This is a genomic window from Phaeobacter italicus, assembly GCF_019801785.1.
GTDB classification, from domain to species: domain Bacteria; phylum Pseudomonadota; class Alphaproteobacteria; order Rhodobacterales; family Rhodobacteraceae; genus Phaeobacter; species Phaeobacter italicus.
The window spans coordinates 221,882-334,088 of record NZ_JAHVIJ010000003.1; the positions used below are offsets into that span (position 1 = coordinate 221,882).

Sequence of the window (112,207 nt, forward strand, 5' to 3'; positions counted from 1 at the left end):
TTCCGATGTTGAGAGTGGTGGTAAATGGAGTTCTCGGGGTTGCCATGGGGTGAGCTGTTATTGATATTTCTCCGGTTTCAACGCTTGAGCGTCGGCCTGCTTTCGCATCTGGCTAAACGCGATGTGGGTGAGTTGTAGCTTCTAGTCTTTACTTGTATCTAGCCGGTAAAAGGCGAGATGGAATCGATCAGCTCTCGTCTCGCGGAGGTGTGCGCCTCAATGGTGAAATATGCAAGTCTATGTAAAGAAACAATTTTATACCGAAAGCCCCTCTCTTGGGGCTACCCGTTTCGCACTTTTGGTCGGGTGCGTTCTCTGCAGCTAAGTGGCGTGATGCTTTAGAAGAGGTACTGTCGTGTTCAAGAAGAAACTGGGAGTGAAATTTTATGTCATGGTTATTTTTACCGCTCTGGCGGGAGCTGGATTAGTTATTCAGGTTGCTCGAATGAGGGCAGATTTCGATTTTCTGTACTCACCTGCTGTCAATTTAATATTTGAGGTGAGGCATATTTCCCTTTTAATTGCGTTCGTGTTTTTCTTTTTTGTATGTCGCCAGTTGCGAAGTGGTGATTCAAAAAAACAAGGTGAATAATGGATAACTCCACTACCCCAACTGCTCAAGTTAGTTCGTCTCGGTCCGTCGGAGACCAAAGTATTCGGATTTCATTTGGCTATGAGACAAATCACTTGGATACGATGGCAGAGGATATTACTGCCAGCCTTAGTAGTGCGGAGAGACTCGAGCGACTATCTGATGATGAGTTGCTAGAGATGGCTGAAAGTGCAGGCGACGTTAAGTCCATCACCGACAAATTATCTGTCGGCGGGCTGGTAGCTGGTGTTGGGTCCGTAACGGGTGTGTCATCCTTGATCGGTGCGCAAGCTACTTCTGTAGCAGCCGTCGTTAGCGAAACCGCTGTTAGGATAGCTGGCACAGCAGCTGCCGTCGGCTTGGTGGCTAATGACGTGATCGGGCGTGTCAATAACCATACTATCGGCTTGATCGACGCAGAATTGGAGCGAAGAGGCTATTCACGTGATCAGCGCGAGGATGCATTTAATGGGGGAGTGGGAGTCGCTCCAGGGAGTCCAAATGGTACCGACACTGAAGGTAGTGAGCCAAATCGTGGTGATGACACGGGGAATGGCCCTGCTGCAGATAGTTCAGGAGGCTCAACAGACCCGAACTCTCCCAGTCTTGACGATGTTGCGGGTTCAAATACGGAGCCTTCTCTCGAGGGAGATGGCTACACATTCAGTTCCGGTGGTGTAACATATACAGGTGATGTTACAGGAGCGAATATTCCAATTATCTTGGACTTAGATGGTTCAGGTACTGTTGATATTGCGTTCAACCAATCCACTGCCTTCGACTGGGATGAAGACGGGTTTTTGGAGCAAACCTCGTGGGCTGCATCTGGTGACGGTTTCTTGGTGTTGGACTTAGATGCAGATGGCATTCTAGGCAGCGGCGATGGAAAAATTGATCAGGTAGATGAGCTCTCTTTTGGAAGATGGGGGGAAGAAGGGCAAACTGACCTTGAAGCTCTCGGGCATGCATTTGATCAGGATGACAATTCTGTATTGAATGCCGCCGATACTGAAATATGGAGCCGGTTGAAAGTTTGGCGAGATGTAAATCAGAATGGTCGCACAGACAGCGGTGAACTTTCGACTTTAGACGATTGGAACATTACCGAAATACAGCTCGAATACGATGACGGGGGAAGTTATTCCAATACTGATGATGACATTGAGGTCTTTGGAAACACTCTCCACGGTCTCGCGTCATTTACCATGAATGGAGAAACTATCTTGGGTGGTGTTGGTGATTTATCGTTAAACTACCACACCCTTGGATACCGTGAAATTGAAACGGATTTTGGTACGCGTATTGAGTTCGAAACAGGAGAAGTTCTGCAGTATGCGTATCTTGAAGGCCAGAGCTTCGAGAACGTTGATTTGGATGCTCTAGCCCTAGATGGCGCTCAGGGTGATGCAGATGCAAATCTGCTTGACGCGAGTGGGCACTCTAGGGCGGTGCGAGTCGCTGGTGGTGAAGGTGACGACACTGTTGTTGGTGGCAACAACGATGACTTCTTGGCTGGTGATGCTGGCGTGGACACGATCCGGGGAGGTAACGGCAATGATTTCATCTTTGCTGACGCCGCTGATTTTGGAGCCGGAGGGCACGTCGATGGCGGTGTCGGATTTGATACTCTCCACTTGGTTGGGGCAACTGGAGTCAACATTGTGTTGGCCGCGCATGAACTGGAGGCGGTCTATGGCGCAGATACATTGGATGGCATTTCCGGATCTGCATCGGATACTCTTTCGGGATCCGGATTAGACACAGAACTAGTCATCGATGGTCGAGGTGGCAACGACAGTATCATCGGAGGCCTTGCGGGAGATCACCTCAATGGCGGAGATGGGCGCGATACTATGCGGGGAGGGGATGGCGGCGATCTACTCTCCGGCGGCGCTGACAACGACATTGTCCTAGCTCAAAACGGTGATGATCTCGCCTTTGGTGGCCACGGTGATGACAACATCGAAGGCGGTGACGGTGACGATTTCATCTCGGGTGGCGAAGGCGATGATACGCTCTCTGGCGATAGCCACGATGATATCGTTTCGGGAGATGCCGGAAACGATCAACTTGACGGCGGGAGAGGCGACGACACCCTGCGCGGCGGCGAGGGCAATGATACGCTCTCATTCTGGCTAGGTGATGACAGTCTTGAGGGCGGCGATGGCGATGATCGATTTGTCGTGGCCAATGCCGGATATGGTGATGTGCCAACGATTGGCTGGGCAGTATTGCAAGGTGGTAGAGGAAACGATACCGCCTACATTGACCTGCCATCGTCAAACTACTCTCTGCAAAAAGTGCTGAGTGGTACATCAACCAACCAATGGCAAATTGTATGGTTTGATGCGGTCAGCGGTGCTGTCTCCGTCGTTGACCTTCAGGACATTGAAACCCTTGAATTTTCAGACGGCGTCACTCACACGTTGAGCGCCAATATAGAAGCAGACACCGCGGAGAACTATTCCCGCACTAATAATCATATAGTTTATGGGGATAGCAGCTTTCAAACCCGTCACAGTGTCCGCATAGGTGATGAATATCTCTGGGAATATGGGCACCGTGAAGTTTGGGAACAGCGAAATAGGGACGGAGTGGAAACATATTCGACCTGGATCACGGATTTCCATGGGTCTCATTTAGATGGGGAGACTGGCAATGATTTTCTGGTTGGTCAGCTAGACCATGGCGATCTAGTTATCGGAGGTGAGGGTGCTGATGTAGTCTACGGTGCTGGTGGCGATGATACTCTTAGAGGCGGCAGCGGTTCAGATCGAATTCACGGCGATACCGGCAATGATCTAGTCAATGGCGGATCTGGTGCAGATGACATCAAAGGCGGCGTTGGCAATGATACGCTGTTTGGAAACACTGGATCAGATGTGCTTCACGGTGAGGATGGGAACGACCTTATCAATGGGAATGCTGGCGATGACTATATGACCGGTGGTGCTCACGATGATACGCTCTTTGGCAATGACGGAACAGATACCCTATTTGGGGGTGTTGGGCAGGATCACTTGCTTGGTGGTAGCGGAGCAGATCTTCTAAGCGGCAACGAGGGCAGCGATAGTCTGAAAGGTGAAGCTGGAAACGACGTGCTTTATGGCGGTGCCGGAAATGACACTTTGGATGGCGGCCAAGGTTTTGATGCACTTCACGGTGGTGACGGTGATGACGACTTAGAAGGCGGTCTTGAAGATGACTGGTTGTTCGGAGGAAGCGGTGCCGACACTCTCAAAGGTGGCAGTGGCCGTGACGTGTTAAACGGTGGCGCAGGTGCAGATCTTCTAAACGGCGGCGGCGGCCTTCTTGACGCCGCAAGTTACCAAGGGTCGAGTGAGGCTGTTCAGATCGACCTTGCCGCCAATACTGCAGAAGGAGGCGATGCCGCTGGAGACGTGCTATCCAACATCGAGAATGTCATCGGATCCAGTCACGCTGATGTACTTGTCGGAAACGAAATCGACAATGTTCTTGAAGGGGCAGATGGCGATGATACGCTCAATGGTGGCGCGGGTCACGATACCTTCATTGGCGGTGATGGCAATGACAACATAACAGGTGGCGAAGGCGACGACCGTGCTTGGGGTGACAAGGGCAATGACCGTTTTAACGCTGGAGAAGGTGACGATCAATTCTTCGGTGGTGAAGGATCTGATACCGTCTTTGGCGGTGACGGGAACGATACCCTTGTGGGCGATGCCGCCGGAGCAAGTCTGAATGGATTGTATTACCAATATTATTCAGCTCAGTTGTCGGACCTGAATCAAATTCCCACCTCTGATGTTGCCAGCACCGGAATGGCGTTCGATCTCAATGTTGAAGACATCAACATCCGCCATGGCGGAGGAGATCCCTTCGGTCTCCAATTGCACGGGCGTCTCGAAATTGAAGTCGCTGGAAACTATGAATTCACTGTTAGCCAGGATGATCGGGTTCGCATTTTGGTAGACGACAATCAGGTTTATCAGTCGGATGTATGGGGAACCGGCAGTGTGATGATCAATCTTACTGCCGGAAACCATGACCTCACAATCTTGTATTTAGACAATGGTGGACTTCAGTCGCTGGCAATTGAAGTTTCAGGTCCAGGCACCTCAGAGGCAGTCGATCTGTTTGATAGCAATCTCCTCGGTAGCCCCGAATATAACTCGACGGTGATGAATCTGTTTGGGGACGATCTGTATGGCGGGACTGGAGATGACTCGTTAAACGGTGGAATTGGCCATGATACGCTGCGCGGCGGAACTGGAGATGACACCATTTTTGCCGGAAGCGGAAATGACAGCGTTTGGGGGAATGACGGCCGAGATGTTGTTGACCTTGGCCGAGGTCACGACCTGTTCTTCGACAACGAGCAAGATGGTGCTGAAGGTAGTGACAGCGTTAGGGGAGGCGATGGCCATGACACCTTATCCGGCGCAGGCGGGGCGGACACACTGAAGGGGGACCGCGGAGACGATTCCATTGAGGGAGGGTCAGGAGATGACATTCTGCTGGGTGGTGTGCACCGAGATACTATCGTCGGTGGGACCGGAAACGACAGAATGTACGGCCAGCAAGGGTACGACTACCTTGATGGGGGAGATGGTGACGATAAAGTCAGCGGAGGATCTAATAGGGACACAATCATTGGTGGCGCTGGCGACGACCAACTGATTGGTGGAACTGGCGATGACCTATTTATCTTCCACGGTGGCGTCCCTCAGGGTAATGACACCATCACTGATTTCTCTGATGGTACTGAAACGATTAAAATGTATGGTCTCAACTATGGCGATCTTACGATCTCTTCAGTTGGCTCCGGTAGTCGTGTCTCATGGGACAATGGTTCGATCCAACTTGATGGTGTCGATCGGGCTGCATTGAACCAAGACGATTTCATCTTTGTCTGAAGTTATTCCGCTCGGCAGCATTGTCGGGCGGTTTTTCTAATGCACTGGTACAATGAAACACTTTGAGAGCCACAAGTTCGAACAGACAGAAAGCAAAACGCTTGCTTGCATGGATACTATGGCTTGCTGCGGCCACTATATATGGTATGCTATGTCCCAATCATAGGATCCCTAAAGTTAGGCTTTGGGCTATGATCTCCATGCGCCCCCGGTTTCGGAACTGTGGAAAGGGCGGTTGCTGCTGCATTGTAGATGTAACGCTCGATAGTTTATTGTTTTCTAGTTGAACAAGATGGGACGATTGAGCCGCCATCATCCATTTTCAGGTCGTAATGGCAGTGCTATCCGCGACCGCTTGGCATCTGTGCTATACGCGCAGCAGAGCGGAAAATGCCGGATGTGTAGCCGACCGATTCCTCCAAGCCTGCGAGGCAAAACAGGCACACGCGCGGCAGTGGTGGACCACCTTCGCCCATGGCGCCTCCGCCCTGATCTCGCATACGAACTAGCGAACCTTTCACTCGTCTGCGCAGGTTGCCACCTAACTCATTGCGCATCAATCGAAGCTGCGCACCCAGGAGATGCTGAGCTGATCGCTCAGGCGAAAGAGCGGGTGGGGCAGGAGTGGTGAAAGAGCAAGGCGTTTCGCCCCTTTGGCGGGCCGTTTCTGGCCCCTCTGTGCCGTTTTGAGGGTAGGGGGGAGGTCCAAAGTTCAGGCCTCCATCTTGGAAACCTATCGCGTGTCCTCCGTGCGCAATATCTGCCCGCAAAAGTAGGGGTGTACCCATGACCCGCATTCAGCGCCCCCGATATGACGACATTTTCGCCGGTCACGACGAGGGCGGGCCGATGGCAGAGCAGGCCAAGGTTCTCTGGGAGGAATACAAGGCCGATCTTGAGGCGCGTGGGCTCTGGAATAAGGCTCGGGCGCGGACACTGGACCGGCTTGTCCGAATGACTGCAGAATATCTGCATTATCAGCCGTTGGCTGTGGCACAAGGACCGGTTCGGGAGAGCGGTGAAGGCGGGCAATTCGTCAACATGCTCTGGTCTCAGGTGAAGAACATGGCCGAGCAGATCGGCAAGCTGGAAAAGGCGCTCACGCTTACGCCTGAGAGCGTTGGAGCAAAGGCAGAGGCGCCAAAGAAGGCACCGAAAAAAACGGCAGCAGATGAGTTCCTCGGAGCGCACTGATCAGACCACGCAATATGCGCGGGATGTGGTTTCGGGAAAGATCGTGGCGGGCGCATTCGTGCGCGCACAATGCCAACGGCACCTTGATGACCTGAAGCATGGCCCGGCGCGCGGGTTGCAGTGGGATGTAGAGCAGGCTGAGCGGGCCATTCGCTTTTTTCCTGCCATGTTGTCGATCACAGAGGGGGCCAAGGAGGGCGAGCCGTTCAAACTGTTGCCCTGGCATTTGTTCGTGGTTGGCTCGATTTTCGGCTGGCGGACTGCAGAGGGCTTTATTCGGTTCCGGTTCGTGTGGCTGGAGACCGGCAAAGGGCAAGCCAAGTCGCCATTGATGGCTGCGGTTGGGATCTATCTCAGTGGTTTCTATGGCCGGAAGCGGGCGGAGGTTTACTGCATCGGCGAGACCAAAGACACGGCAAGGGTGATGTTCCGTGATGCTGTGGCGATGCTTCGGGCGCCAATCCCTGACAAGGGAGGTATGACGCTGGAAGATGCGGCGTTTGTGATCCGCGGAACAGGCGACCTCGCCTATAGCGTGGAGCACCCAGACAGCGGGTCATTCATGCGGCCGATCGCCAACAATGACAGCGTGTCTGGCCCCAAGCCCATCCTTGTGGCGGGAGATGAGATCCACGAGATGAAAAGCGGCAAGGCCATCGAGATGTGGCGCGCCGCGGTGACCAAGAAGCACGGTGACAGTATTCTGATGCTTGGGACTAACACCCCAAGCGCTGACCAGCAGGTCGGGACTGACTACAGTGAATTTTGTCAGAAGGTTGTGACCGGCGATTTCACCGATGACAGCGTTTTCGCATTCATCGCGCGGGTGGACGAGGGCGACGATCCGTTGGAGGACGAAAGCTGCTGGGTCAAGGCACTGCCCGCCCTGGGCATCACCTACCCGGTGGAAAACGTGCGCAAGCTGGTTGTGACGGCGAAACAGCAGATTAGCACGCAGCTCACCACAAGGCGCCTGTACTTCGGTATCCCGGTCGGCTCGGCAGGGTTCTGGACCTCTGAGCAGGCATGGAAAGAAGTGCAAGGCAAGGTTGAAGAGGCGGCGATGATCGGACGCCGGGCGCATTTGGCGCTCGACCTGTCCGAAAAGAACGACCTCACCGCGCTTACAGCTGCCTGGGAAGGCGAAAAGATCGATGTAAAATCGTGGTATTGGACTCGTGAGTTTGAGATCGAAGAGCGGTCAACGGCTGATGCGATCCCTTATCGCGAACTAGAGGCGGAAAAACTCATTGAGGTCACGCCGGGGCGCGTAATCGACTACACCTTCATTGCGGCGAAGATCATCGACTTTTGCGGACGCCAGGCAGTGGTGCAGATGGCTATCGACAGCGCCCACATGGAAAAACTCTGCGAGGCATTCGATAAGGCGGGTTTCGCGTATTGGATCGAAGAAGGCGACGACAAAGCGGGCTCCGGCCTGAAGATCGTCAGGCACAAGCAAGGCACGAACGTCAGCTTCGACGGAAAATTCCTCTGTATGCCGACCTCGATCACACAGCTTGAGGATCACATGCTGAAAGGCACGGTCAAAATTGATCGCAACAAGCTCACCAGCATCTGTGCGCGAAACGCCATCATCCGGGAGGATGGTTTCGGCAACCGTATGTTTGACAAATCGCGGTCGCGGGGACGGATCGACGGGGTTGTCACCCTGGCGATGGCCGTAGGGTCAGCCACCGCGGCGATGAAGACTAAGTCCGGTATGGACGACTACTTTGCTTCACTTGGGGGCGGCTAAATGGGTCTGCGAGATCGCTTGAAATCCATGATCGTTCGCCGCTTTGGGCTGATGGACGCGCATCCTGAAGGTTTTCACCGCACCAGTGATGCAGGGGAGCTGGTAACGGGGCAAAGCGCGCTTGGTATCTCAACGGTTTGGGCCTGTACAAACTTGATTTCAGGCACGATCGGATCCCTTCCCTTGATGGTTTATCGCCGGAGTGCAGAAACCCGGACGGCTGACCGTTCGCACGTCATTTACCGGTTGCTGCATGACAGTCCTAACTATGACCAGACCGCGCTGGACTTCTGGGAATTCATGGCAGCTTCTCTGGAGCTGTGGGGCAACGCTTACGCGCATATTATGCGCGACAACGGCAAGATCGTCGGGCTGACGCCGGTCGCGCCGGATCTGATGGGCGTTCGGCGCCTGCCAACCGGTGAAATCGAATACCGTTGGTCCGATGAGGGCAAAACACACCGCGAGCTTGATGGTGCGGTTCTGCATATCCGTGGCTTTGGCGGGTCTCCACTTGGCGGGATGTCTACCCTGCAGTTCGCCCGTAACGCCTTTGGCTTGGCTCGGGCGGTTGATCGGGCGGCAGGAGAGACATTCAAGAACGGGATGCGTCCATCTGGTGCCCTGAAATTCGAAGGCTGGCTGACGGATGAGCAGCGAGCGCGGGCAAAGTCTACCCTGATTGACGATATGGTCGGCGCGCAAAATTCCGGTCGCCCGATTGTGCTGGAGGGTGGAACGAATTGGATGCCGTTCACGATCAACCCGGATGATGCGCAGATGCTGGAAAGCCGCCGGTTCTCGGTGGAGGAAATCTGCCGGTTCTTCGGGGTTCCTCCGCATATGGTCGGCCACACCGAGAAAAGCACGAGCTGGGGCACTGGCCTGGAGCAGCAAACCCTTGCGTTTCAGAAGTTCACCCTGCGCCGCCGCATCAAGCGGATAGAGCAGGCGTTGATGAAACAGCTCCTGACCCCTGCCGAGCGGGCGCGCGGGCTGATGATCGAATTCAATTTGGAAGGGCTGCTTCGCGGTGACAGCAAGTCGCGGGCCGATTTCTACCAGTCCGGTCTGCAGAACGGCTGGTTGACCATCAACGAAGTGCGCGCGCTGGAGAACAAGCCTCCGGTTGCGGGCGGGCAAGTCCCGCGGATGCAGATGCAGAACGTGCCGATTACCGAGGCGGGCAATCAATTGGAGTCTGGAAATGATGATGATGCATAAGGCGGCGGCTCCGGTCCTTTCGATCAAGGCGCTGGACGAGGAAACTGGCGAGTTCGAAGGCTACGGCAGCACCTTCGGCGGCGAGCCTGACAGCTACGGCGACGTTGTGGTGGCGGGCGCGTTCGCGGACAGCCTGGCAGACCACAAGGCCAAAGGCACCATGCCCAAACTGTTCTGGCAGCACGATCCTTCCCAGCCCATTGGGAAGTGGCTTGCGGCTGAGGAGGATGAAACCGGCCTTCTGATGCGCGGGCGTCTGAATATGGGCGTCCAACGCGGCCGGGAGGCTGCTGCTTTGCTCAAGGAGGGTGATATCGACGGCCTGTCCATTGGATATCGCATCGCCACGGGAGGCTTCCGAGTCGATGATGAGGATGGCGTTTGGTATCTCGAAAAGCTGGAGCTGCACGAGGTTTCAATCGTCTCTATTGGTGCCAACGAAAAGGCGACAATCACCAGCGTAAAATCGGCTAAGGCCGCACACGAGATCACAGAAAAGCTCAAGGCCGGGGATCGGCTCACTGAGCGGGAGTTTGAAACGCTGCTCAAGGGGAGCTTGGGGCTTTCGAACTCACAGGCGGAGCGTGCCGCACGTATCCACCTGAAAGGGCCGGGGGAACCGGCAAGCGCGGCGCAACAGACGATAGCCTTCCTGAAAGAGCTGACGTCTTAACCCCCATCCCGAAATAGGAGGCCAAAATGGCTTTGGATGATACCAAAACTGCGGAACAGATGGCCGCAGAAGTGAAGGCGGATTTCGCCAGCAAGTTCGATGCGGTCAAAGAGATTGCAGAGGACGCGCTTGGCAAGGCAGCCAAGGGCGAGGAACTGGCGAACGGCATCAAGGAAAAGGCTGACGAAGCCCTGACCGAGATGAACGGCCTGAAAGCGTCTTTGGATGAACTGGAGCAGAAGCTGGCGCGCGGCGGACAGGCAGGCGAAGAAGGTTGCAAGACCTTTGGTGAACGTTTCACTGAATCCGAAGAATTCAAGAGCTTCGCCGCGAACCCGCGGAAAGGCGACAGCGCTTCGGTCAATTTCGAGGCTGAACTCAAGGCTGATCTGACCACCACAACCGGCGGTGCTGGTGGAATGGGGGCTGCAGTCCACTCCACCCACATTCCGGGCATTATGCCTTTGCCGCAGCGTCGTATGACCGTCCGAAACCTGCTGATGCCTGGTCGTACCGATGGGCCTTTGATTGACTTCGATCGCGAAACCGGCTTTGCGAACAATGCTGACATGGTCGCTGAAGGCGATCTGAAGCCGCAGTCGGATATCACCGTTGAAGAAGTGCAAACTCGCACCAAGGTGATTGCGCATTGGATGCGTGCGTCCAAGCAGACCCTGTCCGACGTTGCGCAAATCCGCAGCATCATCGACAACCGCTTGCTGTACGGCCTGGGCTTCAAGGAGGAGCAGCAGCTTCTCTATGGCGACAACACCGGCGAAAACTTGCACGGCATCGTACCTCAGGCCACTGCATACAGCGCACCGATTGCCGTTGGTTCGGAAACCTCCATCGACAAAGTGCGCCTGATGGCGCTGCAGGCGACCCTCGCGGAGTATCCTTCCACGGGGATTGTCATGCACCCGTCTGACTGGGCCTTTATCGAACTCCTGAAAGATTCCGAGGGGCGCTATATCATCGGTAATCCGCAGGGCTCTCTCGCGCCGACCCTTTGGGGGCTACCGGTGGTCACCACTCAGGCGATGCAGATTGACAAGGTGCTCGTCGGCGCGTTCGACATGGGCGCGCAGATCTTTGATCAATGGTCGGCGCGCATCGAAACCGGCTTCCAGAACGACGACTTCACCCGGAACAAGGTCACTGTTCTGGCTGAGGAGCGCTTGGCGCTGGCCGTGTATCGCCCGGAATCGTTCATTTACGGTGATTTCGGCCGCGTGGCCTAATTCGGCTGATCAAGGAGGGCGGGTTTTCTCGCCCTCTCTATGAGCCGAAAGGAGACCGTCATGGAAGAGTATGAAGTCATGCGCCGCCACCAAGGCGACAAGTTCTATGAGGAGGGTGAAACCCGCGAGGCGAAACCGTCTGATGTTTCGCACCTGGTGGCGCGCGGCGTTCTGCGCAAGAAGGCACCTGAAGTCCTGAACAAGGTTCGGGCTGTGCCGAAGAGCAAGGCGCGCGGCAAGTGAAATTCCGCCCCATTCTCATCACACCACCGGCTGAAAGTCCTATCACACTGGACGAGGTGAAGGCCCAGGCGATTGTCGACTTTGCCGATGACGATGACCTTCTGACCGGCCTGCGTGACGCTGCTGTGGCGCATCTGGACGGATTTCGGGGGATTTTGGGGCGGGCCATGGTCTCGCAGACGTGGCAGGTTCAGCAGGCGGCTTGGTTGCGAGAAATCTGCCTGCCGGTGCCCGACGTCTCGGCCGTGGCTATCAGCTACGCTGATGCGGGTGGGGCAGAACAGTCGGTAACAGCGGATGACATCGCTGTCCTGCCTATCGCGAGCGGCACGCTGGTTTCGCTGGCCGATAGTTTTGACCTTCCGACGCTGGAAAACAGCAACCCGGCGCCGATCAAGGTGCAGTTCACATGCGGCTTTGGTACGGCTGCGGATGTTCCTGCGAACTTGAAACTTGCGATCAATTGCCTGGCGGCGGATTGGTATGAAAACCGCTCGGGGGACACAAAGCAGGGCCTGCCTATGGGCGTCGAGGCGCTGATCCGGCCCTATCGATGGGTGGCGGTCTGATGCATCTGATCGAGCGCGTGGCTTTTGACGAGCTTGACGGCACCAGCGACGGGCTCGGTGGCAAAACCCTGCTTGCTGTCGAGCGCTTCACCACCCGAGCCAAGTTCACCTTCCTGCGCGGCGGGGAGAAGGTTCAGGCTGGGCGGCTGTCTGGCACGCAGGCCATCGTCGCCACCGTGCGCAAGTCGGAATCCACGGCGGATATCGGCACCGATGGCACCACCAGGTGGCAGTTGCGCGATACCGCAAGCGGCACCGTCTACAACATCCGCGCTGTGGAGCCTAACCGAGACAAACCGCGTCAGTACCTGGACTTCATTTGCGAGAGTGGCGCGTGACTGGGTCTTTTAAGATCGAGGGCCTAAAGGAGATCGACAGTGCTTTGGCCGCTCTGCCGCGCGCAACGTCAAAAGCTGTTGTTCGCAGAGCGCTCAAAAAAGAGCTGGCGCCTGTCGCTGATATGGCAAATGGGCTTTGGCCGGGCGCAGATGATGGGGCCTTCGCGGTGTCGGCGAAGCTAAAAAAGGGGCAGCAGGGGCCGGAGGCTGGGCCAAACGCGGTCAGCATGTTTGTCGGATCAACTCCCGCATCGCCTCATGCCCATTTGTTGGAATGGGGGACGGAGCCCCGCTACCACAAAAGTGGAAAATATGTCGGTGCAGTTCCGCCGATGCCGATGTTGACGCCCGCGTGGGATGCTTACAAAGGCAATATCCTTGAGGGTTTGGCCGCGAGCATACGGCAAGAGATCGAGGCGACACTGGCGCGTCGGACAAGGCGGGGGCTGTGATGGAAGAACACCTGTTTGCGCTTCTGGACGGCGCTCTGAGTTGCCCGGTAAAATGGGGATACTTCAGCGACGGTGAAACCATGCCGCGCGTGACCATGATCCGTATGTCGGGAAAGCGGGAGCATACCCTGACCACGAAAGGTCTGATGCGTGGGGCGGTCCAGATTGATTGCTGGGGCCTAACCTATGCCCAAGCCCTCGATGCAAGCCGTGACGTCCGTGCGGTGCTGGAGCGGTACAGCGGTGGCCCCATTGTCAGCGCGCATTTGACCGCGACGAGAGATGGTTTCAGCAGTGACGCAACCGCAGCGCAGCGCGTCTCCCTCACCTTTGCGCTGACCTACCACGACTGAGCGGTTCGACCCAACCTGAAAGGATCATTCTGATGACCAGCAAGAAACCCGCTGCGGCGGGCCGGAAAACTGTTGCCAAATCCACTGCAGCGCCCCGCGTAATTGATGGTGTTTCGCTGATCCGCCTGCCCATGGAGCGGAACAAGCCTTCGCATCCAGCCGCACTGTATCAGGGCAAGGCACCTCAACCTCGTGAGGTCATCGAGTTCACCCTCGAAAATGGCGTGACGTACCAAGGGGAGGTTGCCGAAGCGATCGAAGTGAACGGCGAGGTAATGGTTGAGTTCGCGAGATCTCTCAAGGCTGTCACCAAGAAATAGGCCGCGGCCTATAATCCCGCGCCCCCAGGGCGCTTTCATCTCCATTGAAAGGAAACTGATATGGCGCACCAGACCGCCTCTGGGGTGACACTCGGCATTTCTGCCGTTGCACCCGCAGCACACGATATTGCGAGCTTTGACGCTCTCACTTTCATCAACGTTGGCGAAATCACCAACATTGGTGAATTCGGGAAAGAGTGGAGTCTCGTTACTCACAATCCCTTGTCCACACGCGGCACTGAAAAAGGCAAAGGTAGCTTCAACAACGGCAGCCTGTCTCCAGGTCTGGCACTTGATCCCGGCGATGCTGGCCAGACCGCGATGGAAACAGCTCTCGAAAGCGACGATCCGGTCTACCTGTCCATCACGCTTCAGGACGGAACGATCTTCTACCTGGTCGGGCTTGTCATGTCCTTCAAGCCGAATATCGGCGGAGTCGATGATGTGGTGACTGCATCGACAACCATTGAGCTGAAGCCGGATCAGATCCTGAAGAAGGCAGCGTAAGCCAGCAGCAAAGATCTACCCAAATGGGTGGAGGGCCGGGTGAAGAATGGTTCGCTTCCCCGGCCCGTTAGAACCACCGAACCAATGAGGTAAGACATGGATTTCAACAAGTTCGACAGCGTCTCTGCGGCAGAAAAAGGCGCTGCAATGCACATCAAGGATCCGACCACGCTCGAGCCGCTGTTCACAGAAGATGGCAAGCCTTGCGAGATCATTCTTCTGGGTTCTGAAGCCCCTTCCGTTCGTGCTGCATATCGTGAAGCAGAAAAGGCCCGCCTGAATGCTGAAAAGGCTGAAGGCACTTCGGATGCTGAAGGTGATGATGCTGAGTTTCTGTCCATGGATGACTTCCATGAGAAAACGGTGGAACTGCTATTGCCACGTGTTGTTGGTTTCAACAACGTGTTCAAGGGAGACAAGCCCGCGACAAAAAAGGACGCCCCTTGGTTTTTTGGTCTGAACCGAATGAACGGGCAAAAAGGTGAGAAGTCTTTTGCTGAGCAGGCGTCCGATTTTTCTGCGAAGCGTGCGAGCTACCTGGGAAACGTCTCCACCGCCTGAAGCTCTATGCTGAACAGGCGGGGTTCCTTGCCTCCACCCCTGAAGATTGGAAGCTGTCCCGCCTGAAGCTTTGGCAAAAGGAGGGGCTTGATCTACACCTTCCGGAGGTGCGTGGAGGCGAGTACTTGCTGGAGATGATGGCGCAGGAAGGCCTTTCGTGGTGCCAATTCGACGCGATGGGCAACATCAAGCCAGTACCCTGGAGTGAAATTGCAGCGTTCTCCCAAGCCTCGGGCGTAGAGCTGGAGCCTTGGGAAGCGCGACAGTTGCGCGAAATGAGCGTTTCATACGTCTTTGGGTACATTGCTGGAAGGAACCCGATGACGGTCTCTCCGGCCTTCAAAGATAATCCTGATGAGGATCCCGGCGTTGCTTTGGAGCGCCAGCGTGTCTCCAATTCCTTGGAGACAGCGCTCTCCGCAATGGCGGGATAGGGCTTCTCGCTCAAATGACCCAAGCAGTGTACTTGAAGAGCTTTGCAGCACTCGCCCAGACTTGGAAATTGGACTGGGTTGCTGTTTCACGATGGCAGTGAAGGATGCAGTCCGGCTCCTCTGCAATCGATCCCTGCAAGGGGACCCAAGGTTAGAATTGGGCTGAAGTTCTTGATATGCGGGACATAGACAATCGCGTAAGGTTGAAAACCGTTGTAACCGCCAAAACCGTTTGGTGCGTTGACTGTTCCGCAGATTAGACGGCCACCTTTTGGATTTACTGCCAATTTCGGTTCCCCAATGAACTGAGCTGCAGCATGGTTTTTTAACCTCAGCTTTAGCGTCTGATCGTGAACCATTTTGTCTCTGTCGGTCATATCGGACTGCACAAAGCCAGCAGAGCTTGTGCAAGCCGCAATCATGAGTGCTGCAGCACACCCCCAAATAACTCGCATAGAAAAATCCTCCTCAAATTGATTCCGGTGGATCATTTCACGCCAAGGCAAGAGAGAGCAACCTATGAGTGCAATCGAAATTGGATCGGTTCGTGCATCGGCCTCTTTTGATGCCGCAGCGTTTGTGACCGGCGCAAATAAGACAAGATCTCAACTCCGTGCCTTGGGGGGCACTTTTGAGACAACATCCCGTGATGCGTTGCGCTCCATGGAAGCTATCGAACGTGGTTGGGATGCAGGCGTCCGCAAGGCGAAGTCTTCCGCAAAAGACCACACTCTCGCGGTCTTGGGACTGGTCCAGGCCAACAGCCGTGGTTCTGCATCTGCTCGTGAATGGGCTGCAGAACTCAATCGCAACGCTCAGTCATTCGATAACCTTCGTGCATCTCTGGACCCCGTATTTGCGGCGTCAAAAAGGTATGAAGCTGTAGTTGAACAGGTCGAAAGCGCCGTGCAAAGCGGTGTGACCAGTCAAAGCACAGCCAACAGGGTGCTGGACCAAGCTGCGCAAAAATACCTGGGCTTGGGTAATGTTGCTGAGCAGGCAGCGGCGGCTCAAAAAAAGATTGCAGCTGAAACTGCAGCAGCTACCCAAAGCTACCAGCGCCTTCGCGCCAGCATTGATCCTGCCTACGCTGCGACAAAGCAGTACGAGGCAGCAGTTGAAACCCTGTCCGCTGCACAGAAGGCAGGCGTGATCAACGACCGTGAGCGCACCGAGACCCTCGCCCTGCTGAAGCAGAACATGGCTGCTGTTGGTGCTTCATCTGTTGGTGCGCAACAAGGTGTCAGCAAGTTCGGGCTTGTTGCCAATCAGGTCGGCTACCAGATCCAGGATGTATTCGTATCGGGGCCGATGATTGGTTGGTTTCGTGCCGTCGCCCAACAGGCCCCCCAAGCTGCGGGCGCATTTTCTATGTTGGGCGGAAGCATTGGCACGATTGTGCCTTGGCTTGGCACGGCTCTGGCGGTGGGTGCAGCTCTTGCTCCAGTTCTGCTGGATCTGGGTGACGCCTCTTTGACACTGGAGGAGCGGTCCAAGCTGAACGCGACCGCTCTGGATAACCTTGTCGGTGCCCTGGACGATTACAGCCGCTACGCAGAAGGTGCGCGAGCTAAGACTGTCGACCTGGTCAAGGAGTTTGGCATCTTCGCAAGTGACGTCAAAAGCACCTATGAGTATCTTTCGGGGGTTTCGGTTAAGCGTGCCCTTGATGGTCTTCGGACAGAAAACTTCGATCTTTTTGCAAATCTGACAGACGCTGCCAATGTCATCGCCCAAATGGACGATGCTTTGACCGCCTTGGAGCGCAACAAAGCACTCGGCGCGACCTCAGAGCAAATTCAAGTCTTCAAGGAGAATTTTGAAGGTCTCGAAGACGAAGCCTACGCAGCAGCGCAGGCGATCGGGCTGATGCCCGAAGAGGTCCGTGCAATCAAGTCCGGCTTCGACACTCTTCGTGGCGCACAGACCATGAAAGAGATTCAGAGCGAGGCTAAAGCTGCGCTGGATGTAATTCGTGGATTTTACCCTGAAGGGCAAAAGCTTCCGGCTGCGTTGGCTGATGCAGTTGTCCAGCTTGAGGCGGTGATTACCGCATCCAGCCGGGCTCTCGCGGATACCGAAGAAGCCACGGTTCAGACGCAGAATTGGGCGACATCCTTGTCCGGAGTAAACTCCGAAATTCAAGCGATCATGGCTTCGCTCGCTTCAATTGGTGGCGGTCTCCTGGCCAATGCGGCCAAACAAGCAGAAATCGATGCCCTGAAGGCGGGTAAGTCCATTCGAGACGCCGCGATTGAAGCTCAGCGTTTCAAGAAGGAAATGGAATTTGACGCCCGTCGAGAGGGTGCGACCTGGTTTGAGCGGCTCAAGATCGATGCTGAGCAATATCAGTTTGAGCATAGCCTCGCACTGGATGCTGTCTTGGATAAGGAGCGTGAAGCCGCGCGCGAGAGAGAGCGCAATTTGAAGAAAGTCGCCGCAGCCAGCGGTAAGTCGATCAAGCAGCTCAAAAAGGAAGCTGCTGCTGTGCGAGCTGGTCTGAGCCCCGTTGCGCGTTACAACCAAGAGCTGGCGGAACTGGCGAGGCTGAAAGGGCTGCTGTCGGACAGTGAAATGGCCCAAGCCATCCGCAATCTGAACGTTGAACTTGCAGACAGTCTGCCGCTGGTGGGCGACCTGGCGGATTCCTTCACGGACGGCCTTTTCAATGGCTTCAAGGGGACGCTTGATGACATGGGGGACATGTTCAAGCGCTGGCTCAAAGAGATGATCGCAACTGGTCTGCGCAATCAGATTGTGCTGCGCCTCGGCCTTGGCGGTGGCGGTGGTGTTGGCGGTGCCACACAGGCGGCGGGCACTTTGCTTGGAGGGGAAACTGGTAGCTTCTTCGGTTTGGGCGGAGGGCTGATGAACCTCGGCACCACGCTTTTGGGCGGTGGTGCTGCAGCCTCCGGTATCATGTCCGGTCTTGGCGGCATCTTTACTGGTGGCGGGCTCGGCGCGAGCTTCGCAAACTTGGGTGGCTTGGTTTCTGGAGCTTCTGCAGGTTTCGGTGCAATCGGCGCGGCCCTTCCAGCATTGGGGATCATCGCCGGAGGCATTGCGATCCTCGCGAAGGGTCTGTCCCGCGAGCATCACGGGCGTGCTGTGCGCGGCACTCTGGGGCCGGATGGTTTTGACGGCTTCGAGTTCGACTTCTACCAGGGGGGATTTCTGCGCGGCGACAAGCATGAATATCACGACACCCGTGACGAAATCCAAACCATGCTCGACAACGCTACTGCAGGCATTGTCAACAACATCGAAACCATGGCGGGCGCGCTCAATCTGGGCGCTGATGCGATCAAGGATTTCGAGTGGGAAGGGGAACAGTTCACCGTTTGGCTGTCTGGCCGGAATGCTGGTGATCAGGAAGCGACAGCGAAGGAGTTCGAGAAGCACCTGAACACCCTCGCCAACGGTATGACGGATCTCGTCCTGAAAACCGAGGAATACACGCGCGAAGGGGAAAGTTCGTATGAGACACTGACCCGTCTTGGTGGCTCCCTCATGGCTGCTAATGATGGATTTGAGCTGCTGAGCCAGACCCTGTTCGAGGGCAGTTTGGAGGCCGCCAACAGCGCCTCTCTTCTGATGGATGCTTTCGGAGGCATTGAGCAGTTTGCATCTGGTGTCGGATCATTCTTCGAGCTGATGTTTACTGATGTCGAGAAGCAGGCGAAGCGCCAGCAATATGCTCAAGAGGCATTGGACGCAGCTGCGGAAAACCTCAATCTGACAATCCCGAACACCCATGCTGAGTTCCGGGCGCTGGTTGAAAGCCTTGACCGCACAACTGAGGAAGGCCGTGAAGCATACGTTGCTCTGATCGGGTTGGCCGATGAGTTCACCGTGGTTCACGGGACAGCGCAGGAAGCGGCCGATGCCCTGGACGGCGTTGCCGGAGCCCTTGCCGATGCTGAAGCGGAGGCTCGCAAGCTAAAAGAGCAGGATCTGAGGGATGCATTCGCCGCACTTAATGGGGCAATCAGTGCAGCAGTGTCCGACTTGCAGGGACAGCTTGGAATTGTTGAAGATCGCCTGCGCCTGCGTTTCAAGAGACTTCAGGTGTCCGTCGATGCGGAGCGTCAGACAATATCGGCCGCGCACGAGAAGTTGCTGGACACGCTTTCGGGTCGGTTGGCGACTCTGGAGGATGCGGCAGAGGCATCTCGCGCTTTGTTCGAAACGCTTGAGGCTGCAAGCCAAGATCGTCGCCGGGTGGAGCGTGAGGGTGCTGAGTGGGAACGACGCCGGGCGCTGATGTATGTCCAGAATGGAGGATCGGATCCGGGCAAGCTTTCGAACGCGCTCGAAGTTCTTGGCGAGGACAATTCCGGTCAATTTTCAAACTATGCAGACTATCTGACTGACTACTACCGAACATCCAACATCATTGCTGGCCGTGCTGGTGATGCGCAGCTTGAGATGACGGCAGATGAGGCCGCTGTGGATGCGCTGGAGCGCCAAATTGAGCTAGCAGAGAGGCTGCATCAGGAAGAAATGCAGCGCCTCGATCAGATTATCGAGGATGGGCGCAAAACTCTGGATATGGCGTTGGGCGAGTATATCGCGGCCATCAACGTGGAGAACGCTGTCAATCAGCTCAACCAAACTGCTGACAGGCATGCGATTGTCTCTGAGCGAGTCGAGACCCGTCTGCTGGAATTGGAAACCATTCGCTCCACCATGGAGCAGCTTGTCACTGAAACACTTGGTGGCAACACGACACTGGTCAGCATCAATGCCGGGATCACTGGGGTGGCTGGAGCCGTGCAGGCTTTGGGTGGCAGCCTTAGCGGGTTGGCTGCTGGTATCGCTGCAAATGCTGCGGCTCAACGCGAAGCAAACCGGATCGCTCAAATCAAAGCGCTTGAACGCACCCAGACGATCAACAGCCAGCAGGCCGGTCGCGCTGCGGCTGGGGCTCAGGCTGTCAGCAAGGAGGATACAACGGCACGCGAAGTCCGCGAGATGCGTAAGGAGCTCGTCGGCTATCTCGGGCCTATCTCCAAAGCGACTGGCGCAACGGATCGATCTCTGAAGCGTGTAGTGCGCGACGGTCTCACCACCAAGGGGGCGGCATGATCATCATTCAGCCAATTGATGTCACAGATTCCAATCTGGTGACCAACGTTGCTTTGTCAGAACAAGAGTGGACCGCTGGCACCACGCCAGAGGGGGCAGAGCGGCGCGTGGGCAATGATCTGTACCGTGCAGTGGTCGAAACCACTGATGACCCAGTGGTCGGCATCAATGCGGACCCACCAACCTGGATCCGATTGGGTGTGGTCAACCGGTTCCAGATGTTCGACCAATTCTACCACTCTCAGACTGTTGCCGTTGATCAGATCGACGTCACAATCCAGCCTTCTGAGGTGGTGAACTCGGTGACGCTTCTCAACCTTGACGCCCTTGAAGCACGGGTAAGGGTCGAGGATGGGGCAGGTGGGACGCTTTACGACCAGACACAAAGCCTCCTGGATAACAGTCAGGTGCTTGATTACTGGGAGCACTTTTTCTCGCCCATCCTGCGGCGCAAAGACCTCACCTTCATCGATCTTCCTGCCTACTCACTTCCAATCCGGGTCACTGTGACCGGCCCGGCGGGTGAAGAAGTCAGCGTCGGAGGAGCCTTTGTCGGGCGTCAGCGGATCATTGGCACGGCTGTCTATGGAACGCGCCGCGATTTGTTGAACTTCTCCACAAAGGAGCGCGACCAGTTCGGGCGCTTTGAAATCGTATCGCGAGCCAAGGCAAAGCTGGTCAGCTACGAGGTCGCGGTAGAGACACGGAACAATGATTACGTTGCCGATTTCCTCGAAAATGTAGCCGATATTCCGTGCATCTATATCGGCGATGCCTCCCGCGGCGGGACCATTACCTACGGCTATCCGCGTGACTTCGGATTCCCATACGAAACCCCGTCCATTTCCAAGCTGTCCCTTGAAGTAGAGAGCGTGACCTAATGTCAATCACACAAGTACCAAGCTTCACCAAGGTTCCGGATCGTGGAAGCTCGCCAGCCACCTTCTCAGGCGATGTGGATACGTTTCTGAGCGAGATCAACGCCCGCACTGAGGCGGGCAATCAGCAAGCCGATGAGGTCAACGCGCTTGCGGCGCAGGTCGAAACACAGGCTGCAGATGTGCAAGAGGCCCGCGCGGCTATCGATGCCGGTGTGAATGCCGATCGATGGGCGGCAGGAGACTATAGCGACGGGCAGTCGGCATGGTCTCCGATCAATGGCCTGACCTACCGGGCCAAGGGGGATTTCACCTCTATGATCGATCCGTCTGCTGATCCGGACAACTGGCACAACCTCAACCCCATAGAAGAAGCTGGAAAGCTGATCTCGGCCCGCGCGCGCCGCTTCGCAACATGGATTGGAGCATAAGACATGACCGACACAATTGGAGTGGCGCTCACCACTGCAGCCGCTGATATCTTCACCGTTCCGGCCGATACTGTTCGCTACGTCACCCTGATCCAGGTCTGCAATGTGGACGGTGCGAATGCGGCAGACGCCACCATTCAGTGGACCGATGCCAGCAACGCAGATGCGGTCACGCGCCTGGCGTATCAGGTCACGATCGATGCTCAGGACAGCCGCACTATGACTGTCGGGGCGTTCGCGCTGTCAGCAGGCGACAAGCTACAGGCGCTCGCCTCTGCGGCTGGCGATCTGGAGCTGACCGTGACCTACTACGATGAGTCTGTGTGATGCGCGGGGTTCATCATCTGGGCGGACTGGCGTCTGCCGGGGCCAGCCTGAAGGGGGCGGGGAAGGGTGGCGGACTATCCGGAAAGAGGTTTTGGCGCCTGCTGATTAATTCTACCGATGGATCAGACGTGAAAATATTATCGATGGAATTTCGAGAAACTCCAGGTGGCGCAGATGTCACCGTGCCCGCTGAAGCGCCCTATCGCGCAATGTCAAAAGACTGCTACGCAGGTTCTGAAGTTTATGCAGTTTATCATATCTTCGGAGGGCCTTCTGGGGTGCCTTACTGGTACGATATCGGTGGAGCCCCATCATGGGCGGGGTGGCGGTTTGCCGCAGATACGACCATCAACGAAGTGAGCTGGAGCAACTACTCCTCAAGCGGACACCCAACAAGTGTGACTGTCCAATCCTCTCAGGATGGGGAGACTTGGGACGATGAGTGGTCGGTTACATCTGGACTGAACACTGGTTCTGGCACCTCCAACACCATCACCCGACCATAAGGAGCGCGCGATGACACTTTATCACACCGCCACCACCGCCCCGGCACCGTTGCCGCATCGCATTCGTCTGAGCGACGGGCGCAGCCGCACCGATCCGGCCAGCTTCACCGCTGAAGAAATCGCAGATGCAGGCTACATCGTCTCGCCTGAACGCCCTGATCACGACCCGGTAACTCAGCGGGTCACTTGGAGCGGGAGCGCTTGGACTGTTGAAGATCTGCCCCCTCGGCCCACCGTCTATGCCGCACTGACCCGGATCGAGTTTTCACGCCTGTGCATGGGGCCGGGCGGTATGACACACCAAATGCTGGTGCAGGCGCGCGCAGCTCCTGAGCTTGCTGCAATGTGGGTCATGCTGGACATGGCAGAGCGGGTGCAGCGGGACGATCCGGAGGTTGCACCGGGGCTTGCTGCTCTTGCCACTGTCGGCTTCCTTCCCAACGGCGCGCAGGCCGTTCTGGATGCCTGGCCGACCGTCTGATTGGTGCATCCGCCACGGGGACGGATACCTAACCACATCTGAAATCGCATGGGAGATCGGGGCTAAGGGCTCCGGTCTCTTTCTTTACGTGCCGCCGGGCTTTGCCTTTGACGTTTCAATCCCCCGTTGGGTCGGGTGGATCTTTGACCGGCACGATCCCCGCTATCTGAAAGCTGCTGCGCTGCATGATTTCGCCCTTCACCGGCTTGGCTGGGGGCGGGTCAGCGCGGCGGCACCCTTTTCTGAAGCGCTGCGCGCCGCTGGCGTTTCGCGCGTCCGCAGGCTGGCAATGGTGCTGGCCGTCACCATCCACAAATGGAGATGAGCAAAGCACATGAGAGACCTGCTGTTTTCGATGGAATTCTGGCTGGCAATGGCGGCGGCAATCCTGCTCAAGCTGCGCGCCTCGCCCCAGATCACCCTGTTCGGGGCCATCACCACCACCGCGTCAGCGATCTGCTGCGCTCTGGTGTTCACCGAGCCGCTGATGGACTGGTTGGAGCTGGATGGCGAGGTCTACACCTACGCCGTTTGTGCGCTGATCGCGCTGACCGGTGAGCATATCGCCCGGCAGGTGCTCTCCCTCGGCATTGAGGATGCAGTCCGACTTTTGCGGGGGAACAAGAAATGACCTGGGGCAAGTTTATCGCTGGGGCTTGGGGTGCGGTGCTTGCGCTGAGCCTCATGACCAGCGCGCTACCCGCCAGCTGGTGGTTCGAGGCCGGGGAGTTGCGGGTTGCCGATGCTTCAGCCGGTGACTGTCCGGAAATGCAGTTTGATCGGGAGATCAACAGGCCATTCAAGGCTGCGTGGACCGTCACCATTATGGGGCGTGCTTCTTATGGCTGGGCCACCTATCGCACCTTTCAGGGCGCCAATGACTATCGGCCGGAAAATCAGCTGCCGGACAAGCTCGATCTCTGCTGGTGGACGTGGGCGGATCCGCTTCACCTGCCGCCGGGAGAGTATCGGGTGAACACCCTCTGGCGCATCCATCCAACGCAGGGCAGGGCGCGCGAGGTCAGGCGCACCAGCAACACATTTGAGGTAACACCATGAACGCGGAAACACTCTGGCTGCAGGAGCGGCTTTCTCAGCTGGGTTTTGATCCGGGCCCGATCGATGGGCTGCGTGGTCCCCGCACAGACGCCGCGGTTGTTGCGTTCAAGCGGTCGATCGGTCTGCGCGCGCGGCCCTATGTCGGCCCTCTGACCCGCGCGGCGCTGATGCCTGCGGTGGGAAAGCGGTCAGACCTGCCATGGATGGCCGAAGCGGCAAAGATGCGCGGCCTGCACGAGCAGCGCGACACTGCAGCCCTGCGGCGCTGGTTTGATGTCTCTGTGGCGTGGATCGACCCGCGCGAAATCCCTTGGTGTGGCGCATTCGTTGCAACCTGTCACCGGGCGGCGGATCCGGACATTGATCTGCCCAGGAACCCGCTCGGCGCCCGCAACTGGCAGCACTGGGGCCATGAGTGCGATCCGGTCTTCGGGGCCATTCTGGTGTTCTGGCGGATCAGCCGAAGCCATTGGGCTGGTCACGTTGGGTTTTATCACGGCGAAGACGACACGCATTTCCACGTCTTGGGTGGCAATCAGGCAAACGCCGTCACCGTCACCCGGATCGCCAAATCCCGGCTGCTGTCGTCGCGCTGGCCGATTGGCACCCCGGTTACAGGCCGCCGCATTTTCCTGACCCCCGGCGGCACTCCAATTTCCACAAATGAGGCATGACATGAACAAGCTGCGAAATCCCAAAGTGCAGGGCGCTCTCCGCCACCTGTTGACAGCGATCGGGCCGGTGCTGGCGGTCATTTTGGCCGCCGAAGATCCGGCCGCACTCCTGCGTGCTCTGATCGGCGCCGCTGGCTGGCCGTCGTTGGTGGGTGTCATCATGGCCGTTCTCGGCTTCTGGGCGTCCGTCACGGCCCCGGAGAAGCGCCAATGATCACCCGGCTCCTGTCCCGCGCCTGGGGCTATCTGGTGGCCGCTGGGGCGTTCCTCGCGGCCATCTGGGTCTATGGTCGGTCACAGAAGGCCGAGGGGCGCAAGGAAACCTACATCGAAACGCTGAAAGACGGCGCAAAGCGAAAGGAGGCCGGTCGTGAAGCAGTGGACGATCTGCGCGGGAATAGCCGCGCTGACAACATTGAGCAGCTGCGGCGAAACTCTGATAGCTGGTGATGCAGGCTGCGGTTCCTACGGTGAGGCGAGGGCGACGATGCCGGATGATCCGCAGGCACTGCCAGACAACTGGCTGTCATGGGTGACGCGAACGGATACCCGCATGACTGCAACGTGTAAGCCCCGCCGGTGAGCGGGGCTTTTTCGTTTGGAGACGGTGCCAAGGCTTGGAACTCTTGCCACGGCACCGCCTTTCCCCCGACCAGTTCAGCCAAACTTAAGGTCGCGTTAGATGGGGTGCAACAGGCGCAAAATTCATTTTGCGGATTATTGCGCTTGTTGTTGCAGCGTGCAGGGTTTTGCCGAACACTGTTGAGATGAGAGATCAGCAAGGTTTTCGCCTTGAAAGTGTGAGGGAATTTAAATTGTCTGGCTACGATCCATTGACAGAAAGTCGACTTAAAGAGCTTGAACTCATGCACTCTAAGATGTCCGGTGCGCTTGCAGAGTTGCAGCGCGTTAGTTCGTATGTGGTTGTTTCGTTGGCTATATACTACGGCTGGTTCTTCAGCGAAGGTTTAAAATACCTAGAAAATCCTGTTGCTCTCCCAGGTCTTCTAACCATTCCTGTCGTGGTGGTCTTCTTGGGCTGGAGCAAGTCAAAAATGGAACGTGTATACATCGAGAGGGTCGCGACCTACACCCAAGTTTTGGAGGCAGAGCTATGGAGGGACACCCTTCCGAATGAAGCGTCAGAAGATAGCGTTAAAATAAATCCGTGTCAGAAAGCCGAATTGCCGGTTCCAAACAGACAGCAGGGTGAGTTTGGCTGGGCGTCATTTAATAATGCAGTGCTCGAAGGGACACGGAAATTGGAAACACCCGATCGATCCAAACTTCTAACTACCCGGATCTTTCGAGGGGTGTTTTGGGGGGGGCTAGGTTTAGGCACACTTTCTGTTTCCGGTGCGATCGCGTACTCTGTTTTGTCTGGCTCATGGGGGGCGGAGGGTAGCGAGCTCACGATCAGAATCGCAGTTCCTGGTTTGAAATGACGCACGCAGGCTGAATACCTCACCATCAATCGACTAGTTCACCGGTCCAATAGGTTCCATCGTCGCCTTTGAACCGGATCCTCTCCGCGTCTTTCAGGACTGTGTAACATTGCCAGCCATCTGCTTCACGGAACTTTTGGCAGTATCGATCGCCAGAGAGACCCCACGAGCCGAAATAAGTGCCGTCGTCGTACATTGACTTGGTTTGGCCGGATAGGTCGAAGCGCTGAGTGCCGTCTTCGTAGATCAACTCCTGGCCTCCGAGTACACGTTGGATCTCCTGCGCATTCAATTTTCTATATTCGGCGCTTGCTGCGACTGGCATGATGAGAAGCGTAGCCAAAACACTTTTAAACATAAAAACCTCATTAAAATTCGGACAATTGCTGATCGCGACACCGCGGAAGCATCAGGTACTTTTCTCTGTGTTTCAAGTTTCATCTTGGGCACTTCAATTGAGTGCTGGTGGTAAGATTTGACAAATAGAGGTGTTGATTTCGCGCTTGTGCTTGGGGAATTGATCAGATTCCCATCTCTCCTGGGTTGTGCTTCCAAACTTCTATGCTAGGTTCTCCACTGAGTATTTGACCGGGGCAATTTTCGCCCACTTTTCAAGCGTATTTTGTTGAAATAACACAATTTTCACAATGGCTAGCTGGGGGGTCGGATGAACGGACTTGCCATGAAGGACCATTCAAAAATGAGACACAAGCGATGACAACAAGGAATCCCAAAACACTTGTGATCCATATTGGGGATCACAAGACCGGCACCACCACAATTCAAAATGCTTTGGCCGCTGACTGTGTCCGGATTGAAGGGGCAAAGCTGCTTTATCCTGCAAAGCTGAACCACAATTATTTGATGGGGCACATCACTGCTGACGATCGTGGTGAATCGGCGCCGAAAGTCAAACCTGGTCAATTGGGGCTGGCAGCTTTGTCAGATCACATAAGGAATTCGACAGCAGACTATGTTGTTCTGTCAGGAGAAGTCTTTGAGAATGTACCTGCGCCGCGTTTCAAAGAAATCGTTGAGCGGTATTTTTCCTCTAGCGTGGATCGCATCCGGATTGTTGCGTATGTGCGGCCACACGCGCAGAGGATCCTCTCCAGCTATGCTGAGCAAGTCAAGATCGGCTGGTTTCGTGGATCAATGCAAGACTTCTTTCAACACAACTGGGAGAGTCGGCGTTTCCATTTTTCATCGCGGTTCGAGAAGTGGCGCGAGTGTTTCGGAGAGGATTTTATCCTTCGACCAATGATCCGAGAAGAACTGAAGTCAGGGTCGGTCCTTGCAGATTTCGCCCACGTGGCTTTCGACGGTTTTCCCTGCGAACTTGACGACTTCCCCTCAGAAAACCAATCTCTTGGGCTGCGGGAGCTTGCCCTTTTGCATTTTTTGCAAGGTCAGTACCAAGACAAGCCCAAATGGCTACGCCATACTCTAGGTTGGGAGATCGCTCGGCGTATTGGTGCTATGGCGCAGCCTGAAGGGGGCAAGCCATTGAAGCTGGCGATGTCCAGAGACTTGGCGGATCGTATTGCTCTCTCTTATGAAGAAGATGCCAAGAAGGTTGATGCTGAGTTCTTTGACGGGCGACCTTTAATGCGACGAGCGCTAATAGACATGCAGGATCGCGCTGTTGCAGCCCCTCAGTCCTTAAATGCTTCAGACTATTTCGACGAAGAACATCTAAGAAACCTGACCGTTGTGGCGGCGCTTGTCCACGATATGCTGAATGTCAAACACCCGTGGCCTGCATATTTTCATCGGCACAGAATCCAAGACGTGCGCCGCTTCAAATTACGTAAAGCATCCTCTATGGGTTCGGCAGCGGCCCTTGTTCACGTCGAAAAAGGTCCGCTTTACACCGGCGCATTAGGGGATTGATATGAGCTGAAAGTTGCTGCGCTAGGATTAGTCGCCAGACACGCGCAGCACTACACGTCTGACCGTCTCCCTCGCTTCTTCCAAGGTTTTTACGCGCCCGGTCTCTGCAGGGATCACCCAGATCGCCCACACCCACGGGTTGGCGGTTTTGTATGGCACATCGCTGAAGTAAATTCGTCCCACCTCGCGGCCATCCCAGATGATCACCCAATCATCCTTGAGAACCTCGCCGCCGATATCTGTTCTTTTCATGGTCCACATGAGCGAGAACAAATAGCGAACATTTGGGTGACGTCAATTGTTTGTTCGGCCAGCTGCCATCCCTGGTCAGCAAATGAGGAACAGAGCAGAACCAAAACAGGAATGTTGAGAAGTCTGTTGAGAGGCGCAAATCTGGCGGCGCGGAAATTCAGGTAAGGTATTGATTTTGTTTGGAGGCGAGTACCGGAATCGAACCGGTGTACACGGATTTGCAATCCGCTGCGTCACCACTCCGCCAACTCGCCTACTGCCTTGGAAACAAGGTCTTTCGTGGTGTGAGGCAGCAGGTATCGTGATTCACGGGTCAGCACAAGTCAAAACATGCGGCTTTGCGGTCCAAACAGGCACGGATGGCTTGGATTTTTGTCAGGGCTTCGGTGCCTCGTCATGTGCCCGTTTCAGCGCGGCCGCAATGAGGGACGGAACCGCGGGCAGGGCGCCCAAAACGGGGAGGGTGTCGCCGGAAAAGGACGCCTCCTCAAGGGCTTCTGGAATGTCATCGCGAACATGTTCGCCGGCCTGGGCAAAGAAAGGCAGGCAGAGGGCAGGTCGCGATGGGGTGAGGGCTGCGAACAGGCGGGCTGTGTCCGCGATCCTTGGATCTTCCTCGACATAGCCGGTGGCAAGGTCACTGCCGGGCAGCTTGGCCCGCATGGTTTCGGCGAAGGCCTCGGCTGCCTCTGCGGCTTTGGGGCCGCGGGCAGAGCCATGTGCGGCCAGAAGGATGCGGGTCTGCGCCAACGACCAGCCGCGATCGGCGCAGGCCTTGCGCAATGCGTCGCAGGCCAGCTGCGGCAGATCAGGGTCGAGACCGAAAGGGGGCAGCAGTTTTGCATCGATCCCTGTCAGGCGGCGGGGCAGGACCTGTGCGGTGAACCAACCGTTTGCCATGAAAAAGGGATAGACCAGCGCGCCATCCGGCGTGACCTGCTCAAGAAGGCCGGGGGTCGACAAGGTCGCAGAGCGCACGTCCCAACCCGGCAGATGCTGCGCAACTTGAGAGGCAAGTTGAGCCAGCGCCGCTTCCTGCGGGGCCGGTTCGGAGGGTTGGCCGTGGGAGGTGATCACCGCGATGGGACGGGTCGGTGTCTGGGACATGGAGCGGGTCTTTCTCATGGGGGCCGTCCCTCGGACAGCTGCGTTTGGTCCATACCGGGTGAAAGATAACTGGCGCTGCCGGTTTTCAAGGGGCAGGCACATATTTGGGATCTATATTGGGTCAGCGCATCGCCCTTGCGCTGGTTTGGCCGTCAGGGAATTGCGCGGGGGGATTGGGCGACAAGAAACCTGCGCAGATGTTCCGGGTTCAAGGGCTTTGCCAGAAGCGGGACGTTGAGCTGTCTGGCGACGGCCTGCGTTTGTGGTCCGCGACCCGCTGAAATCAGGCACAGTGGCAAAGGGGCATGTTTATCTTGGAGAGCAGCCATTGCCCGCGCGGTCGCGGGGCACTCCGTTGGGGGGATGTCGGCGACCATCACATCAGGTGGCAAGCCGATTTCGTCAATCAGGCTCTGGGCTTCTGCCGGATTGGCGCAGGCCAGCACGTCCATTCCCCATTGCTCCATCGTCAGGCTGAGCGCCTCACGAAGATCGGTATCTGCCTCGACCAGCAGCACGATCAGCTTGGACAGGGGCTCGCCGCTGCGCTCGGCGTGTCTTGGGGGTGGGGAAGGCTGCGGGTTGCCTGCGCGCGGCAAATCAACAGCAAAAACGGTCCCTTGGCCAAGACGGGAACGCAGGCTGAGAGGATGGCCGAGCAGCGCACAGGCGCGGTCGACAATGGCAAGGCCAAGGCCCATCCCGTCGGCGGCGCTGGCCGTGGCGTTCAGGCGCTGGAACTCACCAAAAATTCGGGTCTGATCGGCTTCTGCGATGCCAGACCCGGTATCCCATATTTCCAACCGCAGGCCAGTGCGGGTGGCGCGGGCGCCTACAAGGACGCCGCCGGTTTGGGTGTAGCGCAGGGCATTTGAAAGCAGGTTCTGCAGGATCCGGCGCAGGTAGGTGATATCGCTCAACACGGCATGATCGGTGGGTCTGAGGCGAAGGCGCAGACCCTTTGCCTCAGCCATGGGGCGCATTTCCTCCATGAGTTGTTGCAGCAAGTGATTGAGATCGACAGGAGCCAGATGGACCTGTGCGCGCCCGGAATCCAGGCGCGAGATATCAAGCAGCGCTTCAAGGAGTGTTTCCACGCTGTCCAGCGCATTGGCTGCCTTTTGCAATGTGTCGCGCGGCGCTCCGGTTGGCAGTTCGCCATCCAAGGCCGACACGAACAGCTTTGCCGCTGACAAAGGCTGCAGCAGGTCATGGGATGCGGCCGCGACAAATCGGGACTTCGACGCATTGGCGCGTTCGGCTTCTGCCAGAGCATCCTCAAGCTCCAGCGTGCGTTCCAGGACCCGCTGTTCCAGCGTTTCTTTTGCCTCGCTCATGGCGCGCGCTGACTGGCGCTCTTGGGTTACGTCGGTGAAGCTGATGACAAAGCCGCCATCGGGCATGTCCTGCATAAAGACCGTCAGCACCCGGCCGGCGGGGTTCTGGATGTCAAAGGTCAATGCCGGGCGATGGCCGTCTTGCTTGGCCCAGGTTTCGACCTCATTCGCGGTGATATTCCCGGCAAAATCGAAATCCTCTCGCAGCCGGATCAAGATGGTTTCAAAACGACTGCCCAACCGGAAGCGGCCGACCGGAATGGCCAGGAGATCCCCCAACAGCCGGTTCCAGCCCAGCAGCCTGCGCTGGGTGTCAAAGATGCAGACCCCCTGGTTCAGATGTTCAAGAGTTGCCCGGATCAGCCGGGCCTGATCGTCAAGGAGCCTTTCGCGCTCTTGATGTTGAAGCCGCATGATATCCGTTACATCGGTTTGCAGGATCACCGTCCCACCATCAGGCGTGCGGTGTTCGCTGATCTGCATCCACAGATCGCCGTGCAGACGGACGTTGAACATGACACTGCGGTCCTGATGGCGGGTCATCCGGCGCAGGGCCCAATCAGCCGCGGTCGTTCCCGGCGGCAGCGCCAGCGCGGGGTTCTGACTGACGAGGGTCACATAGGCGTCAAACCGCAGCTCCGGCTGAAGATGGTCGCGCAGGTCTGGCATGTGCATACCAAACCGGCTGTTGCACATCACCAGCACGTCCTGTGCGTTGAACAGCGCAAAGCCTTCCTGAACCGCTTCGATCGCGTTGGTAAGGTTTGCGCGGGCCGCTTCGGTTTCGCGGTTGGCCTCGGCCAGTTTGGCGTTCGACAGGTTCAACAGATCCAGCGTGCGTTCAAGATCGCGGGTGCGATTGCGCACTTCCTCTTCTAGAAGGGCTGCCCGTTCAAACTGGGCGTATGCCAATCCGGAACTGTCGGTGTCCTGCTCAACACGCCGCATCAGGGTCGCAGCGATCTTCAACAGCTTTTCGTTTTGCCGTTCCAGCGTGTCACGCGGATCAATCAGGCCCTGGACCATGCTTTTTCCTCCGCGGTTGTGGTGGTCGGCTCGGTCGGGGGGTAGATCGCGACACCTGTAAGGGTCTGGTTCACATGCATCGAATTTACCTGCTCACCGTAGGTGCAAAAGCCGACAGCGCGGTGGCTGGCCAAAAGCGCAGAAATCTGTGGGCTCAGCTGTTTTTGCTGTGCCTCGATCCGGCGCAAGACGCAATCGCACGTCAAGATGATATCAGGTGTCTGCTGCCGGGTCAGATCGTTGAGCGCGGTCGAGAGATGCCCGACCATGTCCTGCGATTGAGCGAGCGTCAGAACGACGCCTTCGTCGATTGCGGAAAAGAACATCAAATCGCCATTGTCCGCGACCTTGCGGATGGCGCGGACGTGATGCTTGCCGCCGATCCTGACAACGACCGGGTGGGCTGCGAAGGTAAAGCTGGTGAGCTGTTCGGGATCCTTTCCCAACAGGCGGGCATATTCTCGCGCGGCTGGCTCGGCGTTGATTTCATGGACCTGCCGCAGTGCCGGATTGGCGCCGGTGACGACCATACGCTGCTGGGTGGGGCGCAGGTGATCCGTGTTGAAAACGCGAATGCCGCAGCTGCTGCGCACCTGGACGACGACGGCTGCGTTCTGTCTGGCGTTACCATCAAAGAGGACATGCGTGGACGCGAAATCCGTACCATCCCCGGCTGAACCACCAAACAGCGGAACCGGGCCTAGCCCCGGCGCGAGATCGGCTGTCAGCGTATCCTCACGCATCGACAGCCCGTCCACCATCAGCAAGGCGAATTCACCCGCCCACTCTGCATGGGTGCGGGTCATCTCCGTGCGATTTTGGATCATGGCGTCAATCATGGCCTGGGGATCATAGGCCGAGAGGTCTTCGATGCGCAGGATACGGCTGGCAAAGTGGCTCCGGGGCAGGCCGATGGCAACGATTTCACCGTCGGTGTAGCCGGTTGCACCGATTTCCCCCGCGGTGGTGCAGCCGACGACCTGCGCAGGGCCAAATCGCTCGGTTGCAGCGGCGATCACTTGGGCAACGTCGGCTTCGGGTGAGACGAACAGGACCACCAGATCCAAATCAGCCACCGGATGCAGGGCCTGTGCAAGTTGGTCAACAGCATCCGGCGCGTGAGCCGGGGCAAAACCCGTTCGGACGATCTGCCCCGAGGCAGCGGCAAGAGATGAAAGTGAGGGGTTGGCTGCGCGGGGCGTCCCGGAAACCGGGGCCGCCGCGGTGGCGGATCTGGTCGTCATAGGGGATCGTAGGCCGCCTAGCCGAGATCTTGCAAGACGTTTGCAAAGCTGGTTTCTTTTGCAATCAGCACAGCTTGCGTGCGGCTTTGCACGCCGAGTTTGCGCATGATCGCAGTGACATGGGCCTTGACGGTTGTTTCGGCAATCGACAGGTCAAATGCGATCTGTTTGTTCAGTTTGCCAGCACAGATCAACTGCAGGATCCGGGCCTGCTGGTTGGTCAGTGTCGCCAGCCTGTCCGCTGCATCGTTGGCCTCGCTGTCGTGGGGCAGGAGGTCATAGCCCGGCGGCACAAAGGCAATCCCCCGGCGCATGGCGTCAAAGGCGTTATTGTAGACGTCCCTCTGGCTATGTTTCGGAACAAATCCAGCGGCGCCTGCGTGGATGGCCGTGCTGATGACGCGATTATCGGCCATTGAGGAGACCACCAGAATGGGCGTATCGGTGGCGTTGCGCAGCCGGACCAGTCCGTCCAGGCCCTGCACATCTGGCAGATGCAGATCAAGGACGATCACGTCGGGCACCGGGCCCAAGGCCAGGAAATCCATCGCGTCCTCAAGGGATGCGGCTGTGGCGATGCTGCCGATCCCGATTGTCGCGCGCAGCGTCATGGCTAGCGCATCGCAAAACAGCGGGTGGTCTTCTACGATCAGCGCACTGTTGAACCGCTGGGGGGAGGATCCCCCATCTGGGGCAGTATCCTGGCGGGGCTGGCTTTGGTGCTCTGGCATCTGGCGTTCCAACAGTGTCACGGGTGGCTGGGCTGGCGTGCGGGTGGAGGCCACTATGGCCCAGCTGCCTACAGGGTTTCAATTGCAGGCTGCATCGGGAAAACGGTAGCGGGGTTATTCGCTGGCACCAATAGGCGGAAAGTCCTAGTCTGCTGGCTGGTGCTCTGACACTTAGAACCAACGTCGCATATGCCGCAGCGGGACAGACAGGCTATTGAAGGCAGGTCAGCCGCAGCAGGAGGAGGATCTGCACATGAAACTTGCCGATACACGCACAATTGCCGCGCCACGTGCCGAGGTTTGGCAGGGGCTATTGGATGCAGATACGCTGATGAAGGCCGTGCCCGGCTGCCAGGAGATGGCCGGCAACGCAGAAGACGGCTTTAGCGCAGTGGTCGTGCAAAAGGTTGGGCCGGTCAAGGCAACCTTCAAGGGCACGGTGACACTGTCGGACCTTGATGCGCCCAACAGCCTGACCCTGCGCGGAGAGGGGAAGGGTGGCGCTGCAGGCTTTGCCAAGGGCGACGCCCATGTGACCCTCGCAGACACTGAGGACGGCCAGACTTTGCTGACTTACGAAGTCGAGGCAAAAGTCGGCGGTAAATTGGCCCAGCTCGGCAGTCGGATCATTGATGGTTTTGCCAAGAAGATGGCCGATCAGTTCTTTGAACGCTTTCAGGCTGAGATCGAAGGGGACGGCGCAGAGGATGCAGCGGCAGGTGAAGACCCGCCAGAGACCGGCGAAGAGAGCGAAGAGACCCGGCGCAAGGGTTGGATCGGACGGGTGCTGGGCAGCTGATGGACAGGAAAGACGGTTGCGCAGGCAGGAAAAGTCGCAATTTGCACGCACAGCCGCTTGACGCCCGGAAACTCCCGATTTATAGACCAAATTCCCTGAGCGGGTATGGTGAAATGGTATCATAAGAGCCTTCCAAGCTTAAGGTGCGGGTTCGATTCCCGCTACCCGCTCCAGGATTTCCCCAGATCATTTTGACACTCCGCAGCGACCTTCGTCCTGTATTTTGCTGGCCCTCGTACGGCTGCGGCGGTTTGCCGGGGCCTCTGTGCTTGACGCCGTGCGCGCGCCCGGTCATGAACCTTGTCGATGTGCAGGGCATTGATTGCCTGCAATATGAAGACCGAAGGAGCAGACATGGCGCGCAATAGAGCGGTCCCGAATGCGGATGAAGAGCGTGAAAAGTCGCGCAAGATTGGTGTTCTGTCCGCGTTGTGGCCTTTTATGCGCCCGTATCGGCTGCTGATGGCTTCTGCGACGCTTGCCCTGGTTCTGACCGCGGGTCTGTCGCTGACGTTGCCGCTGGCTGTACGCCGGGTGGTGGATAACTTCCGGGTTTCAGATGCGGCGCTGCTCAACCAGTATTTTGCCGCGGCCCTTGTGATTGCCGCGCTGCTCGCTGCTGGAACCGGCCTGCGTTATGCGTTGGTGACACGACTGGGAGAGCGCGTGGTCGCTGACATCCGCAAGGCGGTGTTTGACCGTGTGATCGGCATGAGCCCTGCGTTTTTTGAGCGTATCATGACCGGCGAAGTCCTGAGCCGGATCACAACGGACACGACCCTGATCCAATCGGTGCTTGGCTCTTCGGTTTCGATTGCCCTGCGTAATTTGCTGATTTTTGCGGGTGGCTTGGTTCTGATGCTGCTCACGTCGGCCAAGCTGACAGGCATGGTCTTGTTGATCGTGCCTGCGGTTGTGGTCCCTATCCTGTTTCTTGGCCGCCGCTTGCGCGCGATCAGCAAGGAAAATCAGGACTGGATTGCAGCCTCCTCCGGCAACGCAGGCGAGGCGCTTGGCGCGGTGCAGACCGTCCAGGCCTATACCCACGAAGCGGCAAGCCGGGGCGAGTTTGCACGCATGACCGAGACAGCGTTTGATGTATCCATGAACCGGATCCGCACACGCGCGTATCTGACGGTTTTCGTGATCTTTCTGGTGTTCTCCGGCGTTGTTGGCGTTCTGTGGATGGGGGCCAACGACGTGCGCGCGGGCGCGATGAGCGAAGGCACCTTGGTACAGTTCGTGATCTATGCCGTACTGGTCGCGGGATCTGTTGCAGCGCTGTCGGAAATCTGGAGCGAACTGCAGCGCGCCGCGGGCGCGACCGAGCGTCTGGTAGAGCTGCTGACGGCTACGGACCGCGTGCAGGATCCGGCCAATCCCCAGCAGCTGCCCGACGCGGTGCGCGGGGAAATTCGATTTGATGATGTTTCTTTCCGCTATCCGTCCCGGCCTGAGATCCCAGCGCTCTCTGATGTGTCACTGACCGTCAAGCCAGGGGAAACTGTTGCGTTTGTTGGTCCATCCGGGGCTGGCAAAACAACCATCATTCAGATGATCCAACGCTTTTACGACCCGACCCAGGGTGCGGTTCGGCTGGATGGGTTTGCGTTGCAGGACCTGCAGCGTGATGAATTCCGCCGCCATATCGCGCTTGTGCCGCAGGATCCGGTTATTTTCGCGGCGTCTGCGCGCGACAATATCCGTTTTGGTCGTCCTGATGCCTCTGACGCAGAGGTCGAGGCTGCGGCCCGTGCGGCTGCGGCCCATGATTTCATCTCTGCTCTGCCACAGGGCTATGATAGCAATGTCGGAGAGCGGGGCGTGATGCTGTCTGGCGGGCAAAAACAGCGGATCGCGATTGCCCGTGCCATCCTGCGCGACGCGCCCGTTCTGCTCTTGGATGAAGCAACATCTGCCTTGGATGCAGAGAGCGAACGTCTCGTGCAGGCGGCAGTGGATGAACTGAGCCAGGGGCGCACCACGTTGATTGTTGCACACCGTCTGGCAACCGTGAAAAAGGCAGACCGGATTGTCGTCATGGAAGAGGGGCGCATTGTTGCCACCGGGACCCATGACGAACTGGTGGCGCAAGGGGGGCTCTATGCTCGTTTGGCCCGTCTGCAGTTCACCGACGGTGTGGCTGCGGAATAGGCGAACCGCCCCGTAGTTAGGCCTGAAAGAGACTTTCAAGGTTGAAATACGTCAAGTGTCGCTGCGTCAAAGCGCAGGCTTCCTTGACGTGACCCGCTCGGCACGCTTGCGCGGCGCGCCGTTTCTAATCATTTTGTCTTAACTGAATTCCCCTGAAACGGGGGCATAGGGGAGGAAACACATGGGATTTGCCACGCTTGCTGATTGCTTGGCACTGGAAAATGAAATGCCGTTCACAGAGCGCAATATGCCAACAACCCTCTATGGGCTGTTGTCACGAACGGCTGGGAAATTTCCGGACAACAAGGCCGTCAGCTATCAGATCCTCTCTGGCCCCAAGTCCAAGGCGAAGACGCTCACCTGGAGCAAGTTGAAGGATAAGGTCACGCAAGCCGCCAACCTGTTCCGCTCGCTCGGTGTGGGAGAGAAGGACGTCGTGGCCTATGTGCTGCCCAACTGCAACGAAACCGTCGTGACCCTTCTTGGCGGCGCGGTTGCGGGGATTGCCAATCCGATCAACCCGCTGCTGGAGCCCGAACAGATCGCCTCTATCCTGCGGGAAACAGGCGCCAAGGTGGTTGTGACACTCAAGCCGTTTCCAAAGACCGACGTGGCGCAAAAGGTGGCGGAGGCCGTCCGACATGCGCCCAAGGTGAACACGGTGCTTGAGGTGGACCTGAACCCCTATCTGACCCCACCCAAATCGTGGATCGTGCCGCTGATCCGGCCGAAGCTGGAAAACAAGGACAAGCTCGCGCACGCGGACTACAAGAACTTCAACAAGGAGCTGCGCAAACAGCCAACAGAGCTGGCGTTTGCCGACAGCGAAGCCGATCGGGTGGCCTGTTACTTCCACACCGGTGGCACCACCGGGATGCCAAAAGTCGCGCAGCACACCTATTCAGGGATGCACTACAACGGCTGGCTCGGCAGCAAACTGCTGTTCAGCGAGAACGACAACATCATGTGTCCGCTGCCGCTGTTCCATGTGTTTGCCTGCCACGTGATCCTCATGGCGGCTGTCGCGTCCGGTGCCCATGTCGTCTTCCCCACGCCGCAGGGCTATCGGGGCGAAGGTGTTTTTGACAACTTCTGGAAGCTGATCGAGCGGTGGAAGATCACTTTTATCATCACCGTTCCCACGGCCATTTCCGCGAAAATGCAACGGCCGGTGGATGCTGATATCTCGACCGTGAAAACCGCCTTCTCGGGGTCTGCGCCGCTGCCGCTGGAACTGTTCCGTCGCTTTGAATCGGCAACAGGGGTCAAGATCGTCGAGGGCTACGGTCTGACCGAGGCCACCTGCCTTGTCTCCTGCAACCCGGTCGATGGCGAAAAGAAAGTCGGCTCTATCGGGATCCCGCTGCCTTATACCAACGTCAAGATCGTCAAGGGGACCGATGGTGGTTCTGTGGAGTGTGGCACGGACGAGGTCGGAGAAATCTGCATTTCGAACCCGGGTGTCTACGCAGGCAATACCTATACCGAGGCGGCAAAGAACGAAGGGCTTTACTATCAGGGAACCCACCTGCGCACCGGGGATCTGGGACGTCTGGATGGCGATGGCTATCTTTGGATCACCGGGCGTGCGAAGGATCTGATCATTCGGGGTGGCCACAACATCGACCCTGCCGAAATTGAAGAGGCGCTTTTGGGGCATGAAGCCGTGGCCTTTGCCGGTGCAATCGGACAGCCTGATGCCCACGCAGGCGAGATCCCCTGTGCCTTTGTCGAGCTGGTCGACGGCGCGACTGCAAGCGCTGAGGAATTGCTGGAATATTGCAAGATCCACGTCCACGAACGTGCGGCGATCCCAAAGCACGTGACTGTCATGGATGAGTTGCCGAAGACCGCCGTTGGAAAGGTCTTCAAACCGGATCTTCGCAAGCACGCGATCACCCGTATCTACAACGAGGCGCTCTTGAAGGCGGGTCTGCCAGCCCGCGTGGAGCAGGTGGTCGACGACAAGAGCCGCGGTCTGATTGCCCAAGTGGAAGACAACGGCGCAACAGCGAAGGACATTGGCGATGTTCTGGGCGTGTTTACGCGCCCGTGGGAGCCCATGCCCAAAGACTGACGCCGGGCGTCATCATAGCCACCAGAAAGCGCCCCGCCGGGGCGCTTTTTTGCTGTAAGGGCATGGCCATTGGCGCATTCGCTGATAGGCTCGGCTGGATTGGAACCAGCAGACGGGGCAGGGCGATGAACTACGAACGGCTGATTGACGAAGAGACCTGGGCCTTTATCCGCAAGACGGGTGAATGTTATCCAGACGACGCCGTTGATCTGTCGATTGAAGAACAGCGCAAGGTCTATGACGCCATGGCCGCAGAGTTCCGTGCGGCCCGCCCAGACGCCGTGACTTGCGAGGACCGGACCGTTGAGGGCGTGCCGATCCGCATCTACACGGCGGGCGAGCCCGGTTATACCGTCATGTTTTGCCATGGGGGCGGTTTTGTCGTCGGCGGGTTGGAGAGCCATGATGACGTTTGTGCAGAAATCTGTGCGCAGACTGGTTATCGGGTTGTCGCGGTGGACTACCGGCTGGCTCCTGAACATAAACACCCAGCCGCCTTTGAAGATGCCTGGACAGTTTGTGAGTGGCTGCAACACAGCTATGAGGGGGATATCGTACTTGTTGGTGACAGTGCCGGCGCCAATCTCTGCGCTGCCGTTGCCCATTACGCTCGGGGGCGGACCAGCCGGATTGTCGGCCAGGTGCTGATCTACGGTGCCTTTGGCGGTGACATCAATGCAGGCTCCTACCTGGAGCACGCCCATGCGCCCATGCTGACGCGCGATGACATCCTGTTCTACGGCGATATCCGCAGGCCAGAGGGTCAAGGCACGGATCCTGATCCGACGATGGCGCCGCTGTCTGATACGGATTTCTCTGGCCTGCCTGCGACCGTGCTGGTGTCAGCTGACTGCGACCCGGTACGCGATGATTCCCGTGATTACCGGGACAAGATCCTGGCGGCGGGAGGCAAGGCTCATTGGATCAATGAGCCGGGTCTGGTGCATGGCTACCTGCGGGCGCGCCACAGCGTCGGCCGGGCACGTGACAGTTTCGAAAGGATCTCGGTTGCGGTGGAGGCGTTGGGGCAGGGCGTATGGCCCTACGACTGAGGCACGACTGTCGGTCCTAGCCCGCAAACTGTGCGCAGGCCTCCGGATCAGCATCGTGATCATACCAACCGCCCGTCTTTAGCTGCCAGTCAGGGGAATGGACCGTGACGTAGGACCAGTTCCCAATGGAGTCATGGGCGTAGCGGATGATGTCGTCGGCCTGGATGTAGCCGATCCGTGCGCTGTTGGCGCTGCGCGCAGAGTAAAGCGGTACAGGATTGCCAAGCCAGCCAAGACATGCGCTTTCCAAATCGTCAGCAATGGGCAGATCAATGAGCAACTGTCGCAGATGGCCATCTTCCAGGGACAGGCTGCGTCGGCTGGTGTCTACCTTGCAGGCGAACTGAGCTTCGCGGGCGCGCAGCTCTTGCACCAGACGGGAGTTGGCGGCGTCCAGGACCACGGATTTTCCCAGGCAATCGCCATTGTCAAACAGCCTTTGGCCCAACGCGCTGCCAAAGCAATATCCGGCTCGGTCCATGATCAGGTTGCGGGTGAACCAGAGGTCCTCGCAGGTTTCACCGGCAAAAGCGCCGACGGGCAGGGTCACTGTGGTCAGAAAAAAAGACATCAAAAGTGATTTGGTCATGGCAGGCTCCCAAGGTGCTGAAATTGCACGAGACAGAGCCTGCCACGGTTTCTTACTTGAGGAAAGGCTCGCCCTTCATCGTGTCGGCAATGGGCGCGCCAAGGCGGGACAGGATCGTCGGGGCGAGGCGGCGCTGGTCGATGACTTCCTCTGCGTCTGGCCCTTCGGCATTGCCAAAGTAATAAAGCGCGGTCTCCTGCTGGAGCGGGTCGCGCCCGCCGTGATGTCCGCGTTCGTCCTGGCCGTGGTCGGCAGTCACGATGACCTCATATCCCATCTCGCGCCAGCGGGTGATGAAAGGCGCGAGCATTTCGTCCATCACAAAACAGGCGTGATCCATTTCCTGGCAGTCATGGAAATAGCGGTGGCCCATGCTGTCGAGCGTACAGGTATGCAGCATCCCGTAGTCCAGCCCAAAGCGTTGGCAGAGGTTGGTGAGGGTTGCAAAGAGATCAACGTCCGATGGCGTCATCTGATTGTCGAGGTTGTAGCCCGACATGGTGTGAAACCGGCCGTGATTGATGGTCGTGCTTTCCGGTTCGTCGTATTCAATGTCGCGCACCGGATCGAACGGGTGACGATTGAAAAATGACGACCAATAGCTGTGCGCAACAGCGCCTGTTGTTCCGCCTGCTTCACGCACCTGGCTAAAGACGTCCTTTTCCTTCAGGCGGAACACATTGGCGTTGCCAGTGCATCCGTGGACCGCAGGCGCGACCCCGGTGTGGATCGAGGCATAGCAGCTGGCAGAGGTGGACGGCAGCACGGCACGCAGTTTCCAGACCCGCGCATCGCCGCTCTCGACCCAGCCTTCGAGGTTTCCAAAGAGACGACGAAAATTGCGCCAGGGTACGCCGTCCAGAATTATCAGAAGAAGCTTGTTGTTCATGACCCGAATCCTGTGTTTGCGGGTGAGTTTGTTCCCATCATCGTGGCAGCGACATGCGGTGCTGGTCCAAATGCGACGGGTAGGGGATATGTGTCAGCCATCGTGTTATGGCTGCGGTTCAGTTGGACAAAAGCCCGCGCTGGTTGGCGCGGGCTTTTGCTGTGTTTGAGGTGGTCTGCCGTCAGTTGCCAGCGCTTTCCATTTTGCGGTTGGCGATCACCTCTTCCAGCCAGCCAAGCCGCATTTCCGGCACCGAGCTGAGCAGGAGGTCGGTGTAGTCGTCAAACGGCGGGCTCAGAACCTCTGTCTTGCCGCCATAGCGCTGAACCTTGCCCTGATACATCACCGCGATGTTGTCAGAGATGGCCCGCACGGTGGCGAGGTCATGGGTGATGAACAGATAGGCCACGTTCTCGATTTTCTGCAGCTCCAGCAGCAGCTTGAGAATGCCGTCTGCAACCAGGGGGTCCAGAGCGGATGTGACCTCATCACAGATGATCATCTTGGGCTTTGCCGCCAGGGCACGCGCAATACAGACGCGCTGTTTTTGCCCGCCCGACAGCTCGGCCGGGTAGCGGTCGATAAAGCTCTCGCCAAGTTCGATCTCGTCCAGAAGCTCAATGATACGCTTGCGCTTTTCCGCACCCCGCATGCCAAAGTAGAACTCCAGCGGACGGCCGATGATGGTGCCGACGGTCTGGCGCGGGTTCATCGCGACATCCGCCATTTGGTAGATCATCTGCAGTTCACGCAGGTCTTCGCGGCTGCGTCCGGCCAGATCCGGCGAGAGGGTGCGCCCTGCAAACTCGATCTCGCCTTCACGCGGAGGCAGCAGACCGGTGATGACCCGTGCAAGCGTGGACTTGCCCGACCCGGATTCCCCCACAACAGCAAGGGTCTGGCCGGGATGCAGGTCAACATTCACGTTGTGCAGAACATCAAACTTCGTCCCTTTGTAGCGCGCGGTGATATTGCGCACGCTCAGAACCGGCTCTGGGGTCGGGGCCTTTTCGTCGTGTTCGATCGACCGCACCGAGACCAGCGCCTGGGTGTATTCCTCTTGCGGGTTGTTGATGATCTGGTCGACAGGTCCGTATTCCACGGTATTGCCGTGGCGCAGTACCATGATGTCATCGCTCACCTGTGCCACAACCGCGAGGTCATGGGTGATGTATAGCGCGGCGACCCCGGTGTCCCGGATGGCTTCCTTGATCGCCATCAGAACCTCAATCTGCGTGGTCACGTCCAGCGCGGTTGTCGGTTCGTCAAACACCACCAGATCCGGCTCAGGGCACAGGGCAAGCGCCGTCATGCAACGCTGCAGCTGACCGCCTGACACCTGGTGGGGGTAGCGGTCACCAATGTTGTCCGGATCCGGCAAGCCCAGCTTGGCAAAGAGGGTCCGCGCGCGGGCCTCTGCCTCCTTCTTGGAGAACTTGCCCTGCTCAACGGCAGCCTCGATCACCTGTTCCATGATCTTCTTGGCCGGGTTAAAGGACGCGGCGGCGGATTGGGACACATAAGTGACCTCACCCCCGCGCAGACGGCGTACGTCGCGCAGTTTTGACTTCAGAACGTCGCGGCCGTTGATCCAGACTTCACCACCGGTGATTTTGACCCCACCCCGGCCATAGGCCATAGAGGCCAGACCGATGGTGGATTTACCGGCACCGGATTCCCCGATCAGCCCCAAAACCTTGCCCGGCTGCAGATCGAAGCTGACGCCATGCACGATTTCGATGTCATGGGGTTTTTCACCCGGCGGATAGACGGTTGCGCCAATCTTGAGATTGCGCACTTTCACGAGGGGTTCGCTCATCCGCGACCTCCTTTCAGCGAAGTTGTGCGGTTCAGGACCCAGTCGGCAACCAGGTTGACCGAGATCGCAAGGGTGGCAATGGCAAAGGCAGGCAAAAGTGCTGCGGGGATCCCGTAGACGATGCCGTCCTTGTTTTCCTTCACGATGCCGCCCCAGTCAGCCTCAGGCGGTTGAACGCCAAGACCAAGGAACGAGAGAGTGGAGACAAACAGAACCATGAAGATGAAGCGCAGGCCCATTTCCGCCACCAGCGGAGACAGGGCGTTTGGCAGGATCTCGCGGAAGATGATCCACTTCATCTTTTCCCCTCGCAGGCGGGCAGCCTCGACGTAGTCCATCACCTCGATATCAACAGCAACGGCACGTGCCAGACGGTAGACGCGGGTAGAATCCAGCAGACCCATGACAACGATCAGGACAGGAACCGTGACCGGCATGACCGACAGGACGACCAGCGCAAAGATCAGCGTCGGGATCGACATGATCAGATCGACAAAGCGCGACAGAACCTGGTCAACCCAGCCACCGGCAACGGCAGCAAAGAAGCCAAGGACAGAGCCGGTCACGAATGACAGGACCGTTGCAGCCGTGGCGATAAAGATGGTGGTGCGACCACCATAGATCATCCGGCTCAGCAGGTCGCGGCCAATGTTGTCGGTGCCAAGGAGATGCTCAGCCGAGCGGGGCTCCCAGACGTCACCGACAATTTCGGCCATCCCGTAGGGAGCCAGCAGGGGGGCAAAGATTGCCATCAGAAAGTAGAGGGCCGTGAAAAACAGCCCGATCATGGCAGAGATAGGGATATTCTTCATTTCGGATGCCTCAGACGCGGGTTGGACAGGATCGCCACGATATCGGCAATCATGTTCAGAAGGATGTAGACAGCGGCAAAGATCAGACCGCAGGCCTGCACCACCGGAACATCGCGTTTGGCAACATGGTCTACCAGATATTGGCCCATGCCGGGGTAGACGAACACCACTTCGATCACGACCACGCCGACAACCAGATAGGCAAGGTTCAGCATGACCACGTTGACGATCGGCGCGATGGCGTTGGGAAACGCATGGCGGGCAATCACGTGGAAGGTGCTCAGGCCCTTCAACTCGGCTGTTTCGATGTAGGCGGACTGCATCACATTGAGGATCGCGGCCCGTGTCATGCGCATCATGTGTGCCAGAACAACCAGCGTCAGCACCGCAACAGGCAGGGCAATCGCGTTGAGCTTATCCAGCAAGCTCATGGAATCGTTGATCATTGCGACCGAGCTGAACCAGCCCATCTGCACGGCAACGAAATAGATCAGCAGGTAGCCGATCAGGAATTCAGGGATGGAGATCGATGCCAGGGTAACGGCCGAGATCAGCTTGTCCGGCCAGCGGTCGCGGTAGCGTACCGCCAGAAGACCGAGGAAAATCGCCAGTGGGACCGAAATCACCGCAGCCCAGAAGGCAAGGAACAGCGTGTTGCCCAAACGTTTGCCGATGCTTTCGGCGATATCCTGACCATTGGTCAGCGCCGTACCAAGGTCGCCCTGCAGGGCGCCAAACAGCCAGTCAAAGTACCGCACCAGCGCCGGGCGGTTCAGACCGAGCTCTTCCCGCAGGTTTGCGAGGGCTTCAGGGGTGGCAGATTGGCCGAGAATGGATTGGGCAACATCGCCCGGCAGCATCAAGGTGCCCAGAAAAATGAGCGCCGACGCGGCAAGAAGGAGCAGGAGTCCCAGCGCGAGGCGCTGGGACACGAGTTTTACAACTGGGTGCATGGATGAACCTCTATCAGGCCAGCCAGCACTTGTGGGACCACTTGCCCGACATCACGTCGCCGGTCGGGTCCGCAACCCAGCCCTGGACCTTGTTGCTGGTGGCATCGATGAAGTCGTTGAACATCGGGCAGATCAAACCGCCGTTGTCGCGGACCAGCATGCCCATCTGGCTGTAGAGAGCTTTGCGCTTGGCTTCATCCAGCTCACCGCGGGCCTGCAGCAGCAGCGCATCAAAGTCTTCACGCTTGAAGCGGGTGTCGTTCCAGTCTGCAGTCGACAGATAGGCGGTCGAATACATCTGGTCCTGCACCGGACGGCCACCCCAGTAGGAGGCACAGAACGGCTGTGCGTTCCAAACTTCGGACCAGTAGCCGTCACCCGGCTCGCGCTTCAGCTCCAGCGGGATGCCCGCGGCATTTGCAGACTGCTGGAACAGCTGGGCGGCATCGATCGCACCCGGGAAGGCGACGTCAGAGACGCGCAGGATGATCGGGCTGCCGTCATGGCCGGACTTTTTGTAGTGCTCCGCCGCTTTGGCCGGATCGTACTCGCGCTGCGGGATGCTTTCGTCAAACAGCGGATAGGCTGCGTTGATTGGCATGTCGTTGCCGACGGAGCCATAGCCGCGCAGAACCTTGTCGACCATTTCCTGACGGTTGATCGCGTATTTCAGCGCCAGACGCAGTTCGTTGTTGTCGAACGGCGCGGTGTCGCAGTGCATGATGAACACATAGTGGCCCGGACCTGCGGTCGAGTGCACGGTAAGGTTGGGCGCGCGGTCAAGCAGACCTGCGACTTTCGGCTCAACACGGTTGGCAATCTGAACCTGGCCCGACTGCAGCGCAGCCATACGAGCGGTCGCATCGTTGATGACAACGATTTCGACTTCGTCGACGTGGCCGCGGGTGTCATCCCAGTAGTTGGGGTTCTTTTTGTAGGCATGGCGCACGCCGGGCTCGTCTGCGACCAGCATATAGGCGCCGGTGCCAACACCAGCTGCGGGGTTGTCGAAACCGCCATCGGGCTGGATCATCAGGTGATAGTCGGCCATCAGATAGGGAAGGTCGGCGTTAGCGGTGCCCAGTTCGACGATGAAGTTGTCGCCATCGACCTTCATGCCTTCGATGCCACGCATGATACCAAGTGCACCGGATTTACTGTCTTCGTTGGAGTGGCGCTCCATTGTGCGCATCACGTCTTCGGCCGTCAGTTCCTTGCCGTTGTGGAACTCAACACCCTTGCGGATCTTGAAGGTCCAGGTCTTGGCGTCTGCGCTTGCTTCGACACTTTCCGCGAGGCGGTTTTCGATGGTGCCGTTCTCGGTCACGTTGACCAGGGTTTCACCGAACTGGTTGAGGTTGTGGTAGGGCACCTGGCTTGCTGCCAGCGCCGGATCGAGAGAGTCGGTGCTGCCACCGCCGATCGACGCGAGCTTCAGTGTGCCACCCTTGACCGGGCCTGCGGCCTCGACCGCACGGGTAAACAGGCTACCCGCAACTGCGGCGCTGATGCCGAGCGCTGCCGTCTTACCCATGAACTCCCGCCGGGTCATTTTTCCGGAGGTGACGCTTTGCGTCATATAGTCGAGTTGGTCTTTCATTGCAGTCTCCCTTTTTATGTGCGCCATGCGTGCGGTCACACGCGGCCTGCACTTTTTCTTGAATTGCCATTCAAGGTTTGCGCATTTGATGCGACCTCGCAACCCCATTTAGCGACCTATTTCCGGCCAGCAGGGCGTACACAATCTGCAGAAAACCGAATGCGCGTCGCGTTTTTGAGTATCAAAGTCGCTTTTCGCCATATTGGCACGGATCTCAGGGCAATCTTTGCAAAGATGCACCGTCTGAATTGGTCAAAAATTATATGCCGCAAATGGCGAATTTATATGCCCAGGTGCCTTTTGGGACACCTGGGCACCCGTCATGCGGGAGTTTTGCGGCGGAATCTCGGTTCATGGGTGTCGTTTTTGCCTGATCACACGCGCAGAAGGTTCCAGCGCGGGGGAGGGGAGACGAAAGCCGCCAATCTGATCTCAACCAGCAAAATTCGCGTGTGACACCGGGGGGAACACGGGCCGGAAACAGGGTGCGGTGGATGCGGATCACCCCCAGTCGTCGCTGTCCATCCAGATCGTCACGGGACCGGCATTGACCAGAGAGACCTGCATGTCCGCGCCAAAGGATCCCCAAGCGATGGGAATGCCCAGACTGCCCAGATGCGCGCCGAAATGTTCGTACAAGGCACGCCCACGATCCGGTGCTGCGGCGGTGGAAAAACCGGGCCGGTTGCCGCGCCTCGTGTCCGCGGCGAGGGTGAACTGACTGACCACCAGCGCGCTGCCACCCGCGTCACGAAGCGCCCGGTTCATCTTGCCCGCATCATCACGAAAGATGCGAAGCTTGCTGATTTTCTCGGCCATCTTTTCTGCTTGGGCCTCATTGTCACCTTCCATCGCGCAAATGAGGATGAGCAGGCCTTCACCGATCTCTCCGGTGATGGCCTCATCGACAGTCACTGAGGCTCGGCTGACACGTTGGATAAGAGCGCGCATAAGGGGGCTTTCGTCTGGATGGGGGGAGCGGATCAGTCCCGCCAGGTTGCAAATTCTGCCAGATCGGCACGGCTGGTGCGGAACTGGTTGGCTGGATGGTCGGGATCGCCGTAGCCAAAGGACAGCGCACACAGGATATTGCGATCCTCGGGGATCTCGCAGAAGGCGTGCAGCATTGGCGCATAGCTCGCAACAGCGGCCTGTGCGATGGTCGAAACCCCGGCGGCCTGTGCTGCCAGTGTGAACGCGGTGACAAATCCACCACAATCCATCGCACCATAGGGGCCAAGCTCTTTGGGGCTGCTGAGAATGGCACAATGGGGGGCATCAAAAAGAGAGAAGTTTCGCAGCATCTGCTGGTTCGAGGCAACCCGGTCGCCCTTTTGAACGCCCACCGCCTCATAAAGCGCCCAGCCGCATTCCTGACGGCGGGTTTTATAGGCACCGCTATAGCGTTCCGGAAAAGGCAGATCCGGGGCCGCTCCGGCAGAGGCGATGGTCTCGGCAAGGGCTGTGCGCAACTTGTCGGTGGCCGTGCCGGAAAAAACAGTGACTTCCCAAGGTTGGGCGTTGCACCATGATGGCACCTTTTGGGCGCATCTCAGGATATCCTCGATGACAGCGCGCGGCACGGGATCCGGCCGAAACCCCCGGCAGCTGTGGCGGGCAGACATCAGCGCATCAAGTGCGTTCAGATCAGGCAGGGTGCTCAATTTTCTGGTCCTTTTCCCGGGGGTTATTTGCCGCCAAGCACAGCAATGACGCCGCCGATGATGGCAACAGCGACCACTGCGGCGGCGATTTTCCAGACAGAGTAGGGACGTTCGCCCTGAACCCGGCCAGACTGGCCGTTGACGACAAAGCGATAGGTCTTGCCGCGATACTTGTAGGCGGCCAGCCAGACAGGCAGCAGCACATGTTTGAACGTGATGTCGGAAAAGTCGCTCTCAAGATGGTCGATGCGTTGGCGATCCCCGCCAATATCAAACCGTACGTCGCGCTCGATGACCCGGCGCATTTTCTCATTGGCTTCGCCATAGCCCTCCGGCAGTTGCACCGCATAGCCTTCGGCACGAAACCCGGCGAGATACTGCGGCTGATAGGGTTCCAGCGCCGAAAGATCCCAGGGTTCCAGCGCATCCGTGTTGCGCTTGGGCAGGCTTTTTGAGGCGAGGACCAGCACATCATCAAAGAAACGCTGAACCCGCCCTGACACCGGTTGCCAGCGCACCTTTGCCACGCGGCGTGTCTTGCGTTCGCCATCGATGATCACTGGTTCGTCCACATAGTAGACGGTCCCGCGCTGGCCGCGGTAGCGGGTGCGTGTCTGTGCATCAAAGGTCCAATAGGGCACATAGATCCCGTTCATCCGCCGGCCTTTGCGGGCGTATTGCTGCAACCCGTTGGGGGCAAACCACAGACCACCCAGCCAGTCCGACATGGCGTTATGGGCTGCGCGTTCGTCAAAGGCAAAAGGAAGGACACCCTTGGGTTTGATATGGCGATGGGTGCCGGTGTCGGTCACCATGGGGGTGGCACAAAACGGGCACTCACCCGCATGGGTGTTCGCGTCAAACTCCACTTGAGCTGCGCAATTGGGACAGCTCAAAACACGCGTTTCTTCCATGTCCGCTTCGGATAGGCCGGATGTCAGCGCAGTCTGATAATCCAGCTCCCGCAGGCTGCCGCCTTGCCAGGGCCCGGAGCGGATCGTTTCACGGTGTCCGCAATGGTCACAGCTCAGCGTGCCCGCTTCCGGGTCATAGCGATAATCCGCCCCACATTGCTCGCAGGGAAAGCGGTGCTCCTCCACGATCGCGCCTGATGTGGTCTTGGTATCAGCCGGTGGTGGAAAATCAGCGCCGCCCGGCGGTGGTGGGGGTATGTTGGTCACAGTGGATCGCCTCAGAGATACTTGTGGAGCACTTTCGGCACCATGATGCGCAGGGCATTGTCCTTCAACAGAAAATGCCGCCACAAATGGAACACGGCATGAAGCACGATGGCAACCAGCAGCGCGTCAAATGCGATTTCATGCAGCTCCTCTGCCAATCCGTGCAGGCTGCGGCTTCCAATGGCCGGGTTGATCGGAACCAGCCCAAAGGCCCGGATTGCAAATGGGGCAAAAAGGCCCGCAAGTGCGCCGGTCGCCACCATGACCGGCAATCCGATCTGCAGCACCTTGTGATTGAGCAGATGAAACCGCTTTGCCCAGCCCGGCAGCTTTGGACCTGCACGCCCTGCAAGACCCTTGGTCAGGTAGACCAGCGTCCAGACCAAAACCACGACGGCAAGAACGAGGCCCACACCAGCATGGGTTGCCAGCGCAAGGCCGGGGTTTGTCTGGCTTTCTTCCGGCTCCACCAGAAAGAAATAGAGAATGAGCCCAAGACTCAGCCAGTGGAGCCATTTCAGCGCAGTACGTCGGTTCATCAGCGTGCAGATCCGATCTGGTAAGTCGGTGCAGCAGTTCGCTGCCCGGTCCGATGGCGTGATGGCCGTTACCCGGCAGGCGGCGGAGGCGGGGGCGGTGGTGGCGGCAGGATCGTAAAGAGCTGTGCCAGCTCGATCACATCACCTGCACGCTTCCAGCCATCCTGGCCCGGTGTCCAGACCAGAGTATCGCGGCCAAGCGTCCCTTCGCTCGCCATGCGACCCAGCCGAGCCTTTGAGAATGGGCCGGTGGTCTGCCCGTTTTCGGCGATGTGCCAGACATGTTCGACGGGGGGAGGCGGTGGAGCAACGGGTGCTGCCTGCGGTGCCGACTGCGTTGCAGCGGGCGCAGAATGGGCGCCCCATGGTCCACTGGCCTGACCCGCTGCTTGCGGGGCGCCACCCTGCAGGGCCTGCCCCATCTGCTGCGCCATCGCTATACCCATGCCCATACCCAGACCAGCGCCCATGCCGCTGTTGGGGGTGCTGGCGGCAGCCTCCATCGCTTCGGCGGCCTTGAACTGGGTGTAGCGGCCAAGGTCGCCGACAATGCCCATCTTGGTGCGCTGGTCCATTGCCTCTTCGACAGCTGGCGGCAGCGAGATGTTTTCGATGTACAATTCCGGGATCGCGATGCCGTACTCGGCAACAGTGGCCGCGATCTCAGCCGCAACCAGTTTGCCCAGATCGGCGGTGTTCGCCGCCATATCCAGAACCGGGATGCCAGACCCTGCCAGCACCCGGCTGACCTGCTGCACGATGATGTTGCGGATCTGGAAAGAGATCTCGTCCATCGTGAATTCACCATCGGTGCCCACGATCTCGGTCAGGAACCGGGCCGGATCCACCACGCGAATGCTATAGGTGCCAAAGGCCCGCAGGCGCACGGGCCCGAACTCCGGGTCGCGGGCCATGATCGGGTTCTTGGTGCCCCATTTCAGATCATTGAAGCGGGTCGTGTCGACAAAGTAGATCTCTGACTTGAACGGCGATTGAAACGCGTGGTCCCAATGCTGCAAGGTTGTCATGATCGGCATGTTGTTGGTCTCAAGCATGTAGAGACCGGGTGTGAAGACATCGGCGAGCTGGCCTTCGTGAACGAACACGGCCGCCTGGCCCTCGCGCACGGTCAGCTTTGCCCCGTATTTGATCGCATGGCCTTCACGCTCAAAGCGCCACACAAGGGTGTCGTTGGTGTCATCGGTCCAATGAATGACGTCGATGAACTCTCCCTTGAGAAAGTCGAAAATACCCATTGTCTCCATCCTCTTTCGGCGATGCCGGGGCATCTGGGTCGTCTTTTGCAGGGGCCGTTACTTCGGCTCTCCCATAATATCATAGGCAATCTGGCGCACGATCGGCCGGGCTTCAGGCGCGGACATGCCAGGACGCAGACGCGGATCATAGAGGATCTGCAGCAGCTTCTCGTCGTGGCTCGTCAAAAGGGCAAATTCATCGTCGTCATTAAAGATCGATGGCCGCGCCCGTGGGCTGTCGTTGCGCAACCCCAGCCCTTGGGCAATTTCCTCATGGATGCAGCTGCGCCGGGCGAGATCGGGATGTTCGGCACGGATCAGCGCGACACCCCGGCTGTAGGCCGACGGCTCGCTTTGCACCCCGCCTGCGCGCACGAGGCAATAGTAGGTCTGAGGGGGCCGGATAAACACATCCAGATCGCCGCCCGAAATATTGGGCAACACGGTTTTCACCTGCTCTGCAACAAAGGCGCCATCGTCCTGGCTTGCAAACAGCACGAGGAAATTCGTGCGTGCCGGGCTGTTGGTCACAGAGATCGGATGCCCGGTCAGCCGCGCGAGACGGGCGGCATAGGCTTCCAGGGTTGCGCTGTCCTTGGCGCGCTGCTCTGGGCTTACGGAGGGGCCAAAGGCGGCGCGCAGCCGCACCGGACCGCTCCAGCGTCCAAGTGCCCCAGCCGTTCCGCTGGCGCTGCCGTATTCATCGTAAAACGCAATGCGTTCAAAGTTTTCGCGCAGGTCGTCGGCATCATAGGGGGTCTCAGGTCCACCGCCATCGATACGCATCAACCCGCGTGTCAGCAGATCTTGCTGAAGGGCGGCGTAATACCGGCTGAGCCGCGCGCTTTCTGCCGAGGGTTCTTGCCGCTGCGGCGCGAGATCGGAAGGCCGGTTCGGCGGAACAAGAGAGGTCCGCTGCCCCATGTCGATACACCCCGCCACCAGCGCGGTTATCGCCAGTGCCGAGGTTGCGCGCCAAAGGTGGCGCAGAGAGGATGGGGCAGGGCCGCTCACGCGGTGCCCGGCACAGAGGTGGCTGCCGTATCGCCAAGCCCGTCGCGGCGGGCCTTTGCCGCAGCAAGTGTATCGCGCAGCTCTGCTTCCATGGCTTTCAGATCTGCCTCTGCAGCGGCACGCTTGGCCTTGCCTTCATCGGCGATCTGCAGGCTTTCCTGAATGGTGCCGATCAGATCCGCATTGGCCTGTTTGACGGCCTCGATATCAAAGACGCCCCGTTCCATTTCCTGACGGATCATCTTGTTGCTGTCCCGCAGGTTTGCGGCGTTGGAGGTCAGCAGCTCGTTTGTCAGATCATTGGCATCGCGCACCGCAGCCGCGGCCTCGGCTGAGCGCTGGATGGTCACAGCCTGCGCCAGCTGGGTTTCCCAAAGCGGCACAGTGTTGACGAGCGTGGAGTTGATCTTGGTCACGAGGGATTTGTCGTTCTCCTGCACCAGGCGGATCGAGGGCAGCGACTGCATCGTGACCTGACGCGTCAGCTTCAGATCGTGCACGCGGCGTTCCAGATCATCGCGTGCGGCCCTCAAATCGCGCAGCTCTTGCGCGCGCATCACCTGATCGGCTTCCGGGGCGGCCTGTACCGCGGCTTCCAGTTCGGGAATCTCTGTGCTGTCCAACTCGGCAATCTTGGCATCACCCGCGGCGATGTAGAGCGCCAGTTCATCGTAGAACTTCAGCGTCTTTTCATAGAGCAGGTCGAGGGATTTGATATCCTTCAACAGCTGATGTTCATGGCCCAGAAGATTGTCGGTGATCCGATCGATCTGGCCTTGCACATCTTCAAACCGGGCGGTGAATTTCGCAAAAGGGGCAGCGCGGCCCAACAGCCGCTCCCAAAAGGTCGGCTTGCGGCGGACATCCAGCTCAGAGACGGAAAATCCACGGATCGTGGTTACAATGTCGCGCAGGCTGTCACCGGCAGGGCCTACATCCTTGTTGCGCACATCGCTCAGCATGGCCTGGCTGATCTGCTGCAACTCCGCCTGCGCACCAGAGCCGAAGTTGATGATCGAATTGGTGTCAGCCATGTTGATTTCGTCCATCCGGCTGCGGATCTGGGCGCTGGTGGGGGCGTCCGCTGCTTCCAGCGATTGCACCTCCGCCACCGGTTCCGGCAGTTGGATCGCAGCAACTTGGGAAATTTCCTGCGTTTCTTGAGCGGCTTTGTGTTGTGTCGTCTCGGACATGGGCAGGTTCCTTTTCAGTCTCGTGGCGGGTCGCGTGTTGTGTCGTCGGCTAAGGTATCAGTTGTGTGTCAGCGGCGGTCCAGATGCACCCCTTCGCGCTGCAACCGGTCACGCAGCACGTCGATTTCCACCGTAAGATCGGTCCGATCCTCCAGCAGCATCTTGCGGGTTCGGGCCGCAAAGTTCTGCTCCAGATCGGCAAGCAGAGCGAGGTAGTCGTTACGGGCCTTCGCGTCACCGCTGCGCGCGTAGATATCGGCGAATTTGATCGTCGCGTCGCGCGCGCCCATCAGATAGACGGTCAGATAGCGGCGGGCCCCTGTCAGGTCGCGGGGATCGTCCTCTACCGTGCGAAAAAGATCACGCGCAACATCCTGAAAGGCCTCAACGCGGGCTTCGACCTGACGGTCACGCGCCCGCAAGGCCGCATCGGACATGGCAGAGAGGTAGGTTTCCGCCTCATCCACTACACGGGCGACGCGATCGCGCTGAAAGTCGTCGACACCCTCCGTCCCCTTGTTGCGCATGGGGTCAATGCCAAACGCCGCAAGGTGAAGGCCAGTTGCGGCCGCGCCATAAATCACTGCGCTGATGAGATTTGGGTCAACCCGCAACGCAGCCAAAGCAGCGCCGGCACCACACAGGCCTGCAGCAAGGATCTTGCGCGGCAGGGCCGGGCGGCGCGCCACCTTGCGATCTTTGTAAGCGGCTTCGGCCCGAAGCCCATCCCGCAACAGATAGGCACCAGCGGCCCAGGACGCCGCAGCCAACAGCCCAAAGCCGAGGCCCGCCGCATCCGAGATCACCGCCATCAGCACCATGAGCCCTGGCGGCACCATCATCAGGTTCGCGCCGATCCCCACCGGGTCAACCCGTGCATTTCGGAAACTCGCAGAGGAAGAGCGCGGCGCGACGTTCTGTTCGTCATCATCGCGATGTTCGTCGGGGCTGTACTTCCCACCAAAGCGTTTTGCCATGCCGTCAGCCTCCGGCCACAAGGCCGGTTGCCAGGCCAACCATCAGGATCAGCAAGGCCACCAAGGCGAGTTTCTGCACGTCTGTTCCCCCACGTTGAACACTGCAACCAGTTGGAAACTTAGGATATGCAGGGCTCACTTACTAGGGGGAACTCTGTGCCAGGTTGCTCAGGTTGGCTTCTGGCAGCTTGTCGCCTAACGCCGGGGTGGCTTGCCCGGACCCCGGCTGCCCGAGGGGGCAGGGCTGCCGCCACCGCGTTTGCCGCTGTCCGCTCGTCCTGCGCCAAAGGACTTGCCGCTTGGGCGGGCGTTGCCTTTTGGGCCGCTGTTGCCGACCGCTTTGTCGGACGACCGGGCGCCAGGGCGGCCGGTTGGTTTGCCCATCGACTTGCCGCCTGCCTTCGACAGTGGCTTGCCGGTACCCTTTCCGGTGCCTTTGGCATTGGGCGCAGATCCCGGCCGACCGGTGCGGCCTGCGCCACCGCGGCTGTCGGTGCCGCGATCAGGCTGGCCGGATCCTGGCCGGGTGCCGGGCTTGCCTCGCATCGGCCGCTGGCGGGTGCCGGGGCGTTTTGGGCTGTCTTGCTCTTCTTCCGGGGCTGCCAGTCCCAACTGGTCGCGCACAACGCGGGGGCGCAGCTCTTCTACCTCTCCGGGCTTGAGCTGACCCAGCTGAAACGGTCCGTAGGACAACCGCAAAAGGCGGTTCACGCTAAAGCCGATGTCTTCCATTGCGCGGCGAATTTCGCGATTCTTGCCTTCCCGCAGACCGACCGTCAGCCAGGCGTTGGCCCCTTGTTGCCGATCAAGCGTCACGATCATCGGCTGGAATTTCTCTCCCTCAATCACCAGCCCCTTGCGCAGCGGCTCAAAGTCGCTGTCCTGTGGGCGGCCATTGATACGAACACGATAGCGCCGCAACCACCCGGTCGAAGGCAGCTCCAGCTGTCGTTTGATGCCGCCATCATTGGTCAACAGCAGCAGCCCTTCGGAATTGAGGTCGAGACGCCCAACAGTCATGACCCGCGGCAGATCTTCGGGCAGATCATCAAAGATGGTCTTGCGGTCCAGCTCATCGCTGGTGGTGGTCACAAGGCCGGCAGGCTTGTGATACAACCACAGGCGAGGCGGTTCAGGCTCTTCCACCTGTTTTCCATCCACCACGATCCGGTCCTTGCCCACGACGACGTTGAGCGCGGGGCTGTCGATCACCTTGCCGTTCACCTCGACCCGACCGTCGGCGATCATGCGTTCTGCTTCGCGACGCGACGCAAGACCGGCGCGTGACAGCACCTTGGCAATGCGATCGCCGTCTGGGCCGCTGCTGGTGTCACCAGGGGCAGGTGCCGCCTTGCTGCGGGCAGGATTGGATTTGGCCGGGCGCTGGCCCTTGGCAGGGCGAGAGCCCTTGCCGGTGGGGGAGGAAGGTGTTTTGCTCATGTCTCAGGCCATAGATCATTCCGCGCGGTTGCGAAAGCTCCCATTCTGGGGCAGGGAGGGAAGATGCCGTTTCGTTCGCACATGGATGTCGCCCTTTCCGAAGCCCGTGCCGCTGCAGAGCGGGGCGAGGTGCCGGTGGGGGCTGCGCTGATTGCACCGGACGGAACTGTTGTGGCGCAAGCCGGCAACCGCACACGCGAATTGTCCGATCCCACCGCCCACGCAGAGGTGCTGGTCATCCGCGAGGCCTGTGCCGCGATCGGCAGTGAACGGCTAGGTGGATACGATCTCTACGTCACGCTGGAGCCCTGCGCGATGTGCGCCGCCGCTATCGCCGCCGCCCGTATACGTCGCGTCTACTATGGGGCCTCCGACCCGAAGTCCGGTGGCGTTGCCCACGGTGCCTGCGTGTTTTCCCACCCCCAAGCTCATCACGCCCCCGAGGTCTACGAAGGCATCAGCGCAGCCCCCGCCGAACGCCTCCTACGCGATTTTTTCGCCGCAAAGCGAGCAAACGGGTAGTGCTCTTCTTTGGCGGAACGCTGTGGCTTTCGCCTCTTTGACCATGAGTTTTCAAATTCGCTTGCAGGAGATGCCTCGATTATGACCAACGGTTTTCTTGCCCCTGATGGGGCGTTGCGATGTGCGTGGGCCGGGGCAGTTCCGGAGTTTCTGGCCTATCATGACGAGGAATGGGGCTATCCGGTGGGCGACGATCGACGCCTGTTTGAAAAGATCTGCCTTGAGAGCTTTCAGTCCGGGCTGAGCTGGCGGACCATCCTGGCCAAGCGCGAAAATTTTCGCGCAGCGTTCGACCATTTCGACTGGGAGCGGATCGCCCAGTATGACGAAGGCGACGTGGACAGGCTGTTGCAGGACGCGGGGATCATCCGCCACCGGGGCAAGATCGAAGCGGTGATCAACAATGCCCGCCGTGCCGTCGAAATGGTAGAGCAGGAAGGCTCTCTGGCTGCGTTCTTCTGGCGCTTTGAGCCCGGCCCGGATGAGCAGGTTCCGCCTCAGACCGTTTCCATCACGTCGCAGTCAACGGCCCTGTCCAAAGAGTTGAAAAAGCGTGGCTGGAAGTTTGTTGGCCCCACCACCGTCTTTGCGTTCATGCAGGCGATGGGGTTGGTCAACGATCACGCCGAAGACTGTGTTTGCCGCCGGAAAGCCGCCGCCGCGCGGGCGGCCTTTCGCTCTCCGGCGGGAAGGTAAGGCGACGGATCCTAGAGATTGATCGCCTGCAATACCTCCGGCTCGATCACATTGACCTCTGGCAGTGCCTTTTTCAGCAGTGCTGCGCTTTGTTCCAGCAGGGGAAAGGTGCGGTAGTGGCAGGGGATCAGCGTTTTGAAGTCAAAATAGCGTTTGGCCGCATATGCGGTCTGCTCCATGTCCATGGTAAAATGACCTCCTGCGCTCAGGATGCCGATGTCGGGCTTATAGTAGTCGCCAATCCAGTCCATGTCGGCCATCAGCCCGGTGTCGCCGGAAATATAGACGGTTTTTCCCTCGCTCATGAGGATGAAACCAACTTCTGAACCGGCCGGGCGCAACCCCTCTGGGGTGGAAAAGCTGGAGCTGTGCGACGCAGGGACCATTGCCAGGCGCGGCCCGTTCAGATCAACGGTGCCACCTTTGTTGAAGCCGATGGTTTCGACCCCTTCGGTTTCTCCCCAATACCCCATGAGATCATATTGCCCGACCAGCGGCGCGTTCAGCGTGCGCGCCAGCTGCAGCACATCGGCTGCGTGGTCGAAATGTGCGTGGGTCAGCAGAATATGCGTCGCACCAGCCAGCGCGGCGTCATGCTGGTCTTCAGCAAGCATCGGATTGCCGGTTAGCCAAGGGTCGATCAGCAGCACCTGTCCTGCCGTTTCGATCCGGAAACTGCCATGCCCCAGCCAGATGATTTTCATGGTTCGCGCTCCTCGTTCTGTGTTGCGCCAAGTTTCAAGCCCACGACCCGATGGGGTCCGCTCTTTGCCCAAGCCTATCGCGCTGAGCGTAAAAATCCACTCGCAGACGTGGGCGTGGGGGAATTCGCACCGCTTTCCCGCCCCCGCAGGCTTGCGGCGAGAGCGGCGCGGCGGTAAATGCGTCCTAACACGAGATGAGGGTTTCCATGTCGATTGACCAAAGCACTGCCGCCAAGGTGGCCAAACTGGCCCGTATCAAGGTCGAAGAGGATGCGCTGCCTGCGCTGGCCGATGAGTTCAACACCATTCTCGGCTTTATCGAGCAGCTGAACGAAGTGGATGTCGAAGGGGTCGAGCCGATGACCTCGGTGACGCCGCAGCGCCTGAAGCGCCGTGTGGATGAAGTCACCGATGGCAATCAGCAGGACAAGATCCTCGCCAACGCCCCCGATGCCCGCGAAGGGTTTTTTGCCGTGCCCAAGGTGGTTGAATAAGACATGACCGAACTGAACAAACTCACCCTGTCCGACGCCCGTGACGCATTGCGCAAGGGCGATACCACCTCTGTCGAACTGACCGAGGCCTGCCTCAAGGCGATTGACGCCGCAGATGCGCTGAACGCTTTTGTGCACAAGACGCCCGAGATCGCGCTGGAGCGCGCCAAGGCAGCAGACGCCCGTATCCAGGCAGGCGATGCGCCTGCCATGTGTGGTCTGCCCATTGGCATCAAGGATCTGTTCTGCACCAAAGGCGTTGATAGCCAAGCGGCCTCCGGCATCCTGGAAGGGTTCAAGCCCGAATATGAATCCACCGTTTCCCAGCAGCTGCAGGATTCTGGTGCGGTCATGCTGGGCAAGCTGAATATGGACGAATTCGCCATGGGGTCGTCCAACGAGACCTCCGTTTATGGCAATGCCGTCAGCCCCTGGCGGCGCGAAGGCGACGATGCGCCGCTCACACCGGGCGGATCTTCTGGTGGGTCGGCTGCGGCTGTGGCCGCCGATCTGTGCCTTGCGGCAACCGGCACCGACACTGGTGGTTCGATTCGTCAGCCTGCGGCCTTTACGGGCATCACCGGCATCAAACCGACCTATGGGCGCTGCTCGCGCTGGGGCGTTGTGGCCTTTGCCTCCTCGCTGGATCAGGCGGGTCCGATGACCAAATCGGTGCGTGATGCTGCGATGATGCTTGAGGCGATGTGTGGGCATGACCCCAAGGACAGCACCAGTGCCGATCTGGCCGTGCCGAATTTTGAGGCGATGCTGACCGGCGATATCAAAGGCAAGAAAATTGGCATCCCGCGCGAATATCGCATGGATGGCATGCCTGCGGAGATCGAAAAACTCTGGTCCGAAGGGGCCGAGATGCTGCGCGCTGCCGGTGCGGAAATCGTCGACATCTCCCTGCCGCACACCAAATACGCGCTGCCTGCCTACTATGTGATCGCCCCTGCCGAGGCGTCGTCGAACCTCGCACGTTACGACGGTGTGCGCTACGGTCAGCGTGCCACACTCGAAGCAGGTGACGGCATCACCGAGATGTACGAGAAAACCCGCGCCGCTGGTTTCGGTCACGAGGTCCAGCGCCGCGTGATGGTGGGCACCTATGTGCTCTCCGCGGGCTTCTATGATGCCTATTACAACCGCGCCCGCAAGGTTCGCACCCTGATCAAAAAGGACTTTGAGGATGTCTTTGCCCAGGGCATCGACGCTATCCTGACCCCGGCAACCCCGTCTGCGGCCTTTGGTCTGGGCGAGATGGCCGATGCAGATCCGGTTCAGATGTACCTGAACGACGTCTTCACCGTCACCGTGAACCTTGCCGGTTTGCCAGGTGTTTCGGTGCCGACAGGTCTTGATTCCAAAGGTCTGCCGCTGGGTCTGCAGCTGATTGGCCGTCCGTGGGAAGAGGGTGATCTGCTCAATACCGCCTATGCACTGGAAAGCGCGGCCGGTTTTGTAGCAAAACCGGGCCAATGGTGGTAAACCCTGCTCTGAGTTGAGCAGAACCAACAGGGTGTCATCATGCGTCCAATCGCGTCCGTCGTTGCCTTCAGCAGCCTTGCGCTGCTGGCGGCCTGTCAGCCACCGGTCCCGGACAGCGGGGCAGAAGCCGGTTTCGGCTCCAGCCCGTTTGATCCTGCGCCCGGCGTCGGGACAACGATCAATGGCGATCCGCTGGTTCCTCCGGCACGTGTGACGACCGCCCCGCTTGATGCTTCGGTCCAGCCCGCACCGCGCGTGGCTGCCCGCAGCAGCGGGGCAGGCACCCTTGCAACCTCTCCGGCCAGCACCAACAGCAGCGCGGACATCGCCCGCGATGCTGCCGCCGCGATCGAAGCGGCGCGCACCAATTCGGGCGTGGCACCGCTGGAGGCCAGCCCCTCGAACCCGGCGCCGACACTTGTCGGCAATCCAGGCATTTCGGATGAAAACGACTTTGATGCGGTCTCGTCCCGTCAGAGCATCGAAAGCGATGCAGAACGTCTGGCCCGTCAGCGCGCGCAATACGAGGTGGTGACCCCCACCGCGGTTCCCACTCGCTCTGGTGAAAAATCGACCAATATCGTGCGGTATGCCCTGAGCACGTCGAACCCACGTGGCCAGCGAATCTATTCCCGCTCCGGCATCAATCTGGCTGCGCGTTCTGCCCGAAACTGCGCTGGATTTGCGTCACCGGAACTTGCGCAGATCGCCTTTCTCGAGGCGGGTGGCCCCAAGCGGGACCGAAAGGCGTTGGATCCCGATGGCGACGGATATGCCTGCGGCTGGGATCCCGCCCCTTATCGTCGCGCTGTTCAGAACTGATGACGGTTGATGCGCCGGCTGCGACTTGGCGGCCGAGCCCCAACTATGGGCCGCGCAGGGACGGGCTGAGCCCTCATCTGATCGTGATTCACTACACCGCTATGGATAGTGCCGAGGCGGCGCTGGAGCGCCTTTGCGATCCAGAGGCCGAGGTCTCGGCCCATTACCTGATCGGCGCTGATGGCAGGCTTTGGCAGATGGTGCGCGAGGCAGACAGGGCCTGGCATGCCGGGGCAGGCCAATGGGCGGGACTCGACGACATCAATTCCCGGTCTATCGGCATTGAGCTGGACAATCGCGGTGACCACCCCTTTGGCGCTGCACAGATGGCCCGGCTGGAACAATTATTGGGCGGGATCATGGCGCGCTGGTCGATTGCCCCCGAGGGGGTGATCGGACATAGCTGCATGGCGCCTGGACGCAAGTTCGACCCCGGCCCCCGGTTCGACTGGCCGCGTCTGGCGCGTCAGGGGCTGGCTGCACCAGCAGGGGGGACGGATATCCCGGAAGAGGGCGCCATGACGCTGGCAGAGCAGTTCTGCGCGCGTGCCCGTGCCCGTGGTTTTACAGCACCCGTCGATCAGACCACATTGCTAGAGGCCGTGCGGCTGCGCTTTCGCCCGCAGGGGCGCGGTCCTGTATCTGCCGAGGATTTGGCGGTGCTGATGGAGCCAGCGCAGCGCTGACAGCTGTTCGATCCGCAGCACGCGGCTGTGGCGGTGACAATCAGCTTGACCCGCGTCTGGCTTCTCCTTAGGCGTTTGCACGCGCAGAGGGCCGGACGGCCGCGGGAAACCCTCGGGTTTCGTGAGGAAAGTCCGGACTCTACAAAACGACGGTGCCGGGTAATGCCCGGGCAGAGCGATCTGACGGAGAGCGCCACAGAAAACAGACCGCCCGCAGCCATCTGCCTGCCAGATGATTCCTGTGGGTAAGGGTGAAACGGTGGGGTAAGAGCCCACCGCACCCCTGGCAACAGGGGTGGCACGGCAAGCCCCACCGGGAGCAATGCCAAATAGGACCCCCGCGCGGGATGTCACGGCGAAAGCCGCGACCACCGCTAGGCATGTTTTGGCCAAGAGGGGTCGGGTTGGCAGCTAGAGGTGCGCAGCAATGCGCATCCTAGACGAATGGTCGTCGAAGGGGCCTTGGCCCTGGAACAAAATCCGGCTTACAGGCCCTCTGCGCAAAATAACCCGGCGACCCCCCTTGACTCGCAGGGTAGTGCAGGTAAAAGCGCACGCTCATATAGGAATTTACCGAGAGGCCCCCTGCCTTTTCGGACGCAGGAGATGCACCATGGCGAAGCCGACCACAATCAAGATCCGCCTGAACTCGACCGCGGGCACGGGCCACTTCTACGTGACCAAGAAAAACGCACGCACCATGACCGAGAAAATGGTTGTGCGTAAGTACGACCCGGTCGTGCGCAAGCACGTTGAGTACAAAGAAGGCAAAATCAAGTAAGCCTTCTGATGCCCAAGGCCACAGGCCAGGTATCACCCGATATTCGGGACAGTTGAAGAAAGGGTCACACGCTTCGTGTGGCCCTTTTCTTTTGCGTGAACTCGATGGGGTTGTTTGGGGCCGCTCGCGACGTTGGGTGACGCGTGGGCAAGTGTCCGGCGGCGGAGACGGGGACAGGGCAGGAGAGGGCAGGCAGCGGCCAGTTTAATTGCGCCAGACCTGCACCCCCTCCCCTCCCTTTATGGCGGCCCTGAGACGGCTCTGGTGGACTAGGCGCGCCACTCTGCCATCGTCACGACAGGCTCCATTCCCATGCGTGTCATGAGCGCGGCTGACGCGGTGTTGAAGGGGGCGTAGGTGGTGGCGATCACCTTGATCCCATCAGCTGTCACGCGGGCCTTCATATCGTTGATGAGCGCCGCTCCGACCCCCATGCGCTGCCAGCTTTCGGCCACCGCGATGTGGTGCAGCATGGCACGCGTTTCGCCAATCCGGACGGGCAGGGCGGTGCGCTCTTCGATGCCGTAGATGATATAGCCCATGACGGTTCCCTGGGGGCTGACGGCGGCACGGGCGGTGATGGTCTCGTCGCTCAGCCAATCGGCCAGCCAGGCCTGCAGGGCCTCCGCTGTAGGGTTGGCAGGGTAGCGCTGGGGCTGGTGGCTTACATGCAGCGCATGGAGGTCCTGCAGAAGCGGCACAAGGCGATGGGCGTCCTCTGGGGGAATGGTGACGAATTTCATGTGTCTCTCAAACGATCAAATGGACCAACAAGGGCCCGGACAAAAGAAAAGGGGCGGATCGCTATGATCCGCCCCTGATGTGCTGGATATGAAACCGTGGGTTATTCGCGGTTACCAAGCAGCTGGAGCAGCATCATGAACATGTTGATGAAGTCCAGATAGAGGCTCAGCGCGCCCATGATTGCGGACTTTGCGAGCCATTCCTGGTCACCCATGTGGACCATCTGCAGATAGTCATTCTTGATGCGCTGGGTGTCATAGGCGGTGAGGCCAGCAAAGATCAGGACGCCGATCACGGAGACGGCAAACGCCAACGCCGACGACGCCAGGAAGATGTTGACCACGGACGCCACGATCAGGCCGATCAGGCCCATGATCAGGAACGCACCCATGCCGCTCAGGTCTTTCTTGGTGGTGTAGCCAACCAGCGACAAACCAGTGAAGGCGATGGAGGTGATCAGGAAGACCTGCACGATGCTTTCGCCGGTGAACACCAGGAAGATCGAGCTGATGGAAATCCCCATCACGGTGGCAAAGACGTAGAACAGCAGCTGTACGCCAGCCGCCGACATGCGGTTCGCTGCGGCGCCGATGCCGAAAACAAATGCGAGCGGAGCAAACATGATGACCCACTTCAGCGGCGACGCATAAAGCGCATAACCAAGGCTGGTCAGGTAGGTGTCAGCATTCAGCTGTGCCGCTGCCGCGCTCGGGTCGCTGGTGACCGCGAGGCCCGCAATGGCCCAAGCTGCAAGAAAGGTGATGAACGTGCCTGCCGCCATTGTGGCGTAGACTTTGTTCATGTGGGCGCGAAGCCCTGCATCGATCTCTGCGGTGCGTGCACCGGCTGCGGATCGAATGGTGTCAAACTGTGCCATGTGTCATGGTCTCCGTCTAAATAGTCTCCCTCGCGCAGTTTTCCTGGCACCATAAGAGGAGCGGCGCAGGAAACTGGCGTTCCCCGCAAATATCGGTTCAACCGCGCTTTGGTTCAAGTCTGCTGAGCCAGTTTTCGGTCGAATTATAGGCAAAAAGGGAGACCGGTAAGCCGGCCTCCCTCTCTGCGGATCTTTTCTGGGATGTGCGACGATCAGACGGCGCGGTTGGTCGGCACGTCCCAGAACGAGCGGCGCGCCTCTTCGGCGGCGGCGCGGGCAGAAATTCCAAGATCCAGAAGGGCCGCATCATCCAGCTTTGCAAGGGTCTGACGTTCGCGCCACAGCGAAATCCGGTTGATCAGCGCCCCAAGAATAGAGCTGTGCTGTGCGCGGGGCGGTGTGCTGCAAAGTGTGTCCATGTAGGTCATGATGTGTGTCCTTTTCTGGATCGGTGATGGTAGATCCGTTTGCTATCAATTCTGTTGATGTATATGGGGAAGTATGATTGATTTGAAAAACGAATGTTTATGATCTGACTGATCAAGGATTGTGATGATGAGAAATCTTGATATCACCACTCTGCGGTCGTTTGTCGCTGTGGCAGACAATGGCGGGGTTACCCGAGCTGCCGGTTTTCTGCACCTGACCCAATCGGCGGTCTCCATGCAGTTGAAACGCCTTGAAGAGCTTTTAGGGCTGCAACTTCTGGACCGCTCCGGCCGCACCATCGCGCTCACCGCTTCGGGAGAGCAGCTGCTGGCCTATGCGCGCCGCATGATCGCGCTGAACGACGAAGCGGTCAGCCGTCTGACAGACCAGGCCTATGAGGGAGAGATCGTTCTGGGCGTGCCGCATGACATCGTCTACCCGGCCATCCCGCAGGTCTTGCAGCGGTTCAATGCGCAATACCCCCGGGTCAAGGTGCAGCTGTTGTCGAGCTATACCCGTTCGCTCAAGGAGCAATTTGCCCGCGGTGAATGTGATCTCATCCTCACCACCGAAACAGCGACGGCTGAAAATGGCGAGATCCTTGCCGAGCGCCCCCTGTGCTGGATCGGTGCGCCGACCGGGTCCGTCTGGCGCCAGCAACCGTTGCAGCTGGCATTTGGGCGCTATTGCACCTTCCGCCCAAAAGTGATGCGGGCGTTGGACGCGGCGGGGATTTCCTGGGAGCTGATGGTCGAAACCGACAGCGATCGCACGATCGAAGCCACTGTCAGCGCCGATCTCGCAGTGACGGCAATGATCGAAGGCACCGAGCCACCCCACCTGGCGCAGGTCGACCACGGCGGCGCGCTGCCTGAACTGCCGGTCCAGCTGATCAACCTCTATGGCGGCGAGACTTCTGGCTCTCCCATCGTGAACGAGCTGGCGGCGCTGGTCCGTCAGGCGTTTCGTACCATCAGCACGCCGCTACAGTCGCCCCAGTGGAACGCGGCCTGACGCGGCTGAAAGCTGATGGTGTAAAATGTCCAGCCTCGATGCCTGCCCTTACTGGGCGGTGGCGTCGAGGCTTTCCTTCAGGTCTCGTCACGCAGGGTAATGACAACCTTGCCCGTCGCCTTGCGGCTGCGCAGCAGCTCCAGCCCTTCGTTAACACGCTCTAGTGGCAGCTTATGGCTGATATGTGGTCGCAATGAGCCGTCCTCGTACCAGTCAATCAGCGTGGAGGTCGCGCGGCGGATCACATGGGGATGGGATTTCAGGTAACCACCAAAGTAAAAGCCGATCACGGTCAGGTTCTTGACCAGCAGGTGATTTGCCGGGATTTGCGGCACCTCGCCCCCGGCAAATCCGATGGGCAGCAGGCGGCCGCCGGGATTGGTCGCACGAAAGGCGGCGGTCCAGACATCGCCACCGATGGCTTCATAGACGACATCAGCGCCGCCCAGCTCCTTGACCTTGCTGCGCAGATCCTCGCTGGCATCAATCAGGTGGTCGGCACCAGCGGCCTTTGCGATTGCCAACTTTTCAGGCCCCCGCGCATGGGCGATGACACGCGCGCCCAAACGTTTGCCAATCTCGACAGCTGTCAGCCCCACACCCCCAGCGGCGCCAGTGACCAACAGGGTCTCACCCGGTTGCAGCCGGGCACAGTGTTCTAGGGCAACCAGGCCGGTTCCATAGGTGATCTGAAACGCAGCCGCGTCAGCAAAGCTCATGGCGTCGGGAATTTTCACCGCGCGTGCGGCGTCGAAACAGCCGTAATCCGCAAGCCCCCCCTGACCGGAGAAAACGGCCACGCGGTCGCCAATGGAAAACCCCTCAACATCAGAACCAACCGCAGTCACCACGCCAGCCAGTTCCAGCCCCGGAACAAAGGGTAGGGGCGGCGTGTCCTGGTATTGCCCCTTGAGCAGGAGCAGATCTGCAAAATTCAACCCGCAGGCGTAAATCGCGACCCCAATCTGACCAGAAGAGGGAGGTGTGAAATCAACCGATGCGATAGCTGGCCCTACGTCAAAATTATCTATTCGGTAGGCGCGCATACTATTTTTCCATATCTCAGTGGGGTTTTGGTGATTCGACTGGGGCAGAGCATGCCAGATTCGGATTGCTCACACCTCACTATTTATGGGGAGGTTGGAGCGCCGTGAAAAAAACGTTAACGATACAAGAAAAAATAGGGCTTAAAATCATGCGTTTGTCGCACGAAGGCCCATGACAGGGCGAGTATCAGCTTGAATTCAACCGCTAGGGTCGTAAACTCAACTGCAATGGGAACGCTCCGATTGGCTTGATGGGGAATTCCGTTAGCGATGACACGGCAATTGGCCCTGACAACGTGTGCGGAATAAATGACAGCCGTTTGGATGACGGGTTCCAGCATTAAAAATTAGGAGAAACGCATGGCTCATCCAGTGGACGTGCACGTGGGGAAGCGCATCCGGCACCGCCGGTGGCTCATCGGCATGACGCAGCAGCAACTTGCTGAACTTGTAGGCATCAAGTTCCAGCAAATCCAGAAATACGAAACCGGTGCAAACCGTGTGAGCGCCTCCCGTCTTTGGGATATCTCGGACGCTCTTGGCGTGCCGGTCAGCTTCTTCTTTGAGGGGCTGCAGGAAGACGATGGCGCTGCCGAAAAATCGCAGGTGCCTGACGATCTGATGGGCGACAAGGAAGCTCTGGATCTGGTTCGCTCCTACTACGCGATCCCGGAAAACCAGCGCCGCCGCCTCTTTGAACTCGCACGTGTTCTGAGCGACGTCGCCTGAAATTCCAGCCCCGAGGGGCAGGAGAAGACTTGAAATTTGCGCGGTCGGATGTCACCCGTTCCACTATGACACCGACCGCGCTTTCTGATACAGACGTTGCCCATCGGATGGCCGATGCTGCACGTCAGGCCATCCTGCCGCATTTTCGCGCCGCAGGCCTTCAATCCGACAACAAGCTGGACCAGGGCTTCGACCCGGTAACCGTGGCTGACCGTGCCGCCGAAGAGGCGATGCGCGCGGTTCTTGGTGATCTGCGGCCCGAGGACAGCATCCTGGGGGAAGAGTTCGGCGCAGTCGAGGGCCGGTCTGGGCGGACCTGGGTTCTGGATCCGATCGACGGCACCCGTGGGTTCATCAGCGGAACGCCAACATGGGGTGTCCTGATTGCCCTTGGGGATCAGAATGGGCCTTTCCTTGGGGTGGTGGACCAGCCCTACATCGGTGAGCGTTTCATCGGCTCCCCCGACGGGGCAAGCGTGACGGGTCCAATGGGGCAGCACCTGCTCAAGGTTCGCCAGACAACCGATCTGTCCGAAGCGACATTGTTCACCACATTCCCCGAGGTCGGAACCGCCGCAGAGGCAGCGGCCTTTCACCGGGTGGCCGACAAGGTCCGTCTGACCCGCTATGGCATGGATTGCTATGCCTATGCGCTATTGGCGGCTGGGCAATGTGACCTTGTGATCGAGGCAGGGCTCAATGCCTACGACATTCAGGCGCCGATTGCGTTGATCCAGGCCGCTGGGGGCATTGTCACCGACTGGCAGGGGGGCACAGCCCATCACGGCGGGCAGGTGATTGCCGCAGCCACAGCCGAGCTGCACGCTGCCGCGCTGGAGCTTATTCAGCAAAAGGCTTGATAAGACGACGGTTTCCGGGCTAGTCTGTGGCCGCGCGCCGAGTCCTTTGCCCGTATTCTGTCGGTGCCACTTCACACTTCATCACCGAAACGGGCAATCTGGTGGAGTGTGACTTATGTCCGAAATTCTTATTCAATCCGTAGATGTTGTCCTGACGATGGACGATCAGCGCCGCAAGCTCGAGGGCGCCGATATCCGCCTGAAGGATGGCGTCATCGCCGAAATCGGCACGCAGCTTGAAACGCATGGCAGCATCGTGAATGGGCGAGGCTCGGTGGTGACACCGGGGCTGATCAACACCCATCACCATCTCTACCAGAACCTGACCCGCGCCGTCCCCGGCGCCCAGGATGCGCTGTTGTTTGGCTGGCTGCAGAGGCTCTATCCGATCTGGTCTGCCTTCACGCCTGACGACATGCATGTCTCGGCCCAGCTCGGGTTGGCAGAACTGGCCTTGTCTGGATGTACGCTGACCTCTGACCATCTCTATCTTTATCCCAACGGCTCCCGGCTGGAGGATACAATCCACGCCGCCCGCGACATCGGATTGCGTTTCCAACCCACGCGGGGCGCCATGAGCATCGGCGAAAGCGCAGGAGGCTTGCCGCCGGATAGCTTGGTCGAAAAGGAAGAGGACATCCTCAACGATATGATCCGGGTGGTCGATGCCTTCCACGACCCGGCAGAGGGATCGATGTGCCGGGTGTCTCTGGCGCCATGTTCCCCCTTTTCGGTCAGCCGCGAGCTGATGCGCGACAGTGCGATCTTGGCCCGTGACAAGGGGGTGATGCTGCACACTCATCTGGCGGAAAACGACGAGGATATTGCCTACTCCCTCTCCCAGTTCGGCTGCCGCCCCGGCCAATATGCCGAGGATCTGGGCTGGACCGGCCCGGATGTGTGGCACGCCCATTGCGTGAAACTCGACGCAGGTGAAATAGACCTGTTCCAGCGCACCAAGACCGGGGTTGCCCATTGTCCGTGCTCCAACTGTCGGCTTGGCAGCGGTATCGCGCCGGTACGGGCGATGCGCGATGCCGGGGTGCCGGTGGCGCTGGGGGTGGATGGGTCTGCCAGCAATGACATGGCGAGCCTCATCGCAGAGGCCCGTCAGGCCATGTTGTTGCAGCGGGTGATGCAGGGGGCCGACGCGATGAGCGCCTATGAGGCCCTCGAAATTGCCACCCGCGGCGGGGCAGAGGTGCTGGGGCGGCCCGACGTGGGGCAACTGGCCGTCGGCAAACGGGCGGATATCGCGATCTGGGATGTGACGGCCATTGCCTCAAGCGGCAGCTGGGATCCGGCAGCGATGCTTCTGGCTGGCCCGACGCAGGTCAAGCATCTCTTCGTCGAGGGGCGGCAGGTGGTCCGCGATGGAATGCTGACCACATTGGATCTGCCAACCCTCATAGAGCGCCACCAAAGCGCGGCACGCCGTTTGATGGCGCTTGGCTGAGCGAGAGGCGCGCTAGCGCCTCTCATTGTCAGTCGCGTTTGCCGTTGATCCAGACCTCTGCGATCGCGCGGTCGTCGCCCATCATGATGGTGGCAAACACCGCCTCCCAGATGTCTTCGGCGCGGGCGCTACGCTGGGCAATTGCGGGTGTAGAGGCAAGATCCAGAACCACCAGATCCGCCTCGTGGCCGACTGTGATATTGCCGATGCAATCGTCCAGTCGCAGTGCCCGGGCCGAACCTTGGGTCGCCAGCCACAAAAGCTGCGCTGCATGAAGGGGCGTGCCACGCAGCTGCCCCACCTCATAGGCCGCAGCCATGGTGCGCAGCATGGAAAAGCTGGATCCGCCGCCCGTATCGGTTGCCAGGCCAACGCGATGACCATCAGCCATCAGACCCGCCATGTCGAACAGGCCGGATCCGATGAAGGTGTTGGAGGTCGGGCAATGGACCAAAGCGGCATCAACCTCGCGCAGTCGGTCCCGTTCTCGCGGTTCCAGATGGATCGCGTGCCCATAGACCCCGCGCGCGCCCAGCAGGCCAAAGCTCTCGTAGGTGTCCAGATAGTCGCGGGCGTCAGGGAAAAGGGTTTTGACCCAGGCAATCTCGTCGGTCTGTTCGCTCAGATGGGTCTGCATCAGACAGTCGGGGTGATCGGCCCAAAGCGCGCCCATTGCCTCCAGCTGCTCGGGCGTCGAGGTGGGTGAAAACCGTGGTGTGATGGCATAGGACAAGCGCTCCACCCCGTGCCAACGGGCGATCAGGGCAGCACTGTCGTCATGGGCAGATTGCGCCGTGTCGCGCAACCCGTCTGGGGCGTTGCGATCCATGCAGGTCTTACCGGCAATCACGCGCTGGCCCCGTGCCTTGGCGGCGCTGAAAAACGCATCAACGCTTTCGGGGTGGATGGTGCCGTAGCTGCACATCGTCGTGGTGCCATTGGCCCGTGTCAGATCAAGATAGCGGTTTGCGATATCATCGGCATAGGCACGATCAGCAAACCGCATCTCTTCGGGAAAGGTGTAGCTGTTCAACCAGTCGATCAGCCGTTTTCCCCAGCTTGCAATGATGGCGGTCTGTGGGAAATGCACATGTGCATCGACAAACCCTGCAAGGATCAGATGGTCGCCGTGATCCACGACCTCGGCGCCCGGATGATCTGCCTGCAATCCTGCCTTGGTGCCAACCGCAAGGATCTTGCCATCACCGATGGCAACGGCCTCATGCAGACGGGCGGCGTCCTCAGGGGTATTTGCGTCAAAGGGGGAGTGCTCGAACGACAGCACCTGCCCACTAATGATGTATTCCGCCTGCATGAATGCGGTCCTTTCTTGCCAAATCGGAGTGCGCAGGATACGCGCAGCATCACCGACGGTAAATTCCGACATTGTCATTGTTTTTCGGTAACTGCTTCTTTTATTTCATACGCAATCAGGAAAGGAGCCTCAGATGGTCACAGATAACGACGCAGACATGGTCGATCCGGGATCTGAGGACGCCTATGAGCTGGACCGCAAGCGCGTGGCCCAGATTCTTGATGCGGTCGAAGCAAATGATCAGGCCCTCCTGACCGAGTTGATGGAGCCGCTGCACGCGGCCGACATCGCCGACCTTTTGGAGCAGATCAACGCACCGGATCGCGCCGCGCTCATTCAGCTGTACGGCCGAGAGTTTGACGGTGAGATCCTGTCGGAACTGGATGAATCGATCCGGGAAGAGGTGATCGGGCTCCTCAATCCGCAGGTTCTCGCAGAGGCCGTGCGGGATCTGGAAAGCGACGATGTTGTCGACCTTCTGGAAGATCTAGAGGAACCCCAGCAGGAAGCGATCCTGCAATCGCTCGAAGACGCTGACAGGGTCGCGGTCCAGCAATCGCTGAGCTATCCGGAAAACTCCGCTGGTCGCTTGATGCAGCGCGAAGTCGTGATGGCGCCGGAACATTGGACCGTGGGTCAGGCAATTGATTTCATGCGGGAATCGGACAACCTCCCGGATCAATTCTATCACGTCGTGCTGGTTGATCCGCGCCTGCATCCTGTCGGCAACGTCACCCTTGGCCGTATCATGGGCGCCAAGCGTGATGTCAGGCTGACCGATATTGTCGAAGAGACCTTTCAGATCATCCCCGTTGATCAGGACGAGGAAGATGTGGCCTATGCTTTCAACCAGTACCACCTCATCTCAGCCCCGGTTGTTGACGACGAGGGGCGGCTGGTTGGTGTGATCACCATTGATGATGCCATGATCGTTCTGGACGAAGAACACGAAGAGGACATTCTGCGCCTCGCGGGTGTGAGCGACGGCAGCCTGGCTGACCGTGTCATCGCAACAACGAAACAGCGCTTTCCCTGGCTGGCGGTCAACCTTGGCACGGCTGTTCTGGCCTCTCTCGTGATCGCCCAGTTCGAAGCCACAATTGCACAGTTCGTGGCGTTGGCGGTCCTTATGCCGATCGTGGCCTCAATGGGGGGCAATGCGGGCACCCAGTCACTGACCGTGGCCGTGCGCGCTCTTGCCACGCGCGACCTGACAGGCTCGAACGTCTGGCGGGTCATCCGCCGTGAGGTGCTGGTGGGGCTTTTGAATGGTCTCGCTTTTGCGATCATCATGGGTGTCGTCGGCATCATCTGGTTTGGCTCGGCCCAGCTTGGTGGTGTCATCGCAGTCGCAATGGTCATCAATCTGGTCGTCGCGGGGCTCGCTGGAACGGTGGTGCCGATTATCCTTGAAAAAGTCGGGGTTGATCCGGCCCTCGCATCTGGGGCTTTTGTGACGACTGTGACGGATATCGTTGGTTTCTTTGCCTTTCTCGGGCTGGCAGGCGCTGTCCTGTTCTAGTCGGGCAGGGGCGCGCACTAAAAAGGATCCCCCATGCAAGATCTCACCCAGATCAAAGCCGAAGCCCGCAAGGCCGCCTTTCAGCGTCGCAAGGCGGCCCATGACATGAACAAGCCCGGCACGGCGGGCCATCTGTCCGAAGTGTTGGCAGGCTACCGTGGTGTGCCGCTGGCGGGATACATGCCGATCCGCACCGAAATCGACCCGCTGCCCGCAATGGCAGAGGCCGCCGCGCATGGTCCGGTTGGTGTGCCAGTGATCCAGGCCGCCGAGACCCCATTGAAGTTCAGCCGCTGGACTCCTGAAGGGGCGTTGCGCGATGGTCCTTTTGGGGCGAAGGTGCCCGAGATCGACGACTACTTCGAACCCGAAATCCTGATTGTGCCGCTTGTTGGGTTTGATGCGCGAGGGGGGCGGCTTGGCTATGGTGGCGGCTTTTATGACCGCACGCTGGAGCTGCTGCGCGGCAAACGGCCGACACTTGCGATCGGTTTTGCCTATGAGGCACAGCGCGCCGACGCTCTGCCGCTGGAGCCAACCGATCAGCCGCTGGACATGATCGTTACCGAGAACGGGATCTACGACATCCGCTGAGCCATTGCGCCACTACCGGGCAGGGGCGGGGGCCTCTGCCAGACTGGCAGCCACCTCAGAGATGATGTCTCTGATGGGGTGGAGACGCGCAGGCTCTGCCTCCTGCTGGGGGGCAATCAGCCATAAAGGGTCCGACAACGGATTGGGGAGGCTCGCGACTGAGACGCTCTGCTGCGAGGCGCCAGACAATGCGCGCAATGCACTTTCCGGCAAGGCCGTATAGCCAAGCCCAGCCTCCACCGGCAACAGGATCTGCCCGATCTGGTTGATGAACACCCGTGGCTCTGCCTCGGGCAAGGTGCCGGAGAAGTTGCGCCGCCACACCCGTGCAAGCAGGCTCTGCCCATCAGGATGGCCCACAAAGGGCAGCTCGCGCAGGGTGTCAGGTTCAACTTGCGCAGCGGACCCCGGCGGCAGTAGCAAACGGATCTGGTCCTGACCTATCTGCCGGCTTTCCAAACGTGCCATTGATGATGGCGCGTGCATGATCGCAAGATCCAGTTCGCCATCGCTCAGCGCCCGCTCCATGGTGCGCGCGGGCATCGCAACCAGGGACATCTGCAGCCCCGGATGGCTCAGCAGATGCGCCCGGAGCGCAGGCCACAGCAACAGCGCAAAGCCCCCCGAACAGCCGATACGCACCTGTCCCTGACCGGGATCATCCCGACCAAGCCGCTGGCGAAGGTGCAACTCTTCCTGCCTGCGTCGCAGACCAACCTGACGCAGATGCTCCCCCGCTTCGGTGAGGGCAAGCCGCTTGCCGTCGCGCAGCAACAGAGGCTGTCCCAGTTGGTCCTCCAGCTTGCGGATATGCTGGCTGACACCTGGTTGGGTCATGTTCAGCCGCTCGGCGGTGCGGGTAAAGCTCATGACGTCGCTCAGCGTGGTGAAGGTTTCCAACCATGTGGCGTTCAGCGGCACGTCCATTCCAATTCGTTATGATTAATCTCCCACATCATAATTTTTCTTTCTGAACGGGCAAGCCTACATCCTTCGCATACGCAACATTGCCAACATCAAGGCGACACAGAAAGGAAACGTCATGCTGCCAACACCCCGCGGATTTTCACATATCGGTCTCTCTGTTCCCGATCTCGACGCAGCGATCCGGTTCTACCGCGACGTTCTGGGCTTTTACGTGATAATGGATGCGACCGAGGTGGTCGAAGACGACAGCGAGATCGGGCGCATGTGTACAGATGTCTTCGGCAAGGGCTGGGGGAGCCTGCGCATCGCGCATTTGTCGACCGCTGACCGCGTCGGGATCGAACTGTTCGAATTCGAAGCCAACCACGCCCCCGACAACAATCTGGATTTCCGCCGCCATGGCATCTTTCACTTCTGTGTTCAGGATCCCGATATCGAGGGGCTGACAAAAAAGATCGTTGCTGCGGGCGGCAAGCAGCGGATGCCCATCCGCGAATACTATCCCGGTGAAAAACCCTACAAGATGGTCTACGTCGAAGATCCCTTTGGCAATGTCTTTGAAATCTACACCCACAGCTACGAGCTCACCTATTCGCCCGGTGCCTATGCCTAGGTGAGGGCGGGTCTGGCCGGTTTCTGCCAGCCAGACCGCCGCTTTTGGCAGCGCTTTGCCCTGCGCACTCGCCCCAGTTGCATGGCCTTGTGCTTTGGTCATGCAGCCCCTATGCCGGATTTCATGAGAATTCTGTTTCTGGGCGATGTGATGGGCCGCGCTGGGCGCAAGGCGATCACCGAAAACCTGCCGCAACTGCGCGAGGCGTGGCGGCTGGATTTTGTCGTGGTGAATGGCGAAAACGCCTCTAACGGCATGGGGCTGAAGGCTGACCATGCAGAGCTGCTGCTGGCGGCAGGTGTGGATTGCCTCACGCTTGGCGATCATGCCTTCGACCAGAAGGACATGCTGCAGTTCATCGAAAAAGAACCGCGCATCATCCGGCCGCTGAACTTTGCCAAAAACGCGCCGGGACGGGGCTATCGGTTGTTCAACGCGCCAGGCGGGCGCAAGGTTCTTGTGGTGCAGGCGCTTGGTCAGGTGTTCATGAAACGCGCCTTTGACGATCCGTTTGGTGCGGTCGAAGCGGTGCTGAAATCCCATCCGCGCGGTGGGCTGGCGCAGGCGGTGATCGTGGACATGCACTGCGAAGCGACCTCTGAAAAGATGGCCATGGGGCATTTCTGCAATGGGCGTGCCTCGCTGGTGGTGGGCACGCATACCCATGTGCCGACAGCTGATGCACAGATCCTGTCCGAAGGAACCGGTTATCTGACAGATGCGGGGATGTGCGGCGACTACAATTCGGTCATCGGTATGGACAAGGCCGAGCCGATGCGCCGTTTCCTCACAGGCATGCCCAAAAGCCGCTTTACCCCCGCAGAAGGGCCGGCAACCTTGTCCGGGGTCTTTGTCGAAACAGACGACCGCACGGGCGCAGCCAAGTCGATCCGCATGGTCCGCCACGGCGGTCTGCTGGAGGAAGCGGCCCCCTGATTCCATACCCCCACAGCCGTCGGTGCGCGCCTTTGGCGCCACCACTGGCCGTGGGGTCGGCAGCCCAATGTTTCCAGGTCGAAATCTGGTGCCGCTTTTGCAGCGTTGCGGGGAAAATAAGTCCCGCCCTCAATCGACGTGCAAACGCCTGTTCCGATTTTTTCGCCACCTTTGTTTCAACTGTGCAAGACACTTGCCTGAGAATTTGTGTTAGGGTTCACTCCGGCGGGCGCACACCGGCCTGACGGCTGGCTGGGCGCTTTGGATTGACTGGGAAACCCTGTTTTAACCTCTTGGATGTCATCACCCCTCATGCAGTTTTTTTCCCTTGGTGAAACAGGCGACGCGGTGCTCACGCTGCTGATTGTCGTGGCAATGTTCGTGGCGTTCCTGCGCGAGACCTTTCCGACCGAAGTCGTCGCGCTCGCCGGTGTTTCGGTGATGCTGGCAACCGGTGTTCTGCCCTATCAAGCGGCCTTGCCGGTTCTGGCCAACCCCGCGCCCTGGACCATCGCGGCGATGTTCATCATCATGGGGGCGTTGGTGCGGACCGGGGCGCTTGATGCCTTTACTGCACAGGCCCGCAAACAGGCCGAGGTCAACCCCAAGCTGGCGATTGCGCTCCTCATGGCGTTTGTGATTTCAGCCTCTGCCGTGGTGTCCAACACGCCCGTGGTGGTTGTGATGATCCCGGTGTTTATCCAGATCGCGCGCACGCTGAACGTTTCGGCGTCAAAACTGCTCATTCCGCTCAGCTATGCCGCCATATTGGGGGGGACGCTGACCCTGATCGGGACGTCCACCAACCTGTTGGTGGATGGCGTGGCCCGCGCCCAGGGTCTTGCGCCGTTTTCGATTTTCGAGGTTACACCGCTCGGGCTCATTCTGGTGGCCTGGGGAATGATCTATCTGCGCTTTGTCGCGCCGCGCCTGCTGCCTGACCGCAGCAGCATGGCGAGCCTGCTCAGCGATCGGTCGCGGATGAAGTTCTTCACCGAAGCGGTGATCCCGCCGGAAAGCAACCTGATCGGTCGCGAAGTCACAGGCGTCCAGCTGTTCAAGCGCCCCGGTGTCCGCCTGGTCGACGTCATTCGCGGCGATATCTCCCTGCGCAACTCTCTCAAGGGGGTAGAGCTGCAGGTGGGCGATCGGGTGGTGCTGCGCACCCAGATGACCGAACTGCTCAGTCTGCAGCGCAACAAAGAGCTCAAGCGCGTGGATCAGGTTTCCACGGTGGAAACCACCACGGTTGAGGTGCTGATTACCCCCGGCTGCCGAATGGTCGGGCGCTCGCTGGGGGCCATGCGCCTGCGCCGGCGCTATGGTGTCTACACATTGGCCGTGCATCGCAGAAACCAGAACATCGGTGTTCAGCTTGAGGATCTGGTGGTGCGTGTGGGGGATACCCTTCTGTTGGAAGGTAACGCCGAAGACATTCAGCGTCTCGCGGCAGATATGGACATGGCGGCTGTCTCGCAACCTTCCGTGCGGGCCTATCGCCGCCGTCACGCGCCGATTGCCATCGTGGCGTTGATCGGCATCGTCCTGCTGGCGGCCCTTGGCGTTGCGCCGATCCTGATGCTGTCGGTGCTTGCGGTGTCCATTGTCCTAGTGACCCGCTGCATCGACGCGGACGAGGCGTTTTCGTTTGTCGACGGGCGTTTGCTCACGCTTATCTTTGCGATGCTGGCGATTGGCGCCGCCTTGGAGAGTTCGGGTGCCGTGGCTCTCATCGTCAACGCGATCGCGCCGTCGCTGTCGCTGCTGCCGCCGTTCCTGCTGGTTTGGGCGGTCTATCTGCTGACATCTGTCCTCACGGAACTGGTCTCCAACAATGCGGTGGCTGTGGTGGTGACGCCCATCGCCGTGGGGCTGGCCCAGGCGATGGGGATCGACCCGCGCCCGCTGGTGGTGGCGGTGATGGTGGCGGCATCGGCCTCCTTTGCGACGCCGATCGGCTATCAGACCAACATGCTGGTTTACGGGCCGGGTGGGTATAAATTCACCGACTTCCTGCGCGTGGGCATTCCGCTGAACCTCAGCATCGGGCTTTTGGCCTCTGTGCTGATCCCGTTCATCTGGCCGCTTTAAGTACGGTAGGTAAGGTTTTGTTAACCATGATTTTCCGCCGAAAATCGCCGATCATGCAATGGCGCTGGATCGGCCTGCCTGTCGTCCGGTAAACAGACAGCCGCCAAGAAAGCTGCCCTCCAGCGCGTTATAGCCGTGGTATCCGCCACCGCCAAATCCCGCGACCTCTCCGGCGGCAAACAGACCGGGGATCGCCCGCCCATCCGCGCCGATCAACTGGCCCTCAAGATCCGTCTGAAAACCACCAAGCGTCTTGCGGGTCAAGATGTTCAGCCGTACCGCAATCAGCGGCCCATTGGCCCGGTCCAGAATGCGATGTGGCTTGGCCGTGCGGATCAGCCGATCCCCCAGATAACGGCGCGCGGCATGTATCGCGATCAGCTGCGCATCCTTGGCAAAGGGGTTGTCGGCCTGCGCGTCACGCGCTTCGATCTGGCGGCGCAGGTGGGTTTCTTCCAACGCCACATCACCGATTTCATTCATGCCTTTGACCAGCTCGCTCAGGGTGTCGGCGACAACGAAATCAGCGCCGTGCTTTTTGAAAGCCTCGACCGGGGCGGGGGCCTTGCCACGGGACAAAAGCCGCGCGCGCAACACCTCGCGCCAACTGCCCGAGCTGAGATCCGGGTTTTGTTCAGAGCCGGAAAGGGCAAATTCCTTTTCAATGATCTTCTGGCTCAGGATGAACCAGCTGTAGTCATGCCCGGTCTTGAGGATCTCGCGCAGTGTGCCAAGCGTATCAAACCCCGGCAGATAGGGCGCAGGCAGCCGGTCGCCCTTGGCGTCAAACCACATGGAGGACGGGCCGGGCAGAATGCGGATGCCGTGGTTGGGCCAGATCGGATCCCAGTTGCGCAGCCCTTCGGTGTAATGCCACATCCGGTCCGCGTTGATGACATGGCCGCCTGCGGCCTCGGTAATCGGGATCATGCGGCCATCAACGTGAAAGGGCACACCTGCCACCATGGTCTTTGGCGCGGGGCCCAGCCGCTCTGTCGGCCAGTTGCGCCGGACCGCCTCAAGGTTGCCACCAATCCCCCCAGAGGCGACCAGAACCGATGGGGCATATATTTCGAACTCGCCAATTTCATGGCGGCTGGTGCGTGCGCCCTGCGGGGCCTCATCCGGGGCGAGGATCTCGCCTGAAACCCCTTGGATCCTGCCGCCCTGGGTGATGATGTGGCTCACCTGATGGCGAAACCGCAGCTGGATCAGCCCGGCCTCGGCATGGGCCCTGACGCGCTCTGCAAATGGGGCGACAACACCGGGTCCGGTGCCCCAGGTGACGTGAAATCGGGGGACGGAGTTGCCATGCCCCTCGGCACTGCCACCCCCGCGTTCGGCCCAGCCCACAACCGGAAACCAGCGCATGCCAAGCCCGGAAAGCCAGGCGCGCATCTCTGCGCTGGCAAAGTCCAGATAGGCCCGCGCCCAGCGTTGTGGCCAATGGTCCTCGGCGCGATCGAACTGAGCGCTGCCAAACCAGTCGCGCCGCGCAAGATCGGTGCAATCGCGAATGCCCATGCGGCGCTGCTCTGGCGTGTCGATCATGAACAGGCCACCCAGGCTCCAATGCGCCTGACCGCCGATGAAATGTGCCGGCTCCTGCTCGACCAGAATGACGGATTTGCCGCGATCTCCCAGTTCTGCGGCGGCAACCAGCCCCGCAAGCCCTGCGCCTACGATGATCACATCAGCACTGGTATCGGCAGGTCGTGTCATGCTCTGGCCCTCCGTTTGCCTTTTGCCAGCCTAAGCGGCAGCTGGGTGTTCAGGCAAATCCTCTGCAGGGACCCGGCAGGATGTCGTTGGGTCACGGGGGGGCAGGTGGCTTGGACAGGGGCGCAATCGTCTTGGGTGGATCAAAGCGGCCAGAACAGCAGGATCGACGGGATCGACACTGCGATAATCAGCACCTCCAGAGGCAGGCCGATGCGCCAGTAGTCGCCAAAATGGTAACCGCCGGGGCCCAGAACCAAGGTGTTGTTCTTGTGGCCGATCGGGGTGAGGAACGCCGCAGAGGCCGCCACGGCCACAGCCATCAGGAACGGGTCGGGCGACACGCCCAGCCCATTTGCCATCTGAATGCCAACCGGTGCCGCCACGATGGCCGTGGCGGTGTTGTTCAGCACATCCGACAGGGTCATTGTCACCACCATCAGCACAGTCAGGATCACCCAGGCGGGCAGACCTTCGGTCAGCGCCAGAAGACTGTCGGCAATCAACGCGGTGCCGCCCGCACTGTCCAGCGCCGCCCCAAGCGGGATCATCGACCCCAAAAGAACCACAACGGGCCATTCGATGTGGTCATACAGCTCGGCCAGGGGCAGGATCTTGGTCAGCACATAGGCCACCACGACCAGACCCAGCGCAATGGGCAGATAGATCAACCCCAGCGACGCCGCCAGAACCGCACCTGCAAACAGCGCGATGGCAAGCCATGTCTTGTCATTCGCCGTCACCGACAGGCCGCGCTCTGCCAGCGGCAGGCAACCCAGCCACTCTGTCACATCGGCGCCGCGGTCGCGCGGGCACAGCAGCAACAGGATGTCTCCGGCCTCGATTTCCTGTTGGCGGATGTGGCTGGTCAGCCTGCGCCCCTGTCGTGCCAGCCCCATCAGCACGGTGTTCTGCCGCCACGCAAGCCCAAGCGACTGCGCTGTGCGCCCCTTGATACGGGCGGTTTCCGGCACCACGACCTCGATCAGCTCCAGACCTTCGCCAGCGGCGGTCAGCTTCTCCTGCCGCGCAGCATCCGCAAAGTCGAGCGAGGTTGCGCTGCGAAACTCGTCCAGCGCCTCAGGGGTTGCCTCCAGAACGAGCGCGTCGCCCGCCCGCAGGATCTGACCTGCTGCGCGCCCATATAGACGCTTGCCATTGCGGATCAGCCCCAGGATGGCCACATCCGCCTTGTCCGCCTCCTCGTCCAGTGAGCCAAGCCGCCGATCGATCAGCGATGACCCCTCCGGCACCGTCAGCTCTGCAATATACTGCGCCAGCTGCGCCTCTGATGCCCCGGCTGCATTTTCGCGTGTCGGGATCAGGCGCCAGCCGATCAGCGCGACAAAGACCAGCCCTGCCAGGGCCGCGATGCCGCCCACCGGGGCGAAATCGAACATGGCAAAGGGCTCACCCAGGGTCTCCTGCCGGATCGCGGCAATGATGATATTGGGGGGCGTGCCAATCAGTGTCGCCATCCCGCCAAGGATGGTGGCAAAGGACAGCGGCATCAGGCTCAGCCCCGGTGCCCGCCCGGCCTTGCTTGCGGTCTGGATGTCGACCGGCATCAGCAGCGCCAATGCCGCGACGTTGTTCATGAAAGCTGACAGAACCGCACCGATCCCGCCCATCAGCGCGATATGCGCGCCCAACGCGCGGCTGCTGTCCACCAGCGTGCGCGTGATGAGAAACACCGCCCCCGACCGTACCAGCCCGGCGGAGACCACCAAAACCAGCGCCACCACAAGCGTGGCTGGATGCCCAAAGCCGGAAAACGCCTGATCCACAGGCACCACACCAACCACGACAGCGATCATCAGCGCCGAGAACGCCACCAGATCATATCTGTAACGCCCCCAAAGCAGCAGGGCAAAGACGGCGGCGAAAAGGCTGAAAAGCACGATTTGGTCAAATGTCATGCCGCCAGTCTAGTCGCTCGCGGGCAGGGGGCAACCGCTGCAATGGCGCGCGCTGCGGGAAAAAAGGACGCAATGAGCGGCACATGGGGAAGGCGCTGACAGGCGTTGCAGGGCCACAGCGCTTGAAAGCCCCCCGGTGTCGGGGCTATATGGGCGCCAGATCCAAAATTGAATTAGCAAGGATGCACCATGGCAGGCCACTCCAAATGGGCGAACATCCAGCACCGCAAAGGCCGTCAGGACGCCGCGCGGTCGAAACTGTTCTCCAAACTCTCCAAGGAAATCACCGTCGCAGCTAAGATGGGTGACCCCGATCCGGAAAAGAACCCGCGCCTGCGTCTGGCAGTCAAGGAAGCCAAAAGCCAGTCTGTCCCCAAGGACGTGATCGATCGCGCGATCAAGAAATCCCAAGGCGGCGACGCAGAGAGCTATGACGAGATCCGCTACGAAGGCTACGGCCCCAATGGCGTTGCCGTGATTGTCGAAACCATGACCGACAACAAGAACCGCACCGCCTCCACCGTGCGCTCCACCTTCTCCAAGAACGGTGGCAACCTGGGCGAGACCGGGTCTGTTGGCTTCATGTTCGACCGCAAGGGCGAAGTGACCTATCCGGCTTCTGTTGGTGATGCAGACACCGTGATGATGGCCGCGATCGAGGCGGGCGCCGAAGACGTCGAAAGCTCCGAAGAAGGCCATCTGATCTACTGCGCGGACACCGATCTGCACGAGGTGTCCAACGCATTGGAAGCAGAGCTGGGCGAATCCGAGTCGACCAAGCTGGTCTGGAAACCGACCACCACGACCGAGCTTGATCTGGAAGGCATGCAAAAGCTGATGAAGCTGGTGGATGCGCTGGAAGACGACGATGACGTCCAGCGTGTGACCACCAACTTCGAAGCCTCGGACGAGGTCATGGCGCAGCTCTGATCCGGCGTCATTCCAAAAGCTTAAAAGCCCGCCGATATGGCGGGCTTTTTTGTGTGGTGTGGTGCGGAGCGGGCGGTTCAGAAAGCCCGCCAATCAAAGGCGCCCGCGCAGGCTGTCCCGATTGGCGCGATCAAAAAACTGGGCGCAATCAGAAAAACGCTGAAATCTCCTCCAGCGGCTTTTTCATCTTGGCCACGCTTGGCACCGTTGCATCCGCTGTCGGATGACCAACCGCGATGATCATTGTCGGCTTTTCAGAGGCAGGCCGCCCCAGCGCGCCGTTCAGAAACTTCATCGGGTTGGGCGTATGGGTCAGCGTGCTGAGCCCGGCCGTGTGCAGCGCCGCCAGCAGGAACCCCGTCGCGATATTCACGCTTTCCGGCACATAGTAGTTTTATAGCGGGTGCCGTCGTCGAACTCTCCCCATCGCTGGGCGAACACCACAATCAGCCAGGGGGCGATGGTCAAATGGGGTTTGTGGGCATCGGTGCCGATCGGCTCCAGCGCCTTGATCCACTCATCTCCGGCGCCGCCTTCGTAGAAGCGGCGCTCTTCTTCCTCGGCCTCTTCACGGATCCGCGCCTTCAGCGCGGGATCAGAAATCGCGGCAAAGAACCAGGGTTGATGATTGGCGCCCGAAGGCGCGCTGCCTGCGGTGCGGATGCAGGTTTCGATAACGCTGCGCTCTACCGGCTGGTCGGTGAAATCGCGCACCGTATGGCGCTGTTGCATATGCTTCAGAAAGGCCTCGGCCTTGTCCTGCATTTCTGCCGGGCTCAGATCGGTGCGATCGGGCAGCGGCAGCGGGTCATAGGAAAGCGCGGTTCGTGCAAACATCAGTGGTCCCTGTCTTTTCTTCACCTGCAAGGCTGGCCCAACAGGTATTTTTGGCTATTGCGCTGACTGTAACAGCGTCTCCCTTGCAGAGGCCAGCACCGCCTTGGTCACATCTGCGAGGGCAGGGGCCATGACCCTGCTGACCTGCCAGGTCAGGGGAACGAAGAGCGCAGCATCTTCTTTCAGGGGACACAGCGTTCCAGAGCCAAGATGACCCGCCACCAGCTGATCCGGGTTCATGCCCCAGCCCACACCCGCAAGAGCCGCATCAATAAAGGCCTGGCTGGATGGCAGGAAATGGACCGGGGGCGCAAGCCGTTGGGCAACATGCTGCTCCAGCCAGCTGCTTTGCAGCCGGTCCTTGGCATTAAAGACCAGACAGGGCGCCCGTGCCGCGCTCTGCGCCGTCACCCCCTCGGCAAACCATCTGGCAATAAATCCGGGCGACGCGGTGGCGATATAGCGCAATGTGCCAAGGGCATAAGCGTCGCAGCCCGTGACCGGTTTGGAATGGGCCGTGACTGCCGCCGAAACCTCGCCCCGTCGCAGCCAGTCCGCGCTGTGATCCTGGTCATCCAGCACCAGATCAAACTCTACCCCCTCACAGGCCGCCATTGCCGCGATAAACCAGGTGGCGAGACTATCGGCATTGATCGCCACCCGCAGACGTGTGGCACCGGCGGCGCGATCCAGCCTCAGATCCTTGGACACCGCGGCCTCCAAAAGGGCGACATCCTCGGCGTGTTTGGCAATACGTATCCCTGCCTCGGTGCCCAGACAGGGGATGCCGCGCTGAACCAGACTGCTGCCCACGCGATCCTCAAGCGCCTTGATCCGCTGGGAAATGGCCGATGGCGTGACCGACAGAGCATGCGCCGCCGCCTCAAAGCTGCCCAGTCGAAGAACAGCCGCCAGCGCCGCGAGTTGGTTGGGGTCGAACTGCATTAGACCTTCTTAATCAGGGTCAATCTCTTTAATTTGATTACACTGCTGTGACTGGGTAGTCAAAACCTTGCCCCAACAGCTCTCGCCACTGGTAAAAGGAACAGGCCCCATGATTGCCGCCCTCTCGACGACGATCCCCCCAAGCCTGATTGCGGGGTTTTTCCTTGGCCTCAGCCTCATCATGGCGATTGGTGCGCAAAATGCCTTTGTGCTGCGTCAGGGCCTGCGGCGTCAGCATGTGTTCTGGATCTGCCTGACCTGTGCGGGATCAGATGCCCTGTTGATTGCGGCCGGGGTTTTGGGGTTTGGCTCGCTCGCTGGGGCAGTGCCTTGGTTTGAAACCGTGATGCGGCTTGGCGGCGCGGCCTTCCTGATCTGGTATGGCGCGCGCAGCCTGCGTTCTGCCTGGCAGGGCGGTGCGCAGCTGGACAGCGCGGCAGAGGAGGGCAGGGTCGTGGCCCTGCTGCCCGTGATGGCCACCGTTCTGGCGCTGACCTGGCTGAATCCGCATGTCTATCTCGACACGGTGGTGCTGCTCGGTTCGATTTCAGCGCAATATCCTGACCCGCTTCTGTTCGGGGCCGGTGCGGTCGTGGCGAGCTTTACGTTCTTCTTCAGCCTCGGCTATGGCGCTGCGGTGCTCGCCCCGGTGTTTGCCCGACCGCGCGCGTGGCAGGTGCTGGATGCTCTGGTCGGGCTCACCATGTGGGCCATCGCCGCAAAACTCTTGCTGATGTAACCAAACGTCGCGAACCCTCCCTTGCACGGATATTTCATATGTGAAGGGTTGTGGCGCGACGCGGGGAGTGATCTGATCCGCACCATGACCGACAACAGCCAAACCACAACCACCCCCCAAAGCCCTGCCAGCCAGCCGGTCATGGGGGTGTTTTGGATGCTGGTCACGGGGCTTTGCTTTGTGGCGGTGACTGCATTGGTCAAATATCTGGGCGACCGTATCCCGCCCGCGGAATCCGCGTTTCTGCGCTATCTTCTGGGGCTGGTCTTTCTGGTGCCGATGCTGCCCGCACTGCGCCGCACCGAAATCAGCAAACGGCTGTGGCAGCTGTTTGCGTTGCGCGGGTTTGTGCACACGCTGGGTGTGATCCTGTGGTTCTTTGCGATGACGCAGATCCCGCTCGCCGAGGTTACGGCGATGAACTACCTGTCGCCTATCTACGTTTCCATCGGCGCGGCCCTGTTCCTGGGAGAGCGGATGGCCCTGCGCCGCGTTGGTGCGATCGTGGTGGCGTTGATCGGCGCCCTGATCATCTTGCGCCCCGGCTTCCGCGAGGTTGAGATGGGGCATATCGCGATGCTGTTCACGGCGCTGGCGTTTGGCGCCTCCTACCTTCTGGCCAAGTCAACAGTCGGAGGCACCAACCCGGTTGTGGTGGTTGCCATGCTGTCGATTTGGGTCACCATCTTTCTTGCGCCTTTTGCAATCTCCGTCTGGGTTACGCCCAATCTGTGGGAGCTGGCCATTCTCTTTGCAGTGGCAAGTTTCGCAACCGCCGGACATTACACCATGACGCTTGCCTTTGCGGCGGCGCCGGTCACGGTGACCCAGCCGGTCACGTTCTTGCAGCTGTTGTGGGCCACGCTTTTGGGGGCTCTGGTCTTTGCCGAACCGGTCGATATCTGGGTCGTGGCTGGCGGTTGCCTGATCCTTGCGGCGGTCAGCTTTATCACCTGGCGCGAGGCGGTGCTTAAAAAACGGGCAATTACGCCCGCGAGTTTGGCGACAAAGGTTTGATTTCGTAATTCGGTTACAAAACTGTGGTAGATTTTACACCGTGGGGAAACATGGTGACTAAAATGCAGGCCATAATTGCATTTGCAATTCTTCTTGCTGCCTTGGGTTGGGGTGGCGCCACCTCTGCAGCGCCAGCGGCAGAGCGGATCCGCCTGTGCAATGATACCTCTGTGCCGCAATCCTCCTCGGTGGCGTTTCGCCGGGATGGTCAATGGATATCTGAGGGCTGGACCATGCTCCTGCCAGGGGCCTGCGCGCCGATCGTTGAGGGGCCGCTGACTAATCGGTTCTACTATTTCCGCAGTGAAAGCCCCGGCTGGACCTTCCGCGACGAGCGGATCAACTTCTGTGTCGGGCCTGAGGATTTCACCATTTTCGGCGATCATGACTGTGCCGTGCGCGGCTATCTGCCTGGCGCCTTTGCCAAAATCGACACAAGACCGGGCAGGGGGCTTGCCGTGACGGAAGAGGGCAATCTCGATGTCTACCTGTCTGCCTATTCTCTCCCCGGTGATCGCCAGGGCACTGGAGAGCTGCCGCAGCTGAAGCTGGAGGCGACCTTCACAGGCTGTGACATCCGCCGGGGTGACGGGGTGCTGCAGTGCAAGTTCACCAGCGCCAAGGGGCAGATCTGTGTGGATGATGATGGGTTCACCAGCCTCAGCATTCTGGCCGCGCTGCAAAATCTGCCCGAGGGCACGCGGGTTCAGCTGCGCGGGACTGAGGTCAATCGTTTTGACACCGTCACGCAGGCGCGTCTGGATCAGGTTGTGCCACGCCGGGACAGGGGCACAGAGCTGATGCTCGCAGATCTTGAGGGCACTTGGGTGTCAGAAGCCGACAGTTTTGACCGCTTCCGGGTCAAAGGGGCAGAGCGCACCAGTTTCTATGGCGATATCCCCACCTCGGTTGAAATGCTGTCAATCCAGTCCAGTTGCGGCGACCACAGCGGCGAGGGGCCGTATCTTCTCGCCCAGTCCAGCGATGGCGGCGGGCCGACGCTGTGTTATCGCATTCTCAGCCTTGATGAGAGCAGCCTGATCCTGGCCTATCTGCCGCTTGGCAAGGAGCTGCGGTTCAACCGCCAGCCATCGCAGTAGCCGTCAGGCGGCTAGCCCACCACCAGATCCACAACCCGATGCGCGGCCTTGCGCGCCTTGGCCGGGTCCAGCGGGACATCCGATTGCGCAGCCTGCAGCCAGACACCATCCATATAGCACTGCAACGCATGGCGCGCAGTCTCCAGCTGTTCCGGTGGAACCAGACGGCGCAGCTCTGCCAGAAAATGGCTGCGGACGCGGTTTCTGTTGATTCGGTGCAGGCGTGACAAGCGCGGCGAATAGGGCGCGCTGGCCCAGAACTGCATCCACAGGCTGCACTGCGCGACCTTGAAAAGATCGTCGTCAAAGTTGGCATCCATCACCGCATAAAGCCGGTCTTTTGGCGTATCTGCGGTTGAGTAGCCCCGGATCATCGCCTGCTTCAGCTTGTTCAGAAGATGTCGCATCGTGGCCTCCATGAGGCCTTCCTTGGAGCCGAAATAGTAGTTGATCGACGCAGCTGATGCCCCGGCTTCGCGCGCGATTTCTGCCATCGTTACAACGCCATATCCGCGCGTATGCACAGCCACGATTGTTGCCTCGATCAGCTCTTCGTTGCGGATGTCGCGAATACGTTTCCTACCCATGAGGAAAGTTTTGCGATAGCTCGGCCCATCTTTCAACTCCTGTTATGAAAAATCTGAAACTTGAATGGTCGTTCAAAAATTGGTTTGGGCGGACAGTGTTTCGTGTTATGTCAGCCCGATATGTCACTAAGGGCGATCAACGCCCATCCAAGGGAGGGACGTATGACAACAATTATCTCATTCGGGATTCTGCTGGCCTTTGCGCTGGTGGTGTTCTGCGTGATCAAGTGGTGGAACGTCCGAAATGTCGGCGTGACCCCCGTGCACCTGTTCACCTTCATCGCGATCCTGTTCACTTCCGGTCTGGATGTCGGCCTGATCATGTTCCCGCTGGCCTGGGACTTCCCGCTTTATGCCGACACCACGGCAGAGCCCGCCTATGCCTTCACCAACCCGCTGGCGCTGGAGTTCGGCTTCTGGGGCTTTTTGATCTGGGGCTTCTACTTCCTGACCACCTTCTACTTCTGTGTGATCGAACCGCGGGTGAAGTTCTTTGAAATCCCGCTGGTGAAGCTGATCAACAACATCGTGATCATCGGCACCTGCGCCTTTACCGGTGCGCTGTTCCTGATCTACCTGCCGTATTACGCCACCTTCATGGGCGACGGTGAAAGCGTCATCACGGAATTCTACGTCATCACCTTCCTGGTGATCCTGTTCGCGGCCTTCTCCTCGACCGATATCAAATACGTGCGTGTGCTGTCGGTTGGCTCCACCGCGCTGTTCCTGGCGCTGATCCTGGGGATGTGGGCCTATGCGGGCATGGGCTTTGGCCAGTTCGTTGATACTGCCTCCAACATCGGCGGCTATTTTGCGAACATCCACAAATTCATCCTGCCGCTCACCGACTACCACGAATTCTACCTGTTCTGGTGGTTCGCATGGTCGATCATGATCGGACAGTTCACCTCGCGTTTTGTGGGCGGGCTGAAGACCTGGCAGGTGCTGGCATCGCTTCTGGTGTTCCCGTCGATCCCACTGGGGATCTGGTTCTCGGTGCTGTATTTCTACCACCTGAACGGCATCGAAACGACGCTGCTGATCAACATCTCGATGGTCGCGGTTGGCATCATCTTCGTGATCAACTCGTTTGACTCGCTGATCCGCCTTTACACCGACAACCTCAACCTGTCGGCACAGCGTCTGGGCACCATTCCCTACGTGCTGGGCAATGCGGTCGTGCTGTTTGGCCTGACCCTCGCCTTCCAGAGCCAGTGGCTGCAGATCCAGTGGATCGGCACCGCAGTGATCGGGATCTATGTTGCCTGCCTGGCCTATATCATCCTGTTCAAACGCAGCGAAGTCATGAGCATCACCGCCTCGCCCGAGGAAAACGTGCTCGACTTCAACAAGATCAAGACAGCCCACTAACCCGGGCGCCCCGGCCGCTGGGCCGGGGCCTTGGGGCGCAGGCCGTGTCTGCGCCCATCCCTCATCACAGCGGCCCCGCCGCGATCCACAGACCCGGCGGTTGCGAGATCTGCACCGCCAACCAGATAGGAGACGTAGACAAGATGAACGCACCGACCATCCGCCTGACCCCGGTTGCCTCGTTGAGCGGCCTTGCGCGTCTTTGCGCGCCGATCCGCGCCTGAATTCACACTTTCGTGTCGCCAACAGGGGCGACGCGACCCGCAACCATTTGACCAGATGCATCGTTGAGCCTGACAGTCGCACGCTCAACACCCGCGAACAGACACAAGAGATTGGACGAGAACACGCCATGACCCATCCCGCACAGCCCACCGCCAGCCACTTCATCAACGGCGAATACGTCGAAGATACCAACGGCACCCCGATCCCGGTGATCTATGCCGCCACCGGCGAGCAGATCGCCACTGTCTACGCCGCGACCCCAGAGATCGTGGACCGCGCGCTGTCCACCGCAAAAGAGGCGCAAAAGGCATGGGCCAAGATGACCGGCACCGAGCGTGGCCGCATCCTGCGCCGTGCTGCCGACATCATGCGCGAACGCAACCACGAACTGTCGGTTCTGGAAACCTACGACACCGGCAAACCGCTGCAGGAAACCCTGATTGCCGACGCCACCTCCGGCGCCGACGCGCTGGAATATTTCGGCGGTCTCGCTGGCTCTCTCACCGGTGAGCACATCCCGATGGGCGAGGACTGGGTTTACACCGTGCGCGAGGCACTGGGCCTGTGTGTTGGTATCGGCGCCTGGAACTACCCGACCCAGATTGCCTGCTGGAAGGGCGCGCCTGCGCTGGCCTGCGGCAACTCGATGGTGTTCAAACCGTCTGAAACCACACCGCTCTGCGCCCTCAAAGTGGCCGAAATCCTGCACGAGGCAGGTGCCCCTGCCGGCATCTACAACGTCATCCAGGGCATGGGCGAAGTTGGCGGCGCGCTGGTCACCGATCCGCGCGTTGACAAGGTCTCGCTGACCGGCTCGGTGCCGACCGGCAAAAAGGTCTATGCCGCCGCTGCCGAAGGCATGAAGCATGTCACAATGGAACTGGGCGGCAAGTCGCCGCTGATCATCTTTGATGACGCCGACATCGACAACGCCGTCGGCGGCGCCATCAACGGCAACTTCTATTCCTCCGGTCAGGTGTGTTCGAACGGCACCCGCGTGTTCGTGCAGAAAGGCATCAAGGAAAAATTCCTCGCCCGCCTGGCAGAACGCACCGGCAACGCCATCCTGGGCGACCCGCAGGACGAGGCCACCAGCTTTGGCCCGATGGTCAGCGAAAATCAGATGAACATCGTGCTGGGCTACATCGAAAAGGGCAAAGAGGAAGGCGCGCGCCTGATCTGCGGCGGCAAACGCGCAGACATGGATGGCTACTTCATCGAACCGACCGTCTTTGCCGATGTGACGGATGACATGACCATCGCCCGTGAAGAAATCTTTGGCCCGGTGATGTCGGTTCTCGACTTCGATACCGAGGAAGAAGTCATCGCGCGCGCCAATGACACCGAATTCGGCCTGTCTGCTGGCGTGTTTACCAACGACTTCAGCCGCGCCCACCGCGTGATCGGCCAGCTGGAGGCGGGCAGCTGCTTCATCAACTCCTACAACGATGCCCCGGTCGAAGCCCCCTTCGGCGGCGTCAAGGCATCGGGTGTGGGTCGCGAGAACTCCAAAGAGGCGATCAAGCACTTCAGCCAGGTGAAATCGGTCTACGTCCGCATGGGCGACGTCGAAGCGGCGTTCTGATCGCCGGGCCATCCCGCAATCGACGCCAAACCTGAACGACGGGCGGCCCGCAAGAGGCTGCGGAGCCGCCCGACACGACTATCGAGAGACGCAATGAACGCAGATTATGTAATTGTCGGGGCCGGGTCCGCCGGCTGTGCCATCGCCTACCGCCTGTCCGAAGCAGGCCACAAGGTTCTCGTCATCGAACACGGCGGCAGCGATGCCGGGCCGTTTATCCAGATGCCGGGTGCGCTCAGCTATCCGATGAACATGCCGCTCTATGACTGGGGCTACAAATCCCAGCCCGAGCCGCATCTGGGCGGGCGCGAGCTGGTCACACCGCGCGGCAAGGTCATTGGCGGATCGTCCTCGATCAACGGCATGGTATACGTGCGCGGTCACGCGGGCGACTACAATCACTGGGCCGAAAGCGGCGCAACTGGCTGGTCCTATGCTGACGTGCTGCCCTACTTCAAGCGCATGGAAACCTGGACCCCCCGAGGCCAGGGCGGCGATCCCGATTGGCGCGGCAAGGATGGCCCGCTGCATGTCACACGCGGTCCGCGCGACAACCCGCTGCATGATGCCTTTGTCCAGGCGGGCGAACAGGCGGGCTACCCGGTTACCGAAGACTACAATGGCGAGCAGCAAGAGGGCTTTGGCCCGATGGAAATGACCGTCTACAAAGGTCAGCGCTGGTCCGCCGCCAACGCCTATCTGAAGCCCGCGCTCAAGCGGGACAACTGCGAACTGACCCGTGCCTTCGCCCGTCGCGTGGTGATCGAAGAGGGCCGCGCCGTCGGCGTTGAGGTCGAGCGCGGTGGCAAGATCGAAGTGATCCGCGCCAACCGCGAAGTGATCCTTTCGGCGTCCTCCATCAACTCGCCCAAACTGCTCATGCTCTCCGGCATCGGCCCGGCAGCCCATCTGGCGGAACATGGCATCGAGGTGGTCGCAGATCGCCCCGGCGTTGGTCAGAACCTGCAGGATCACCTGGAATTCTACTTCCAATACGCCTCCAAACAGCCGATCACGCTCTACAAATACTGGAACCTTCTGGGCAAGGCCTGGGTGGGCGCGCAGTGGCTGTTCACCAAAACCGGTCTTGGCGCCTCCAACCAGTTCGAAAGCGCGGCCTTCATCCGTTCCGACAAAGGCGTGGACTACCCGGATATTCAGTACCACTTCCTGCCCATCGCCGTGCGCTACGACGGTCAGGCCGCAGCCGAAGGCCATGGCTTCCAGGCGCATGTGGGCCCGATGCGCTCGGATTCGCGTGGGGAAATCACCCTCGCATCCAGCGACCCCAAAGACGCGCCAAAGATCCTGTTCAACTACATGTCGACGGAAAAGGATTGGGAAGACTTCCGCAAATGTATCCGCCTCACCCGCGAGATCTTTGGTCAGGACGCCATGAAGCCCTTCGTCAAACATGAAATCCAGCCGGGCGACGCCCTGCAAAGCGATGAAGAGCTGAACGGCTTTATCCGCGAGCACGTCGAAAGCGCCTATCACCCCTGTGGTACCTGCAAAATGGGCGCCGTGGACGATCCGATGGCGGTGGTTGACCCGGAATGCCGTGTGATCGGCGTCGATGGCCTGCGCGTCGCGGACAGCTCGATCTTCCCGCGCATCACCAACGGCAACCTCAACGGCCCCTCGATCATGACCGGCGAAAAAGCGTCGGATCATATCCTTGGCCGTCGCCTGCCGTCTTCAAATGCCCAAGCGTGGTTCAATCCGAATTGGGAAACATCCCAGCGCTGACCCCTGACATAGCTTTCCCTGAAACGCCCGCTGCACCTGGTTGCGCGGGCGTCTTTTTTTGTCGCGGAGCAGTCCAGTTTGATCCGGGTCAAAGTGGCGGGGCAGGGCGGCGGCTAACGTCACCCTGAAGCTAGAAAGAAGGAGCGAACAGATGTCCAACACCCCCCATGAGCTTGCCGCCGAATTCCCGGAAAAGCGCGACCAGATCCACGCGCTGAAACAATCCGACGCGCATTTCGCCAAGCTGGCAGACAGCTACCACGAGGTGAACCGCGCCGTGCACCGCGCCGAAACCAACGTAGAGCCCGTCAGCGAACAGGCCGAAACCGAGATGCGCAAACAGCGCGCTGCGCTCAAGGACGAAATCTGGGGCATTCTGGCCAAGGCCTGAGCCACCGCGCACAACTGAAAAGATCACGAAACAGGGCGTCCATCGGGCGCCCTTTTGGTCTGCCCGCCACCTAGATGACTATCCCCGTGCGGACAGGTTTTTCTGGACAGCACGGGACATTTGCGGCACCACATCCCAATGATGAGCCCGTTTCACACATCAGCCGCGCGTCTGATCGCGCGAATTACCATCCCGGCCTGAACCGCCGGGCCGGGTATTCCTGTCTGAAACACCTGCGCCGCCTGAGCGCGCGCGCCTCATCATATCAAAGGTTTCTCATGTCCCACGACACCCCTCTGCTGCATATGATCTGCGGCAAGATCGCTGCTGGAAAATCCACACTCGCCAAAGAGCTGGCCAAGGCAGATCACACCATCCTCATCAGTGAAGATACCTGGCTCCACGCGCTGTTTGGCGATCAGATGGCCAGTTTGCAGGATTATGTGCGCTGTGCTGCGCGGCTGCGCACGGTGCTTGGCCCCCATGTCGCGCAGCTGTTGCGGGCAGGCAGCTGCGTTGTGCTGGATTTCCCCGCCAATACGGTCGAAGCCCGCGCCTGGATGCGCGGCATCCTTGACCAAAGCGGGGCGGATCACTGCTTGCATCTGCTGGCACCGCCGGATGACGTCTGCATCGCCCGAATGCACGCCCGCACCGCAGCGGGTGATCATCCCTTTGCGCTAAGCGAGGCGCAGTTTCATCGTGTTTCCAAACACTTCGTTCCGCCCCAACCCGAAGAGGGGTTCAAGATCCTTCGCCATGATGCGCGCTAGTTGCGCGGCTCAGTTCACCTCGTAGGGCAGAACCCCCCGCTGGTCCGTGTTGATGCTCAGTCGGCGCTCCAGCGGGGGGACTGAGCGTTGATGGCAGTCGGGCCGCTCGCAGATCCGGCAGGAAATGCCAATCGGCTCGTAGGCGCTGTCATTGCTCACATCCAGGCCGTCCGCATAAACCAGCGCATCGGCGTGGCGCACCTCGCAGCCAAGGGCAATCGCATAGCGCCGCACCGGAGAGCCAAAAGAGCCGCCAGGTTTTGAGACATCACGCGCCAGCGAGATATAGCGCACCCCGTCGGGGGTTTCCGCCAGCTGACGCAGAAATCGACCGGGGGTTTCAAATGCACGGTGCACGTTCCACAGCGGGCAGGCACCGCCAAAGCGGGCAAACTGCAACCGCGTGGCAGAATGCCGTTTGGTGATCGTGCCCGCCTGATCCACCCGGACAAAGAAAAACGGCACGCCCTTGGCGCCGGGGCGCTGCAGCGTCGACAGACGGTGGGCGACCTGTTCAATAGAGGCGCCAAAACGCGTGGACAGCAGCTCCAGATCATGCCGGCAGCTCTGCGCCGCCTCCAGAAACGCCTGATATGGCATCATCGCCGCGCCTGCGAAGTAGTTTGCCAATCCAATCTTGGCGATAGAGCGCGCCGCATCGCTTTGGAACCGCGCAAAATCCAGCGTCGCCTCCAGAAGATCATTCTGGCGCAGCAGCGCCACCTGCAGCAACAGCTGAAACAGCTGCGTCTGCGGCGACGCACGGTTGGACAGATGCAGCACCTTGTTGGCGGCATCATAGCTGCGCAACCCGTCGATGTCGCTCCAGGCGACGGTGATATCCGCGTGTTCCAACGCCGCGACGGCGGCGTTGCGGGGATCAAGACGGCCCGCAAAATGTTCTGCTGCGCGGTCCACCGCATCGATATAGTTGTCGCAATAATGGAAGAAATCGCGCACTTCCTCCCAGGGAGAGGCCTGAATGCGCGCGTCCTCGCGGCCCAGTGCCTCATCCAGCGAGGCAAGCCGCTCGTGGGTCTGGCGATAGGCGCGATGCAGGGTCAGAAACGCCCGCGCCAGCGCCGGTGCATTTGACGCAGTAAGCCGCAGATCCGCCATCGGGGGGGCATCACTGGCAAACACCGGATCGGCCATCACTTCGCGCATGTCGCTGACCAGCCGCTCGCTGTCGCCGGTCGACAGCTCCGTCACGTCCAGACCAAACTCTTGCGCCAACGCCAGAACCACCGTGGTCGAAACCGGGCGGTTGTTGTTTTCCATCTGGTTGAGATAGGGCAGGGACACGCCGAGTTTTGCAGCAAATTCCTTCTGCGTCAGGGACAGGCGCGTGCGCATCTCCCGCAGCTTTGCCCCGGCATAAAGTTTCTGTTGCGCCACGGCTGACACCCTTTGCAAATCCTGGATGCCGGAACTGTAGAATTGCAAACCCTACGGTGCAAGCCCTCTGGCGTGCCATCGGTCCTGACGTGCGAATGGCCCGACGTGCAAATGGCCCGCCGCGAAATAGCCTGCCGCGTCAGAGGCCGAGTTGGCGTTCGCGGCGGATCACCACGATGATAGAGACAAAGCCCAGAACAGCGGTCGCCATCATCAGCTCCAGCAGCGGCGCAGCAGTGGCGCCGTCACCCAGCAGATAACCAGCATAAGCGCTAAGCCCGGCACCCACCCCGATCATGATCGCCCCCGCCAGCCCAGAGGCCGTGCCGGCCAGATGCGGGCGCACGGAAATGGCGCCGGCGGTGGCATTTGGAATGCACATGCCATTGCCCAGCCCCACCAATGTCATGAACCCAAAGAAGGAATAAACGCTGTCCAGCCCCATCACCGCTAGCGCCATGGAAACCCCGACGCCGACGCTGTTGATGATGCAGCCGCGCAGCACCATCTGGTTCACCCCAATCCGGGTGGAAAAGCGCCCGGAAACGAAGTTGCCGAGGAAATAGCCAATGGCAGGGGTGGAAAAGTAAACGCCCAGCTCTGCTGCGGTCAGCCCGTAGATCTGGGTGCCGACATAGGGCGCGCCACCCAGATAGGCAAAAAACGCACCCGACGACATGCCGGAGGCCAGCGAATACCCCCAGAACCGGGGCGAGCGCAGCAATTCCGGATATTCGCGGAACTGGGCAATCAGGGTCTTGCCGCTTTTGGTGGCGGTTTCGCCCAGATCGAGATAGGTGATGGCAAAGGTTGCCCCGCCAAGCAGCATCAGCAGCCAGAAATTGGCCTGCCAGCCCATGCTCTCTTCAAGAAAGCCGCCAATCACCGGGCCAATCATCGGCACCACGGCCATGCCCATGGTGACATAGCCGATCATGCTGGCAGCTTCCGGGCCGTCATAAATGTCGCGCACTGCCGCCCGGCTTAGCACCATCGCGGCCGCTACAATTGCCTGGCACATCCGGAAGAACAGGAAAATCTCGGCCGTTGGGGCAAACAGGCAGCCAAGCGTGGCCACCAGAAACAGCGCAACCCCCCACAGGATCACGGGCCTGCGCCCCAGTTTGTCGGAAATTGGCCCGACAAAGATCTGCACACCGGCGCTCACCGCGAGGTAGAGCGCAACAGACAGCTGCATCAGGCTGTAATCGGCTTGGAAATACCGCGCCATCCCGGGGAGGGAGGGCAGGAAAATGTTCATGGCAAGCGCCGAAAGCCCGGAGAGCAGGATCAGTGTGCCAAGGGTGGGGTTGGTGGAGCGGTTGAGAAACCGCCGCGGATTGCTTCGCATGTGAAGGATCTAGGGCAGCCCGCGGCGATTGTCCATAAGGGCGGATCAGACCAGCAGATCGTCGCTGATTTGATCCAGCGTCACATTTCGCAGGGTCAGGCTGTGGTTGCCGTCAAAGTCAAAGACAACATCGTTGCCCACTTCGCTGGCCCGCGCCAGCACCTGGTCTGCCGTGCCGTGGCCGCGGATGTGCAACGTATCGATATCATCCTGGAAATCGCGGATCGTATCATTGCCGGTGTTGCCAAAGAACTGAAAGGTATCCGCCCCGCCCATTCCCTGCATCTGGTCGTTGCCAAGTTGGCCGTTCAGAGTATCCCGTCCAGGCCCTCCCAAAAGCAGATCGTTGCCGGAGTTGCCAAGCAGCCGGTCATTGCCATAGCCGCCCTTGAGCGTGTCGCGCCCGCTGCCGCCCTTGAGGATATCGACACCACCGTTGCCGACAAGGCTGTCATTGCCGGTCTCACCAAGGAGCGTGTCGCGCCCCCGCCCGCCGGTCAGCTGATTGTTGCTGCCATTGCCGGTCAGCCGGTCCCGGCCAAGGCCGCCAATGGCGTTTTCGATGGTCACACCATGGCCGATCACCACGTCGCTGTCGGCATCAAAACTGGAGAAGGCCATCTGCCGCAGATCCAGCCTGACACCGCTGCTGCGATCACTTGCATCAAAGGTATCAACACCGCCGGTGTCCCAGATCAGGTCCACGGTGTCGGTGCGCGCACCGCTGTAGGTGGTATTGCCGCTGTTGTATTGCGCCGCACCCCAGATGTCCTGCAGGGCAATCACATCGAATAGCATCATCGCATCGCTATCCAACCCGTTGATTGGATTGGGGGAATAGGACATGACCGTATAGAGGTTGTTTTCAAATTCCGCAGGCAGGGCCGGGTTGGCCTCGAAACTGTGCTGCAGGCCCATCGCATGGCCGATCTCATGCAGGATCAGGCTCTCGCGGTCGTCGCGCGACATGTCCTGCTGGTTGTCGAATACGGCAAAACCATCCCATCTGGTGATGGTGGTTCCGCGATAGCCGATGCTGTAGCCGCCAATACCCACGGTAGAGCCCGGAATGGACACCAGCCCGAGGTTGAGATCCGGATCGCTTTGCCCGTTCACCTCAACGAAATCGACGTTCAGAAAGGTCTCGATATGGGCAAAGGCTTCGCGGAAGTTCTCACGCTCGGCGGCGGTGAAGGTCTGCCAGTCGTAGAATGTCGTGTTGGTTGGCAGGTCGGCAGGCTCTGTGGTGTCTGCGAACTGGTAGGTGATCGTCAGGCGCGGCGCATTTGCGGTGTTCAGCGGGTCGCTGTTGTAAAAACTGTCGAACTGCATCGCCTGAATGATCTGGGAGGGCTGTAGCATGGGGGGCGTTCCGTTTCCGTTGGTCGTCCCCGGTGATACGATCACTCCCGGCAGCACATCAAGAAGGCCGGCCCCCTGGCCATGATCTGCGCGGGTTTGCGCTGGGTTTGCGCAGGAATGAGCCGATTTGCAAATTAGCGGTTGAGTTTCGCAAAGACTTTGCAAATTTGCCATTAATCCCTTTGGGTTCGCCGCATGCACGTCTATGGTCAGCGGAAATTCATGAGGGGACAAAGCCATGAAAGATATCCTTTCCGAGCTGGAAGACCGTCGCGAAGCAGCGCGGCTGGGTGGCGGACAAAAGCGGATCGATGCGCAGCACGGCCGCGGCAAGCTGACCGCGCGCGAGCGGATTGAACTGCTGCTGGATGAAGGCAGCTTTGAAGAATTCGATATGTTCGTGGCGCACCGCTGCACCGATTTCGGGATGGAAAAACAGCGTCCTGCGGGCGACGGCGTGGTCACCGGCTGGGGCACCATCAATGGCCGAATGGTCTATGTGTTCAGCCAGGACTTCACCGTTTTCGGCGGCTCTCTCTCTGAAACCCATGCCCAGAAAATCTGCAAGATCATGGACATGGCCATGCAGAACGGTGCGCCCGTCATCGGCATCAACGATTCCGGTGGTGCGCGTATTCAGGAAGGGGTGGCCTCGCTTGCAGGCTACGCCGAGGTATTTCAGCGCAACATCATGGCATCGGGCGTGATCCCGCAGATCTCTGTCATCATGGGGCCATGTGCGGGTGGTGCGGTCTATTCGCCTGCGATGACCGACTTCATCTTTATGGTGAAAGACACCTCTTACATGTTCGTCACCGGGCCCGACGTTGTGAAAACCGTCACCAACGAGGTGGTCACCGCCGAAGAGCTGGGGGGCGCCTCGACCCACACCAGGAAATCCTCTGTCGCGGATGGCGCGTTTGAAAACGACGTCGAAGCCCTGGCCGAGGTGCGCCGACTGGTGGATTTCCTGCCGCTCAACAACCGCGAAAAACCGCCTGTGCGTCCGTTCTTTGATGAGCCGGGCCGGGTTGAGGCCTCGCTTGATACGCTGATCCCTGAAAACCCCAACACCCCTTACGACATGAAGGAACTGATCCTGAAGGTCGCGGATGAGGGGGATTTTTACGAAATTCAGGAAGATTACGCCAAGAACATCATCACCGGCTTCATCCGCCTTGAGGGGCAGACCGTGGGTGTTGTTGCCAACCAGCCGATGGTGCTGGCGGGCTGTCTCGACATCGACAGCAGCCGCAAGGCAGCGCGCTTTGTCCGCTTCTGTGACTGTTTCGAAATTCCGATCCTGACCCTTGTGGATGTTCCGGGCTTTCTGCCGGGCACCAGCCAGGAATATGGCGGTGTCATCAAGCACGGCGCAAAGCTGCTGTTTGCCTATGGCGAAGCGACGGTGCCAAAAGTGACCGTGATCACGCGCAAGGCCTATGGTGGTGCGTATGACGTGATGGCCTCCAAACATCTGCGCGGTGATTTCAACTATGCCTGGCCGACGGCGGAAATCGCGGTGATGGGGGCCAAGGGGGCGACCGAAATCATCCATCGCGCCGATCTGGGCGATGCGGAAAAGATTGCCGAGCATACCAAGGACTATGAAGAGCGTTTCGCCAATCCGTTTGTGGCGGCCGAACGGGGCTTCATCGACGAGGTGATCATGCCGCAATCGACCCGCAAACGCGTCAGCCGCGCCTTTGCATCGCTGCGCAACAAACAGCTCAAGAACCCCTGGAAGAAGCACGACAACATTCCTCTGTAACACCGGCGGGCGCCGGAACACCTGCCACAGAGCGTTGCGGGCAAAGGTAAATAACCTCTTGGTTGTTTCTGATTTGTTCCGCTCACCTTTCGCGGATCTGCGGCAGGGATCACCCAGCCAGTGTTCGGCGCCCGGCAAAGCGGTTGAATTTCAACAGCCTGGAACCAATCCCTCATCCACGTGGGGATTGTTCACGAAATGCGATCAATTTGAGCGATCAACGCGACTGCTGCTCAAATTAACCTCAACGTTTGACACCGGAGCCGAATCTGCCCCATGATCCGCGCCAGCTCATATCGGACAGCGCGCACTGCGTGTGACGCGCCTGCAGCCCCGACAGGAGGAGCCCAAGTCTTTTGGGGTCGGGGCTGCGGAAATGAGCTGTCTTTTACCGACATCGACGGGCGTATCAGCAGATCTGTCACCAGTGCCCTGCGCCACGCGCTGGCGGTTTCGGCGCTTTGCCTGACGCCGTTTGCTGCGGGTGCGGCAGGGGCGCAGACGGTCGATGTGCCTTCGGGTCTTAGCGTTACGTTGCAGGAGGTGTTGCTGGATGAAACACCGGGAGAGCTGTGGGTGCGGTTTCGCTTCCTCGCCCCGCAGATCGCGCGCGCCCTGAACGAGGTCAGCTTTGAGACGGCAGAGCCGGACATGAACCACCTCTGTCATACGCTGGTTTTGCCCTACCTCAGCCAGCACACGCTGTCGCCCGCTCGGATCGTGATCTCCTTGTCGGACCGGTTTGTGCCCTTCGGTGCGATGGATGCCGAGGCGACGCAGTTTTTCGAAACCTACCGCCCCGAAGGTGACGCCTGCCTGTGGGAGGCCTTCTGATGGCTGCGCATCTCCATCACCTCATCGCCCCCAAACCCCTGTCTGGACAGGCGAACTGGCGCTTTTTTGCAGCTTTGTCGGCAGATATTCACGCGCCTTGGTCTTTGTCATGTGAAATGCAACGACTCTCGGCTATCCTGCATGCGGATCACCTTCCCGTGATCCGTCATTTGAGGATGAGGCTGGCGTCGGCCACAGGCCACGCAGGTTTCAAAGACACAATTAGGAGACAGAAATGTCCAAGAGCATCAAACTCGTTGCCCTGGCGGGCCTGCTCGCCGCAGTCGCAGCCTGCGCACAGCAGGAAGAAGAATATGTTGTGGTTGAGCCCGAGCCCATCTCGGTCGAACCGGTCCACACCGGCAAGTACAAGTAATCACTACAGGGGTCCGGCCCTGCGGCCGGATTCCACCGTCCCGCGGGGTGCCGGATCGGAGGCACCATCATGTTGAAACATCGCGGGTTCCCCGGCCGTCTGCCGGGCACAGATTTTCAATTCATCATCCGCCGCCCCAACCCCAAGGGGGTGACACCCATCACGCGGCGCGAACGCTTTCGCGACCGCCGTCCTGCCGACCGGCGCGCCGATGCCGGTTTCATGCAGGCGCTGTGGGAAAACTTTGGCGATCAGCCCTTTGAACGCGGCAATCTCGACGCCGGCCGTCTGAGCTGGCTGTTCGGCCGCGAGGTGATCCCGGCAGAAGAGCCGTTTGATCCCGCAAGCTATGAGGCCCTGCTGGTCATTGATGTCTCGGTCGCGCAGCTGTCCTTTCCCGAAGTCTTCGAAGGGGGCGGCTACTGATATGGCGGCCTGGCTCACATATCCTTCTGCCGCGGCGCCGTTGTCCCTTGTGGGCGCTGGCGTGCAGGGGGCGTGGGCCGGGGCATCCGTTCGTCGGACATATGCCGCGCAATCCTGGGCTTTCGGCGTAAATCTGCAAGCGTATCCGCGATTTGCGCGACTTCCTGCCAAATCCGCGGGGCAGCCAAGACAGGGGCTGTGCCGGGCTGATCGCCCGTGCATGGTGGGGATGACAGCACAGGCTGTCACGCATCTGATCCAGCCCCTTCGCCTGGAAGGGCAGGTCTGCCCCCCCAATCGCGGCCTGCCCATTTTTTTCTCGGATGCAGAGGCGGAAGCTTGCCAATTGCCCCCCAGTGTTTGGCAGGCTCCCGCGCATAAATCCGCTGGAAATTCCTTCGTATTGTCCTACCGTTATCGCACGGCAAAGAGTTGCGCGAGCAATCAGACAAACAGCAAAGGACTACGCTCATGCAGGCAAAGCTCATCATCGCGGCATTCGCAGCTTGTACCGGCCTGGCGGCCTGTGGCGACACCACGGGCGAACAGGTGGTTTACGGGGCAGGGGCCGGCGCGCTCGGTTCGGCTCTCATTGATGGCAATCTCGTCACCGGCGCCGCTGTCGGCGCTGCGGCCAATGTCATCTACTGCAAGGAAAACCCGCGCAAGTGCTGATGCACCTGTTCTGATTTCTGCTGGTCTCGTGACGCCCCGCGCATTCGGGGCGGCCAAGGCCTGCGCCATCACCACCAAAAGGCTGCGCCCGGAGACCCCTCCGGCGCGGCCTTTTTCGTGTTCCGACCATCCAAGACACCGTGCCGCCCACCGGTCGGCACCTCATCCAAGACATCGAAGACAAGGGACTGCCTATGTTTGATAAGATCCTGATCGCCAACCGGGGCGAGATCGCCTGCCGCGTCATCAAGACGGCCCGCAAGATGGGCATCAAGACCGTTGCCATCTATTCCGACGCCGACAAACAGTCTCTGCATGTGAAAATGGCCGATGAAGCCGTGCACATCGGCCCGCCACCGGCAAACCAGTCCTACATCGTCATCGACAAGGTGATGGAGGCGATCAAACAGACCGGCGCGCAGGCGGTGCATCCGGGCTATGGCTTCCTGTCGGAAAACGCCAAATTCGCCGAGGCGCTCGAGGCCGCCGGCGTGGCCTTTGTCGGCCCCCCGAAGGGCGCAATCGAGGCGATGGGCGACAAGATCACCTCCAAGAAGATCGCGCAGGAGGCAGGCGTTTCGACCGTTCCGGGCTACATGGGCCTGATCGAGGACGCGGAAGAGGCGGTGAAGATTTCCAATGAAATCGGCTACCCGGTGATGATCAAGGCCTCCGCCGGTGGCGGCGGCAAGGGCATGCGGATTGCCTGGAACGACGAAGAGGCCCGCGAAGGGTTTCAGTCCTCCAAGAACGAGGCCGCGAACTCCTTTGGCGATGACCGGATTTTCATTGAGAAATTCGTAACGCAACCGCGCCACATCGAAATTCAGGTGCTCTGCGATGCCCACGGCAACGGAATCTACCTGGGCGAGCGGGAATGCTCCATCCAGCGCCGCAACCAGAAAGTCGTCGAAGAGGCCCCGTCGCCCTTCCTTGACGAAGAAACCCGCCGCGCGATGGGCGAACAGTCGGTCGCATTGGCCAAGGCTGTTGGCTATGCCTCTGCCGGGACCGTGGAATTCATCGTCGACGGGGAAAAGAACTTCTATTTCCTTGAAATGAACACCCGCCTGCAGGTGGAACACCCCGTGACAGAGCTGATCACCGGTGTCGATCTGGTAGAGCAGATGATCCGCGTCGCCAATGGCGAGCCGCTGACCATCGCACAAGAGGACGTGCAGCTGAACGGCTGGGCGATCGAAAACCGTCTTTACGCCGAAGACCCCTATCGCAACTTCCTGCCGTCCATCGGCCGTCTGACCCGCTATCGCCCACCGATGGAGGTTGCAGCGGGTCCGATGGTGGACAACAACGTCTGGCATGGCGATGCCCCCACGGGTGAAACCGCGGTGCGCAATGATACCGGCGTCTTTGAAGGCGGCGAAATCTCGATGTACTACGACCCGATGATCGCCAAGCTCTGCACCTGGGGCCCGACCCGCGACAAGGCGATCGAGGCTATGCGCGTGGCGCTCGACAGCTTCGAGGTCGAAGGCATCGGTCACAACCTGCCATTTGTGGCTGCCGTGATGGATCACCCGAAATTCATCTCCGGGGAAATGACCACCGCTTTCATCGCCGAGGAATACCCCGACGGGTTTGAAGGCGTGAACCTGCCAGACAGCGATCTGCGCCGGATCGCTGCGGCCTGTGCCGCAATGCACCGGGTTGCCGAAATCCGCCGCACCCGCGTGTCGGGCCGGATGGACAACCACGAACGCAAGGTCGGCACCGACTGGGTTGTCTCCCTTCAGGGGCAGGATCACGCGGTCACCATCGATGCAGATCGTGACGGCTCTACCGTGGGCTTTGGCGATGGCACTGCGCTGCGCATCACCTCTGACTGGACGCCGGGTGATCAGCTGGCCCATATCGAAGTCGACGGCAGCCCGCTGGTGCTGAAGGTTGGCAAGATCTCCGGCGGTTTCCGGATCCGCTCGCGCGGGGCGGATCTGAAGGTGCATGTGCGCACCCCCCGTCAGGCTGAACTGGCCAAGCTGATGCCGGAGAAACTGCCGCCGGACACCTCCAAGATGCTGCTGTGCCCGATGCCGGGTCTGGTGGTGAAACTGGATGTCGAAGTCGGTCAGGAAGTGCAGGAAGGCCAGGCGCTGTGCACCATCGAGGCGATGAAGATGGAAAACATCCTGCGCGCCGAGAAAAAGGGCGTGGTCAGCGCGATCAATGCCGCCCCCGGTGACAGCCTCGCCGTTGACGAAGTGATCATGGAATTCGAGTAACACGAGCCCATGAACATTGCGCAGTCATACCACAAAACGGCGCGTCGCGCTGTTGCGGTGCTGGCCCTCATGGGGCTGGCAGGCTGTGCAATGCAAGACGAAGCACAGGCGCGCGCAGCGGTTGGGGATTGGGTTCAGCTGGGCGAGACGCAGTATTACTTCTCTCGCCGCAACTGCGCCGCCGGTGTTTTTGAGATCAAGGCCACCCGGATTTCCTCGCGCCTGCCCAAGGCGCGCTCGATCAAGGCGGGTCTGCGCCTTCTGGACAACAACAGCCCCGTCGCCTTTGAGGTGGCGGGCCTGTCCCCCGACATGGTGTCGCTGGAAGTGATGAGCGCGGACAGCACGCGCGGCAACAGCATTCTCAGGTCCGGCATCGTCGGCAAGGACTGCATGCTGGACGACGTAAGCGATGCCTATCTCAAGGCGCTTTTGCATCCTGCATCGGTGCTGATCTATGACCCGACAGAGCCGTTCATGGCGGTTGTCGATCGCCAGAACCGGCGCCTGTTTTACGCGCAGGGCAGGGCGATCTGATGCTGATTGGCCGTGCCCAGCCCCGTCAGCTGCCGCGCCGCTCTTCGACCTCGCGCAGGCGCGAGGGGAATTTGTCGATGGTTCTGCTCAGCTCGCGCACGGTCCAGGGCCGTGGCTTGCGCAGTTTGACGCCGCCGTCCTTGCCCAAAAGCACCAGCATGAACCCGCGCGGTCTGAGCTTCTTGCGCAGCGCCGATCGTGTGCTGGGGTCCGTGTCGGTCAGCACAATCACATCCCGTTCCAGCAACGCGCTTGCGCCCGCGCTCAGCCGGTCGATCTGTTCCTTGTACTGCGGGTCTGCCGGGCTGTCGGCAAAGACCACGATGGGGCGATGGGTCCATTTCAGACTGTCCAGATCCACCGTATCCCCAGAGCGGATCAGCCGGGTGATGGGATCATCGTTGGATGCGCTGCCATCCCCCACAGAAGACGGGTCTGCGGGCGCCTGTTCTGATGCAGCAGCGGGCGCAGCTGAAGATAGATCCGCAGACTGTGCCAAGACGGTCATGGGCCCCAGGGCTGCAAGGCCTGCCAAGGCGGACACAGCGCCCAACAGTCGGATTTTTTCAAAGACAAACAAGTGTTTCATCAGCTCTCCTGTTCCCCAGAATATATGCCCGGTGAACCGGATTGCGATGCACAAAACCGCGCATTTTGCAAAAAACAGGTCAAAAAAGGCCGCGCTGCGCCGATCTCCTGTTAACTCTGCTGTCAGCACAGTCATGGCAAACTCTGCCCTTCCGCAACCTCTGCAGCCCTGCCTGCAGACTGTCGCAAGGGGGATGGCAAAGACTATGGATGTCATGCTGCACGTCGGCGCACATCGGTGCGCGACCGGGTATTTTCAGGCCTTCGTACGCCACCACGCCGCCACGCTTGCGGCGGATGGCATGGCGTTTTGGGGGCCGGAGGTGACGCGCGATGGTCTGTTGCATGGGGCCTTGCCGGGCCCTGCGCCTGTCACCGGCCGCAACCTTGCTCGTCGGGCCCGTGGCCGGGTTCAGATGCGGCTGGAACAGGTGCGTCGCAGTGGCGCCGATGATCTCCTGATTTGTGGCCCCCGCATGATGGGACGCCGCCACGAGATCCTGCGCGCGCGCAGCCTTTACCCCAGCGTCGGTGACCGCATGGCGCGCTATGGTGCCGCCTTTGACGGGCAGGTGCGCGACGTGATGGTCATCCTGCGCAGCCCGGATCGGTTCTGGGGGTCACTGCTGGCATCCATGGTGGCCAACGGCCACCCGCTGCCAGACGCCGATCTGCTGGCAGAGCTGGCCGACACGCCCCGCAGCTGGCGCGATGTCCTGAGCGATCTGGCCTGCGCCCTGCCAGAGGCGCGGATCTGGGTCATGCCCTATGAAACCTATGGCGACCGCCCCGAAGTGCAGCTGCAGCAGCTGACCGGCAAACGCCTGGCCCGGCTGCGCAAGGTGGACCGCATCAACTGCGCCGATCCGCTCCCGGTGCTGCGCCACAAGCTGGGGCCGGAACAGGCCTACCAGCTGCCCCGAGGCGAGGGCCGATGGTCCCCCTTCAGCGAAGCGCAATCCGCAGCCCTGCGGGAACGCTATGCCGATGATCTGATGTGGCTACACGCCGGTGCCGATGGACTGGCCCGGCTGGTGGCCGACCCCGACAAAAAAGCGGCGGGCCTGAACCCGTCCTCATCCGACCTGACAAGAGGAACTTCCGATGACGACCAAAACCGACGATTGGCGGGCCCTGGCTGAAAAGGAACTGCGCGGCCGTTCGCTGGACGCGCTGACCTGGAAAACGCTGGAAGGCATTGATGTCAAACCGCTTTACACCGAAGCGGACACCAAGGATCTGCCCCATATGGGCACGCTGCCGGGCTTTGGCCCGTTCACCCGTGGGGTGAAGGCGACGATGTACGCAGGTCGCCCCTGGACCATCCGCCAATATGCGGGCTTCTCCACCGCCGAGGAATCCAACGCCTTTTACCGCCGCAACCTCGCCGCCGGTCAGCAGGGCGTCTCTGTCGCCTTTGACCTTGCCACCCACCGTGGCTACGACAGCGACCACCCCCGCGTTGTGGGCGATGTCGGCAAGGCCGGTGTGGCCATCGACAGTGTCGAGGACATGAAAGTCCTGTTTGACGGCATCCCGCTGGATCAGGTGTCGGTCTCCATGACCATGAACGGCGCGGTGATCCCGATCCTTGCGAACTTCATCGTTGCAGGCGAAGAGCAGGGCCACGACAAATCGCTGCTGGCGGGCACCATTCAGAATGACATTCTGAAAGAGTTCATGGTCCGCAACACCTATATCTATCCGCCCGAACCCTCGATGCGGATCATTTCGGACATCATCGAATACACATCGAATGAGATGCCGAAGTTCAACTCCATCTCGATTTCCGGCTACCACATGCAGGAAGCGGGCGCGAACCTCGTGCAGGAGCTGGCCTATACCCTTGCGGACGGGCGCGAATATGTGCGCGCCGCGATGGAGGCGGGCATGGATGTCGATAAATTCGCAGGCCGCCTGTCGTTCTTCTTTGCGATTGGCATGAACTTCTTCATGGAGATCGCCAAACTGCGCGCCGCCCGGACGCTCTGGCACCGGGTGATGACCGACTTTGGCGCCAAGAATGACCGCTCCAAGATGCTGCGCACCCACTGCCAGACCTCGGGCGTCAGCCTGCAAGAGCAAGACCCCTACAACAACGTGATCCGCACCGCCTATGAGGCGATGTCTGCGGTTCTGGGCGGCACGCAATCCCTGCACACCAACGCGTTGGATGAGGCCATCGCGCTGCCCACCGACTTCTCTGCCCGCATTGCCCGCAACACTCAGCTGGTCCTGCAGGAAGAAACCGGCGTCACCAATGTGGTCGATCCGCTGGCCGGCTCCTACTATGTCGAAAGCCTCACCAACGAGCTGGTGGAGAAGGCCTGGGCGCTGATGGAAGAGGTCGAGGAAATGGGCGGCATGACCAAGGCCGTGGCCTCCGGGATGCCGAAACTGCGCATCGAGGAAAGCGCCGCCAAACGTCAGGCGATGATTGACCGCGGCGAAGAGGTGATCGTCGGCGTCAACAAATACCGCAAGGAAAAGGAAGACCCGATCGACATTCTGGATGTCGACAATGTCGCCGTCCGCGAAAGCCAGATCGCCCGGCTTGAAACCCTGCGTGCAGACCGTGACAGCGCCGCCTGCGAGGCCGCGCTGGACAACCTGACCCGCGTCGCAAAGGAAGGTGGCAACCTTCTGGCTGCCGCAGTCGAAGCCGCGCGCGCGCGCGCCTCAGTCGGAGAAATCAGCATGGCAATGGAAAAGGAATTCGGCCGCCACAGCGCCGAGGTCAAAACCTTGGCCGGTGTCTATGGTGCCGCCTACGAGGGCGACGAAGGCTTTGCCGCCATTCAGAAATCCATCGAGGACTTTGCCGAGGCAGAGGGCCGTCGCCCGCGTCTTCTGGTGGTCAAGATGGGCCAGGACGGCCACGACCGCGGCGCCAAGGTGATTGCAACTGCCTTTGCCGATATCGGGTTTGACGTTGACGTCGGCCCGCTGTTCCAGACCCCGGAAGAGGCCGCGCAGGATGCCATCGACAATGACGTGCATGTGGTCGGGATCTCCAGCCAGGCGGCGGGTCACAAGACGCTGGCCCCGCAGTTGGTCAAGGCGCTGAAAGAGCAGGGCGCAGAGGATATCATCGTGATCTGCGGCGGTGTCATTCCGCAGCAGGATTATCAGTTCCTCTATGACAATGGCGTCAAGGCAATCTTTGGCCCCGGCACCAACATCCCAGAGGCGGCACAGGATATCCTGAACCTGATCCGCCAGAGCTGATCTGCCAGAGCTGATCTGCCCGTCGTTTGGGCATGGCCACACCCGTTCCGGATTGCCGGGGCGGGTGTTTTTCTTTCCCGCTTGCACCTGTGCCGCTGACGGCTAGTCTCCCCGCAGCATGATCCGCACGAACAAGGGGGGGAGACGTCATGGAGCTCGATCATTTGGCCGTTGCCGCAGACACGTTGGAAGTGGCGGTCGCCCATGTCGAAGACAGCCTTGGCGTGCCGATGCAACCCGGTGGCAGCCATGCGGTCTTTGGCACCCATAACCGTCTCCTGGGGCTGGCCGATGGTCTCTACATGGAGGCCATTGCGATTGACCCGACCGCAACGCCCCAGCGCAGCCCGCGCTGGTTTGACATGGATCGCAGGCAGGGGCCTGCGCGGATCACCAACTGGATCTGTCGCTGCGATGATCTGGTGACGGCCCTGGACAACGCGCCAGAGGGCGCAGGCGAGATCGTTGATCTGCAACGCGGCGATCTGCGCTGGCAGATGGCGGTCCCCGGCGATGGCATCCTGCCGTTTGACAACATGTTCCCGGCGCTGATGCAGTGGCACAGCCCCCATCCCGCCGCGCAGCTGACCCAGCAGGGCTGCACCCTGCGCCGCCTGCACCTGTCGCACCCGGACAGTACGGCACTGGCACAGGCGCTGCCGCTGGATGATCCGCGCGTGGAATTCCACAGCGGCCCGGCAGGGTTCGAGGCAGAGTTTGACACCCCCCACGGGCGGCGGGTGCTGCGATGATTGTCCGTCAGGCGACCCCGGCAGACGCGTCCGCCATCGCAGAGATCACCAACCAGATCATCCGCGACACGCTGATCACCTTTACCACGGATGAAAAGACCCCGGCAGAGGTCGCGGCTGATATCGGCTCAAAAGGGGCGCGTCTGCAGGTGGCCGAAGAGGCCGGAGAGATCCTCGGCTATATCAATCTTGGGGGGTTTCGCACCGGACCCGGTTATGCGCGCACCTGTGAACATGCGATCTATCTGGCCGAAACCGCCCGCGGGCGCGGGGCAGGGCGGGCGCTGATGACCGCGATTGAGGATGTCGCGCGCGCCGAGGGCGTCCATGTGCTGGTTGCGGGCATCAGTGCCGCCAATCCCGGCGGTGTGGCCTTTCACGCCGCCGTGGGCTTTGCCGAGGTGGGGCGGATGCCCGAAGTGGGGTACAAGTGGGGCCAGTGGCTGGATCTTGTGCTGATGCAGAAAATTCTGACGCCATCGAACGATAGAGCCCCTGACAGCACCGGCCAGAGCGGTTAATCTGGGATCATGTCACTTTGGACCCGCATCACCGAAGCCCTCTCTGCCCTGGCCGCAGGCCAGAGCCTGAGCGAAGTCTTCGACACGCTCCGCGCGCCCCCCGAACGCACCGTTGCCTTTGCCATTGCGGTGATCGCGCTTGGGGCCAAGATGGCCAAGGCCGATGGTCAGGTCACCCGCGATGAGGTCACCGCCTTTCGCGAGGTGTTTCAGATCGCAGCCGAGGATGAGGCCGGCGCTGCGCGGGTGTTTGATCTGGCACGGACGGATATCGCGGGCTATCAGGATTATGCCGCCCGCATCCAGAAGATGTTTGCCAACGACCCGCAGACGCTGTGCGATCTGATGGAAGGGTTGTTTCATATCGCCATGGCGGATGGGTTTTATCATCCCGGCGAGAACGAGTTTCTGGAGGAGGTCAGCCGCATCTTTGGCCAGACCCCGCAGCAGTTTCAGGCCCTGCGCGCGCGATTTGTCCCTGACGCGCCGCGCGATCCCTATACGGTGCTCGGCGTATCGCCCGACATGCCGCGCGATGAGATCCGCAAACACTGGCGCAAGCTGGTGCGCGAAACCCACCCCGATTCCATGATGGCGCGCGGGGTGCCGGAAGAGGCGGTGCGCCTTGCCGAAAAGCGGATGATTGACATCAACAGGGCCTGGGACGAAATCAGCGGGTGTTCCGGCCATGCGGCTCGTCACGTATAACGTCGAATGGTTCTCGGCGCTGTTTGATCGCGCCGACCGGTTGGTGCTGGATGGCAAATTGTCGGGCCGCCACGGGATTGACCGTGCAACCCAGGCCCGCGCCCTGGCAAAGGTGTTCACTGCGCTCGACGCCGACGGCATCATGGTGATCGAGGCGCCGGACACCAACTCTCGCCAGCAGAGCGTGCGCGCGCTTGAACATTTCGCGACAGAAGCAGGGCTGCGCGCCCGCGAAGCGATCAGTGGCTTTTCCAATGATACGCAGCAGGAAATCACCTTTCTTTATGATCCCGACGTCATGGACGCGGTTCACACCCCCGGCCAAAATGACGCCGCGCCGCGCTTTGACGGGGTGTTCCACATCGATCTTGATATCGACGCCCAAAAGGACGAAGTCGCCTTTTCCAAACCGCCGCTGGAACTGACCGTCAAGACAAAGGGTGGCACCAGCCTTGCGCTGATCGGGGCGCATCTGAAATCAAAGGCACCGCATGGCGCGCGCACCCCGGCTGCGGTCACCACGCTGTCGATTGCCAATCGGCGCAAACAGCTGGCGCAGGCGATCTGGTTGCGCCGCCGCATCGATCAGCGACTGGCAGAGGGGCAGGACGTCATTGTTCTGGGCGATCTGAACGACGGTCCGGGGCTTGATCAGTATGAAAAACTGTTCAACCGCTCGTCGGTCGAAATCGTGATGAACAGCGATCTGCACGACCCCCACGCCCAAAGCCTGCTGGCGCCGCGTCTGCGGGTGCTGCCCAGCACTGCACGCTTTTACAACAAGGAAACCCGCCGCTATTTCAGCGCTCTTCTCGACTACATCATGCTGTCGCCGGGGTTGATGCGCCATCAGCCGCGCTGGCGGATCTGGCACCCGTTCGAGGATGCCGCCTGCTACGAGGATGCGCCGCTGCGCGAGGCTTTGCTGCAGGCCTCTGACCATTTCCCCGTGAGCCTGGATATCGATCTGCCTTAAACTCGGCGGGCCGGGGTCTTATATCAGGTATGCCGCCACCGCCGCCACCGCGCCATTTCAACGGGCCACTCTCCTGGCCGCCACATCCCACAGAGGGACACCAAAAATGCATCTTCTGATCTCTTCCGCTGCCGCCCCCCGGACCCCAGGCACGCGTGCCCGTGTTGCGTTGGCCCTGCCGCTGGCTCTTGCGCTGGCGCTGCCTGCCACCGCGCAGGACACCCAGCCGCCAGCAACAGAAGAAGAGGGCAGCACCCTGATGCAGCGCGGGGCTGAGCTGTTCTGGGAGGGGCTGCGTCAGGAAATGGCCCCCGCCATTGATGACCTGCGTGCCCTGGCGGATGAATTCGGCCCCAGCCTGCAGGGGTTCCTGTCTGAAATGGGCCCGGCTCTTGCTGATATCGCGGCTCAGGTTGAGGACTGGAGCGTCTATGAACGGCCCGAAATCCTGCCCAACGGCGACATCATCATCCGCCGCAAACCGGGCACCGCCCCCGATGGCGAACCGGAAACCGCCCCGAACGCCCCCCCGCCAGAGGGTACCACGGACATCTGAGAGGACAAAAAAGGCAGCCACCCGGGGCTGCCTTTTGGTTTGGTGCAAGGGGGGCTGTTTCTACGGTTTGCGCAGTTTGACCGTCACCTCAGCCTCAAGCGAGCGGGCGAGGGAGCTGAGCCGGGATTCTGCGACCTCACCAAACAGCGGCTCGGCTTCCTTGGGCAGTTCCAGATGCAGGTGTTTCTTGCGCGGCTGCCAGGTGAGCTTGCCGATATCGCCCGATTTGGAGACCATCAGCATGGCTCCGAAACGCATTGCCTTGCCAAGGATCTCTGCTTCCTTGCGGCCACGTTCATCCAGCAGCTCATAGAGATGTTCAAACGCCGTGCCCTGCCGCTTGTTGCGGTAGCGGTGCAGTAGCGCCAGCCCGAGAAACACACGTTCCGAATGTTTCAGACCGCCCAGATTGGCGCGGGTGGCGTTGTCGAAACAGACCTCGGCGCGGTAATCGGGATGGGCGCGCCAGCTGACGTCATGCAGCAGGCAGGCGGCCTTGACCAGACGCATTTTGGTATGCGGAGAGGCGCGGAACAGGGGGCTGACAAAATCATAAAGCGTGCGGCCAAAGCCCGGAATGCGCGCGTCCTTCATCTCGGCAAAACGGCAGGCCTCGATCAGGGGATCACGGTTGCGCAGCCGGTCGGGCATCTGCTCATACAGCAGCCCCTCACGGATCCCGTAGCTGGAAACCGCGATATCCTTGGGCTTGAACGTCTTGATCAGCCGCGACAGCACGTCGGCTGCAAAGGGCACCAGTGACATCCGCGCGCTGGAGATCCCGCAGGCGGCGCGCAGCTCTTCCAGATCAGAGGTTTCGATGAACC

General features: G+C 59.7%; 110 protein-coding genes, 2 tRNA genes, 1 other RNA gene and 1 pseudogene (1 of these 114 only partly in view). 74 read left to right on the forward strand and 40 right to left on the reverse strand.

Features of this window, described 5'->3' with window-relative positions; translation table 11 throughout:
• Positions 1–355 precede the first annotated feature (355 nt).
• The 16 genes from KUV39_RS08665 (at position 356) to KUV39_RS08740 (ending at position 15,358) form a co-directional block, all read left to right on the forward strand.
• A complete protein-coding gene (locus tag KUV39_RS08665; protein WP_222459540.1) occupies positions 356–592 on the forward strand; it encodes a hypothetical protein in 237 nt (78 codons plus the stop codon).
• 104 nt (positions 593–696) lie between these two features.
• Positions 697–5,490 (forward strand): calcium-binding protein, encoded by a 4,794-nt coding sequence (locus KUV39_RS08670; RefSeq protein WP_244998320.1) that lies wholly within the window; start codon positions 697–699, stop codon positions 5,488–5,490.
• A gap of 397 nt (positions 5,491–5,887) precedes the next feature.
• Entirely contained in the window at positions 5,888–6,121 is a 234-nt protein-coding gene (locus KUV39_RS18790; RefSeq protein ID WP_419555534.1) for an HNH endonuclease signature motif containing protein, read from the forward strand.
• A gap of 155 nt (positions 6,122–6,276) precedes the next feature.
• Positions 6,277–6,684 (forward strand): P27 family phage terminase small subunit, encoded by a 408-nt coding sequence (locus KUV39_RS08680; protein WP_222459543.1) that lies wholly within the window; start codon positions 6,277–6,279, stop codon positions 6,682–6,684.
• A complete protein-coding gene (locus KUV39_RS08685; protein WP_222459544.1) occupies positions 6,662–8,443 on the forward strand; it encodes a terminase large subunit in 1,782 nt (593 codons plus the stop codon). Before KUV39_RS08680 ends, KUV39_RS08685 begins: the two co-directional genes overlap by 23 nt.
• Positions 8,444–9,667: a phage portal protein gene (locus tag KUV39_RS08690; protein WP_222459545.1), complete on the forward strand. Its 1,224-nt coding sequence runs from the start codon at positions 8,444–8,446 to the stop codon at positions 9,665–9,667. It abuts the gene before it with no gap.
• Complete coding sequence (locus KUV39_RS08695) at positions 9,651–10,340, forward strand: HK97 family phage prohead protease (protein ID WP_222459546.1); 690 nt, start codon at positions 9,651–9,653, stop codon at positions 10,338–10,340. The genes KUV39_RS08690 and KUV39_RS08695 overlap by 17 nt, the downstream gene beginning before the upstream one ends.
• Before the next feature lie 26 nt (positions 10,341–10,366).
• The gene (locus KUV39_RS08700; protein WP_222459547.1) at positions 10,367–11,581 is read left to right on the forward strand and encodes a phage major capsid protein; all 1,215 of its coding nucleotides are present in this window, start codon (positions 10,367–10,369) and stop codon (positions 11,579–11,581) included.
• A 60-nt stretch (positions 11,582–11,641) separates the two neighbouring features.
• Complete coding sequence (locus KUV39_RS08705; RefSeq protein WP_222459548.1) at positions 11,642–11,824, forward strand: hypothetical protein; 183 nt, start codon at positions 11,642–11,644, stop codon at positions 11,822–11,824.
• On the forward strand, positions 11,821–12,393 hold the full coding sequence (locus tag KUV39_RS08710; RefSeq protein ID WP_222459549.1) for a head-tail connector protein: 573 nt from the start codon (positions 11,821–11,823) through the stop codon (positions 12,391–12,393). The genes KUV39_RS08705 and KUV39_RS08710 overlap by 4 nt, the downstream gene beginning before the upstream one ends.
• Positions 12,393–12,731 carry a phage head completion protein gene (locus KUV39_RS08715; protein ID WP_222459550.1) on the forward strand — a complete coding sequence of 113 codons (339 nt, stop codon included), beginning with the start codon at positions 12,393–12,395 and terminating at the stop codon, positions 12,729–12,731. The genes KUV39_RS08710 and KUV39_RS08715 overlap by 1 nt, the downstream gene beginning before the upstream one ends.
• 451 nt (positions 12,732–13,182) lie before the next feature.
• Positions 13,183–13,536 carry a hypothetical protein gene (locus KUV39_RS08720; RefSeq protein ID WP_222459551.1) on the forward strand — a complete coding sequence of 118 codons (354 nt, stop codon included), beginning with the start codon at positions 13,183–13,185 and terminating at the stop codon, positions 13,534–13,536.
• 32 nt (positions 13,537–13,568) lie between these two features.
• Positions 13,569–13,856 (forward strand): hypothetical protein, encoded by a 288-nt coding sequence (locus KUV39_RS08725; RefSeq protein ID WP_222459552.1) that lies wholly within the window; start codon positions 13,569–13,571, stop codon positions 13,854–13,856.
• Between the two features lie 60 nt (positions 13,857–13,916).
• Positions 13,917–14,363 carry a phage tail protein gene (locus KUV39_RS08730; protein ID WP_222459553.1) on the forward strand — a complete coding sequence of 149 codons (447 nt, stop codon included), beginning with the start codon at positions 13,917–13,919 and terminating at the stop codon, positions 14,361–14,363.
• Positions 14,364–14,459: 96 nt separating this feature from the next.
• Complete coding sequence (locus KUV39_RS08735; RefSeq protein ID WP_222459554.1) at positions 14,460–14,924, forward strand: hypothetical protein; 465 nt, start codon at positions 14,460–14,462, stop codon at positions 14,922–14,924.
• Between the two features lie 134 nt (positions 14,925–15,058).
• Entirely contained in the window at positions 15,059–15,358 is a 300-nt protein-coding gene (locus tag KUV39_RS08740) for a hypothetical protein (RefSeq protein ID WP_222459701.1), read from the forward strand.
• 86 nt (positions 15,359–15,444) lie between these two features.
• Here the strand turns inward: KUV39_RS08740 and KUV39_RS08745 are convergent, their stop codons facing one another.
• On the reverse strand, positions 15,445–15,813 hold the full coding sequence (locus KUV39_RS08745) for a hypothetical protein (protein WP_222459555.1): 369 nt from the start codon (positions 15,811–15,813) through the stop codon (positions 15,445–15,447).
• A gap of 64 nt (positions 15,814–15,877) precedes the next feature.
• Here KUV39_RS08745 and KUV39_RS08750 point away from each other — a divergent pair, with 64 nt between their 5' ends.
• The 12 genes from KUV39_RS08750 (at position 15,878) to KUV39_RS08805 (ending at position 26,247) form a co-directional block, all read left to right on the forward strand.
• Positions 15,878–20,446 carry a tail tape measure protein gene (locus KUV39_RS08750; RefSeq protein WP_222459556.1) on the forward strand — a complete coding sequence of 1,523 codons (4,569 nt, stop codon included), beginning with the start codon at positions 15,878–15,880 and terminating at the stop codon, positions 20,444–20,446.
• A complete protein-coding gene (locus KUV39_RS08755) occupies positions 20,443–21,327 on the forward strand; it encodes a hypothetical protein (protein ID WP_222459557.1) in 885 nt (294 codons plus the stop codon). The genes KUV39_RS08750 and KUV39_RS08755 overlap by 4 nt, the downstream gene beginning before the upstream one ends.
• Positions 21,327–21,755: a hypothetical protein gene (locus KUV39_RS08760; protein WP_222459558.1), complete on the forward strand. Its 429-nt coding sequence runs from the start codon at positions 21,327–21,329 to the stop codon at positions 21,753–21,755. Before KUV39_RS08755 ends, KUV39_RS08760 begins: the two co-directional genes overlap by 1 nt.
• A 3-nt stretch (positions 21,756–21,758) precedes the next feature.
• The gene (locus KUV39_RS08765; RefSeq protein WP_222459559.1) at positions 21,759–22,082 is read left to right on the forward strand and encodes a hypothetical protein; all 324 of its coding nucleotides are present in this window, start codon (positions 21,759–21,761) and stop codon (positions 22,080–22,082) included.
• Between the two features lie 516 nt (positions 22,083–22,598).
• Positions 22,599–23,069: a hypothetical protein gene (locus tag KUV39_RS08770; RefSeq protein WP_222459560.1), complete on the forward strand. Its 471-nt coding sequence runs from the start codon at positions 22,599–22,601 to the stop codon at positions 23,067–23,069.
• Entirely contained in the window at positions 23,050–23,394 is a 345-nt protein-coding gene (locus KUV39_RS08775; RefSeq protein WP_222459561.1) for a DUF1353 domain-containing protein, read from the forward strand. Before KUV39_RS08770 ends, KUV39_RS08775 begins: the two co-directional genes overlap by 20 nt.
• Positions 23,395–23,403: 9 nt before the next feature.
• A complete protein-coding gene (locus KUV39_RS08780) occupies positions 23,404–23,700 on the forward strand; it encodes a hypothetical protein (protein ID WP_040179284.1) in 297 nt (98 codons plus the stop codon).
• Positions 23,697–24,128 carry a hypothetical protein gene (locus tag KUV39_RS08785; protein WP_222459562.1) on the forward strand — a complete coding sequence of 144 codons (432 nt, stop codon included), beginning with the start codon at positions 23,697–23,699 and terminating at the stop codon, positions 24,126–24,128. The genes KUV39_RS08780 and KUV39_RS08785 overlap by 4 nt, the downstream gene beginning before the upstream one ends.
• Positions 24,125–24,802: an NlpC/P60 family protein gene (locus KUV39_RS08790; protein ID WP_222459563.1), complete on the forward strand. Its 678-nt coding sequence runs from the start codon at positions 24,125–24,127 to the stop codon at positions 24,800–24,802. The genes KUV39_RS08785 and KUV39_RS08790 overlap by 4 nt, the downstream gene beginning before the upstream one ends.
• A gap of 1 nt (position 24,803) precedes the next feature.
• On the forward strand, positions 24,804–25,016 hold the full coding sequence (locus KUV39_RS08795) for a hypothetical protein (protein WP_222459564.1): 213 nt from the start codon (positions 24,804–24,806) through the stop codon (positions 25,014–25,016).
• On the forward strand, positions 25,013–25,252 hold the full coding sequence (locus tag KUV39_RS08800) for a hypothetical protein (RefSeq protein ID WP_222459565.1): 240 nt from the start codon (positions 25,013–25,015) through the stop codon (positions 25,250–25,252). The genes KUV39_RS08795 and KUV39_RS08800 overlap by 4 nt, the downstream gene beginning before the upstream one ends.
• A 365-nt stretch (positions 25,253–25,617) precedes the next feature.
• Positions 25,618–26,247, forward strand: a complete 630-nt coding sequence (locus KUV39_RS08805) for a hypothetical protein (RefSeq protein ID WP_222459566.1) — start codon at positions 25,618–25,620, stop codon at positions 26,245–26,247.
• Between the two features lie 25 nt (positions 26,248–26,272).
• Here KUV39_RS08805 and KUV39_RS08810 read toward each other — a convergent pair whose 3' ends face one another.
• Positions 26,273–26,605: a hypothetical protein gene (locus KUV39_RS08810; protein ID WP_222459567.1), complete on the reverse strand. Its 333-nt coding sequence runs from the start codon at positions 26,603–26,605 to the stop codon at positions 26,273–26,275.
• Between the two features lie 356 nt (positions 26,606–26,961).
• Here KUV39_RS08810 and KUV39_RS08815 point away from each other — a divergent pair, with 356 nt between their 5' ends.
• Entirely contained in the window at positions 26,962–28,140 is a 1,179-nt protein-coding gene (locus KUV39_RS08815; protein WP_222459568.1) for a hypothetical protein, read from the forward strand.
• Positions 28,141–28,167: 27 nt separating this feature from the next.
• On the opposite strand, the gene KUV39_RS08820 is transcribed toward KUV39_RS08815, so the two are convergent.
• From KUV39_RS08820 to KUV39_RS08845, 6 genes are all read right to left on the reverse strand, one after another.
• Positions 28,168–28,392, reverse strand: a complete 225-nt coding sequence (locus tag KUV39_RS08820; protein ID WP_222459569.1) for a hypothetical protein — start codon at positions 28,390–28,392, stop codon at positions 28,168–28,170.
• 180 nt (positions 28,393–28,572) lie between these two features.
• Positions 28,573–28,646, reverse strand: a tRNA-Cys gene (locus KUV39_RS08825).
• Between the two features lie 121 nt (positions 28,647–28,767).
• Positions 28,768–29,517: a CbiX/SirB N-terminal domain-containing protein gene (locus KUV39_RS08830; RefSeq protein WP_222459570.1), complete on the reverse strand. Its 750-nt coding sequence runs from the start codon at positions 29,515–29,517 to the stop codon at positions 28,768–28,770.
• A gap of 134 nt (positions 29,518–29,651) precedes the next feature.
• Positions 29,652–31,862 carry a hybrid sensor histidine kinase/response regulator gene (locus KUV39_RS08835; protein WP_222459571.1) on the reverse strand — a complete coding sequence of 737 codons (2,211 nt, stop codon included), beginning with the start codon at positions 31,860–31,862 and terminating at the stop codon, positions 29,652–29,654.
• Positions 31,847–33,106 (reverse strand): FIST N-terminal domain-containing protein, encoded by a 1,260-nt coding sequence (locus KUV39_RS08840; protein WP_222459572.1) that lies wholly within the window; start codon positions 33,104–33,106, stop codon positions 31,847–31,849. The genes KUV39_RS08835 and KUV39_RS08840 overlap by 16 nt, the downstream gene beginning before the upstream one ends.
• Before the next feature lie 17 nt (positions 33,107–33,123).
• Positions 33,124–33,837 carry a response regulator transcription factor gene (locus tag KUV39_RS08845; protein ID WP_222459573.1) on the reverse strand — a complete coding sequence of 238 codons (714 nt, stop codon included), beginning with the start codon at positions 33,835–33,837 and terminating at the stop codon, positions 33,124–33,126.
• 253 nt (positions 33,838–34,090) lie between these two features.
• On the opposite strand from KUV39_RS08845, the gene KUV39_RS08850 reads away from it, so the two are divergent.
• From KUV39_RS08850 to KUV39_RS08870, 5 genes are all read left to right on the forward strand, one after another.
• Positions 34,091–34,636 carry an SRPBCC family protein gene (locus KUV39_RS08850; RefSeq protein WP_222459574.1) on the forward strand — a complete coding sequence of 182 codons (546 nt, stop codon included), beginning with the start codon at positions 34,091–34,093 and terminating at the stop codon, positions 34,634–34,636.
• Between the two features lie 99 nt (positions 34,637–34,735).
• Positions 34,736–34,809: transfer RNA gene (locus tag KUV39_RS08855), tRNA-Gly, on the forward strand.
• 181 nt (positions 34,810–34,990) lie between these two features.
• Positions 34,991–36,790 carry an ABC transporter transmembrane domain-containing protein gene (locus KUV39_RS08860; protein WP_222459575.1) on the forward strand — a complete coding sequence of 600 codons (1,800 nt, stop codon included), beginning with the start codon at positions 34,991–34,993 and terminating at the stop codon, positions 36,788–36,790.
• 181 nt (positions 36,791–36,971) lie between these two features.
• Positions 36,972–38,867 (forward strand): acyl-CoA synthetase, encoded by a 1,896-nt coding sequence (locus tag KUV39_RS08865; protein ID WP_222459576.1) that lies wholly within the window; start codon positions 36,972–36,974, stop codon positions 38,865–38,867.
• A 125-nt stretch (positions 38,868–38,992) separates the two neighbouring features.
• Positions 38,993–39,919: an alpha/beta hydrolase gene (locus KUV39_RS08870; RefSeq protein ID WP_046211074.1), complete on the forward strand. Its 927-nt coding sequence runs from the start codon at positions 38,993–38,995 to the stop codon at positions 39,917–39,919.
• A gap of 16 nt (positions 39,920–39,935) precedes the next feature.
• Here KUV39_RS08870 and KUV39_RS08875 read toward each other — a convergent pair whose 3' ends face one another.
• From KUV39_RS08875 to KUV39_RS08945, 15 genes are all read right to left on the reverse strand, one after another.
• On the reverse strand, positions 39,936–40,508 hold the full coding sequence (locus tag KUV39_RS08875) for a DUF4453 domain-containing protein (protein ID WP_222459577.1): 573 nt from the start codon (positions 40,506–40,508) through the stop codon (positions 39,936–39,938).
• Positions 40,509–40,560: 52 nt separating this feature from the next.
• Positions 40,561–41,397, reverse strand: a complete 837-nt coding sequence (locus KUV39_RS08880) for an alkaline phosphatase family protein (RefSeq protein ID WP_050672220.1) — start codon at positions 41,395–41,397, stop codon at positions 40,561–40,563.
• A gap of 181 nt (positions 41,398–41,578) precedes the next feature.
• Entirely contained in the window at positions 41,579–43,216 is a 1,638-nt protein-coding gene (locus KUV39_RS08885) for an ABC transporter ATP-binding protein (RefSeq protein WP_008563239.1), read from the reverse strand.
• Positions 43,213–44,028: an ABC transporter permease gene (locus tag KUV39_RS08890; protein WP_008561483.1), complete on the reverse strand. Its 816-nt coding sequence runs from the start codon at positions 44,026–44,028 to the stop codon at positions 43,213–43,215. Before KUV39_RS08890 ends, KUV39_RS08885 begins: the two co-directional genes overlap by 4 nt.
• Positions 44,025–44,981 (reverse strand): ABC transporter permease, encoded by a 957-nt coding sequence (locus KUV39_RS08895; RefSeq protein WP_008559095.1) that lies wholly within the window; start codon positions 44,979–44,981, stop codon positions 44,025–44,027. The genes KUV39_RS08890 and KUV39_RS08895 overlap by 4 nt, the downstream gene beginning before the upstream one ends.
• Positions 44,982–44,994: 13 nt before the next feature.
• Positions 44,995–46,581 carry an ABC transporter substrate-binding protein gene (locus KUV39_RS08900; protein WP_008560285.1) on the reverse strand — a complete coding sequence of 529 codons (1,587 nt, stop codon included), beginning with the start codon at positions 46,579–46,581 and terminating at the stop codon, positions 44,995–44,997.
• Between the two features lie 501 nt (positions 46,582–47,082).
• Positions 47,083–47,532 carry a D-aminoacyl-tRNA deacylase gene (gene dtd / locus KUV39_RS08905; protein ID WP_222459578.1) on the reverse strand — a complete coding sequence of 150 codons (450 nt, stop codon included), beginning with the start codon at positions 47,530–47,532 and terminating at the stop codon, positions 47,083–47,085.
• 32 nt (positions 47,533–47,564) lie between these two features.
• Positions 47,565–48,245, reverse strand: coding sequence for a nitroreductase (locus tag KUV39_RS08910; protein WP_222459579.1), 681 nt, complete (start codon positions 48,243–48,245; stop codon positions 47,565–47,567).
• Between the two features lie 23 nt (positions 48,246–48,268).
• The gene (locus tag KUV39_RS08915; protein WP_222459580.1) at positions 48,269–49,426 is read right to left on the reverse strand and encodes a TFIIB-type zinc ribbon-containing protein; all 1,158 of its coding nucleotides are present in this window, start codon (positions 49,424–49,426) and stop codon (positions 48,269–48,271) included.
• Positions 49,427–49,437: 11 nt separating this feature from the next.
• On the reverse strand, positions 49,438–49,965 hold the full coding sequence (locus KUV39_RS08920; RefSeq protein WP_222459581.1) for a cytochrome b/b6 domain-containing protein: 528 nt from the start codon (positions 49,963–49,965) through the stop codon (positions 49,438–49,440).
• A 68-nt stretch (positions 49,966–50,033) separates the two neighbouring features.
• A complete protein-coding gene (locus tag KUV39_RS08925; protein ID WP_222459582.1) occupies positions 50,034–51,221 on the reverse strand; it encodes an SPFH domain-containing protein in 1,188 nt (395 codons plus the stop codon).
• 57 nt (positions 51,222–51,278) lie between these two features.
• Positions 51,279–52,235, reverse strand: coding sequence for a DUF2927 domain-containing protein (locus KUV39_RS08930; protein ID WP_209033769.1), 957 nt, complete (start codon positions 52,233–52,235; stop codon positions 51,279–51,281).
• Positions 52,232–53,428, reverse strand: coding sequence for a toxic anion resistance protein (locus KUV39_RS08935; RefSeq protein WP_222459583.1), 1,197 nt, complete (start codon positions 53,426–53,428; stop codon positions 52,232–52,234). Before KUV39_RS08935 ends, KUV39_RS08930 begins: the two co-directional genes overlap by 4 nt.
• A 68-nt stretch (positions 53,429–53,496) precedes the next feature.
• Positions 53,497–54,405: a 5-bromo-4-chloroindolyl phosphate hydrolysis family protein gene (locus KUV39_RS08940; RefSeq protein ID WP_222459584.1), complete on the reverse strand. Its 909-nt coding sequence runs from the start codon at positions 54,403–54,405 to the stop codon at positions 53,497–53,499.
• 195 nt (positions 54,406–54,600) lie between these two features.
• Positions 54,601–55,845 (reverse strand): pseudouridine synthase, encoded by a 1,245-nt coding sequence (locus KUV39_RS08945; RefSeq protein WP_222459585.1) that lies wholly within the window; start codon positions 55,843–55,845, stop codon positions 54,601–54,603.
• Positions 55,846–55,908: 63 nt separating this feature from the next.
• Between KUV39_RS08945 and KUV39_RS08950 the strand changes: the two genes are divergently transcribed.
• Entirely contained in the window at positions 55,909–56,367 is a 459-nt protein-coding gene (locus tag KUV39_RS08950; protein ID WP_209033763.1) for a nucleoside deaminase, read from the forward strand.
• 81 nt (positions 56,368–56,448) lie between these two features.
• Positions 56,449–57,063 (forward strand): DNA-3-methyladenine glycosylase I, encoded by a 615-nt coding sequence (locus KUV39_RS08955; RefSeq protein ID WP_222459586.1) that lies wholly within the window; start codon positions 56,449–56,451, stop codon positions 57,061–57,063.
• Between the two features lie 11 nt (positions 57,064–57,074).
• Here the strand turns inward: KUV39_RS08955 and KUV39_RS08960 are convergent, their stop codons facing one another.
• Positions 57,075–57,767 (reverse strand): metal-dependent hydrolase, encoded by a 693-nt coding sequence (locus KUV39_RS08960; RefSeq protein WP_222459587.1) that lies wholly within the window; start codon positions 57,765–57,767, stop codon positions 57,075–57,077.
• A gap of 206 nt (positions 57,768–57,973) precedes the next feature.
• Here KUV39_RS08960 and gatC point away from each other — a divergent pair, with 206 nt between their 5' ends.
• From gatC to rpmG, 6 genes are all read left to right on the forward strand, one after another.
• Positions 57,974–58,261, forward strand: coding sequence for an Asp-tRNA(Asn)/Glu-tRNA(Gln) amidotransferase subunit GatC (gene gatC / locus KUV39_RS08965; RefSeq protein ID WP_008561736.1), 288 nt, complete (start codon positions 57,974–57,976; stop codon positions 58,259–58,261).
• A 3-nt stretch (positions 58,262–58,264) separates the two neighbouring features.
• Complete coding sequence (gatA, locus tag KUV39_RS08970; RefSeq protein WP_222459588.1) at positions 58,265–59,752, forward strand: Asp-tRNA(Asn)/Glu-tRNA(Gln) amidotransferase subunit GatA; 1,488 nt, start codon at positions 58,265–58,267, stop codon at positions 59,750–59,752.
• Positions 59,753–59,791: 39 nt separating this feature from the next.
• A complete protein-coding gene (locus KUV39_RS08975) occupies positions 59,792–60,574 on the forward strand; it encodes a hypothetical protein (protein WP_050672231.1) in 783 nt (260 codons plus the stop codon).
• Positions 60,574–61,260: an N-acetylmuramoyl-L-alanine amidase gene (locus KUV39_RS08980; RefSeq protein ID WP_222459589.1), complete on the forward strand. Its 687-nt coding sequence runs from the start codon at positions 60,574–60,576 to the stop codon at positions 61,258–61,260. Before KUV39_RS08975 ends, KUV39_RS08980 begins: the two co-directional genes overlap by 1 nt.
• A gap of 83 nt (positions 61,261–61,343) precedes the next feature.
• Positions 61,344–61,764, forward strand: an RNA gene (gene rnpB, locus KUV39_RS08985) — RNase P RNA component class A.
• A gap of 109 nt (positions 61,765–61,873) precedes the next feature.
• Positions 61,874–62,041, forward strand: coding sequence for a 50S ribosomal protein L33 (gene rpmG / locus KUV39_RS08990; protein WP_007814563.1), 168 nt, complete (start codon positions 61,874–61,876; stop codon positions 62,039–62,041).
• 269 nt (positions 62,042–62,310) lie between these two features.
• Here rpmG and KUV39_RS08995 read toward each other — a convergent pair whose 3' ends face one another.
• The 3 genes from KUV39_RS08995 to KUV39_RS09005 all read right to left on the reverse strand — a co-directional run bounded on the left by KUV39_RS08995 (position 62,311) and on the right by KUV39_RS09005 (position 64,090).
• On the reverse strand, positions 62,311–62,784 hold the full coding sequence (locus KUV39_RS08995; RefSeq protein WP_008561501.1) for a GNAT family N-acetyltransferase: 474 nt from the start codon (positions 62,782–62,784) through the stop codon (positions 62,311–62,313).
• Between the two features lie 101 nt (positions 62,785–62,885).
• Positions 62,886–63,662, reverse strand: a complete 777-nt coding sequence (locus tag KUV39_RS09000) for a Bax inhibitor-1/YccA family protein (protein WP_008559079.1) — start codon at positions 63,660–63,662, stop codon at positions 62,886–62,888.
• 212 nt (positions 63,663–63,874) lie between these two features.
• Positions 63,875–64,090, reverse strand: coding sequence for a DUF1127 domain-containing protein (locus KUV39_RS09005; RefSeq protein WP_008563269.1), 216 nt, complete (start codon positions 64,088–64,090; stop codon positions 63,875–63,877).
• A gap of 127 nt (positions 64,091–64,217) precedes the next feature.
• On the opposite strand from KUV39_RS09005, the gene KUV39_RS09010 reads away from it, so the two are divergent.
• Positions 64,218–65,105 carry a LysR family transcriptional regulator gene (locus KUV39_RS09010; RefSeq protein ID WP_037302745.1) on the forward strand — a complete coding sequence of 296 codons (888 nt, stop codon included), beginning with the start codon at positions 64,218–64,220 and terminating at the stop codon, positions 65,103–65,105.
• A 77-nt stretch (positions 65,106–65,182) separates the two neighbouring features.
• Here KUV39_RS09010 and KUV39_RS09015 read toward each other — a convergent pair whose 3' ends face one another.
• Positions 65,183–66,151, reverse strand: coding sequence for an NADPH:quinone oxidoreductase family protein (locus KUV39_RS09015; protein ID WP_222459590.1), 969 nt, complete (start codon positions 66,149–66,151; stop codon positions 65,183–65,185).
• Between the two features lie 360 nt (positions 66,152–66,511).
• On the opposite strand from KUV39_RS09015, the gene KUV39_RS09020 reads away from it, so the two are divergent.
• The 3 genes from KUV39_RS09020 to KUV39_RS09030 all read left to right on the forward strand — a co-directional run bounded on the left by KUV39_RS09020 (position 66,512) and on the right by KUV39_RS09030 (position 69,196).
• Positions 66,512–66,880 (forward strand): helix-turn-helix domain-containing protein, encoded by a 369-nt coding sequence (locus KUV39_RS09020; RefSeq protein ID WP_037302203.1) that lies wholly within the window; start codon positions 66,512–66,514, stop codon positions 66,878–66,880.
• A gap of 65 nt (positions 66,881–66,945) precedes the next feature.
• The gene (hisN, locus tag KUV39_RS09025; RefSeq protein ID WP_222459702.1) at positions 66,946–67,740 is read left to right on the forward strand and encodes a histidinol-phosphatase; all 795 of its coding nucleotides are present in this window, start codon (positions 66,946–66,948) and stop codon (positions 67,738–67,740) included.
• A gap of 115 nt (positions 67,741–67,855) precedes the next feature.
• Positions 67,856–69,196: an 8-oxoguanine deaminase gene (locus tag KUV39_RS09030; RefSeq protein ID WP_008559346.1), complete on the forward strand. Its 1,341-nt coding sequence runs from the start codon at positions 67,856–67,858 to the stop codon at positions 69,194–69,196.
• Positions 69,197–69,224: 28 nt separating this feature from the next.
• On the opposite strand, the gene guaD is transcribed toward KUV39_RS09030, so the two are convergent.
• Positions 69,225–70,511: a guanine deaminase gene (gene guaD, locus KUV39_RS09035; RefSeq protein ID WP_222459591.1), complete on the reverse strand. Its 1,287-nt coding sequence runs from the start codon at positions 70,509–70,511 to the stop codon at positions 69,225–69,227.
• Positions 70,512–70,644: 133 nt separating this feature from the next.
• Between guaD and mgtE the strand changes: the two genes are divergently transcribed.
• Positions 70,645–72,033, forward strand: a complete 1,389-nt coding sequence (gene mgtE / locus KUV39_RS09040; protein WP_008560451.1) for a magnesium transporter — start codon at positions 70,645–70,647, stop codon at positions 72,031–72,033.
• Positions 72,034–72,066: 33 nt separating this feature from the next.
• Positions 72,067–72,627: a 5-formyltetrahydrofolate cyclo-ligase gene (locus KUV39_RS09045; protein WP_008562723.1), complete on the forward strand. Its 561-nt coding sequence runs from the start codon at positions 72,067–72,069 to the stop codon at positions 72,625–72,627.
• Between the two features lie 12 nt (positions 72,628–72,639).
• On the opposite strand, the gene KUV39_RS09050 is transcribed toward KUV39_RS09045, so the two are convergent.
• A complete protein-coding gene (locus tag KUV39_RS09050) occupies positions 72,640–73,554 on the reverse strand; it encodes a LysR family transcriptional regulator (protein WP_222459592.1) in 915 nt (304 codons plus the stop codon).
• Positions 73,555–73,669: 115 nt separating this feature from the next.
• On the opposite strand from KUV39_RS09050, the gene KUV39_RS09055 reads away from it, so the two are divergent.
• The 3 genes from KUV39_RS09055 to KUV39_RS09065 all read left to right on the forward strand — a co-directional run bounded on the left by KUV39_RS09055 (position 73,670) and on the right by KUV39_RS09065 (position 77,194).
• A complete protein-coding gene (locus KUV39_RS09055) occupies positions 73,670–74,167 on the forward strand; it encodes a lactoylglutathione lyase family protein (protein WP_222459593.1) in 498 nt (165 codons plus the stop codon).
• Between the two features lie 123 nt (positions 74,168–74,290).
• Positions 74,291–75,103: a TIGR00282 family metallophosphoesterase gene (locus KUV39_RS09060; RefSeq protein ID WP_046211225.1), complete on the forward strand. Its 813-nt coding sequence runs from the start codon at positions 74,291–74,293 to the stop codon at positions 75,101–75,103.
• A 312-nt stretch (positions 75,104–75,415) separates the two neighbouring features.
• A complete protein-coding gene (locus KUV39_RS09065) occupies positions 75,416–77,194 on the forward strand; it encodes an SLC13 family permease (protein ID WP_008562633.1) in 1,779 nt (592 codons plus the stop codon).
• Between the two features lie 51 nt (positions 77,195–77,245).
• Here the strand turns inward: KUV39_RS09065 and KUV39_RS09070 are convergent, their stop codons facing one another.
• On the reverse strand, positions 77,246–78,916 hold the full coding sequence (locus KUV39_RS09070) for an FAD-binding dehydrogenase (RefSeq protein ID WP_222459594.1): 1,671 nt from the start codon (positions 78,914–78,916) through the stop codon (positions 77,246–77,248).
• A gap of 140 nt (positions 78,917–79,056) precedes the next feature.
• Positions 79,057–80,832 (reverse strand): SLC13 family permease, encoded by a 1,776-nt coding sequence (locus KUV39_RS09075; protein WP_222459595.1) that lies wholly within the window; start codon positions 80,830–80,832, stop codon positions 79,057–79,059.
• A 189-nt stretch (positions 80,833–81,021) separates the two neighbouring features.
• Here KUV39_RS09075 and KUV39_RS09080 point away from each other — a divergent pair, with 189 nt between their 5' ends.
• Entirely contained in the window at positions 81,022–81,762 is a 741-nt protein-coding gene (locus KUV39_RS09080; RefSeq protein ID WP_008560183.1) for a YebC/PmpR family DNA-binding transcriptional regulator, read from the forward strand.
• 148 nt (positions 81,763–81,910) lie between these two features.
• Here the strand turns inward: KUV39_RS09080 and KUV39_RS09085 are convergent.
• Positions 81,911–82,599, reverse strand: a pseudogene (locus KUV39_RS09085) (nitroreductase family protein).
• 54 nt (positions 82,600–82,653) lie between these two features.
• Positions 82,654–83,544, reverse strand: coding sequence for a LysR family transcriptional regulator ArgP (locus KUV39_RS09090; protein ID WP_008562192.1), 891 nt, complete (start codon positions 83,542–83,544; stop codon positions 82,654–82,656).
• A 109-nt stretch (positions 83,545–83,653) separates the two neighbouring features.
• Here KUV39_RS09090 and KUV39_RS09095 point away from each other — a divergent pair, with 109 nt between their 5' ends.
• From KUV39_RS09095 to KUV39_RS09105, 3 genes are all read left to right on the forward strand, one after another.
• Positions 83,654–84,283, forward strand: coding sequence for a LysE/ArgO family amino acid transporter (locus KUV39_RS09095; protein ID WP_244998297.1), 630 nt, complete (start codon positions 83,654–83,656; stop codon positions 84,281–84,283).
• Between the two features lie 84 nt (positions 84,284–84,367).
• Positions 84,368–85,300, forward strand: coding sequence for a DMT family transporter (locus tag KUV39_RS09100; protein ID WP_046211223.1), 933 nt, complete (start codon positions 84,368–84,370; stop codon positions 85,298–85,300).
• Between the two features lie 62 nt (positions 85,301–85,362).
• A complete protein-coding gene (locus tag KUV39_RS09105; RefSeq protein ID WP_222459596.1) occupies positions 85,363–86,400 on the forward strand; it encodes a DUF1036 domain-containing protein in 1,038 nt (345 codons plus the stop codon).
• Between the two features lie 11 nt (positions 86,401–86,411).
• Here KUV39_RS09105 and betI read toward each other — a convergent pair whose 3' ends face one another.
• Positions 86,412–86,987 (reverse strand): choline-binding transcriptional repressor BetI, encoded by a 576-nt coding sequence (gene betI, locus KUV39_RS09110; RefSeq protein WP_008560335.1) that lies wholly within the window; start codon positions 86,985–86,987, stop codon positions 86,412–86,414.
• Between the two features lie 162 nt (positions 86,988–87,149).
• Between betI and KUV39_RS09115 the strand changes: the two genes are divergently transcribed.
• The 5 genes from KUV39_RS09115 (at position 87,150) to KUV39_RS09135 (ending at position 93,081) form a co-directional block, all read left to right on the forward strand.
• Positions 87,150–88,358, forward strand: a complete 1,209-nt coding sequence (locus tag KUV39_RS09115; protein ID WP_008559174.1) for a choline transporter — start codon at positions 87,150–87,152, stop codon at positions 88,356–88,358.
• A 352-nt stretch (positions 88,359–88,710) separates the two neighbouring features.
• Complete coding sequence (gene betB / locus KUV39_RS09120; RefSeq protein WP_008560382.1) at positions 88,711–90,168, forward strand: betaine-aldehyde dehydrogenase; 1,458 nt, start codon at positions 88,711–88,713, stop codon at positions 90,166–90,168.
• A 93-nt stretch (positions 90,169–90,261) separates the two neighbouring features.
• Entirely contained in the window at positions 90,262–91,917 is a 1,656-nt protein-coding gene (betA, locus tag KUV39_RS09125; RefSeq protein WP_008562631.1) for a choline dehydrogenase, read from the forward strand.
• A gap of 151 nt (positions 91,918–92,068) precedes the next feature.
• Complete coding sequence (locus tag KUV39_RS09130) at positions 92,069–92,308, forward strand: HP1242/YdcH family protein (RefSeq protein ID WP_008559143.1); 240 nt, start codon at positions 92,069–92,071, stop codon at positions 92,306–92,308.
• 278 nt (positions 92,309–92,586) lie between these two features.
• On the forward strand, positions 92,587–93,081 hold the full coding sequence (locus KUV39_RS09135) for a P-loop nucleotide/nucleoside kinase family protein (RefSeq protein ID WP_244998298.1): 495 nt from the start codon (positions 92,587–92,589) through the stop codon (positions 93,079–93,081).
• Positions 93,082–93,090: 9 nt separating this feature from the next.
• Here the strand turns inward: KUV39_RS09135 and KUV39_RS09140 are convergent, their stop codons facing one another.
• The 3 genes from KUV39_RS09140 to KUV39_RS09150 form a co-directional block, all read right to left on the reverse strand.
• The gene (locus KUV39_RS09140) at positions 93,091–94,479 is read right to left on the reverse strand and encodes a short-chain fatty acyl-CoA regulator family protein (protein WP_046211045.1); all 1,389 of its coding nucleotides are present in this window, start codon (positions 94,477–94,479) and stop codon (positions 93,091–93,093) included.
• 139 nt (positions 94,480–94,618) lie between these two features.
• Entirely contained in the window at positions 94,619–95,830 is a 1,212-nt protein-coding gene (locus KUV39_RS09145) for a multidrug effflux MFS transporter (protein ID WP_222459597.1), read from the reverse strand.
• A gap of 45 nt (positions 95,831–95,875) precedes the next feature.
• Positions 95,876–97,192, reverse strand: coding sequence for a M10 family metallopeptidase (locus tag KUV39_RS09150; RefSeq protein WP_243445027.1), 1,317 nt, complete (start codon positions 97,190–97,192; stop codon positions 95,876–95,878).
• 238 nt (positions 97,193–97,430) lie between these two features.
• On the opposite strand from KUV39_RS09150, the gene KUV39_RS09155 reads away from it, so the two are divergent.
• The 7 genes from KUV39_RS09155 (at position 97,431) to KUV39_RS09185 (ending at position 104,051) form a co-directional block, all read left to right on the forward strand.
• On the forward strand, positions 97,431–98,963 hold the full coding sequence (locus tag KUV39_RS09155; protein ID WP_008561210.1) for an acyl-CoA carboxylase subunit beta: 1,533 nt from the start codon (positions 97,431–97,433) through the stop codon (positions 98,961–98,963).
• A 276-nt stretch (positions 98,964–99,239) separates the two neighbouring features.
• Positions 99,240–99,797, forward strand: a complete 558-nt coding sequence (locus tag KUV39_RS09160) for a DUF6497 family protein (protein WP_222459599.1) — start codon at positions 99,240–99,242, stop codon at positions 99,795–99,797.
• A 235-nt stretch (positions 99,798–100,032) separates the two neighbouring features.
• On the forward strand, positions 100,033–100,173 hold the full coding sequence (locus KUV39_RS09165; RefSeq protein ID WP_008562807.1) for a hypothetical protein: 141 nt from the start codon (positions 100,033–100,035) through the stop codon (positions 100,171–100,173).
• Between the two features lie 69 nt (positions 100,174–100,242).
• Positions 100,243–100,599, forward strand: a complete 357-nt coding sequence (locus KUV39_RS09170; protein ID WP_008560063.1) for a hypothetical protein — start codon at positions 100,243–100,245, stop codon at positions 100,597–100,599.
• A 471-nt stretch (positions 100,600–101,070) separates the two neighbouring features.
• Positions 101,071–101,274: a hypothetical protein gene (locus KUV39_RS09175; protein WP_008558821.1), complete on the forward strand. Its 204-nt coding sequence runs from the start codon at positions 101,071–101,073 to the stop codon at positions 101,272–101,274.
• 194 nt (positions 101,275–101,468) lie between these two features.
• Complete coding sequence (locus tag KUV39_RS09180) at positions 101,469–103,514, forward strand: acetyl-CoA carboxylase biotin carboxylase subunit (protein ID WP_222459600.1); 2,046 nt, start codon at positions 101,469–101,471, stop codon at positions 103,512–103,514.
• A 9-nt stretch (positions 103,515–103,523) separates the two neighbouring features.
• A complete protein-coding gene (locus tag KUV39_RS09185; protein ID WP_046211042.1) occupies positions 103,524–104,051 on the forward strand; it encodes a hypothetical protein in 528 nt (175 codons plus the stop codon).
• 25 nt (positions 104,052–104,076) lie between these two features.
• On the opposite strand, the gene KUV39_RS09190 is transcribed toward KUV39_RS09185, so the two are convergent.
• Positions 104,077–104,640: a DUF4174 domain-containing protein gene (locus tag KUV39_RS09190; protein ID WP_244998299.1), complete on the reverse strand. Its 564-nt coding sequence runs from the start codon at positions 104,638–104,640 to the stop codon at positions 104,077–104,079.
• 193 nt (positions 104,641–104,833) lie between these two features.
• On the opposite strand from KUV39_RS09190, the gene KUV39_RS09195 reads away from it, so the two are divergent.
• From KUV39_RS09195 to KUV39_RS09225, 7 genes are all read left to right on the forward strand, one after another.
• The gene (locus tag KUV39_RS09195; RefSeq protein WP_244998300.1) at positions 104,834–105,781 is read left to right on the forward strand and encodes a hypothetical protein; all 948 of its coding nucleotides are present in this window, start codon (positions 104,834–104,836) and stop codon (positions 105,779–105,781) included.
• Positions 105,744–107,867: a methylmalonyl-CoA mutase gene (gene scpA, locus KUV39_RS09200; RefSeq protein WP_008562708.1), complete on the forward strand. Its 2,124-nt coding sequence runs from the start codon at positions 105,744–105,746 to the stop codon at positions 107,865–107,867. The genes KUV39_RS09195 and scpA overlap by 38 nt, the downstream gene beginning before the upstream one ends.
• A 149-nt stretch (positions 107,868–108,016) precedes the next feature.
• A complete protein-coding gene (locus KUV39_RS09205) occupies positions 108,017–108,619 on the forward strand; it encodes a VOC family protein (protein ID WP_222459602.1) in 603 nt (200 codons plus the stop codon).
• Entirely contained in the window at positions 108,616–109,140 is a 525-nt protein-coding gene (locus KUV39_RS09210; RefSeq protein ID WP_222459603.1) for a GNAT family N-acetyltransferase, read from the forward strand. Before KUV39_RS09205 ends, KUV39_RS09210 begins: the two co-directional genes overlap by 4 nt.
• Positions 109,141–109,149: 9 nt before the next feature.
• Complete coding sequence (locus KUV39_RS09215; RefSeq protein WP_008558847.1) at positions 109,150–109,848, forward strand: molecular chaperone DjiA; 699 nt, start codon at positions 109,150–109,152, stop codon at positions 109,846–109,848.
• On the forward strand, positions 109,829–110,824 hold the full coding sequence (locus KUV39_RS09220) for an endonuclease/exonuclease/phosphatase family protein (protein WP_222459604.1): 996 nt from the start codon (positions 109,829–109,831) through the stop codon (positions 110,822–110,824). The genes KUV39_RS09215 and KUV39_RS09220 overlap by 20 nt, the downstream gene beginning before the upstream one ends.
• Positions 110,825–110,930: 106 nt before the next feature.
• On the forward strand, positions 110,931–111,380 hold the full coding sequence (locus KUV39_RS09225) for a hypothetical protein (protein ID WP_222459605.1): 450 nt from the start codon (positions 110,931–110,933) through the stop codon (positions 111,378–111,380).
• A 60-nt stretch (positions 111,381–111,440) separates the two neighbouring features.
• On the opposite strand, the gene KUV39_RS09230 is transcribed toward KUV39_RS09225, so the two are convergent.
• Positions 111,441–112,207, reverse strand: the 3' end of a protein-coding gene (locus tag KUV39_RS09230; RefSeq protein ID WP_046211037.1) for a Ppx/GppA family phosphatase. The gene runs 781 nt beyond the window's last position; the window shows 767 of its 1,548 coding nt (coding positions 782–1,548); its start codon lies off the right edge, out of view; the stop codon is at positions 111,441–111,443.

Excerpts from the sequence above, each read along its gene's own strand:
- KUV39_RS08705 (WP_222459548.1), top strand. The coding sequence starts at position 11,642 with ATGGAAGAGTATGAAGTCATGCGCCGCCACCAAGGCGACAAGTTCTAT.
- KUV39_RS08940 (WP_222459584.1), bottom strand. The coding sequence starts at position 54,405 with ATGGCAAAACGCTTTGGTGGGAAGTACAGCCCCGACGAACATCGCGAT.
- KUV39_RS09195 (WP_244998300.1), top strand. The coding sequence starts at position 104,834 with ATGGCAAAGACTATGGATGTCATGCTGCACGTCGGCGCACATCGGTGC.
- KUV39_RS08695 (WP_222459546.1), top strand. The coding sequence starts at position 9,651 with ATGATGATGATGCATAAGGCGGCGGCTCCGGTCCTTTCGATCAAGGCG.
- betI (WP_008560335.1), bottom strand. The coding sequence starts at position 86,987 with ATGGGTAGGAAACGTATTCGCGACATCCGCAACGAAGAGCTGATCGAG.
- KUV39_RS09075 (WP_222459595.1), bottom strand. The coding sequence starts at position 80,832 with ATGACATTTGACCAAATCGTGCTTTTCAGCCTTTTCGCCGCCGTCTTT.
- KUV39_RS08720 (WP_222459551.1), top strand. The coding sequence starts at position 13,183 with ATGGAAGAACACCTGTTTGCGCTTCTGGACGGCGCTCTGAGTTGCCCG.
- KUV39_RS08780 (WP_040179284.1), top strand. The coding sequence starts at position 23,404 with ATGAGAGACCTGCTGTTTTCGATGGAATTCTGGCTGGCAATGGCGGCG.
- KUV39_RS18790 (WP_419555534.1), top strand. The coding sequence starts at position 5,888 with ATGTGTAGCCGACCGATTCCTCCAAGCCTGCGAGGCAAAACAGGCACA.
- KUV39_RS08785 (WP_222459562.1), top strand. The coding sequence starts at position 23,697 with ATGACCTGGGGCAAGTTTATCGCTGGGGCTTGGGGTGCGGTGCTTGCG.
- KUV39_RS08735 (WP_222459554.1), top strand. The coding sequence starts at position 14,460 with ATGGATTTCAACAAGTTCGACAGCGTCTCTGCGGCAGAAAAAGGCGCT.
- KUV39_RS08820 (WP_222459569.1), bottom strand. The coding sequence starts at position 28,392 with ATGAAAAGAACAGATATCGGCGGCGAGGTTCTCAAGGATGATTGGGTG.
- KUV39_RS08685 (WP_222459544.1), top strand. The coding sequence starts at position 6,662 with ATGAGTTCCTCGGAGCGCACTGATCAGACCACGCAATATGCGCGGGAT.
- KUV39_RS09175 (WP_008558821.1), top strand. The coding sequence starts at position 101,071 with ATGCAGGCAAAGCTCATCATCGCGGCATTCGCAGCTTGTACCGGCCTG.
- KUV39_RS08830 (WP_222459570.1), bottom strand. The coding sequence starts at position 29,517 with ATGAGAAAGACCCGCTCCATGTCCCAGACACCGACCCGTCCCATCGCG.
- KUV39_RS09150 (WP_243445027.1), bottom strand. The coding sequence starts at position 97,192 with ATGCTACAGCCCTCCCAGATCATTCAGGCGATGCAGTTCGACAGTTTT.
- KUV39_RS09145 (WP_222459597.1), bottom strand. The coding sequence starts at position 95,830 with ATGCGAAGCAATCCGCGGCGGTTTCTCAACCGCTCCACCAACCCCACC.
- KUV39_RS08715 (WP_222459550.1), top strand. The coding sequence starts at position 12,393 with ATGCATCTGATCGAGCGCGTGGCTTTTGACGAGCTTGACGGCACCAGC.
- KUV39_RS09135 (WP_244998298.1), top strand. The coding sequence starts at position 92,587 with ATGTCCCACGACACCCCTCTGCTGCATATGATCTGCGGCAAGATCGCT.
- KUV39_RS09170 (WP_008560063.1), top strand. The coding sequence starts at position 100,243 with ATGTTGAAACATCGCGGGTTCCCCGGCCGTCTGCCGGGCACAGATTTT.
- KUV39_RS08950 (WP_209033763.1), top strand. The coding sequence starts at position 55,909 with ATGCCGTTTCGTTCGCACATGGATGTCGCCCTTTCCGAAGCCCGTGCC.
- KUV39_RS09095 (WP_244998297.1), top strand. The coding sequence starts at position 83,654 with ATGATTGCCGCCCTCTCGACGACGATCCCCCCAAGCCTGATTGCGGGG.
- KUV39_RS08680 (WP_222459543.1), top strand. The coding sequence starts at position 6,277 with ATGACCCGCATTCAGCGCCCCCGATATGACGACATTTTCGCCGGTCAC.
- KUV39_RS08925 (WP_222459582.1), bottom strand. The coding sequence starts at position 51,221 with ATGGGTATTTTCGACTTTCTCAAGGGAGAGTTCATCGACGTCATTCAT.
- KUV39_RS09210 (WP_222459603.1), top strand. The coding sequence starts at position 108,616 with ATGATTGTCCGTCAGGCGACCCCGGCAGACGCGTCCGCCATCGCAGAG.
- KUV39_RS08875 (WP_222459577.1), bottom strand. The coding sequence starts at position 40,508 with ATGACCAAATCACTTTTGATGTCTTTTTTTCTGACCACAGTGACCCTG.
- KUV39_RS08885 (WP_008563239.1), bottom strand. The coding sequence starts at position 43,216 with ATGAGCGAACCCCTCGTGAAAGTGCGCAATCTCAAGATTGGCGCAACC.
- KUV39_RS09005 (WP_008563269.1), bottom strand. The coding sequence starts at position 64,090 with ATGACCTACATGGACACACTTTGCAGCACACCGCCCCGCGCACAGCAC.
- KUV39_RS08960 (WP_222459587.1), bottom strand. The coding sequence starts at position 57,767 with ATGAAAATCATCTGGCTGGGGCATGGCAGTTTCCGGATCGAAACGGCA.
- KUV39_RS08815 (WP_222459568.1), top strand. The coding sequence starts at position 26,962 with ATGACAACAAGGAATCCCAAAACACTTGTGATCCATATTGGGGATCAC.
- hisN (WP_222459702.1), top strand. The coding sequence starts at position 66,946 with ATGACACCGACCGCGCTTTCTGATACAGACGTTGCCCATCGGATGGCC.
- KUV39_RS09215 (WP_008558847.1), top strand. The coding sequence starts at position 109,150 with ATGTCACTTTGGACCCGCATCACCGAAGCCCTCTCTGCCCTGGCCGCA.
- KUV39_RS08870 (WP_046211074.1), top strand. The coding sequence starts at position 38,993 with ATGAACTACGAACGGCTGATTGACGAAGAGACCTGGGCCTTTATCCGC.
- KUV39_RS08850 (WP_222459574.1), top strand. The coding sequence starts at position 34,091 with ATGAAACTTGCCGATACACGCACAATTGCCGCGCCACGTGCCGAGGTT.
- rpmG (WP_007814563.1), top strand. The coding sequence starts at position 61,874 with ATGGCGAAGCCGACCACAATCAAGATCCGCCTGAACTCGACCGCGGGC.
- KUV39_RS08790 (WP_222459563.1), top strand. The coding sequence starts at position 24,125 with ATGAACGCGGAAACACTCTGGCTGCAGGAGCGGCTTTCTCAGCTGGGT.
- KUV39_RS08755 (WP_222459557.1), top strand. The coding sequence starts at position 20,443 with ATGATCATCATTCAGCCAATTGATGTCACAGATTCCAATCTGGTGACC.
- KUV39_RS08730 (WP_222459553.1), top strand. The coding sequence starts at position 13,917 with ATGGCGCACCAGACCGCCTCTGGGGTGACACTCGGCATTTCTGCCGTT.
- betA (WP_008562631.1), top strand. The coding sequence starts at position 90,262 with ATGAACGCAGATTATGTAATTGTCGGGGCCGGGTCCGCCGGCTGTGCC.
- KUV39_RS08845 (WP_222459573.1), bottom strand. The coding sequence starts at position 33,837 with ATGCCAGAGCACCAAAGCCAGCCCCGCCAGGATACTGCCCCAGATGGG.
- KUV39_RS09155 (WP_008561210.1), top strand. The coding sequence starts at position 97,431 with ATGAAAGATATCCTTTCCGAGCTGGAAGACCGTCGCGAAGCAGCGCGG.
- KUV39_RS08890 (WP_008561483.1), bottom strand. The coding sequence starts at position 44,028 with ATGAAGAATATCCCTATCTCTGCCATGATCGGGCTGTTTTTCACGGCC.
- mgtE (WP_008560451.1), top strand. The coding sequence starts at position 70,645 with ATGGTCACAGATAACGACGCAGACATGGTCGATCCGGGATCTGAGGAC.
- KUV39_RS09070 (WP_222459594.1), bottom strand. The coding sequence starts at position 78,916 with ATGACACGACCTGCCGATACCAGTGCTGATGTGATCATCGTAGGCGCA.
- KUV39_RS09015 (WP_222459590.1), bottom strand. The coding sequence starts at position 66,151 with ATGCGCGCCTACCGAATAGATAATTTTGACGTAGGGCCAGCTATCGCA.
- KUV39_RS09065 (WP_008562633.1), top strand. The coding sequence starts at position 75,416 with ATGCAGTTTTTTTCCCTTGGTGAAACAGGCGACGCGGTGCTCACGCTG.
- dtd (WP_222459578.1), bottom strand. The coding sequence starts at position 47,532 with ATGCGCGCTCTTATCCAACGTGTCAGCCGAGCCTCAGTGACTGTCGAT.
- KUV39_RS09205 (WP_222459602.1), top strand. The coding sequence starts at position 108,017 with ATGGAGCTCGATCATTTGGCCGTTGCCGCAGACACGTTGGAAGTGGCG.
- KUV39_RS08935 (WP_222459583.1), bottom strand. The coding sequence starts at position 53,428 with ATGTCCGAGACGACACAACACAAAGCCGCTCAAGAAACGCAGGAAATT.
- KUV39_RS08725 (WP_222459552.1), top strand. The coding sequence starts at position 13,569 with ATGACCAGCAAGAAACCCGCTGCGGCGGGCCGGAAAACTGTTGCCAAA.
- KUV39_RS09055 (WP_222459593.1), top strand. The coding sequence starts at position 73,670 with ATGCTGCCAACACCCCGCGGATTTTCACATATCGGTCTCTCTGTTCCC.
- KUV39_RS09190 (WP_244998299.1), bottom strand. The coding sequence starts at position 104,640 with ATGAAACACTTGTTTGTCTTTGAAAAAATCCGACTGTTGGGCGCTGTG.
- KUV39_RS09130 (WP_008559143.1), top strand. The coding sequence starts at position 92,069 with ATGTCCAACACCCCCCATGAGCTTGCCGCCGAATTCCCGGAAAAGCGC.
- KUV39_RS08880 (WP_050672220.1), bottom strand. The coding sequence starts at position 41,397 with ATGAACAACAAGCTTCTTCTGATAATTCTGGACGGCGTACCCTGGCGC.
- KUV39_RS09115 (WP_008559174.1), top strand. The coding sequence starts at position 87,150 with ATGACAACAATTATCTCATTCGGGATTCTGCTGGCCTTTGCGCTGGTG.
- gatC (WP_008561736.1), top strand. The coding sequence starts at position 57,974 with ATGTCGATTGACCAAAGCACTGCCGCCAAGGTGGCCAAACTGGCCCGT.
- KUV39_RS08980 (WP_222459589.1), top strand. The coding sequence starts at position 60,574 with ATGACGGTTGATGCGCCGGCTGCGACTTGGCGGCCGAGCCCCAACTAT.
- KUV39_RS08740 (WP_222459701.1), top strand. The coding sequence starts at position 15,059 with ATGATGGCGCAGGAAGGCCTTTCGTGGTGCCAATTCGACGCGATGGGC.
- KUV39_RS08775 (WP_222459561.1), top strand. The coding sequence starts at position 23,050 with ATGCCTGGCCGACCGTCTGATTGGTGCATCCGCCACGGGGACGGATAC.
- KUV39_RS08670 (WP_244998320.1), top strand. The coding sequence starts at position 697 with ATGGCAGAGGATATTACTGCCAGCCTTAGTAGTGCGGAGAGACTCGAG.
- KUV39_RS08700 (WP_222459547.1), top strand. The coding sequence starts at position 10,367 with ATGGCTTTGGATGATACCAAAACTGCGGAACAGATGGCCGCAGAAGTG.
- KUV39_RS09160 (WP_222459599.1), top strand. The coding sequence starts at position 99,240 with ATGATCCGCGCCAGCTCATATCGGACAGCGCGCACTGCGTGTGACGCG.
- KUV39_RS08690 (WP_222459545.1), top strand. The coding sequence starts at position 8,444 with ATGGGTCTGCGAGATCGCTTGAAATCCATGATCGTTCGCCGCTTTGGG.
- scpA (WP_008562708.1), top strand. The coding sequence starts at position 105,744 with ATGACGACCAAAACCGACGATTGGCGGGCCCTGGCTGAAAAGGAACTG.
- KUV39_RS09045 (WP_008562723.1), top strand. The coding sequence starts at position 72,067 with ATGCAAGATCTCACCCAGATCAAAGCCGAAGCCCGCAAGGCCGCCTTT.
- KUV39_RS09185 (WP_046211042.1), top strand. The coding sequence starts at position 103,524 with ATGAACATTGCGCAGTCATACCACAAAACGGCGCGTCGCGCTGTTGCG.
- KUV39_RS08770 (WP_222459560.1), top strand. The coding sequence starts at position 22,599 with ATGACACTTTATCACACCGCCACCACCGCCCCGGCACCGTTGCCGCAT.
- KUV39_RS09010 (WP_037302745.1), top strand. The coding sequence starts at position 64,218 with ATGAGAAATCTTGATATCACCACTCTGCGGTCGTTTGTCGCTGTGGCA.
- KUV39_RS08945 (WP_222459585.1), bottom strand. The coding sequence starts at position 55,845 with ATGAGCAAAACACCTTCCTCCCCCACCGGCAAGGGCTCTCGCCCTGCC.
- KUV39_RS09180 (WP_222459600.1), top strand. The coding sequence starts at position 101,469 with ATGTTTGATAAGATCCTGATCGCCAACCGGGGCGAGATCGCCTGCCGC.
- gatA (WP_222459588.1), top strand. The coding sequence starts at position 58,265 with ATGACCGAACTGAACAAACTCACCCTGTCCGACGCCCGTGACGCATTG.
- betB (WP_008560382.1), top strand. The coding sequence starts at position 88,711 with ATGACCCATCCCGCACAGCCCACCGCCAGCCACTTCATCAACGGCGAA.
- KUV39_RS08865 (WP_222459576.1), top strand. The coding sequence starts at position 36,972 with ATGGGATTTGCCACGCTTGCTGATTGCTTGGCACTGGAAAATGAAATG.
- KUV39_RS09050 (WP_222459592.1), bottom strand. The coding sequence starts at position 73,554 with ATGGACGTGCCGCTGAACGCCACATGGTTGGAAACCTTCACCACGCTG.
- KUV39_RS08920 (WP_222459581.1), bottom strand. The coding sequence starts at position 49,965 with ATGAACCGACGTACTGCGCTGAAATGGCTCCACTGGCTGAGTCTTGGG.
- KUV39_RS08995 (WP_008561501.1), bottom strand. The coding sequence starts at position 62,784 with ATGAAATTCGTCACCATTCCCCCAGAGGACGCCCATCGCCTTGTGCCG.
- KUV39_RS08840 (WP_222459572.1), bottom strand. The coding sequence starts at position 33,106 with ATGACGACCAGATCCGCCACCGCGGCGGCCCCGGTTTCCGGGACGCCC.
- KUV39_RS08800 (WP_222459565.1), top strand. The coding sequence starts at position 25,013 with ATGATCACCCGGCTCCTGTCCCGCGCCTGGGGCTATCTGGTGGCCGCT.
- KUV39_RS09225 (WP_222459605.1), top strand. The coding sequence starts at position 110,931 with ATGCATCTTCTGATCTCTTCCGCTGCCGCCCCCCGGACCCCAGGCACG.
- KUV39_RS08795 (WP_222459564.1), top strand. The coding sequence starts at position 24,804 with ATGAACAAGCTGCGAAATCCCAAAGTGCAGGGCGCTCTCCGCCACCTG.
- guaD (WP_222459591.1), bottom strand. The coding sequence starts at position 70,511 with ATGCAGGCGGAATACATCATTAGTGGGCAGGTGCTGTCGTTCGAGCAC.
- KUV39_RS09060 (WP_046211225.1), top strand. The coding sequence starts at position 74,291 with ATGAGAATTCTGTTTCTGGGCGATGTGATGGGCCGCGCTGGGCGCAAG.
- KUV39_RS09080 (WP_008560183.1), top strand. The coding sequence starts at position 81,022 with ATGGCAGGCCACTCCAAATGGGCGAACATCCAGCACCGCAAAGGCCGT.
- KUV39_RS08975 (WP_050672231.1), top strand. The coding sequence starts at position 59,792 with ATGCGTCCAATCGCGTCCGTCGTTGCCTTCAGCAGCCTTGCGCTGCTG.
- KUV39_RS09220 (WP_222459604.1), top strand. The coding sequence starts at position 109,829 with ATGCGGCTCGTCACGTATAACGTCGAATGGTTCTCGGCGCTGTTTGAT.
- KUV39_RS09020 (WP_037302203.1), top strand. The coding sequence starts at position 66,512 with ATGGCTCATCCAGTGGACGTGCACGTGGGGAAGCGCATCCGGCACCGC.
- KUV39_RS08745 (WP_222459555.1), bottom strand. The coding sequence starts at position 15,813 with ATGCGAGTTATTTGGGGGTGTGCTGCAGCACTCATGATTGCGGCTTGC.
- KUV39_RS08760 (WP_222459558.1), top strand. The coding sequence starts at position 21,327 with ATGTCAATCACACAAGTACCAAGCTTCACCAAGGTTCCGGATCGTGGA.
- KUV39_RS09165 (WP_008562807.1), top strand. The coding sequence starts at position 100,033 with ATGTCCAAGAGCATCAAACTCGTTGCCCTGGCGGGCCTGCTCGCCGCA.
- KUV39_RS08900 (WP_008560285.1), bottom strand. The coding sequence starts at position 46,581 with ATGAAAGACCAACTCGACTATATGACGCAAAGCGTCACCTCCGGAAAA.
- KUV39_RS08765 (WP_222459559.1), top strand. The coding sequence starts at position 21,759 with ATGACCGACACAATTGGAGTGGCGCTCACCACTGCAGCCGCTGATATC.
- KUV39_RS09000 (WP_008559079.1), bottom strand. The coding sequence starts at position 63,662 with ATGGCACAGTTTGACACCATTCGATCCGCAGCCGGTGCACGCACCGCA.
- KUV39_RS09105 (WP_222459596.1), top strand. The coding sequence starts at position 85,363 with ATGCAGGCCATAATTGCATTTGCAATTCTTCTTGCTGCCTTGGGTTGG.
- KUV39_RS08810 (WP_222459567.1), bottom strand. The coding sequence starts at position 26,605 with ATGTTTAAAAGTGTTTTGGCTACGCTTCTCATCATGCCAGTCGCAGCA.
- KUV39_RS08895 (WP_008559095.1), bottom strand. The coding sequence starts at position 44,981 with ATGCACCCAGTTGTAAAACTCGTGTCCCAGCGCCTCGCGCTGGGACTC.
- KUV39_RS09100 (WP_046211223.1), top strand. The coding sequence starts at position 84,368 with ATGACCGACAACAGCCAAACCACAACCACCCCCCAAAGCCCTGCCAGC.
- KUV39_RS08835 (WP_222459571.1), bottom strand. The coding sequence starts at position 31,862 with ATGGTCCAGGGCCTGATTGATCCGCGTGACACGCTGGAACGGCAAAAC.
- KUV39_RS08750 (WP_222459556.1), top strand. The coding sequence starts at position 15,878 with ATGAGTGCAATCGAAATTGGATCGGTTCGTGCATCGGCCTCTTTTGAT.
- KUV39_RS09030 (WP_008559346.1), top strand. The coding sequence starts at position 67,856 with ATGTCCGAAATTCTTATTCAATCCGTAGATGTTGTCCTGACGATGGAC.
- KUV39_RS08955 (WP_222459586.1), top strand. The coding sequence starts at position 56,449 with ATGACCAACGGTTTTCTTGCCCCTGATGGGGCGTTGCGATGTGCGTGG.
- KUV39_RS08860 (WP_222459575.1), top strand. The coding sequence starts at position 34,991 with ATGGCGCGCAATAGAGCGGTCCCGAATGCGGATGAAGAGCGTGAAAAG.
- KUV39_RS09090 (WP_008562192.1), bottom strand. The coding sequence starts at position 83,544 with ATGCAGTTCGACCCCAACCAACTCGCGGCGCTGGCGGCTGTTCTTCGA.